Source organism: Variovorax sp. YR634, assembly GCF_900106655.1.
Classification (GTDB): Bacteria; Pseudomonadota; Gammaproteobacteria; order Burkholderiales; family Burkholderiaceae_C; genus Variovorax.
Genome location: NZ_FNOL01000001.1, coordinates 1 through 113,771 on the forward strand (window position 1 = coordinate 1; position 113,771 = coordinate 113,771).

The window sequence follows — 113,771 nt, forward strand, 5'->3', positions numbered from 1 at the left end:
TGCCAAGCTTGATGTAGAGCTGAACGGCTCGAATCCGATCTTCGTAGGAATACACGAACTACCTCCTGGTAGTCCAAGTTTTCGTCCGCACCCCCCTAGGGTCAGAGATCGGCGGAATCAAACAGGCAGACATTTTCTGGATCGGTGGGACCAAGGTCGGTGCGCTGCTGGGAGAGGCCATCGTGGTCTGCAACCCTGCACTGAAGGAAGACTTCGCAATTCATCTGAAGCAGCGCGGCGGCATGCTGGCGAAGGGGCGGTTGCTGGGCATCCAGTTCCAGGAGCTGTTCGGCGCCGCCAGTCTGTTCACGTCGATGGCGCAGCACGCCAATGCCATGGCGGCAAAGCTCGCATCCGGCATCACCTCGGCGGGCCATGCACTGGCTGCGGATACCGAGACCAACCAGGTGTTCCCCATCCTGCCGGACCCGGTGATCGCTGCGTTGCAGAAAGACTTCGCGTTCTATGTGTGGGGAAGGGCGGGCGACGGCCACTCCGTGATCCGCCTGGTCACCTCATGGGCAACGGACGAAAGCCAGGTCGACTTGTTCTTGTCTCGCCTCGCCATTGCCGGTAGCGGCGCGTGAGCCGCTGCGTTCTTGCAAGCATCAAGACTGTGCTGACCAGCGGCGAATAGGCCCGCCGATTCGATCGCCCTTCACCAAGCGCCCAGAGCCGGCGCTTGACCATTGCCATCGATGCGAGTGCGGCCATGGTCTTGTCCTTCCAGCGCACAGGGGTGGTGTCGCCCGTCGGGTGCTTGCCTGCCAGCCACTGCGCGGGCAGATCGGGCACGAGTGCGAGCGCGGTGGCCATGCCGGCAATGGCCACGCCGCCTGCGATGACCTTCTCTGCCACCGCCATGCTCCGGATGCCACCCGTCGTCATCAGCGGCATCTTCGCCACGGCCGCGAGCTTCGATGCGAACTCGAGAAAGTACGCCTCGCGGGCCAGCGTGCGGCCGTCGGCGGTGGCGCCTTGCATTGCAGGGCTTTCGTAGCTGCCGCCGGACAACTCGACCAGATCGACTGGCAACTCGTTCAGCCAGAGAATGACTTGCCGCGCATCGTCTTCCGAGAACCCGCCCCGCTGGAAGTCGGCCGAATTGAGCTTCACCGCGACGCAGAACCCCGGCGAGACACGTGTCCGAACCGCTTTCACGACCTCGAGCAGCAATCGCACACGGTTGGCGAGGCTTCCGCCCCAACGGTCGTCGCGCCGGTTGGTCAATGGCGACAGGAACTGCGAGATCAGGTAGCCGTGCGCCGCGTGGATTTCAACGCCGGTGAAGCCTGCGCGTTCTGCCGCCGTCGCGGTGTTGGCAAAGCGGGTGATGATCTCGGCGATCTCGGCCTCGCTCATTGCCCTCGGCATGGCGAACAGCTTGCTGTGCTTGCCAAGATCGAGCGCAACCGCAGACGGCGCCCACGCCTCTTCGCCCATGTTGGCGCGCACCTGCCGGCCTGGATGGTTGATCTGCATCCACGCTTGCGCACCGCGGCTGCGCGCGACCCTCGACCACTCGATGAACGGCTCGATGGCCGTTCCGGCGTCGAGCACGATGCCGCCAGGCCCCGTCAACGCCCGCCCGTCGATCATCACGTTGCCGGTGATGATCAGGCCGGTGCCGCCACTTGCCCACGCCCTGTAAAGCTCGAAGATCGCGGGCCCGGGCAACTGCCCGACGGCCGCCATGTTCTCTTCCATGGCCGCCTTGGCGATGCGGTTGGGAACGACGCTGCCGTTGGGCAGGGTCAAGCTGGAGAAGAGGGGACTGTTCACGTTGCGCTGGCCTTCCGTACTCACGAAGAGAAGAATGCGGGTGATGCTAAGTTTGAAGTCAACTTGAAGGTCAAGCGCCATGAAGATCGGTGAACTTGCCGCGGCAACGGGCGTGGCCCCGTCCGCCATCCGGTTCTATGAAAAGAGTGGCCTGCTGCCGGCGGCACAGCGTGGCAGCAACGGCTACCGGAGCTACTCGAACGATGCGATCGAACGGCTCAGGCTGATCCAGGTCGCGCAATCGCTCGGCTTCTCGCTCGACACGCTTGGGGGCGTCTTCGCAAGCGCCGAAGGATTCAGGAAGGACGAGTTGATGCGCAACCTCGACGTTCGGCTCGCCGAGATCGACGGGCTCATGTCGACGCTGAGGTCGCAGCGCCGCGAGCTTCGTGATCTTCGGGAAACGCTGCGCAGCAGCTGGGCTGCGGGTGATTGTGTCGATGCGGCGGCGCTGGCAAAGGAGATGTCGGCGAAACCGGCGCCGATGTCGCGGCGCCTGACTATCCGGTCTTCAGAGGCCCGTTGAACCTGTAAGCACTGAGGATGATTCCGGACGGCATTGCTTTCGTGCTGACGAGCTCGAAGGAGCGTGGTGGCGTTCCCTCCGCAAAGAGGCGCTTTCCAGTGCCCAGCAGGACCGGATAGACGATCAGCATGGCTTCATCTGCAAGCCCATGTTCGAGCAGCGTCGATGTCAGCGTGGAGCTGCCCCAGAGGACAAGGTCAGGGCCAGCTTGCGACTTGATGCGTTGAATGCCCTCGACGATGTCCGGTCCAAGGCTCTCGAACGGGCCCCACTCAAGACTTTCCGGACGGTGGGTAACGACATATTTGGTTGCCGCATTCAAGCCGTCTGCCATCGGACTGCTCGGTGCCTTTGGCCAGAAGCCCGACCACATGTCGTAGGTGCGACGGCCGAGCAGCAGATCGAAGCGCCCGCCGTGCGCGGCGAAGACTTCATCCCGGCCCTCGGGCGTCCGATAGGGCGCGGTCCAGTCAGCGTAGGGAAAGTCGTCTTCGCCGGAGGACTGGATCACGCCGTCCAGCGACACGTGCTCCATGATCTTGAGCTTTCTCATTCGAGTCTCCTTGCTTGGGGCCGATAGTACCCATCCGCACGTATGGGTGGAAGGTCGGCATCAAGCCTTCTCGGGAGCCAACGCGCCGGCCTTGGCTCTGGACTGCCGAAACAGGATGACAAGTCCGGAAATCAGAAAGTACACAGCCCCGACCGCCGCATAACCGCCAAAGGTCTGCACAACGGGCGCTGCACTGCCTTGCTGCGCCACAAAAAATCCCCCGGCCAGCGCAGACTGAGCCCCGCTCAGCATCATCACCCACTGCCCTCGATCGCTCTTGCGACGACGGATGGCCGTCGCCAGCTGAAGCAGCCCCGCAACGATGGCCCACACCCCGAAGATCACCAAGATGATCTGCAGCTTGAGCACGAGCGAAACCACCACGGCAACCGTGACCAGCCCGCTCATCCAGGCATTCAGAACCTGCGTGGGGTTGGCCTTTGCGCCCCCCGTCATCCTGGCGTCCAGCAGGTTTGCCAGCGCATCCCATGCGGGATAGACGATCAGCAGGCCGATTGCGAGTGCGGGCGACCCCTTGGCTGCGGTGAACGCCAGCGCGACCCACGCGAAGGAAAAAGCGGCGCGAATGAAGTAGAGCTTGCGCAGCCACGCGGCTCGCTGAAGAGGGGACTGGTTGGTGTTGGACATGGCATTGGCGGTGAAGACCGCGAGATCGGGTAGGAAGGAAGGTCGCAGCCCCTTGAGCGGGGCAGGTGCAGGAGATTCTGTTTTGGCGGCACCAGGCGCGGTATCGGTCGAATGACCGACAGGCCCCGAAAAAGAGCGACTGTGCGATGCTGGGCTTTTGCCCCAGCCATTTCATGCCCGACGACACGACCATTGCCGTTTTCGACGCAGTCCGCGCGCTTGCTTTCATCGGCGACCTGAGCATGGGCCAGCCGACCGACCATTCGCTGCGCACCGCGTGGCTCGCCGGCATGATCGCGACGCAGGCCCGCTGCGACCCATCGCAGGTCGAGGCCGCCCGGCACGTCGCGCTGCTGCGCTGGTCGGGTTGCACTGCCAATGCCCAGGAGTTCGCAGACTTTCTGGAAGACGACGTGCAAGGGCGAAGCGCCCTTCTTGCATCGCAGAAGCCGCGAACGGCGCAGCAGCCGTCCCGCAGCGTGCCCATTCCCAACGCCATGCTCGCCATGGCCAACATCCATTGCGAAATCGCCGGCGACATCGCGAACACGCTGGGCCTGGGTTCCGATACCGAAGCTGCGCTGCGCGCCATCTTCGAGACCTACGACGGTGGCGGCGTGCCCGGCCTTCTGCAAGGCAACGACGTGCCGCTTGCGACGTACGTCGTGGCCCTGGCGAGCGACCTCGAGATTTTCAGCCGCCTGTACGGGCTCGACGAAGCGCTCGCGTTGGCCCGCGGACGCGCGAACAGCGTCTACCCCGGCGCTCTTGTCGACGCCAGCGCACCGTGGGTCTCGACGTGGATGAATGCGCTGGATTCCGCCGCCCCGCCGTGGACCGACGCTGCCGACCAGCCCGCTTCGATGCTTCGACGGGTCGGGCTGGAGCTCGTGGGCGACGTGATCGATCTCAAGCTTCCCTGGATGACGGGTTACTCGCGTCGCGTGGCCCAACTGGCGCGCGATTGCAGCGCGCGTGCCGGCCTGGACGAGGCCTTGTGCCACCGCACGTACAAGGCTGGACTGATCCACGGCATTGGGCGGGCGTCGGTGCCCAACGCCATCTGGAACGCGCCCGAACCGCTGCCGGCCTCGTCACTGGAACGCCTGCGGCTCGTGCCCTACTGGACCTCCCGCGCCGCCGGGCAAATCGACGGACTCGCGCTCGAAGCAGAAATCGCATCCTTCGCCTTCGAGCGGCGCGATGGCTCCGGCTATTTCCGCGGCCGATCGGGTGCGGCGATGCTGCAGGAGGGGCAGATTGTTGCCGCAGCCGAGCAGTGGGTTTCTCTTCGAACCCGCCGTCCGTGGCGAGCGGAGTTCACCGAAGCAGAGGCGATCGATCGCATGAAGGAAGAGGCCGAGGCGGGCCGCTTCGACCAGGAAGTCGTCGCTGCTTTGCTTGCCAGTGTTCTGTCGCATACGTATACGCATACGCCCGCGAAACCTGTGGTGCCGGCGCGCGGCGAGCAGTCTCTGTCAGAGCGCGAACTGGAGGTTTTGCGCTGCATCAGCCGGGGCGAAAACACCAAGCAGGTTGCTCGTGCGTTGGGCATCAGTCCGCGCACGGTGCGAACGCATGTCGAACGTCTGTTCCTCAAGCTCGAATGTTCGACGCGAGCGGCCGCGACGTTGAAGGCGGCGACCAGAGGGCTTATCTGACGAGGCCTCGGGCATGGGTGACCCCAGCCCTTGCGGGACTCCTGAGCAAGCTCGCCACGCTCCCGGCCAATGCAGCCAGGGCCGCCACCGCCAGACCCCAGTGCACTGCGCTGTGGGACGGCAGCAGCCCGAACATCAAACTCATCAACAGGCTGCCGAGCGTCAACCCCGTGAGTCGGGCGGTGCCCTGCGCGCCACCGGCCGCGCCACTGCGCTCCTTGGGTGCCGAAAGCAGCATGTTCTGGTTGTTGGGCGTCTGGAAGAACCCGAAGCCCAGGCCTGCGAGGCTCGTGAACACGGCGATCGGCAAGGCCGGGTTGCCGTGCAGCGGCCACAAGGCACACAGCGCCAGGCCGCTTGCGAAACACGCGCTTCCAGCCGCGCACAGCCATGCACTCGGCACGCGCTGGGCCAGGCGTGCCGACAGCGGCGCGGCCAGCATCACCGCCAGAGGCCAGGGGGTCATCAAGAGGCCGGCGGTCACGGCGCTCTGGCCCAGCTCGTGCTGGATGTAGAACGGCAGCGCGACAAGGCTGGCCATCTGGCCGGTGAAGCAGCACACGGAGGCAATGACCGAGACCCGAAAGGAATGCACGCGCAGCAGGTCGAGCGGGATCAACGGCGCCGCCTTCGGCATCTCGCGCCGTACCAGCAGGATCATGCAAACGGCCGACAACACGAGCAACGCGCCGCCGTGCAACGGATGCACCACGAGCCGGTCGCTTCCGAGCACGAAGGCGGCGAACATGACCGCGTTGAGCGCGATGCTCCGCACGTCGATGCGGCGCACCGAGCGCGGCGGGCTTGGCAACCCCGCACAGGCGGCGAGCACGACGAGACCGATCGGCAGATTCACCGCAAAGAGCCACGGCCAGCTCGCCGCGGAGAGTATGAAAGCGCCAAGGGTGGGCCCCGACGCGGAAGCGGCCGCGACGGCGAGCGCATTCCAGGCGATCGAGCGCGCCAGCAATCGACGCGGATAGGTAAAACGCAACAACGCCAGCCCAAGAGGCATCACGGCCGCACTGCCCAGGCCCTGGAGGCACCTCGCGGCCACGAGCCATGGCAGCGACGGAGCCAACGCGCACAACACCGACGCCGCGGTGAACAGCGCGACGCCGCCAGCGAACACGCGCCGATACCCGAACCGCTCCCCGACAGCGGAAGCCGGCAACAGGAACATGACCACGGCCAGCTGGTAGGCCGTGATGATCCAGACGGCATCGGCGGGCGTCGCCTGCAGTTGCTGGGCGATGCCAGGCAGCGCGATGTTGGCGATGGCGCCGTCGAGCACCACCAGCACGCCCGCACCCAGGATCGCGGCGACGGCTGCGAAGCGCCGCGGCAGAGGCAGGCCATCGGCGTCATGCACCGCGTTCACGTCGTTCACCTCTTGGGTTTCGACGGTGCGGGCCATGGTGGAAGAAGAGTTCGGTCGAAGCGTGGAGGACAACATGATTGGGCAACTGGAAGAGGCACGCTCTATTGCGCCAAGCCAGCTTAGAACCGCACACACGGCTTGCCCAGCGCGTGGCGCGCAGCTTGTTCCTGCATGCGGCGCCTGTCGAAACCATCGCAGCCGTGCTAGGTTTCGGGCATGCCAACAGATGCCGACCTGAACCTGCTGTTTGCGTTGAACGCACTTCTTTCCGAGGGCAGCGTCGCGAAAGCCGCCGAGCGCCTGGGTCTGAGCGAATCGGCCATGAGCCGGGCGCTCGCGCGATTGCGGGAATCGACCGGGGACGAGTTGCTCGTACGCGCGGGTCGCGCGATGGTGCTCACGCCGCATGCGCTGGCACTGCGCGACCGCGTCAGGGAGTTGGTGCAGGAGTCGCGCGCGGCGCTTCAGCCCGCCGGCGCGAGCATGGACCCTCGCACGCTCCAGCAACTGTTCACCATACGGGCCAACGACGGCTTCATCGAGGGCTTCGCGCATCGGCTCGTGGCTCGCACAGCGCACGAAGCGCCTGGCGTTCGCCTGCGCTTCGCGCCCAAGCCCGACAAGGACGTTCGTCCCCTGCGCGAGGGATTGATCGATCTGGATGTCGGCGTTCTCGGCGAGGCGGGCCCGGAGGTGCGCGTTCAGGCGCTCTACCGCGACCGCTTTGTCGCTGCGGTGCGCGAGGGCCATCCCCTGCTCGCCGAACCCGGGATCACTGCCGAGCGCTACGCCGCTTGCGACCACGTGGTCACTTCACGCCACGGCCGGACTGTAGGGCCGGTGGACGACGCTCTCGCAGCGATGGGCCTGGTGCGCAATACCGCAGTCGTCGTGCCCAGCTTCAGCACCGCCTTGTCGATAGCGGCCGCGACTGACCTGGTGGCGCTGATACCGTCTTCGTACTTCGAACACCTGAGGGCGCGGGGCACGCTGCGCTCGTTCCCGCTGCCGATGCCCACGGAGCAGATCACCGTGTCGCAGATGTGGCATCCGCGTCTTGACCGGGACCCCGCGCATCGGTGGCTGCGCGCAGTGGTGCTGGAGGTTTGCCGGCCGCTGAATGAGCAAACAGGAGCTGCGTGAGTTCGTGCTCCCGGCCAGAACCGGACACTCCATGAACGGTGGGTCAGGGCGTGGTGGAAGTCGCAGTGGTGGCTTGAGTCATCACGGTGGCCCATGCACCGTCGATGCGCTTCCAGACTTCCACTACCCATAGCCCGCCGCTGAAAAAGCGAGTGACTACAAGGTCGCCCTGCTGTTCGTGTTGCTCGCGTTCGCGTGGGACATAGGGCCGCTGTTTCTGCGTTTGAAGGTTGCCGATCCGTTCGGTCCGAGACATGAACTGGCCGTTCTGCTGGACAGTCGTGAAGTCGCTTGCGGTGTACTTGCCCCACTGCGCCGCATCGACGGTATAGAAGGCTTCGTCTCGTGCACGCATGGCGGCTTGCAGGTCAGGAGGGAGCATGCTTGTGTCGGTCATGAGAGCACTGTAGCTTCCACAGTCGCCGCCGAGAATACCGCGACGGGCAGGAGGCCGAGCTTTTCCACTTGTGCCAACTATGGAGTCCAGTGCGACCTGCCACGCATAAGATGCGAGGGTCGGGAGCGATTTCTCTTTGAGACGCTGGAGTCTTCCAATGACTACGATTGCCGAGAACACAGGTTTCGTCACGCTCATCAACGTATGCGTTCAAACCCTGTCACGTCTTCATCCCTTCCGGCGAGGGAGACGTGCAGCATCTGGCTTCGCCCGCCGTCGCCCGCCCCTCATGTCATCCGTTAGGCCTAGGAGCGCCATTCATGCCAAGCGAACTCACGCTAGTAAAGCCGGTTGCTCTCCCCACGCAGTCTGCCGTCGCTACTATTTATGAATCAACGAATCTCGCGGACGCATTTGCGGTTCAACTTCCCTTTGGCACCTCCAGCGATCCAGAGGTCCTGTGGCGATTCCTTATTTCGCAGCAGCCATCCTGGATCGGATGGCTCACCAATGCCCGGGATGCAATCGTTGCGTGCTTTGGTCTGAAGACCGCCAAGCACCTCGCGACTCTCTCCAGCGAAGCCAACGCCGACCGCATTGGCATCTTCAAGGTCTACGCCAAAAGCGAAACCGAGATCGTCTTGGGCGAGGACGACAAGCACCTCGATTTCAGACTGTCGGTACTCCACACCCCCGACTTGTCTCCAACGCTCGGTGGCCAACTGACTGTCTCAACCGTCGTCCACTGCCACAACCTCCTGGGCCGAGCCTACATATTGGTTATCGCTCCTTTTCATCGCCAGGTTGTGAAAGCCAGTCTTCGTCGCGCCGCACATATCGGTTGGCCCAAGGCAGCCGCAAGATAGAGGCGTGCCAGCCGCAACGACAATGCAGGGCATCACGCGCCGCCACCCGCCATGATCTCGCCCGACCTTCTGAAACGAATGTGCGATGCCCGCCATCGCCTCCAGTTCGAACTGGAGCCGCCGGCAAGCGTGGCGCATCTGGCGCAAGAGGCTGGCTTGTCGACTTCGCATTTCATCACCCAGTTCAGCGCGCTCTTCGGCGAGACGCCCTTGCAATGCCGGACGCGCGCACGCCTGGACCGCGCGCGCGAAATGCTCCTTGCCACTGACGAGCCCGCCACGCAGATCGGCCTGGCGCTGGGCTTCGACAACCCGGGGAGCTTTTCGCGCCTGTTCAGCAGGCGCTTCGGTGTGCCTCCACGGGCATACCGTCGGACGGCCAAGCTCATCGTTGCGCCTGCAGGGTGCATCGCGCTGATGAACCAGGCCCATGCGGGTGACCTCAATTTCGGCGAAGTCGAATCCGGCCATGTCGGGCAGGATAGTGGCCCTGTACCTCACTGAGCCCACCAATCATGCGCATCAACCTCACGAGCATCTTCGTCGACGACCAGGACAAGGCCCTGGCCTTCTACACGCAGGTCCTCGGCTTCGTGAAGAGCCAGGAGATCCCGCTCGGGGCATACAAGTGGCTCTCGGTACGGTCTCCTGAGGGCGGCGACACGGAGCTTTCTCTGGAACCCAATGCCAACCCCGCGGCCCTCGCGTACCAGCAGGCGTTGATGAGCCAGGGGATCCCATCGACGGCCTTCGAGAGCGACAACCTCGAGGCAGACGTGAAGCGCCTGAAGGAGCACGGCGTGCGCTTCACCATGGACCCGATGGACAGCGGGGCGGTCAGGCTTGCGATCTTCGCGGATACGTGCGGCAACCTGATCCAGATCTACCAGCATCGCAAGAAATGAAGCTGGCTTGAAGCCGGGCGCGGTAGCGCCGATTGTCCGTTCCGGCTTGTCAATCCAACAAGCGTTTGCCGTCTATTCGGGTGTGGGTGCAGCTCCTAGACTGCGTGGATATTGCGTCCGCGCAGCCAACCTGGGAGAACCCGATGAAGCATTTCGCCGCAGCCGCGCTGGCCCTTTCGATGTTGCCGCCCGTGGCAGCCGCCGAGCCCGAGTTGCAGATTTCCTGGGCCGGCACACGCACGGCGAACAGTGCACCTGCACAGAATTTCACAGGCAGCGTGCGCGTCGAGATGCTCTACACGCCGGCCGGGCCTGAGCGCACGTCCGCCGGCTCGGTGAGCTTCGCCGCCGGTGCGCGCACTGCATGGCACACACATCCGCTGGGGCAGACCTTGATCGTCACCGCCGGCGTTGGCCGCGTGCAGCGCCTCGGCGGCCCGATCGAAGAGATCAAGGCCGGCGACGTCGTGCACATTCCGCCGGGCATGAAGCATTGGCATGGGGCCGCTCCCACCAGCGCGATGACGCACATCGCCATCACGGAAGCTCTCGATGGCAAGGCGGTGGATTGGCTGGAGCAGGTCAGCGATGCGCAGTACGGCGCGTCGCAGGCTGCCGCGGCCGCCGGGCCGTCGCAGGCCCAGCGCCTGCTTGGCGACGTCGCTCCGAAGCTGGCACAGCTCACCGACGACGTGCTGTTCGGCGACGTGTGGGCGCGGCCGGGTCTTTCGCCGCGCGACCGGAGCCTGATTACCGTGAGCGCGCTCATCGCAATGAATCGGCCCGACCAGTTGCGCTCGCACATGTCCCGCGCGCTCGACAACGGTTTGTCCAAAGACGAGCTGGCCGAGGCACTGACGCACCTCGCCTTCTATGCCGGTTGGCCCAACGCGGTGACGGCAACCGGCGTTGCCCGCGAAGTGTTCGCGACGCGGCCTTGATGAAAGAACTCGATATGCAATACGTGACTTTGAACAATGGCGTGCGGATGCCGACCCTCGGCTTCGGCGTCTTCCAGATTGCCGACCCGGCGCAGTGCGAGCAAAGCGTGGTCGATGCCATCGAGGCCGGCTATCGCCTGATCGACACGGCAGCTTCGTACATGAACGAAGAGGCTGTCGGCAAGGGGCTGCGCCGCAGCGGCGTGGCGCGAGACCAGCTGTTCGTTACGACGAAGCTCTGGGTCGAGGACAACGGCTACGAGCGCACCCTGCTGGCCATCGACAAGTCGCTGCGCCGCCTCCAGCTCGACTACCTCGATCTGTACCTGATCCATCAGCCCTTCGGCGACGTTCACGGATCGTGGAGGGCGATGGAAGCAGCCCACAAGGCCGGCAAGCTCCGCGCTATCGGCCTGAGCAACTTCCATCCCGACCGGCTGATGGACATCAAGGTTTTCAACGAAGTGGCGCCCGCGGTGAACCAGGTGGAAGTGAACCCCTTCCATCAGCAGACCGACAGCGCGACGTTCATGCACGACAACGGAGTGCAAGCCGAGGCGTGGGCACCGTTCGCCGAAGGCCGCAACAACCTGTTCGGCAACGAGGCCTTGCTGGACATCGGTGGAAAGTACGGCAAGTCGGTCGGGCAGGTCGTGCTGCGCTGGCTTGTTCAGCGCGGCATCGTGGTGCTCGCCAAGTCGGTGCGCAAGGAGCGGATGGCGGAGAACCTGAACATCTTTGACTTCCAGCTGGACGACTCGGACATGCTCCGCATCGCAGAGCTCGAAACCGGCACGAGCAGCTTCTTCTCGCATCGCGATCCGGCAATCGTCAAGTGGATGAGCGAACGGCGGCTCGGCGTCTGAGATGCATTCCAGGCAGAACAATTCGCCAGTGACTGGCGTACTCATTGCCGCTGCACTGGCGCTCGCGACCTGCGTGGTGCCCGCCGTGCCCGCCCATGCGGCCGATGACAGAAACGCGCAGCCGGCTGCGCTGATGATCAAGGAACAGGGCAGCTTCGCCGTCGGCGGCACGGTGATCCGCAGCCCCGGCGCAGAGGGCCAGACTTTGCACGGCGACCATGCGCGTGTCTTCTATCAGGTGCCGCTCGACGCCCGCAAGCTTCCCCTCGTGATGTGGCACGGCTTCGGGCAGTTCGGCAAGACATGGGAGACCACCGCCGATGGCCGGGAGGGCTCTTCCTGCGACGCCGCTTCCCGGTCTACCTGGTCGACCAGCCTCGGCGCGGCGGTGCGGCGCGAAGCACGGTAGGCACGACCATCAGCGCGGCACCGGACGACCAGCGCTGGTTCAACATGTTCCGCCTGGGCCGCTGGCCCGATTTCTTCGCGGGCGCGCAGTTCTCGCGAGACCCTGAGGCGTTGAACCAGTACTTCAGGCAGATGGTTCCGGACACCGGGCCGTTCGACGCGAAGGTCACGACCGATGCCGTTTCGGCGCTCTTCAACCGCGTGAGGGGCGGGTCCGCGACGAATATGACTTCCAAAGGTGCTGTATGAGCATTTCAGACAGCAAACCCGCGATCAGGGTGATCGGGGTGCAGACGTTGTTGAGGGTCCTTCCTGTCTTGTCTGGCGGGTTGTATGTCGTCGGTGTCCTGCTTCATCGAGTTCGCCGACGACGCGGCCGAGTTTTGCGGCCAATGTCGGTGCGCGCTCGGGGCCATGGGGGCGTGGCTTGCCGATATGGAGGCAGCTACGCAGAGTCGGTACATCGAGGCCGTCGTCCGACGGCGTGCTGATCGGCTGCCTCCACAGCACGACGCCTCCAATCGATGCGAAGACGCGGCAGCGCACCGCTGACGCGCGACAACGATCTTGCATGACAAGCAAGTGCGACAAGCCGTGGCTTCGCCCCGCTCGTGGGCAAGGCGAGTCTTCGCAGCCTTGATGCCCCGCGGAGCTTTTTGCGCACCAGTCAGGAGTTGATTCGGCGCGTTGTGGACGCAAGACTTGGCTTTCAATTCTCGAATCAGGTCTTGCCATGTCACTCTTGGTTTTTCGAACGCATGCCGCTCGTCTGCTCTGTCTTTTCGGGGCGCTCGCCTATATTGGTATTGCCTGCGCGCAGTCGTCAGGCGCGAATCGCCCCGGTCCCGGCCTGGCGGGTGCCCCGAGCGCCCATCCTGCCGGCCTGAACTGGCCGACGCGACCGCTGCGGCTGGTCGTCGGCTTCGGCGGCGGCTCGTCGCCGGACTTCGTGGCGCGCATCCTGGCCGCTCCCATGGCGAGGGCGCTGGGCCAGCCTGTGATCGTCGAGAACCATCCAGGCGCCAGCGGCAACATCGCGGCGGACATCGTCGCGAAGTCCACCGACAGACACACGATCGGCATCCTGATCAACGGCAATATGACGATCGCCAAGATCCTCAATCCGGCGACCTCCTACGACCCGCAGAAGGACCTGGTGCCGCTGAGCATCATCTGCACGGCGCCACTGGTGCTCGCCACAACGTCGGAGGTCTCGAAGGCCGATCCCCGCAGCTTCCTCGAGGCGGCGCGGGTCGCAGGAAGCAAGTGGAGCTATGGCACGCCTGGCATCGGCACGATCGGCCACCTCGGCATGGAGCTTTTCAAGGCCCGCACAGGCATCGGCGCCGTGCATGTGCCCTACCAGGGAAATCCGCAGGTCATCACGGGTCTGGTCGGAGGGCAGCTGCAACTGGCGCTCCTTCCGCCGGGCCTCGCCCAGGAGCAAGTCAAGGCCGGAAAGCTGCGCGCAATCGGCGTGACCTCGGCGCGCCGCTCCGAACTCGTGCCGGACTACCCGACCCTGCAGGAAGCGGGCCTCAAGGATTTCGAACTCGAGATCTGGACTGCCGCAGCGGCGCCCGCCAGCCTGTCTGCTCCCATCGTGCAGCGCCTGTCCCAGGTTCTCTCGGAAGTCATTCGCCTGCCAGAGGTGCGGCAGAAACTCTTCCAACACGGCTACGAGGCCGCTGGCATCTCGGGCGAGGCGCTGGTGCGCCGGGTGAAGGCCGACACGGCCACGCTCACGGAGATCATCGCGAGCCAGGGCATCAAGCTCGAATAAGGAGATACCCATGAATTCAGAACAAGGGCGTCCGAGCGGGCGCCGGGAAACCGCGGTCGCGGTCCATGACACAACCCCAGCTGATGCCGGCAGCCACGAGGACGCCCAACGGATCCTGCAGTCGCTGCGCGACGAACTCGACGGCTTGGACAGAACGCTGCTCGAGACCGTGAGGCGCAGGCTCGATTGCTGTTGCCGGATCGGACTGCATAAGCGCGACCATGCGATTCCGATGATGCAGCCCCATCGCATCGGCGTGGTACAGGAGCGTGCGGCCGACTTTGCCGCCAAGCACGGGGTGAGCCCCGCGTTCCTGAGTGCCCTCTACGGACTGATCATCGCGGAGACATGCCGGCTTGAGGATGAGATCATCGGTGCGCCCTCGACGTCTGCATGAGTCGCTCGTTTTGCGCTCGAGCAAGCGCGGGTTCCGGCTTTGCCGACGCTCGCGCATGCCGCGAACCCCATCAGATGGCCGTCGAGGCCGACCCACTGTCACCGTCATGCGGCACCGCCAAGGCGAACACATGCTGATCTTTTCAACGCTGGGCCACGAGGGCAGCAACCATCACTTCGTTCTCCAGCAGTACCTTGCTGCGCATGGCATTGCGCAAGCCTGCCGCATCGTGTTGTTCGACGACTTCCACAGCGGCGCGCGCGCGCTGATCGCCGGGGAGGCGGATTACCTGCTTCAGTGCGCCGTGCATCCGACCGCGGCCGAGATCACGGGCACCTATCGCACGGCCATGGTGGTGGTCGACGCCTTCATTTCTCCCAGCCAGCCCATGGCGCTGGTGCGGTCCATGGGAAGCGGGCAGGGCGTTGGCAAGGTGGGCGTGCAGACTGCAACGCAGAGCTATGCCGACCTTTCCGCCTGGCCGATCATCGTCCACGAGCCGACGGTGCTTGCGGTCCAGTCCGGTCTGGCAGAAGGACGCTACAGCGCGGGTATCGTCTTCACTTCCTTCGCGATGGCGCATGCAGAGCGCTTCGAGGTGGTCCAGTCCATCGGCATCGTCTGCGATGCATGGATCGTCTACGGACGCCAGGCCGTCGACGATGGCAGGGCCGTCGTCTGGGACGACAGTCCAGTCGCACGGCAGTTCCGGACGCGGATCAAGCGATCGTCGGAGCCAGGCGGCAGTTGAAGCCGTGGTCCACTGTCGTGCCGCGGCGTAGCTCCGATGCACGGTTGGGTCGGAAACGTGGACGCCAGGATCATCGCGGTGTCCAGTTCGACCAAGAACGAGAGCGGCGAACGAGACCCTGAGATGCCCCAGGCGAAGAGGGGTAACCAGCGGCGCTTCGGGGTGAAGGCGCACATCGGTGCGGGCGCGGATGCGGGGCTGGTGCACACGGTGACGACCACTGCGGCCAACGAGGTGGGCGTGGAGCAGGTGAGCGATCTGCTGCACGGCAAAGAAAACGCGGTGTTGGCAGACTGGGGCTATCGCGGCGCGCAGCATGTCGATAGCTGAATCATGGGCTTCCAGCAGATGACGAAACTGCAGGATGCGACGCGCGGTCACATCCACTCTACGGATCGAGACCCCCGTCAGAGTTGGCGGAGCCCTGTTAGCCGGCAGGCTTGCTGCGCTTGAGAAGTGACCACATGGGCCAAGTCTCTTTTACCGCGCCCTGAGCAACTTCAGTTGCGGAAGACGTTCCCTCGCGGGATCGTTATGAGCGTGGCAAGGAGACTGGAGCTCGTTGCCAATGCCGGGAAATGTGGCGCCTGGATGATCGAGGACGACTACGACAGCGAGTTCCGTTATACCGGCGAGCCGATTGCCGCCATGGTCGGGCTCGTGCCGCAGGCGCCGGTCATCTATGTTGGAAGCTTCTCCAAAACCATGTCTCCGTCGCTCCGCCTTGGCTTCATCGTTCTGCCCCGAAACCTCCTCGCTGCGACCGCAGGCACTTTGCGCGAAATGCTAAGGGGAGGAAATCGCCATGTGCAGTTGGCCATGGCCGACTTCATGGACAGCGGTCAGTTTGCGCGTCATCTTGGGCGCGTGCGGCGGCTCTCCGGGCGCGGCAGCGCGAGTTGCGTGCGGCGTTGACACGGCACCTGTGCGTGCCGAACTCGGTCGAGGGCGGCGATTGCGGATTGCATCTGACGGTGCGCTTTGACGCTCGCCATCCAGATCGGAAGATTGCAGCGCTTGCCGCCGAGCATCGGCAACAGCGATTCGCACGGCAAGAACATCTCTTTCGCTCCGGCCAAACATTGTCCGAATCGATGGGCAACTTCCACGTGACGGGGTGATCGCCAGAGCGCAAGACGCTCCAGGCCGCCTTCACGGTAAGACGCGAGTATTGCCATACGAACCCAAGGCGGATTTATCACCGCCTGGCTCGATGCCGCCATGGCCCATGCCGTGATGCACGACTCAGAGCACCTGCTGACTGTCTTCAGCCTCGAAATCAAGGTGAGCTTCTATGAAAAGGTCGGCCCGGGTGAGGGGCGGGTCGAAGGGCGGGTGATCAAACGTGGCAAGCGCAATGCGTTTCTCGAAGCTGCGCTCTACAACCCGGAGGGCAAGTTGGCGGCCGCAGCATCCTCAACCGGAATACTGGCAAGCCTCTAGTGCGTTGACGCCGACAGCGAGTTGCGTGGGAAGGATCGGGCCTGCATGGGCGTCGCTCGCTCAGGTTGCACAGTTCGATCGTGGAGGCGGAAGCGCGCTTGACTTGCCGGGCTGACATGCAACATCGCTCGAAAGCTCGGCAGTCACTTGCGAAGGCTTGCCACAGGCTCTTTCCAGTCATGCGGGTCTCAGCACCACAGCAATCAGTGACAGATGCGCAGGGTAGTAGGCGTAGAAGACCCATCGACAGCGGCGCAACGGAATGTCGACATGCCGGACGCCCAAGATCAAGGGCAGGGCGGCCAGCGCGGAAAAGTTGCCGTTGACGATTGCGAGCGAGGCTGTCGCCAGGACCCACAAGAGCAACGTGACCCCATCGGGACGGCGTGCGAACCCCAGGCACCGAGACAGCAGAGCAGTGCGGGCCACCAGAACTCCACCAGCGCACCTCCTATGAGGAAGGCGATCAATGCCGCGACGCGCGCCACCGCGCCGCCGCGTTCGAGGAGCCACACGATCAAGGTCGCCAACCCAAGGGTCACAAGTATGTTCAACGGCCACCAGCCGACAAGGCGAACGAAAGCGGGTGTCGCCAGCAGCACGAAGACCGCCAGCCGCCTCATGACGCGCAGATGCATGCCGGCTTGAAACGCGCCGCGCCGCGCCAGGTTGGCCATGAGGACGAAGCCAAAGAGCGGCATCACCATGCGCCCCAGTGCGTAGAGCGTGGGGCTCGCGTCCAGCAGCAGGTACTTGTTGACGTGATCGCCGGTCATGAGCGCCAGGCCGACCCATTTGAGCGCCTCGAGGGAGCCGTCCGAGATCGACCACGCCGTCGCGGGCGCTGCGGGCTTCGCCAGGAAGGGCATCGACACGCCCTCGCACACCTGGGTGGTTTTTTCGGAATTTCTTCGTGCCTTCACTTGCCGGCCGTCCTTCGATGGTGTGGTCCCGCGCCGCCTAGACGCGCTCATGGTTGGGCGCTCCTCGGTCTCTGGCCATGCGCTGGCGCACATGCACCGGTGCGGGATGCGGGCGGCGATCCGGGAGATGGAGCGAATCGCCTTGCGCCAGCGCGTCGGCGATGCGTTCGCGGATCAGTTGGATCAGGCGCTGCTGGGAGTCCTGGTCGCTGGTCGCGCGCGTCGCGTACTGCTCGGCCAACGCCAGGCCGGCAGCCGCGGCGGCCAGTTGTGGATGCTGACGACGAATCTCGGGGGGTACCGTTTCGCCGCTTCGTATGCGCATCGCGCGCTCCTCCACGGCGCGAAGGTAGTCCGGTGTCTCGATGCTCCATACGGCACGCTGCGTGACGATTCTTTTCTCTCCAGTTAGCTCGCCCTGCGCATTGCGCTGCGCCACCAGGACTTTCACCGGACGTGCGCCGTGCCTCGTGAGGACCACCTGGTCGCCGATGCGCGGTCGTGATGCGGATTCCGCGAGCGCGCGTTCGAGGTCCGAACCCCAAACCGTGCGCTTGCCAGTCTCGGTGCGAACCGTCACGTAGAAGGACACGTGCTGCGCCGGATCGAATTGGTAGGGTGCGGCGGCCGCTGCAACCAGCAGCCCTTGAACGGTCGACCCGGGGGCCGCGCGCGGCGATCGATGGTCTTGCGGCAGCTCCGCCGGATCTGGCGCGGCATCGTGAGCCGCGCCGTGGCCGCGTGAACCATCGCGCGCCATCGCTGCCCCGCGTTTCTCCGGTGCGGTTCGGGGTGCCGGCGCCGAAGCGGCGCCCTTTTCATGGGATGGCTGAGATGGCTTCGAGGCGCGCTTCATCTGAAGGATTTCCACCTCCGTAGGTTCGTAGCCTTGGACCTCGATGCCGCGCAACGCGGCTTCGCGCCACATGCCCTGCCGGAAGCTCTTGGTGCCCTTGACGGTGAGAGCCCGCCAGCCGCGCGCTTCGGTGATCGCCACCACGCCGTGCAGCACCTCGCGGTTCTCGGTCTGCACGCGGATGCGGGCGCCGTCGTCGATGAAGGCGAGGGTGCGGTCCGGAAAGAAGTACCGGTTGTCGACGCGCAGGTAACGGCGTTCGATGGCATCGGGGACGCGGGGATGGCCGCGTCCCGCAGGAGGCGCGCTGCCCTGGACGGAGCCGGCCTCGTCGTGCGAAGTGGAACCCGAGGCGCCGGAAGGCGGCGGGCTTTCGGGGGAACGGTCGGTGGACATCGCGGCTCCTTTTGCGCTGTGTGTGTTGTCGTGCGGGGCGACTCGGACTTTCCGAACGGACGGCGGGCGTCAGTCCAGGATGCGCGCCATGAACTCGTCGGCATGGCGCTTCAGGTCTTCCTCGCTGAGCTTCTCGGTGGGAATCTCCACGTCATCGAAATCGAACGAGAAATCGTCCAGCTTCAGGTCGGCGGCGAGCGCGTCGCCGCCCCTGGTCGCGGCGGCCGTGTTCACTGGTGCTGGGCCATCGTCTTTCGGCGTGACGCCGGTGACGGCTCCCGAACCCGTGCCAGCCGCAGCGTTCCGTTCATCGAACACGGCCCGCTGAACGGGAGCCAGCGCACCGCCGGGCCTGCTCATGTCGAGCCTCGGCACCGGCGGCGGCGGTCGCTCGCGGGGGGCGAAGAACCGGTCGCGAAAGTAGAGGACGCGATGCGCCAGCACGGGCCGCAGGCCTTCGTAGAACAGGAGCATCCGGTCGGAACCGAGCTCCTTGACCTCTTGGGGCAGCAGCAGGCGGCGCGGTTGCTCGCTGATGCTCACCGTCGGTGCCTTGCCCGCCCCGCCCCACATCGGGCGGCTGACGTTCTTCTGCCGGACGGTGTAGGTCCCGAGCTCGCGGGAGATGGCCTCGGCGTCCTCGTACTCCTTGGGCGGGAACACGATGCGTGCGGCCAGCATCTTGCGGATCGACTTTGCGCCCTCGATGCCGTATTTCTCGATCAGCTGCGAGTGGGATTGCAAGATGACGACGGTGCGCACGTTGTAGCCCGGCAGGAAGGCCGTGGAGTCGGCGATGACCGGGATGCGTCCGAGCGCCGCGAATTCGTCAAGCATCAGGAGCAGTTGGTGGTGAAGCTGCGGGTCGCTTTCGGGGAGCACGCGCGTCTGAAGCCCGATCGCCTGCTGGAAGAACAGGTTCAGCAGCGGCTGCAGCCGGGCGATGTTGTCGGGGTTGATCTGCACGTAGATCGAGATCGGACGCTTGCGCAGATCCCGCAGGTCGAAATCGTTGGCCGAGGTGGCCGCATCGATCATCGGGTTGAGCCACAGGTCCAGGCGGCTGGTGAAGGTTTTGCGGATGCTCGAGGCCGTGGTGGGCGCCAGGTCGATCACGTCGTAAAGGCTCCGCACCGCCTCCTGCGACAAGGGATAGCCGGCGCGCTCGCAGGCGTCGATCACGCGTTTCCAGTGCTTCTGGAAGCCCTCCGCATCGCTGGCCATGCCCTGGCGCAGGACCTCGCCGAGGGTGCGCGTGGCGCCTTCGGTCTCGAAGAGGTAAAGGGCGATGCCCAGGAACAGCGACCGGGCCGACGAGCTCCAGAAGGGGTCCCCGGCCTGCGGATCGGGAAAGAGCATCGTGCCGATGCGCTGCAGGTCGTCGATGCAGCGGTAGGGCGCCTCGGACACGTAGCCCAGCGGATTCCAGCGTGCCGAGCACTCGCGTTCGGACAACGGATCGAACAGGTGCACCTCCTGCCCATGGGCCGCGCGAAAGCCCGCCGTGCGCGTGAAGTTCTCGCCCTTGATGTCACTGACGATGGTCGAACCGGGCCAGTTCAGCAGATTGGGAATGACCACGCCGACGCCTTTGCCGCTGCGCGGCGGGGCTTCAAGCTCCACACCTTGCTGGCCGGGCAACACCAGGTAGCGGTTGCCCAGGCGCCCGAGGATGATGCCGTGCTCCTGAAGCAGCCCGGCGCGTGAAATCTCGCGCCGGCTCGCGAACCGGGCCTCGCCGTGCAGCGGCCGGCGACGCGGCAGCATGGCGACGCCCACCAGGCCCAACGCCAAGCCCTGGGAACCCGCCAGTGATGCCAGGAGGGCGCGGCGCACCTCCGGCCGATCGCCGTAGGCCTGCCAGTATGCGTGCAGGGTCAGCAGCGTGACTTGCTGCGGGGGCAGCTTCATCGCCATCAGGAACGCGTGGCCCGCGACGTAGACGCCGACGGTCGCGGCCACCAGCAATGCGACCGCAATCCTGAAGGGGCTAGGCAAGCCTTCGGTTCTTGGTGCCAGGGTCATACCAGATCTCCCGCACGATGCGCCGTGGCCGGTCGTCCCGGCGTTCGCGCGCGCACTGCACGACGATGTCCACACTCATCTGCGCTAATTCCACGCCGTCGCGCGTGCTCATGCCCTGGCCCGCCTGGCTGCGCTTCATCAACTGCGCCAGTGCCACGAAGGCCATCTGCGCGCTGTCCGCATGCACGCTTGTGATCGAGCCGGGGTGGCCGGTGTTCACAGACAGCAGGTAGTCATAGACCTCTTCGCCGGTCCGCAACTCGGACACGAACACGCGGTCGGGGCGCTGCCGCTTGGCACCGGCGAGCAGCTGGCCGGGCGTGACCTCGGCTTGCCCCTGGGCGCCTTGCGAGTAGAAAAGCCTCACATGGTTGGGCTGATTGCGCAGCGACAGTTCCTTCACGTCCTCGATCGTGATCAGACGGTCCTCGGGTGGCACTTCGAGGATCAGCGCCTTGCCGACCGTGGTCTTGCCGGAGCCGGTGGCACCGGACAACAGGATGTTCTTGCGCCACTGCACCGCTCGGCGCAGGAAAGGCACGAACTCGCGACATGCGAGAAGTCCCGCCAGTTCCCGGTCCTCCGGTGCCAGGTTGTCCAGATCGGTTGGCCGCAGCGGGCAGGCGGGTACGCTGCATGTCGGCTCGAAGACGCGCAGATCCGCCAGCTCTTCGAGGCTCCAGAGCGTCTGGGATGGACGCCGGATCGTGATCGAGACGGTCCGCTCCAGCGTCGCCGGCGGCAGCACGATCTGGATTCGTTCGCCGCCCGGGAGGGTGGCGGACAGGAGCGGCTCGTTGGCCGAGATGCGCTGGTGCGTGAAGTTGGCCACGAGCTTGGCGATGGCCATGCACCAGTCGAAGCTCGCGAACGGCAACTCCTCGCGCAGCCAGCCCGAATGCCGTTCCACGAAAGCCACGCCGGGCTCGTTGATGCAGATCTCGGTGACCTCGGGATCGTCCAAAAGACGACTGAGCGGACCGAGGAAAAGGACAAGGGACGAGGGCGGCTTCGCGGGTGCCGCGACGGTCACGGAGCTGGTCGCCAATGGCAGGTCGCCGGTGGCGGCGCAGGGCTCGCGTTCAGGGATTAGCTGGGTCGCTTCGAAGCGCATAGACGCTCCTGAAATCCACATCGCGTGCGACCAGGATCTGGATTCGCTCGCCCTGGTTCTTGATGACGGTCGGCGGAATCGACACGGTGCTGCGCAGCACCTCTGTCATGACGTCGCGGCTGCCCTGCGGACCGAGCACCAGGCCGCCGCCGTTGCCGACCCTGGTGCCGCTTTGCTGCTGGGCGGCGATCGCCTGCATCGTGCCGTCGATCACCGAGATCAGGACCGCGGCACCGAAGCGATCCCAGAAGTGGGTGTCGACGAAACCGGGCAACCCGCTGCGTCCCAGTTCGTCGGTTCCGGGGGAGGCAAGCTGGACCACGACGCCGGTCGGGGTGCGCGCTTCGTTCCACACGATGAAGACGCGGCCCTGTCCCTGCCGCGGCGTTCCGCGCTGCTCGCCCACGTACTTGGTGCCGCGCTCCAGCAGCACGATCTTGCCGTCAGCCCCGTAGATGTCGCTGGCGCCGATGCAGGTGGTCATGCCCTCGTAGGTGGAGTCGATGGCGGTCTCCAGCGTGCAGTCGATGAATGCGCCCTTGGGCAGAAGCATGCGCCGTGTGGGCAGGGTCTGGGCGAGAACCGCCGGGGTCGGTGTCGGCCGGAGGCTCGCGGCAAGCTGACCGCCGCCGGATGCGGCCGAGCCGGCGCCAGGCGGCTGCAGCGCGCCGAACAGCTGGAACATGCCTGGCACGCCGCCGGCGGGCAGTACTGTCGGATCTGCGAACGTGCGCGGTACCGAAATGCCCGAGGGCTGGGTGGACTGCGCGCGCCGAAGCACCGGGGTGCCCAACCGCCGTTCCAGCGCGATCTGCTCGGGCGTCTTTTGCGGCGTGCCTGCGCTGACGGCCGTGGCCGACGGGGCAGGTGGAGTGCTGGCGATCGGCGGTGCTTCCAACGGTGCTCTCGGGGGATCGATGCGACCGAGTGGTGGCACCCTCATCTCGCCGCCGGCACGTGCCGAGACCGCTTTCCTCGCGGCCTCTTCGGCCTCGCGGGTCTTGGCGTACTGCGTGTTGTAGTACCAGAATAGGAAGCCGCCGCCGAGGAGACTGATCACAGTCAGCGCCAGGAACCCGCTGATGCGCGACTGGACAGAGCGCTCGCGATTGACCGACGGCATGGCGCGTTCGCCTCGGACCGTGGCGCGCTCGTCGGCGACCCGGGATGCGGCGCTTCCGGTGGCCGCCGCTGGTTGCCCAGAGAGGATCTCCCCGGTGCCGGGGTCGATCTCGGACGCATCGGAATGCGTCGGCGGATCCATTCGGGCGCCGCGGCGAGGCCGGTCGATCCAGGTCACGGCCGCTCTCCCGTCGCGGTGTGGCGCACATCTTCTGCGCTCGTGTGGGTCGGGGTGCGCGCGCCGCCGCCGACGAACGATCGGTTGACCACGCAGCCGACCAAGCCACCACGCCGCAGCACGAAGCGACGCGCCACGCGGTGGATCACGACCTCATCCGCTTCGACGTTGAAGTTCAACAGCGACTCGGATCCGTCGTCGTTGCGCACGAACATGGCGGGAAAGTCTGATTGCGCCTGGAAGCGCAGTCGCGTTTGCACGCCGTCGTCGTGGGCACTCTCGGGCCGGAGCGATTCGCTGCCGCAGAACCAGTAGTCGGCATTGCGTGGGCGCTTAGAAGCCTCTTCGTTCATGCGCGCTTCGGTCCTGCGTCGTTCCTGATCCGCTGCCGCGGCGCGGGCATCGTCCTCCGGGTAGGTGAAACGAATCGAATACACCATGCGCTTGGTCGCAGCGCCCGCGGGCGCGACGGGAGACACGATGAAGTCGAAGTGGTAGGCCCGCCGGTTCGTGAGGAGGGTGAAGTTGGTTGAGGCGCGCGCTTCGTTGGGCTTGATGAAGAAGTGGTTGCGCTCGGCGCCGACATCGAAGGCACCGTTGTCGCCAGCGCCGAGGTTCACGAACTCCTCGCCCTCGGCAAACTGCAGATGGATCTGGTAGCCCACATAGCCTTGCAGCGTGACGACGTCCTCGGCGTCGTAGGCAACCACACGCACCCGGGTATCGACTTTGCCGGTGGGCGGCACGGTCGCAGTTCGGCCGTGCGGCGCGGCAAATGCAAGACTTGCCGCCAATCCGATCACGAAGGCAAACCTGCGGTGCAGGCGCCGGGGCGTCATCGCGCCTCCTGCCTGCTCGGTGCAGCGCTGGCTGGGACGACCTCGGGCTCGCGGCGATATTCGACGACGCGAAAGCCCAGTGGATTGAGCGATCGCATCTTGTTGTCCGTCGATGGCGGGACATAGGCGAACTCGATCGTGGCGACCCAGTGGCTGGTCTGCTCCTCGCCGGTGCCGCCTGCGCGCGTCGAGCGGGCGAAGCGGACCTGTGCCAGCTTGTCCTTCCCGCTCTCCAGCTTGAGGAAGGCGACCGATCGCACCTGCGCGCGGATGGACGTGCCATCCTTGTAGGCGTTCAGAGGTGAGGCCGGGTTGTCGGCGGCCCAGGAAGCGGTCCACTCCTGGTTCAACCGAGGCGAGTTCTGCGAGGCGACCAGTTCGTAGTCCGCCTCCGCGGTGCCGTAGAAGTAACGCTCGCGCGCGATCACGTAGTTTTGCAGTAGGTTGCGGGTCACCACCTGCTCGATGTCGGTCGTGCCCTCGTAGGTGGGAACGATGTCGACGATCCCGCTGCTGCTGTCGACGCGGATGAGAACGGGAACGGGCTGCTTCAGCGGCGTGAGCCCGCTGACGGCCGAGACCGAGAGCACCGCGACCAGTGTCGCCGCTGCGGCCACGGTCCAGGCGATCTTGTTTGATCGCTCCGCCCGGCGCGCGCGGTCGAGTTCCCAGCTCTGGGCCTCGCTCAGGTAGTTTTCAAGGGCGGCGGTCCGGCGCATGGATCGCTCCTGATTCGGGAACACCATTCGGGATGTTGATCGGTGTGAGCGGACCTTCGCAATCCGGCGGCGTAGGCGGGCGAGTGCCGCATGCAGCCAGCAGAAGGGCAAACAAAGAAAGGATCGTCGAAGGCTTCATCTGCCCGCCCTCCGCTAGCGATTGCGCGACAGGCTTGGCATGACCTGTTCTCTTGGAAGCACGGTGCCGCCGTGACGCGCAGCGCCGACACTAGCCGTAGAAGCCACGCCGGCACCAATACGATTGCCGGCCGAGCGGCGGAACGAATCCCAGCGACTGCGGGGCTCCCGCCGCAAGCCGTCCAGCACGCCGCGACCGAACTCGTAACTCGTACGCTTGGCCCCGCCCATTGCCCACCGCGCCAGTCCGCTGGCGACGCCGAATGAACTGAGTGCGATGCCGCTCGCAAGCCCAGCCGCGATAGACATGATCTGACGCATGACCAGCAGCACCAGCGAAGCACACAGCACCATATTCAGTGCATCCACGGTCACGATGGCTGCGCCGCGTGCGGCCGTTTGTGCGGCGTAGGAAGAAACGATCTGGAGCATGAGGCTCGCCACCAGTGAGGTTAGGACGGCGACCAGTGCATAGTTGGCCAACTGGGCAATCCACGCCTCAAAGAATCGGCGTGTGGCCTTGAAGAAAAGCAGACAAATGAAAACGGGTCCCAAGGCGAGGATCAATGCCAACGCGAGCCTGGACAAAACAAGCAGGAAGAGCGCGTAGACGGCCACGCCTCCGATGACGAAGTAGACGATGGCTCCAGCCAAATAGAAGCCAAAGTCACCGTTCAATACACCGCCTTTGTTCCAAAGATTTGAAGCCACTGTCCCGCCTTTGTCCCATATCGTGTCAATCACTGACACAGGGTTCGATGCACCTGTGATCTTGGCCGCAAGTTGGACCGGTGCATTGAAGAAGGTGTCCACGATGACTCCGTTGTAAAGCCAAAGTCTCAGACCGACGCCCAGTACGATCGCGATGAAGATGACGCGCTTGACCCCCTCCCATATCGGTTCTTGAACTCTTCCGGTCAGGCTGAGGAATCCCCAAAGCATTACGTAGATCGTCGCGAGTGTTACCACTGCAGGCTCAATGGCACCGGCCACAGTCGCGGTTTTGGCCGCAAGGTATTCGGTCAATTGGTCGTTGAGCCACGTCCAGAATTGCTGAAAGAACATTGCTCGCCTCGTCGAACTTCATTTTCCGGAGCCGCTAGCAGGCGGCATCGTCGGCTGAAATCGATTCTGGAAGTCCCCATGCTCGGCCCTTGATGCTGCCGGCTTGGTCGTTTCGGACGGTACGCTCCCGGGGGACGCGGTTGGAGTCGAGTCCTGTCTTAGGAAGCGATAAATGCCTCCCACGGCAAGTACTGCAATCACAACGATGACGATCGTTGATTTGGACATCTCGATTCAGGGGGTGGGAACGAACCGTGTGTTGAACCCGCCATGGCCTGAGATGACTTGCTCCCGAGTGCGCTGCTGCTGGGCCGCTTCCTCGGCTCTTGCAATCTGATAGAGACTCTGCAGCTTCGTCTGCTCGTTGGTGAGCATGTTCTGCTCGGCCTGAATCCTTGCTTGCAGATCCTGGATCGCCTTGGGGTCCTGTGCGGAAGCGATGCGACTGATCAGCAGTTGCAGCGCCGAGAAGCGCTGACTGGTGTTCTGGTATGCGCTCTGGGTCATGCCGTTGAGCAGCGCCGCCGATTGCCGCCCTTGCTCGACGATCTGCCGCAACTCGGGACTGAGCGCCTCCATCTGTGTTCCGGAGAGGATGCTGTTGGCCTTCATGATCGACTGCACCTGGCCGGCCAGCCCCGCATAGCCGCCCGAAGTGCCGTTGAGCGTGTTCATCAGTTCGCCATAGCTGGGCGGCAGGTAGTTGCGCGCGAGCTCCGAGGTGGGTAGTAACTGCTCCATGCCGCGACTTCCCGTCATCGCGTTGTGGGTCTGGGTCAGCTGGTCCTTCGATTCCTTCAGTTGATCGTATTGCTTCTGCATCCCGGAGATCTGCTGCTGCCAGTACATGACCTGCTGAATCAGGTTGGCGACGGCCGTGACGTCGATCACCGGGATGCCGGCTTTGGCGTGCAGCGGTGCCAGCGAAGCCGCCGCAAGGAGGAAGGCAAGAAGGAACCTATGCATGGGAGTTCTCCTGGTGTGAGAGCGAACGGGGAGGGCGGTCAGCCAGCGCCTTGCGGAAGGGCGCGAGCCATTGGTCGGGATCCGGTCCGAAGGTCGCGATGCACTCGCGCATGAGGCGGACATTGCTCGTGCGCCCGGAAATGACGTGCAGCGCGTCATCGAAGCCGTGGAGATCGAGCTGCGCGACCACGCTGACATGGTGCTGCTTGATGAGGAACTGCCGGGAGCCAGGCTCGAGTTCCTGCTTGATGAGCGCGAACTCCCTGTCCGTCAGGTTGAAGCCCTGGGTGTACTCGTCGTAGTCCGCCTCCGGATTGGGGAACAGGATCTTCGTCGGCGTCTGCTCGACGATCGCGCGCGCGATGCCGGAATCGAGCACATGGCTGGTGCTCTGGGTGAACGTCGCGATGTTCGCGTTCTTCTTGCGCCAGGTCTCCAGGCCGTTCTTGGCGAACCTTGCGAAGGCCGGGTCGCTCAGGAGCTTGGCGAATTCGTCCATCCAGCACACCAGCGGGCGCCCATCCACCATCCGGTTGACCAGATGAAAGAGGTACATGGTCAGCGGCGCGCGCACGACCTCGTTGTCGAGGAAGTCGGTCACGTCGAAGCCGACCAAGGCGTGCCGGGCCAGCAACGGAGCCACGTCGTCGCGATCGTTGTCGAAGACCCAGGCATAGTCGCCGCGCTCCGAGGCGCACCATCTGCGAAGGCGCGCGTGCATCCCCTCGGGGTCCGTGATGTCGAGGAAGGCGACCAGACGGGACAGGCGCCTGAACGAGCGTTCGAGCTTCAGGGTGCCATGCAACGCTTGGTCGAGGTCGTCCTCCTGACGGACGCTCAAGCTATCGGTCGGCGTGCGCATGACCAGGCGCCTGAGCCAGTGCCGCATGAACTCGACGTTGTCGGTGACCGCATCGTCGAGCTGCAGCGGATTGCAGCTGGTTGGCACGCCGTTCTTCAGCGGGAGGTACCGGCCGCCCAGTGCCCGCACCAGGATGTGTAGCCCTTCGTCCTTATCGAAGATGACCTGCGTGGCATCTAGGCGATTGCAGATCGCCACCATGCAGAATCCCAGCAGCGTGGTCTTGCCGGTGCCGACCGGACCCACGCCCGTGATGTGTCCGACGTCACGGCGGCTGCCGCCGTCCGGGCTGCGCGGGTCGCTCGCATGCAGCGAGAAGTAGTAGGGCGAGCCGGCACGCGTCATGAACATGGCCAGCGCGTCGCCCCAGTAGTTGCCCGTGGCGCGGCCGGTCGGGAAGTTGTGAAAGGGCGACATCGCGGCGAAGTTGCGGCTGGTCACGGGCGCCTTGCGGCTGCGGTAGCCGAAGTTTCCCGGCAACTGAGCCCAGAACGCCGCCTCCAGCGCGAGGTCCTCGCGCGCCACCACCATTCCCGTGTCGCCCAGCAGGTAGCGGGCGCGGGCCACGTTGTCGTTGAGCTGCTTCAGGCGGGGCCGGCCTTCGGCCTCGCCGACGCCGTCGTAGGTGTCGGCCAGCACGTGCAGGCTGAAGTGGTGGTCGCCCATCACGAAGCGGTTGCTCATCAGGTCGTCCAGCGCGTCCTTGAGTTCCTCGGCCTGTGAGACCGCCAAGTCTCCGGCGGCCGCCATCCGGTGATGCTGGCGGCTCATCATGTCGGTCGCCGTGCCCTTGGCCAGGAAGGTGAAGCTTTGCGTGAGCACGAAGGGGAAGGGTGCGGTCAGCAGCGCGCTGAACATGCCCGGCGCCGTGGGCGTGGGGTACTCCTTGATGCCGAGGAAGGCGCCGATCCGCGTCTGGGTGCCCGTGCGGTATTCCATGGCTTCGTTGCCGAAGAAGGGCCGGGTGGTGGCCAGAACCTCGTTGAGGGGTGAGCGCGGCAGCGGCATGCGCTGCCATTCCCCGTTGACCAGCAGGCCGTGGAATTCCATCAGGGAGGAGAACAGCACATCCTCTTCGTGCAGGCGATAGATGCCCAGGGCTTCGGGGTCGTAGCGCTCCAGCGCCGCGAGCAGTTCCTGGCGCAGCTTGCCGCAGGCATCGAGGGCGTCGCGCAGTTCCGCCTGTGCACCCTCTGGGTCCGTGCGCCTGAACAGCCGCAATGCGGCGTTGCCTATGCGGGTCGGCTGCGGCCGGAAGACGACCGACAGGTACAGCTCGTTGACCATCAGGCGCTCGCCGGCCATCTTGCGGCGGTATCGCTGCTCGATTTCATCGGCGAACCCGGGAACCGTCCGCCCGGCCGGATAGCCTGTCTCGCGACGCCGGATCACGTGGGTCCACAGGGCCAGGTTGGGCGAGGCGATGTTGCGCAGCAGGACATTGAGGCGCTCGTGCCAGCTGTTGATGTCATCGTCGTCCGCGCTTTCGAAGCTCGTGCCGGCCAGGCGCAGCGTCTGCACATAGTCGCCCGCGCGCGTGCGGGCCACATGCTCGTCCACATGCGACGACAGTGGAATCATGGTTGCGGCGCCGGCTTCGCGGCGCAGCGTGTGCTCGGAACGTGACAGCAGCTTCATGGCGATGCCGTGTCAGACCACCGCCGCGGGCCAAGTCCGCATGCGGCGGCGCCCCCGCCAATCAGGCATGTCCAGCGCCAGGGGGCTGTACGAATTCGCACGCCAGAACCGCAGGTTGCCGCCGAGCATGGCGGGCAGTCGGGTGCGGCCCCACAGCTGCAGCAGGTCGAAGAAGCGCGGCTCGTACAAGCAGACCAGGTAGAGCACCCCGTGGATCGGCACGAAGGCCAGCAGCCACACGAGGCTCTTGGTCACGATGAACGACTCGGTCGTGACCACGATGTTGAACATCATGGCCGAGTAGGTGACGCCCCAGACCATCGACGGGCGTGTCATGCCGACGAACAGAGGATCCGCGGCGATGCCCTGGTTGCGACTCACGGTTCGCTCTCCCTCACACCCCGAACAGGCCCCGGATCCAGGAGACGATCTGGGGGCCGCCGAAGACCAGCACGGTGCCGATCACGACGGCGACCATCCACCACCAGCTCAGGCGGCCGAACCAGGCCATGGCGCCGGAGACCATCACGGCGACTGCCGCCAGTGGCGTCAGGATGGCAACGAGTTGCTGCTGGGTCGCGTTGGCGCCCGTCGCGAACGGGCTTCCGGCCCAGACGATGTCGGCCGGTGCGGCCGCGAGCACGGCGACCAGCAGGCATCCGATCCATCGGGTTCGGACGCCGAATCGCGCTGCGGGCCGGATGTGGTGGATCGAGCATGCGGTCATGGCGAGACTCCAGTGGCCGAGGAAGATCCCGCGGGCACTTGCCCAGACGGGGGCGCGAGAGAAACTGAAGCCGATGGGTCAATACGCCGGCTGCCGCCGTAGACGTCCCACCAGGGCGTTGGCGCCGCGCGCTTGCCGGCGGGGGCAGGGCCCTTGGTGGCCTGAGCGGCCATGGGCTTGGCCGCCGCGGTCTGGGCGGAGGTACGCGAGGTGGACGCGATCTCTCGCTGGATGGCCGCGATATCGCCGAGCGTGCGAACGCGCTGCGCCTCGGCTTCGGTCGCTGCCTGCATATCGGACGCGGCGAGCCGCTCAGCCTTACGGCGCGCGAGATCCTCCAATTGCGCTTGCGACTTCCCGAGCTCTTCGCGAAGGATCGCGATGCGGTCGTGGTCGCGCGCCGCCTGCTGCTGTGGACCGATGACTTGGGATGTGCCGGGCTCGGCCTGTGCCCACAGGGCGCAGGCGTGCGTCATCAAGCCAGCGACAACAAGCACGGGAGGCCAGGCCGCGTATCGGCCTTTGTCGGTCGCATGCCTGTGTTGAACATCGAGTGCTTGCATGGGCGCAATGTCCGCCTCCGCGCATGCGTGTGTCGACTATTGTTTGTGACAGTGGCATCGCAAAGCGAGGGGCGGCGATATTCGTGAGCGACGCGGCATAGCGATCCATCACGGACCAACGAGGCAGGGCCGCCTGCGCCAGGATGGCCCTGTCGCAGGTTTCGGCGGCAGCCGCGCAGCGTGCCATGGGGTGTAGGGGAACCGCATGGTTCGCGTCGAAGCCTGAGGAGCAAGTCATGGGCAACGTGGTCATCTTCGGCAACCAGAAAGGTGGCGTCGGCAAGTCGACCCTGGCGGTGCTGTACGCATGCTGGCTGGCCGAGATGCGACGCCAATCGGTGTGTCTGATCGATCTCGACGCGCAGGCGAACAGCTCGAAATCGCTGCGCAGTTCCTCGGCGATCGACGAGGCGGTGAAACTTTTCGGAGGGGACATCGGCGCGATCGTCCCGGCCCGCGCGCAGACCATTGCCCTGGTACCGCGCAGCAAGAAGCTGGCCGACGTCGAACTCGCGAGGGCGGAAGTCGTGATTCCCCCATTTCGCAGGAACGTGATTCGCCTGGCGCAGGAATTCGACGCAGTCGTGATCGACACGCCGCCAGCACTGGGCTTGCGCATGAGCGCGGCGCTGATCGCTGGCCATGCTGTGGCCTGCCCGATCGAGCTCGAGGAGTACAGCATCGATGGCGTCGCCGACATGCTCAAAACCATCTTTGGCGTCAGACAGCGCTACAACCCGCAACTGCGGCTGGCGGCCATCGTTTTGAACCGGTTCAATCCGCATTCGTCGCGGCAGAAGGCCGCCATGCAGGATCTGGCCTTGAACTTCCGGGAGTTCGTGATACCGGCACGGATCTCGACCCGCTCGGCCATTCCCGAGGCGCTGGCCGCGGGCGTGCCGGTATGGCGATTGCCCAAGAGCGCGGCCCGGGAGGCGAGCCTCGAGGTGATGCGGGTGTTCGAGTTGCTGCAGCAACGCATCGACGCCTCGAGCATGCCGGTGCCTGCGGACGAGCAGCCATGAATGCGCCCGACGGGCTGGACCTGAGTGTGCTGTCGCAGTTCAGGGCGGCTGATCTGCTCGCGGGCGAAGCGACCCCTGCGGGCGTGGGCACGCCGATGCAGGTGGCGCTCGATCGAATCGACCTCGACCCTCGCCAGCCACGCCGTCGCGTCCGGAGCGAACGCATCGAGGAACTTGCCGCATCGATCCGAGAGCATGGCGTGCTGGAGCCGGTATCGTTGCGATGCCATCCCGAACATGCGGACCGGTACATCGTCAACCGCGGCGAACGCAGGGTGCGCGCCGCGCGCCGGGCAGGGCTCGCCACAGTTCCGGCATTCGTGGACGAGCGGGTCGACCCGTTCGCCCAGGCCGCGGAGAACCTGCACCGCGAGGACATGTCGCCATTCGATCTGGCTTCCTTCATCGCCGACCGGGAACAGGAAGGCCATTCGCGCGCCGAGATCGCGCGACGCTTGGGCAAACCGCGTTCCTTCATCACCGAGGCCGCGCGGCTCAGCGACGCACCGCCGCAATTGCGGCAGGCGGTGGAGGACGGGCGGGTCGGAGGGGACGTGCGATTGCTCTACAAGTTGGTGGCCATCGCCAGCGATTGCCCGCACGAACTTGAGGAACTGCTGGCGCGGGGCGAGCCGATCGGACGTGCGCAGGCAAGACATCGCCCGCCGTCGTCCCAGTCCCTCCGCAGCTCGACGCCAGCGGCGCCCGGGAGCGGGCTTGCCAAGGTCATCAGCGCCGGCCGCACGGTGCTTGTGGTCGAGCATGGCGGACGGCGCGGATCGCTGCGCATCAAGGCGAAGGACGGCGACGTCGGGGAGGTCCGCTTCGGCGACGACACGCGTGCCTTGCTGCCGCTGGCGGACTTGCGGCTGGTGTGCTGGGCCACAGAAGATTAGGGATGCGGCCGTCGGTTGACGAGTTCTTGCGCCTGACGTGCGCGCGTCGCGGCGGGCGGTCTGGCGACGGGCAGTCGCTGTTGCGCCGGGTAAGACATGGGCCTGCTAGGCCACGACCGCACCTTTCATCGTGGCGAGCCGCCGCCGGTATTCGCGCGGCGTCATCTGCAGGTCGCGAACGAAGGCTCTGCGCATCACCTCCTGGGACCCGTAGCCGCATTGCCCGGCGATGGTCTTGAGGGGAAGTGGGCTCGTCTCGAGCAAACGGCAGGCGGCGTCGAGGCGGAACTGCTGTACGCTCCGTCCGGGCGGCAGACCCGTCGCGCGTTCGTAGAAGCGTGCGAAGGAGCGCGTGGACATGTGGACCTTCTGCGCCAATCGGGCGACGCTGAGGTTCTCTTGCAGATGCGCCGCGATCCACAGATGCAGCGTGCCGATCCGCGCATCGCTCGTGGGTGGCTCGATCGGCACCCGGCGACGGCGTGGCACGCCGTAGCGACGGCTGCGTGATCCGGCAAGGCGCGCGGCGAGCATGTCCGCGAACGCGGCACCTCGATCCTCCGCGATCCACGACAGCGCCAGGTCTTCGCCCTGGTCCGGTTCGATGACGCGCCAGCCATGCGCTTTGGTGCAGGCCGCGGGCAGGTCTGCGCGCTGCCCACGGCGCGGTGCCGGCGGCGCAGCGCGGCGTTGTCGCCGCACGGCGTGGACGTCTGGCGCACGCGGCAGCAAAGCTCGGGCGCCCAGGACGGCGCAGCGGCTCAATCGCCTCCGGTTCCGGGAGAGCCATTCGCGCAAATGCCGCACACCCGCCGGTCCAGCCGGGTCCGGATCGGGCTCGCCACTGATGAAGAGCGTGCTCGCCCGACCGACGAGCCTGTGCGGCAATGCACGCGTCGAGAGTGCCACGCCACTTGAACTCAGGGCTTGGCCGCCCGTTGCCGAGGCCAAGCGAACGTCGTAGCCGACGAGCTTGCCGCGCGTCCTGCGCAAGGCGGCATTGGCGGCCTTGAAGACCGCGAGCACGCGGATGATGTCGAGAAGAAGGAATCCGGGAAGCAGCAGGAGCCAGACCTTGTGCATCGTGAGGAGCCACCGTAGGGAGGATCAATCAGGAATCTCACGACGCTGCGCCGCACCGCGCCAGTGCGCGAAGCGGGGGGCTCGCGAGATTGGCAGAAATGGTGGTGAATTTTGCCTCCGGGCTCGGCCGGGCGCTTCTAGACTGTCGCATCCTTTGCCTCCATCACATGCTGAGTGGCCGCCGGGTGCAAACAGCAGGTCGGTCCAGTGCGGGTCGGTTCAAGGACTGGAGCCGCTGGCCTTCTCGATTGGCGGACTCCACACCGGGATCCTCGATGGTGCCCGCGAAAAAGGTGGGGGTGCCGACGACGCAGGAAGCGCACCTATGAACGAGTGGACCCAGGATGTTCTCGGTCGGTTGAGCCAGGCAAACGAGCCTTCTGAGGTGCTCGCGCAGATCAGCGTGGCAACCAGGCACCTTGGCTTCGAGCACTGCGCCTACGGGCTGCGCACGCTCGTGCCCTTCACCCGGCAGAAGACCTTGATGTTCAGCACATACGACGAGCGGTGGAACCACCGTTACATCAACGCCGGATACCTCCAGGTCGATCCCACGGTCGCACACGGCGTGCACAGCGGGACGCCCATGATCTGGAGCAACGAAGTCTTTCGGGAGGCACCGCAGATGTGGGATGAGGCGCGCTCGTTCGGCCTGCGCGTCGGCTGGGCGCAATCGGTCTTCGAGCCCGATGCGCGGATCGGCATGCTGACGCTTGCGAGGTCGAGCGAACCGCTGACGGCCGCGGAGATGCTCGCCAAGGACCCGTGGCTGCAGTGGCTGGTGCATACCGCCCACCGCGCGTTCTGCGGCCTCCTGGGAGGCAGCCCGCTGGAGCGGCTCGAATCGCTCACGAGACGGCAGGTGGAGGTGCTGTGCTGGACGGGCGATGGCAAGACAAGCGACGAGATCGCATCCATCCTTTGCATCTCGAAACCCACGGTTGAATTTCATTTGCAAAACGCAATGGCCAGATTGGGCGCGCCCACCAAGAGCTCGGCCGCAGCATTCGCTTCACGGCTGGGGCTCCTGAACTGAGTGGAGGGCCGCACAGGGCGCGCCAGCCCGGCTGCAGGGGACTCAACCGGCCGCGTCGGCGTGCCGGTCTTGGCGCGGACACCAGCTCGTGTCCACGTCGATGAAACAGGCAAAGAGATGCTGGCCCTCGATCAGCACCGGCGGCGCCGCGCGGTGCACGGACAGGCCCGTGCGACGCAGGATGCGCTCGATGCCCATTGGCGAGGCGCTGATGAGCCGCCGTCCTCCCTGCTTGGCAACGGTCCGCATTGCGACGCTCAGCATGTCCAGCGCGAGCGACCAGCCATGTGGACTCTCGCCCGCGTCGAGCCGCATCCAGTCGTCAGCGGCAAATCGCGACAGTTCCCAGACGTCAGGCGAGCACGGCGCGGGCGTGTCGCCGAGCAGTTGAGGAAAAACACTGGCGAGCAGATAGGGCCGGTGCGTGGGCAAGAGGCGGCTCGTGCCGACAATCTCCCCTTCCGTGTTGCGCGCGATCAGATAGATGGTGTCCTTCCGGTCAAATTCGTCCAGCTCCAGCCGACCGCGCGTATCGAGCTTCCAGCCCAGCTTCTCGACGAAAACCTCGTGCCGGTAGCGCGCCATGTCGAACAGAACGTCCGCCGAGAAAGAGTCGATGGTTCCCGCAATGATCTTCATGAGGTCACCTCGTTGAATGAGGTCCGCATTACAGCGTGATGACAGGAGCGGGGACACTGTCAAAGTTGATAGGGCGGCGAACGTCGCGACGAGCGCTCCATCGAGCGCCTGCGAACCATGGCGGATGGAAAGTTCGGTCTTTTTACCTATGGCCGCCGCGCGGTCCAGACGGTGAAGGCACCGGCCGCGACGATCAGCAGCACGCCGACGGCGGCCTGGGGCCGAGGCACGTCGGCCCAGACGAAAAACCCCAGCAGCAGGGCCCAGACGATCAGGCTGTAGCGAAAAGGTGTGACGACCGAGAGATCGACGCCGCGGCAGGCGACGATGAGCGCGAAGTTGCCCAGCGCCGCGCAACCCGCCGCCGCCGCGAGCATGCCGAGCTCATACCGCGTGAGCGTCGTCCAGCGTTCCACGAGACCCAGCAGCAGGCCCGCAAGGCACACAGCGAGCGTGGTCGCGATCGCAATGGTCGACGAGGGGATCGTGGCGGGGATGCGCCGTGTCACCAGGTCGCGCGCAGCCAACGAGGCGGCGCACAACAGCGCACAGGCAAGACCGACTGCGGGGACATCCGGCCGGGCGGCCGGCTGGATGACCAGCAGGACACCACCAAATCCCGCGGCAGCAGCCAACAGACGCCCACCACGCCAGGGCTCCCACCGCAGCGCCATCGCCGTGGCGGCGATCATCAGTGGCGCGGTCATCATGAGCGTGCTTACAGTCGCAAGCGGCGCCAGCGACAGGGCGACCACGGAGGCGAGGGCCGTCGTGACCTCGAGTCCGCAGCGCACCCCCACGAGCGGGCGCAGTGCCATTCGCCAGCTACCGCGCGTGCCTCGCGCGATGGCCAGGACGAAGATGGTCGCGAACGCACCGCGCACGGCAAGAACCTGCCCGGGCGGCAAGCTCTGCGCGGCCAGCTTCACGAAGACATCGTTGAAGACGTAGCAGCCCATGGCCACCAGCATGAGCAGGATCCCCCGGCGATTGGCCTGTGCGCTAGCCATTGGCGGACGATGGCGGCGTCGGGGTGGTGTGCGGAGCCATAGGGTCGGATGGCGGCTCCGGGAGCACCGAAGCGCCAGCGACACTTGCATCCACGCCCGTGCCTGGCCGCGTGCCGAGCGGCGCACCGCAGCGCCTGAGAACATCCCACAGCGCCTGTGCCTTCAGCACGATCTCCTCGACTTCGGCATCGGGATCGGACATGGCGACGATGGCACCGCCAGCACCGATGGAGATCCGGCCGTTGGCCGATACCAGCGTGCGGATCACGATGTTGAGCTGGGCCGCGCCGTTGAGCGACAGATAGCCGATGCTGCCCGAATAGATGCCGCGGGCGGCCCCCTCGAATTCGTCCAGGATCTTCATCGTGCGCACCTTGGGGGCGCCGGTCATGGAGCCGCCGGGGAACGCAGCGCGCACACAGTCGATAGTCCCCAGGTCCGCTCGCAGCCTCCCGCGGATGGTGCTGACCAATTGGTGCACGGTGGCATAGGTCTCGACCGCGAACAGGCTCGGCACGTGAACGCTGTCGATCTCGCACACGCGGTTAAGGTCGTTGCGCAGCAGGTCGACAATCATCAGGTTCTCCGCGCGGGTCTTCTCGTCGGCGACCATGGCGTCTGCGATCGCGTCGTCTTCGGCCGGTGTCGCGCCGCGTGCGGCGGTCCCCTTGATGGGCTTCGATTCCACCTCCCGGTCGCCGGAGATGCGCAGGAAGAGTTCAGGCGAGGCGCACAGCACGGCATAGCCGCCGATGCGCAGGTAGGCCGCATAAGGTGCCGGGTTGTGCTTGCGCAGGACCCGATAGACCTCCAGCGGTCGGATGCGTCCTTCACCGATCAACTGGTTCGTGAGGCAGACCTCGTAGGTCTCGCCCTGCAGGAGCTCGTACTGGCAGCGCAGGATGAGCTCCCGGTAGGTCGCCAAGTCCACCTGCCAGGCCAATGAATGCAGCTCGCGGGCTGCGTTTGCGCCGTCCTCCGGCCTCGCCACCTGTGCTTCTTCCAGTCGCTCGCGCATGGCCTGCATCCAGCGGCGATTCTCATTGCATGGTGCATCCTCATCGAGGCAGACGATCCAGACCTGCTGCTCGAGATGGTCGAAGGCAAGAAAGCGATCGGCGAGGATCCACATCGCGTCCGGGGTGTCCGCGTCGTGGGCGCGTGCACCGTCGAGCTCGCGCTTGAGCTCGTAGCCGAAGTAGCCTACGAAGCCACAGGCGAAGTCAAAGGGAAGTTTCGGGCCCGCTGGCGACTGGCCAGGGAGGTGGTCGCGCAGGTAGTCGAAGATGCTCTCATCTCGCACCTGGACGACGTTGCCCCGGCGCACCATCAGTTCGCGCGGTGCGGTACGGTAGTTCAGTACTTGGGTGCGCGGACCGCTCGCATCGCCCATGAAGGAGAAGCGCGCCCGCCCGGCTTCGGCGAGACTGCTGTCTAGCCAGAAAGCGCAATCGCTGTGCGCAAACGAGCTCATGAACACGGCCTCGGCATCGGCCACGGTGTCGATGCACTCGGCATGCAGCGACAACGCCTGCGGGCCTTCAAGGTGCAATGCGGGTCCGAAGCGATCCCGTGCCTCGCGTCGCGGCGCCTGCGCGAGCCATTCCAGCGTCAAGTCCCTGAAGTTGCGCAGTAGCCGCGCGCCGAATTCGGTGCAGATCGACTCCGGATGGAACTGCACCCCCCACCAGGGTAGCGAGACGTGGCGCAAGCCCATCAATGTGCCGTCGGACGTCCAGGCGAGCGGCTCCAGGGATGAGGGAAGCTGCGTGACCGCGAGGGAGTGGTAGCGGACCGCCTCGAAGCGGTCTGGAATGCCGGCGAAGAGATCGCGCTGCGCGTGCGACACACGATCGAGACGCCCGTGCATCGGCCGCACCGCCAGATCGACCCGGGCGCCGCAGTGGTGGGCGATGGCCTGGTGGCCGAGGCAGACGCCGAGCACGGGTTTGCGGGAACGCTGCAGCGCATCGGCCGAGATGCCGAGGTCGGCGCGTCGCTGCGGACGCCCGGGCCCCGGCGAGATCACGATGTTGTCGAAGTGCATGCGCTCAACCTCGTCCCAGTGCATCTCGTTGTTGCGCAGCACGATCGGTGGTTCGCCGTTGCAGGCCGCCAGGTACTGGTAGAGGTTGTAAGTGAACGAGTCGTAGTTGTCGATCAGCAGCGTGCGCATGGGATGCTCCTTGGCGGTTGGCGGTTGGCGGTTGGCGGTTGGCGGTTGGCGGTTGGCGGTTGGCGGAGCTGTGCATCGTTGAAGATCCCTGCCGACGTCGCAACTGCGCAATGTGCTAGTTGCTCGGCGTGGGCTGCTTGCCGAAGGGGCGCTGCAGGTCCCTGGTTGATCAGGGGCCACTCATCCTCTGCCCTGAACCCCGATCGCGGTGGGCAGGAACGTCTCCCATGCGGTCTCGCTGCCCGACGCTTCTCGTCTCATGGCCGGTGCGCGAACCCGATACTGCCGTCTGCGCCGACGCTCGCCGTCAGCCTGCGGCCAAGACGGGTTCGATCGACAAGGCCGCAGCCGATACGCGGGCGCTTCGACAATGCGCGGGTGATGACTGCGGCCGTCGTGAGCAGAAAAGTTGCGGATCGATCTGCGTACCGCACGGCGGTGTCAATCGAGGTCATGCCGAGCGATGCCTGCTCGAACGAGATGAAACACGCCGGCGCAGGGCGCGCTCTTCCCGCGACCTCGAGCCACTGCGCCGATGATGTTCCATGGGCCGTTGCCTGAGTGAGAAGGTGCGTCGCAGGCGGAACGAGCCGCCTTCGCGCGAGTCCACTCCGGCTCCTCGAACACACGTCCCATGGACTTGTGCTGGGATTGCTTCTGTCACTGCTTGCCGGCGCGTGTGGAGGGGGAGCAGAGACGGTCCTTCCATGACCGCTTCGGGACGCGCAGCCAAGCTGGGTTCCGGGCCAGCACAGGTCTGATGCAGCGATGAGGAGTTTTTGGAAGCGAGACGCCGCGCGCCATCAGGCCGGCCATCCGATTCGGGAGCGCCTGAACGGCGACGAAGAGCTGCAGCTTCTTCACATGCATCCGGACCACACCCACATTCAGGTCTGGCTGCCTGGCGTGAAGCTGTCCGCCATGGCGCACTGGAAAGATGGAGGCACTGCCCCTCAGGAAATGATGCTCGACGGCGTCCATGTGGATCTGAACTCCGATCTGGCGACGGTCTATCTGACGTGGCGATGCTGGGTGCCCAAGCGGTCAGGCATTCATCTGATGGAACTGCAGGTCGAGAACCCTTCGAGACTCCTGGAAGCAGGGCGCCAGCACGTCAACCATGACCGGTTGCCGGGTGCGCCGGCCAAGGGTTGAGTGAAGCAGAAACCATAGTTCGCCGCTATGAATTCAATTCACTCAATTGGGTTGATTGACGGAAGATCCAAACCTAGACTGGTCTCGGACCCCACGTGCGATCACCAACCAAACCAACCAAAGGAGAACCCCTTGTCCGATGAAACAAAGTGCCCCTTCCCGGGCCACCAGCGTACACACAGCTTTGCCGGCGCTCCTGCGAATACAGACTGGTGGCCCAGCCAGCTGAACCTGAAGCTCCTGCACCAGCATTCCGCCGAGTCCGATCCCATGGGCGAAGCGTTCGACTACACCGAGGAATTCAAGACCCTCGACCTTGATGCCGTGATCAAGGACCTCCATGCCCTGATGACCGATTCGCAGGACTGGTGGCCCGCCGACTACGGCCACTACGGGCCTCTCTTCATCCGCATGGCCTGGCACTCCGCCGGCACGTACCGCATTGCGGACGGCCGCGGCGGCGGTGGCCACGGCGCTCAGCGCTTCGCGCCCCTGAACAGCTGGCCGGACAACGGCAACCTCGACAAGGCGCGCCGGCTGCTGTGGCCGATCAAGCAGAAATACGGCCGCAAGCTTTCGTGGGCCGACCTGATGATCCTGACCGGCAACGTCGCGCTGGAGTCCATGGGCTTCAAGACATTCGGCTTCGCCGGCGGCCGCCCCGACATCTGGGAGCCGGAAGACGACATCTTCTGGGGCCCCGAAGGCAAGTGGCTGGCCGATGAGCGCTACAGCGGAGACCGCGTGCTGGCCGGTCCGCTGGCCGCCGTGCAGATGGGCCTGATCTACGTGAACCCCGAAGGACCGAACGGCAACCCCGATCCGCTCGGCTCGGCCCGCGACATCCGCGAGACCTTCGCCCGCATGGCCATGAACGACGAGGAAACCGTGGCGCTCACCGCCGGCGGCCACACCTTCGGCAAGGCCCACGGCGCGGGCGACCCGGGCCTGGTCGGCGCCGAACCCGAGGGAGCCGACATCGAGGAACTGGGCCTGGGATGGAAGAACAGCTTCGAAAGCGGCCTGGGTGTGCATGCCACCACCAGCGGCATCGAAGGCGCCTGGACCCCCACGCCCACGAAATGGGACAACAGCTACTTCGAGACGCTGTTCGGCTACGAATGGGAACTCACCAAGAGCCCGGCGGGCGCCAACCAGTGGAAGCCCAAGGGCAGCACGGGTGCGGGCACCGTGCCAGACGCGCACGATTCGGGCAAACGCCATGCCCCGATGATGACCACGGCCGACATGGCCATGCGCATGGACCCGGCCTACGAAAAAATCTCGCGCCGCTACATGGCGAATCCGGCGGAGTTTGCGGATGCGTTCGCCCGCGCCTGGTTCAAGCTGACGCACCGCGACATGGGGCCGCGCGCACGCTACCTCGGCGCGCTGGTGCCGAAGGAAGAGCTGATCTGGCAGGACCCGATTCCCGCCGTGAACCACCCGCTGGTCGATGACAAGGACGTCGCGGCGCTGAAGGCCAAGGTGCTCGCCTCCGGCCTGGGCATTGCGCAGCTCGTGGGCGCCGCCTGGGCTTCGGCCTCGACCTTCCGCGGCAGCGACAAGCGCGGCGGTGCCAACGGTGCGCGCATCCGCCTCGCCCCGCAGAAAGACTGGGAAGTCAACCAGCCGGCCCAGCTGTCGAAGGTGCTTTCGACGCTCGAAGGCATCCAGAAGGAATTCAACGGCGCGCAGTCCGGCGGCAAGAAGATCTCGCTCGCCGACCTGATCGTGCTGGCCGGCAACGCAGCGGTCGAGGCCGCGGCGAAGAAGGCCGGACAGGACGTGACGGTGCCTTTCTCGCCGGGGCGCGGGGACGCTTCGCAGGAGCAGACCGACGTCGAATCCTTCGCACCCCTGGAGCCGCAGGCCGACGGGTTCCGCAACTATCTGAAGAAGGGTATCGACTCGGCCACCGCTGCCGGCCTGCTGCTCGACAAGGCGCAGCTGCTGACCCTGAGCGCGCCCGAGCTGACGGTCCTGGTCGGTGGCCTGCGCGCCCTGAACGCGAACGTCGGGCAGTCGCAGAACGGTGTGTTCACCAAGCGTCCGGAGACTCTCAGCAATGATTTCTTCGTGAACCTGCTCGACATGAACACCGGGTGGAAGAAGTCAACGACGGCTGAAGGCGTGCTGGAAGGCCGCGACCGGAAGACGGGCGAACTCAAGTGGACGGGCACCGTCGTCGACCTCGTGTTCGGCTCCAACTCGCAGTTGCGCGCGCTCGCGGAAGTCTATGGGGCCAGCGACTCGCAGAAGGCCTTCGTACGGGACTTCGTGGCCGCCTGGACCAAGGTGATGAACCTCGATCGCTTCGACCTCAAGAAGTGATCGGGCGGTGATTGAAGGCGACCGGTTCCGGTCGCCGCCGAGTGAGTGACAGCAGTGCAGCCCCGGCCTGGTTTCGGATGATCCCGAACCAGGCCGGGGCGCATCCAAAAAAATGACGGCAGGAGACAACCATGCTAGTCGTGAAGAAGGCGCCTGCGGAGTCGATGGAATTCTTCCAGCCCGAGCAGTGGATGCATCTGCTCGAGCAGCTCGACATCATCCTGGCGACGGTGCAAACCGACGACACCAATCCCATACTTCGCCGTTTTGGCGTGCGCCGGCGCTCTGCCATATTCCGTCGCCTGATGCAGGAGCGATGGCGTCTCGTCAAGGAGATAGAAGCATTCGGCCAGGCCGGACTTCTCGCCTTCGCGAAGAACCAGATGCCGGACGCATCGCCGTCGCGCCGCCATCTCGACGTCGAATTCAAGCTCCTGGGCGAAGCGTTCGATCAGTGCTCCAAAGACCTGTCGCCCGATACGCAGGCCGCGCTGAGAAAGTGGCTGCTCGCGCGCTCGCACATGCATCAGGAGCACGCAAGGTTTCTGGAGACCTACTGACGGGCGCGGTGTGGAGGCTGCTACTGTTGTCGGTAACGGCTATCGGCCTTCAACAACAGGAGCTTCCATGAAACCCCAGCCCATCGAATACGCCAATGCCTCCGTCGAAGTCAAAGCCGTCTTCGACGACATCAAGACCTCGCGCAACGTGCCCGACGTCAACAACTTCTGGAAGTACCTGGCCAACGACCCCGTCGCGCTCAGGCGCACGTGGAGCAGCCTGAAGGAAGTGATGGCACCGGGCGCGCTCGACCCGGTGGTGAAGGAGATGGTCTACCTCGCTGTGAGCGTCACCAACAACTGCGGCTACTGCATTGCGAGCCATCACGCCGGCGCCGAGAAGGCGGGCATGACGCCCGCGATGTTCGCCGAGCTGATGAGCGTGGTCGGCATGGCCAACGAGACCAACCGGCTCGTCAATGGCTACCGCGTGCCGATCGATCCGGCCTTCGACAAGTAAAACCGATCAGCCGATCGTCATCAGGCTCGCATTGCCGCCGGCCGCCGCCGTATTGATGCTGAGCGCACGCTCCACCACCAGGCTTTCGAGCGGAATGTCTGCATCGCCGGGCGCGAAGCCGCGCACGCCGACGATCGGCCCCGGCCGCGCTGCGATGCGCTGCATCACGCCCGACAGGCTCTGCATGCTGCCGTGGTGCAGTGCGGCGTCGAACATCACCGTGTCGGAAGCCCAGTCATTCGCGATGGCCACGCACTGCTGCACCTCGGCCGGCAGCGACGCGCGAAGGCTTTGCGCGGCGGCATCGGCGGGCCAGATCGCGGTGCTGCCCACCGACAACACTGCGGCCAATTGCACCAGCCGGTCCGTCTCCGAGTCGGCCAGGCACAGCACCGCCTCGCGCGGCTCCAGCGTGTAGACGTTGCGCTCGCCGGTCGGGCCGGCCAGCGTACGCGAACTGCCTGAGCGCGACTGTTCGGCGAAGCGCGCGCATTGCGCCATCAGCGCGGGGCGGTCGGTGGCTTCGGCCCAACGTGACAGTGCTGACAGCCCGGCCCGTGAGGCAACAGCTCCACCTGCCACCGCGCGCTCCATCGCATCGTCCGGCCGCGCCGACAGCATGCGCAGCATGTACAGCGGACCACCGGCCTTCGGCCCCGTGCCAGACAGTCCCTCGCCGCCGAACGGCTGCACGCCCACCACCGCGCCGACGATGTTGCGGTTCACATAGACATTGCCCGCCTTGGCGTGCTCCACGATCTGCGCGATGGTTTCGTCGATGCGCGTGTGCACGCCCAGCGTCAGCCCATAGCCCGTGCCGTTGATCTGCCCGATCAGCGCGCCGAGGTCGCGTCTGCGGTAGCGCACGACGTGCAGCACCGGTCCGAACACTTCGCGCTGCAGCTCCGCGATGCTGTCGAGCTCGATCAGCGTCGGCATCACGTAGGTGCCGTTGCGCGTGTCGTGTGCGTACTCGCGGCCCTGGCGATAGACCTTGCGGCCCTTCGAGCGCATGGTCGCGATGTGGCGCTCGATGCCGTCGCGCGCTTCGGCGTCGATCACCGGGCCCACGTCCACGGCCAGCCGCGCGGGGTTGCCGATGCAGGCTTCGGCCATCGCGCCCTTGAGCATCTCCAGCAGCCGGTCGGCGGCTTCTTCCTGCACGCACAGCACGCGCAGCGCCGAGCAGCGCTGGCCCGCGCTGTCGAAGGCCGAGGCCATCACGTCTGTGACGACCTGTTCCACGAGCGCGGACGAGTCGACGATCATCGCGTTCTGTCCGCCGGTTTCCGCGATGAGCGGCACCGGCGCACCATGCGCGCCGAGCCGCTGCGAGAGCGTCTTCTGCAGGATGCGCGCAACCTCGGTCGAGCCGGTGAACATCACGCCCTGCACGCGCGCGTCGGCCACCAGCGCGGCGCCGACGGTTTCACCGCGGCCGGGCAGCAGCTGCACGGCGGCATGCGGCACGCCGGCCTCCCACAGCGCGCGCACAGCTTCGGCCGCCACCAGCGGCGTCTGTTCGGCGGGCTTGGCCAGCACGGGGTTGCCCGCCGCGAGCGCGGCCGCCACCTGGCCGGTGAAGATCGCCAGCGGAAAGTTCCACGGGCTGATGCACACCATCGGGCCGAGTGCGCGGTGCGTGTCGTTCGAGAAATCGCTGCGTGCCTGCGCCGCGTAGTAGCGCAGGAAGTCGACCGCCTCGCGCACTTCGGCGATGGCGTTGGCATAGGTCTTTCCGGCTTCGCGCGTCAGCAGGCCGAGCAGGCGGGGCATGCCTTCTTCGAGCTTGCCGGCGGCGCGGTCGAGCAGGGCGGCGCGCTCGGCAGGCGGCGTGGCGGCCCATGCCGGGGCGATGTCATGGGCATGGGCGATGGCCGATTCGACATCGGCCAGCGTGGCCTCCTGCACCCGTCCGACGATATCGCGGTGGTCGGCGGGGTTCAGCACGCTGACCGCTTCGCCAGCTGGCGCTGCTTCGGCGAGCATCGGCGCTGCATGCCAGATTTCACCGGCGCTGCCGGCGAGCACATGGCCCAGCACGCGCAGGCTGTCGTCGTTCGCCAAGTCGAGCCCCTGCGAGTTGGCACGCTGCGTTCCATACAGCGCCGCGGGCAGCGCAATGGCCGGATGCGGCAGGCCCATCGTGCCTTCCTGCTGCGCCATGCGTTCCACCGTGGCGACCGGGTCTTCCACCAGCGCATCGAGCGAGATCGTCGGGTCCGCGATGCGGTTCACGAACGAAGTGTTCGCGCCGTTCTCCAGCAGGCGGCGCACAAGATAGGCCAGCAGCGTCTCGTGCGTGCCCACTGGCGCGTAGATGCGGCAAGGCCGCCCGAGCGGGCCGACCACTTGCTCGTACAGCGGCTCGCCCATGCCGTGCAGGCACTGGAACTCGTACTGCCCCGGCTTGTAGCGCGACGGGTCCGCCGCCGTGTAGATGGCGGCCAGCGTGTGCGCGTTGTGCGTGGCGAACTGCGGGTACACGGCCTCCGGCGCATCGAGCAGCTTGCGTGCGCAGGCGAGGTACGACACGTCGGTGTAGGCCTTGCGCGTGTAGACGGGGTAGCCGTCGAGCCCGTCGATCTGCGCGCGCTTGATTTCGCTGTCCCAGTACGCGCCTTTCACCAGCCGCACCATCAGCCGGTGCCGGCTGCGGCGGGCGAGATCGATCACGAAGTCGATCACGAACGGGCAGCGCTTTTGATAAGCCTGGATCACGAAGCCGATGCCGTTCCAGCCCGCGAGCGCCGGCTCGAAGCAAAGGCGCTCCAGCAGGTCGAGCGAGAGTTCGAGGCGGTCGGCTTCCTCTGCGTCGATGTTCAGGCCGATGTCGTACTGCTGCGCCAGCAGCGCAAGCTCGCGCAGCACCGGGTACAGCTCGGCCATCACGCGTGAATGCTGCGCGCGGCTGTAGCGCGGATGCAGCGCCGACAGCTTGATCGAGATGCCCGGCCCCTCGTACACGCCGCGATGGTTCGATGCCTTGCCGATCGCGTGGATCGCCTCTTCGTACGCGACGCGGTAGCGCTTGGCGTCTTCCATGGTGAGCGCCGCCTCGCCGAGCATGTCGTACGAATAGCGAAAGCCCCCGGCCTCCAGTTCGCGCGCGTTGCCCAGCGCCTGCGCGATGGTTTCGCCGGTGACGAACTGCTCGCCCATCATCCGCATCGCCATGTCCACGCCCTTGCGGATCAGCGGCTCGCCGCCCTTGCCGATCAGGCGCGTGAGCACGGCCGACAGGCTGGTCTCGCTGTGCGTGGCCACGAGCTTGCCCGTCAGCAGCAGGCCCCAGGTCGCGGCGTTGACGAACACCGACGGGCTGCGGCCCGCATGCGACTGCCATTGGCCGTGCGCGATCTTGTCGCGGATCAGCGCGTTGCGCGTCTCGGCGTCGGGGATGCGCAGCAGCGCCTCGGCCAGGCACATCAGCGCCACGCCTTCCTGCGACGACAGCGCGTATTCCTGCAGCAGGCCCTGCACGAGGCCGGCACGGCCGCCCGCGTTCTTGCGCTCGCGCAACTGCTGGGCGATGCGGTAGGCGAGTTCCTGGGCTTCCTCGGCCTGATTGCCCGGCAGGCGCGCTTGTGCAAGAAGCGGCGGCAGCGCCTGCGGTTCGGCGCGGCGCCAGGCTGCAGTGATCTGCTCGCGCAGCGCCGAAGAGGGCTCGGACAAGCCATCGGCAAACGCCGCGAAGGAAGAGGGCAGGGGGTCGGCGCTGGTGGTGCTCATGAGGGGCTCGTGCTGGTGATATGTTGGATGATCCGCGTCCTTGTGGCGAATTTGTGTTCGAAGAGAGGCGCTTTGGTAGAGCAAATCGCTAGGTCAGTCAGGTTCACAGCTTGTGGCGGGCAGAGAATCCGCGTTCCGTCCCTGGAGTCTCGCGAACATGCACAGCTACAGATGGTCCCTTCCTTTTCTGATGGCCGTATGCCTGCCGGCATCCTGGCCGGCGCACGCGGCGGCAGCCGACCCCTCCGCCTGCACGTCTTCGGCGGCCACGGACTGCTTGCGCAGCTTCACGCCGGCCGGTGCCGGAGGCGCGCTGCACTACTACTCGTCGCTCGCTCCGGATGCTCCGACGGCAACCACCGGGCCGACGAAGGCGCTCATCGCCATGCATGGCCATTCGCGCGACGCCAACAAGACATTCGAGGCAACGCTGCGCACCGTCCGCAACGCCGGTGCGCTGGACGACACGCTGGTGGTCGCGCCGCTCTTCCAGGTGCCTGCCGACAAGGCTGCCAGCCGGTGCAACTCGCCGGGCCTGCCCGCGCCGCAGCCCGGCGACCTGCTGTGGACCTGCGGCTCATGGCTCGAAGGCGGCCGCTCGGCGTCGGGCAGCCGCATCGGCTCGTTCGCGGTCATGGACGCGCTCGTGGCCGAACTGGTGCAGCGCTGGCCGAGCCTGCGCACAGTCACCATCGCCGGCTTCTCGGCCGGCGGGCAGTTCGCGCAGCGCTATGCCGCCTTCGCGCAGAACGGCGGCACGGCGGGCAAGGTGGCCATGCGCTACGTGGTCGCCGATCCGAGCACGTGGCTCTATTTCGATCCGGTGCGCCCGCAGCTGTCGTCCGACGGTGCGTCAGTCTCGGGCTTCGCGGTGCCCGATGCCGCGGCGTGCCCTGAGATGAACCGCTGGAAGTACGGCACCGACGACCTGCCAGCGCACCTCGGGCGCAGTGCCGCGCAGGCGCGCCGGCAGTATGCGGAGGCCGACATCAGCTACCTCGAAGGCGAACTGGACAGCAACGATGCGCGGGGCACGGCCTACCGCGTGCTCGACAAGTCCTGCGCGGCCGCCGCTCAAGGCCCGTTCCGCCTGCAGCGCGGCCTGGCCTACGCGCAGTACGACCGCACGCTGCTCGCGCCGGCCAAGCGCCGCGAGGTCGTGGTGGTGCCGGGCTGCGCGCATGACGTGGCGTGCGTCTTTCCATCGGAAGCCGCGCGCGCCGCATTGATCGGCCCTCCGCGCTGAGGGCGGTTCGCCGGGAGGCTTGACGCAATTTCCTTTATGGTGGATATTTAATCCAATATGAAGGAAATAGAAGAAACACCGTCCGGCCTGAACGACCGCATCGCGCAGCGCGTGCGCGACCTGCGTGCGCAACGCGGCCTCTCGCTTGATGCGCTGGCCACGCACTGCGGCGTCAGCCGTTCCATGATCTCGCTGATCGAGCGAGGCGAAAGCAGCCCCACCGCTGTGCTGCTCGAAAAACTCGCGACCGGCCTTGGCGTATCGCTGGCCTCGCTGTTCGAGGCGCCCGCGCCCGCCGCCGATCCGGTGTCGCGCCTAGCCAGCCAGCTGCAGTGGCGCGACCCGCACTCCGGCTATGTGCGGCGCAACGTGTCGCCGGGAAGCTTTGCATCGCCGATCCAGATCGTCGAGGTGCTGTTTCCGCCCAAGGCCCGCGTGGCTTATGAAACCGCGGCGCGGGAGCCGGTCATCCACCAGCAGGTGTGGGTGCTCGACGGCGTCATCGAACTCACACTGGGCGACGACCAGCATCGGCTCGCCACCGGCGATTGCCTGGCGATGGTGCTCGACCGCCCCATGAGCTACTACAACCCCTCGCGCACTACCACCCGCTACGCCGTGGTGATCGCGACAGTGCCCTCTTCGTGGAGATGAACAACATGACGACTTCCGACACGCCCCGCATCCATGTCCTTTCTACGGTGAGCGATGCTCAGGTCCAGGCGCTGGCCGACCTGTTGATCGATTGCGTCGAGGGCGGCGCGTCTGTCAGCTTCATGCTCCCGCTGGCCCGCGAGCGCGCCCTCGCGTTCTGGCGGAAGGTGGCCGATGGCGTGGCGCGCGGCGAACGTGCATTGCTCGTGGCCGAAGACGCCGAGGGCCTCCTCGGAACAGTGCAACTCGTGCTCGACCAGCCCGAGAACCAGCCTCACCGCGCAGAGGTCTCGAAGATGCTGGTGTACCGCAGGGCGCGGCGCCGGGGCATCGGCGCGCTGCTGATGCAGGCGGCCGAGGACCAGGCGCATGCGCACGGCAAGACCTTGCTGGTGCTCGACACGTCGAGCGCCGAAGCCGAGCGGCTCTATGCCCGCATGGGCTGGCAGCGCGTGGGCGTGATCCCCGGATTCGCATTGCTGCCGGAGGGCGAACCGTGCAGCACCACCTTCTTCTATCGCGCGCTGCAGGCCCGCGCACAGGCACCGGCGGCAGGCTGAGCCGAACAGATTTGTATCGCACCTTGTCTGGCGCGCGGCCAGATACGGAGCGCGACCATTCAGTGCCTGCCCCGACACACTGCGAAGGCAGGTGCTGCGATGCAATGGGTGCTTCATCCACTCGACACGAAGCCCGCCATGACCATGCACTCGTTCCATCGTCCATCAGGCCGCGCGCTGGCAGCCTTCCTGATGCTGACCGCAGCCTTCGCCGCGCAGGCACAGTCGTCTTCCGCGACAACCGATCCACGCGGCCGCTGGATCACCGCGAACGGCAACCTCGAAGTGGAGCTCGCACCGTGCGGCACCGCGCTGTGCGGCACCGTCACCAAGGTCCTCGGCAATCGATCGATGGCGCCCGGCGGCGGCGACATGCAACCCGCCGACAGCCGACCGGCCCTCGGCATGACGCTGCTGAAAGACTTCATGCCAGTCGATGCGACCGATCCGTCCCGGCCGCCCACCGAATGGGCCGGGCAGATCTACAACCGCGAGAACGGCAAGACCTACAGCTGCAACATGTCGGTCAGCACCACCGGCAATCCGGCGGGTGAGCTGCTGCTGCGTGCGTACGTCGGGCTGCCGCTGTTCGGCAAGACACAACGCTGGGTGCGCGCCGCGTCGGACAACTGAGTTGCCATGCGCGGCCGGTCGGTCAGTCGGTCAGGCGCACCACGCGCCCGCTGCGCACGCCCAGCGATTTGCCATCGCGCCACGCAGGCCGCCCGTTGACGATGACGGCATCGATGCCCTCCGCGCGCAGCGTAGGGGCCTCCCAGGTTGCGCGGTCGGCAATCATGTCGGCATCGAACACGGTGATGTCGGCAAAGGCGCCTTCGCACAGCACGCCGCGGCCGGGCAGGCGGAAATGCCTGGCCGTCAGCCCTGTCATCTTGTGCACCGCCTGTTCGAGCGAGAACAGACCGACGTCGCGGCAGTAGTGGCCCAGCACGCGCGGAAAAGTGCCCCACAGGCGCGGATGCGGTGACGCGTCGTGCGGCATGCCATCGGAGCCGATCATCGTTTGAGGAAAGGCGAGCACGCGCCGCACGTCGGCCTCGTCCATCAGGAAGTAGATGGCGCCGGCCGGCTGCAGCAGGTCGACCGCATCTTCCATCGACACACCGAGGCGCTGCGCGATCGCGTCGAGGTCCATGCCCGCGAACTCGGGGTGCGGCCGTGACTGGGTGACGATGATTCGGCTCGACACCGCAATGCGGTCCTTGCGCAGGATGGTGGAGCCCGCGCAGTAGGGATAGCAGTCGAGCGCGATCGGCTGCTGCGCCATGGCCTCGCGCACGTGGGCCAGGGTTTGCAGCGAACGGCCGTGGTTGTGCGGGCCGATGAGCTTGTGGTGCGACACCACCACCGGTGCCTGCGCCGCACGGCCGATAGCGAAAGCCTCATCCAGCGCGGCGAAGACATGGTCGCCCTCGTCGCGGATGTGGCTCGCGTACACGCCTCCATAGGGGCCGATCACTTCGGCGACTTGCGCCATCTCTTCGGTCGTGGCTGGCATGGCCGTGGGATAGGCCGCGCCGGTGGACAGCCCGATGGCGCCGCTGGCCATGGCCTCGGCGAGCAGCGCCCGCATGCGCACGATCTCTTCCGGTGTGGCGGCCCGGTCGAGGCGCTCCATCGTCGCCGCGCGCAAGGTGGTGTGGCCCACCAGGCAGGCCGCGTTCACCGCGGCGGGCGCAGCTTCCAGGCGCGCGAGGTAGGCCGCGAAGGTGGCGTCGCCGAACAGGGCGGGGTCGTGGCCCAGCAGGTTCAGCGGTGGCGGCACGGTGGCGCCGGCCGGCGCGCCCCAGGGCGCGAGGCTGATGCCGCAGTTGCCGGTGACGACCGTCGTCACGCCCTGGCTCAGCTTGGCCGGCATGTCCGGCTCGAGCAGGAGGTAGCGGTCGTCGTGCGTGTGCGAGTCGATGAAGCCCGGCGCCACGATGCGACCGGTGGCGTCGATCTCGACCGTGCCACGCAACGCCGACAGGTCGCCGACGGCAGCCACGCGCGCACCGCGGATGCCGACATCAGCCTGGTGCCGTGCGCTGCCGGTGCCGTCGATCAGTGTGCCGTGGCGCACCACGAGGTCGAAGTCGGCCATGTGCGTGCGCGCGCTTCAGTCGAGCTTGGCGCCCGAGTGCTTGACCACGTCGGCCCACATGGGGCGCTCTTTCCTGGCGAGGTCGAACAGGTCCTGGCGCGGACCGGTGTGGACCTCATAGGCCTGGGCGGCCAACTGCTGCTTCACCGCGGGCGAATTCAACGCCTTGTTGAAAGCCGCGTTGAGAGCGTCGAGGATCTTCGGATCGACGCCGGCCGGTGCAACATAGCCGGTCCACGCCACGGCCTGGTATTTCTTCAGGCCGGTCTCGGCGATGGTGGGCAGATCGGGCAGGCGGCTGTCGCGCGCGGCGCCGGTCACGGCCAGCGGCGTGATCTTGCCGCCCTTGAGGTGCGGAGCGATGGAGGTGATGTTCTCGAACACCAGGTCCACCTCGCCGCGCATCAGCGCCATGTCGGCTTCCAGCCCGCCCTTGTACGGGATGTGCACGATGGACACGCCGGCCATCGACTTGAACATCTCGGCACTCAGGTGGCCGGTGGTGCCGTTGCCGCCGGAGGCCACGGTGAGCTTGCCGGGCTGCTTCTTGGCCATGTCGATGAGGCCGGCCACGTCCTTCACGCCGAGGTCGCTGCGCACGGCCAGCACGTTCTGCACGAAGCCGGTCAGTGCCACCGGGGCGAGCTGCGTGTCGGCGTCGTAGGGCAGCTTCTTGTAGAGCGACTGGTTGATCGCCAGCGTCGCCACGTTGGCATAGGCGATGGTGTAGCCGTCCGCGGGGGCGGCGATGGTGGCCTGCGTGCCGATGATGCCGGAGGCGCCGACGCGGTTCATCACCACCACCGACTGGCCGAGGTCGCGGCCCACCGCATCGGCGAGCAGCCGCGAGACGATGTCGGGCGTGGTGCCGGCGTTGAAGGGCACGATCAGGGTGATCGGCTTGTCGGGGTACGCGGCCTGCGCGTAGCCGCACAGGGCCAGCGCGGCCAGCGGCGCAGCCAGCACATTCAAGAGCCAGCGGCGGGAGGCAAAGGAACGGACGTTGAAGAACGACATGGTCAAGGCTTTCTGAAGAGGATCGATGGAGGGGCTTGCGGTCTCCTGGGCGACGCTGCGCCGGGGCATGGCGGCGTCGGCCTCGTTGCTATGGGAATGGATGAGATGGGCGCTACGCCATCACGGACTGCAGGACCGGCAGGTCGACATTGCCGCCCGAGAGAACGAGCACGGCGCTCTGCCCGCGCAGCGAGACATGGCCGGCCAGCATGGCCGCGAGCGCTACGCTGCCGCCGGGCTCGACGACGAGGTGCAGTTCCTCCAGCGCGAATCGCATCGCGCGGGCCACTTCCGCATCCGTCACGGCGACGGCCTCGTGCAGCAGCGGCTGGTTGATGGCGAACGGCAGCTCTGCGGGCGTGACGGCCTGCAAGGCATCGCACAGCGTGCGCGCGCCGGGTGCGTTGGTCTCGCGCCGGCCGCTGCGCAGCGAGCGCACGGTGTCGTCGAAGCCCGCGGGCTCGACGGCCACGCGCCGCGCGCCGGGGCTCAGCGCATCGAGGGCCAGGCAGCAGCCGGCCATGAGGCCGCCGCCGCCGCAGGGCGCTGCGAACAGGCCCAGGGTTTCCCGCGCACCGGCCGGCAGGTCTTGCAGCGCTTCCAGTGCCACGGTGCCCTGCGCGGCCAGCACCTCGGGGTGGTCGCCCGGCGGAACCAGCGTGCCGCCGGTCTCGGCCAGCAGGCGCATGCCGATGTCCTCGCGGCTTTCCCTCTCGCGGTCGTAGTGGACGACCTTCGCGCCCTGCGCGAGCGCGCGCGCCACCTTGGTCTTCGGGGCATCGACCGGCATCACGATGGTGGCCGACACGCCCAGTTGCCGCGCCGCCCAGGCAATCGCCTGGCCGTGGTTGCCCGTCGAGTAAGCCACCACGCCGCGCTCCCGCTGCTGCGGCGTGAGCGCCAGCAGGGCGTTGAAGGCGCCGCGGGCCTTGAAGGAACCGGTGACCTGCAGGCTCTCGGGCTTGATCCAGACGGTGCCGCCCGCCAGCGCGTCCAGCGCGGGCGAGCGCAGCAGCGGCGTGCGCTGCACGTATGGCGCAATGGCTTGTGCGGCGCGCAGCACGTCGTCGAAACGGGGCACGCGCATCGTGCCGAGCATCGCGTGTTCGATGTGGTCCGGCAGCGCCGCGGCAGAAGAAATGAAGGAGGTGCTCGTCATCGCGCGGGCCTCCTTCACGCCGGTTGCCACACCGGGGGCTCGGTGCTGCCGGTCTGGCTGGTGAGCCGGGTGTAGGCCTCCAGGCGGCGGTGCTGGGCGAAGTTGAAGATGGTGTTGCGGCCCAGCTGGCACATGTCCAGGTTGCAGTCGGCCACCACCAGCTCGTCGTCCCAGCTGGTGGCCATGGCCATGATCTCGCCCTGGGGGTTCACGATGATGGAGTGGCCCATCAGCTCGAAGCCGTCCTCGTTGCCGGCCTTGGCCACGCCCACGCCGAAAGTGGCGTTCTGGTAGCACCCGGCCTGGATGGAAAGCTGCGAGTGGAAGTTGCGCAGGTGGTGCGCCTCGAAGCCGCGGTTTTCCTGGTTCACCGCCGGCGTGTTGTAGCCCAGCATGACCAGCTCGACCTGCTGCAGCCCGAGCTCGCGCCACGCTTCGGGCCAGCGGCGGTCGTTGCAGATCAGCATGCCCAGGTTCACGCCGTCCACCTGGCCCACCGGCGCCCGCACGACCGGAAAGCCCAGGTTGCCTACCTCGAAGTAGCGCTTCTCCAGGTGCTGCACCTTGCGGATGGTGGAAAACTCCTTGTGCCCCGGCAGGTGCACCTTGCGGTACTTGAGCACGATCTCGCCCGAAGGCGCGATCACCACCGAGGTGTTGAAGCGCCGCTTGCGCACCACGCCGGTCTCGTCGGCCTCGTGGGCGATCTCGGCGTAGCCCAGGTAGCAGGTCAGCCCATAGCGGCGAATGGCATCGAAGATCGGCTGCGTGGTGGGCGAGGGCAGCGCCTCCTCGTACCACGCGTCGGCCTCGTCGAGGTTCTCGACGTACCAGCGCGGAAAGAAAGTGGTGAGCGCCAGTTCGGGAAACACCACGACATTGGCGCCGCGCTGATGCGCGCGCTCCAGCAGGCGCACCATGCGGGCCACGACGGCATCGCGGCCTTCGGCTTTCTGGATGGGCCCGAGCTGGGCGGCGGCGACGGTGATCAAGCGGTTCATGGCGGCAGAAAAGTTGGTCTGAGCCAAATGATCTGGCCCGCCGCCCCTGCGGCCAACTGCGCCTGAACCGCCCCGGCAGGCCGCGAGGGCATGCTTCGGATCTGCCGCAAGTGATTGATTTCAAACACAAAACTCGTGGCGCCCAAGGCGCCCCGACCCGCTCGTCGATAACCACGCGTTATGCCCTGGGGACAAAAGGTGATGGACGTCCGGCCCGCGCTGTCAATGGCGCGCAACGAATGGCCCGGCTCAGGGGCGAGGCGCACGCACGGGCGCATCCTCGCCCGGGTGCTCGGGCAGCGTGAGGGCGAGCGCACTGTCGCGCCCCTCCTGCTTCAGCAGCCGTTTGAATACGGCCAGGAACTCCTTCGCCATGGCCGACAGCGGGCTGACGTTGGTGTGGATCAGGTAGATGCGGTGCGCAAGCGTGGGCGAGAGCGGCTTGAGCACCACGCCATCCGTCATCACCGAGCGCCGCGCACCGAAGGCCTCGATCAGCGCCACGCCGACGCCCTCACGCACCAGCGCCATCGCCTCGGGCGTGGAGCGGATCTCGACGTCGGCGCGCAAGGGCAGGCCCGACGCGGCGAGGAAGTCGGCCGTGAGCCGGCCGAAGGGCGTGTCGCGCCCGTAGCCGATGAAGGTCTGGCCCACCAGGTCGCTCGCGCTGATTGCCTCGGCCTGCGCCAGTGGATGGCGCTCGGGCACCGCGCATTCGATGAAGCTGTGGCCGATCGCCCGCGATGCCGCATTGGCACTGGCCGGCGGCGGCATCGAGGAGATAGCCAGGTCCGCGTGGCCCAGCAGCACGTGCGGCAGCAACTGGTCGAACGGCAATGGCCTGTACTTGATGCGCACGTCGGGATAGCGGGCCCGGAAACGCTTGATCGCCACCGGTATCAGCCACTCGCTGAAGCTGGGGCTGGAGACCAATGACAGCTCGCCCTGCGAACCGCCGACCAGGTCGGCCGCCAGTGCATTGAAGCGGCGCACGCCCTCCAGGATGCTTTCCACCTCCGAGAACAGGCGGCGCGCCTCGGGCGTTGGCTGCAGGCGCCCGCGCACGCGCTCGAACATCAGCATGCGCAGCCGGCTCTCCGTCGTGGCCAGCACGCGGCTGACGGCCGGCTGGGAAACGCACAGCATGCGCGCCGCCCCGCTGAGGGTGCCGGCAATCATGATGGCGTGGAAGACTTCGATCTGCCGCAGATTCAGCGGCACCGGCGGGGTCAGGAGCGTGGCGGGCATGGCGCGGGACACCATGCAAGTAGCACGCCACCGCGCGGAGGCTGCGCGGCCTGCAGCCTGCTAGCGCGCCCCGAACGCCGCGTTCTCGAACAGATCCTTGAACTCACGCGGTTGCGAGCGCCAGTACTGGTGCGGCGCTTTTACCTGCGCGCCCAGTTCGGCGGCGGCATGCCACGGCCAGCGCGGGTCGTACAGGATCGCGCGTGCGAGCGACACCGCATCGGCCTGCCCCTTGGCAATGATTTCCTCCGCCTGCCGCGGCTCGGTGATGAGGCCCACGGCAATGACCGGCATGTCGACCTCCGACTTCACGCGCTCGGCAAACGGCACCTGGTAGCCCGCGCCGAGCGCGATGGCCTGCTTCGGCGACACGCCGCCGCTCGATACGTGGATGGCCGCGCAGCCGCGCGCTTCGAGCGCCTTTGCAAAGGCGACGGTGCCGTCGAGGTCCCAGCCGCCCGGCACCCAGTCGATGGCCGAGACGCGCACCCACACGGGCTTGTCAGTGGGGAAGACTTCGCGCACCGCATCGAACACCTCGAGCGGAAAGCGCATGCGGTTCTCGAGGCTGCCGCCGTATTCGTCGTCCCGGTGATTGGCCAGCGGCGAGAGGAACTGGTGCAGCAGGTAACCATGCGCCGCGTGGATCTCCAGGCCATCGAGACCCAGCCGCGCCGCGCGCCGTGCGGCTTCGACGAAGGCGTTGCGGATGCGGGCGAGCCCTGCGGCATCGAGCGCGATGGGCGGGTCTTCGGTGGGCGCATGGGGTACGGCCGAGGGCGCATACGCCTTCCAGCCGCCGGGCTCGTCCGGCCGGATCTGCTTGCCGCCTTCCCACGGTGCACGGCTCGATGCCTTGCGCCCCGCGTGGCCCAGTTGCATCGCGACCTTGATGGGCGAGTGCGCACGCATCGCATGCAGCACGCGCGCCAGGCCTTCTTCATTGGCATCGGAATACAGCCCGAGATCGCCGGGCGAGATGCGCCCCTCGGCTTCCACCGCCGTCGCTTCAAGGATCAGCAGCCCCGCACCGGATAGCGCGAGATGGCCCAGGTGGATCAGGTGCCAGTCGCCCGGCGTGCCATCGACGGCGGAGTACTGGCACATCGGCGCGATGACGATGCGGTTGTCGATTTGAAGGGGGCCGAGCCGCAGGGGCTCGAAGAGACGGGGCTTGCTGATGCTGTCGTTGCTCATGACGATGCGGCTCCACAGGTGCTGTAGTTGCGCGAATTCTGCGGGGTCTTCGCGATCGGTGCCGGGGCCGGCGCGGAAGCCTTGCGGCTCAGGGCGGTATGGATCAGCAGCGCGCCGACCACCATCGCCATGCCCACCGCCTCGTTCACCGTGGGCAGCCTGCCCAGCGCCGCGCTCATCAGCAGCGCCGACACCGGCACGAAGTTGATGAAGGCCGTGCCCGTCACTGCGCCCAGCGTGCGCACGCCGTAGTTGAAAGCCAGCACCGCGATGGCCGAAGACACCAGGCCGACGTACAGCAATGCCTGCCACGACAGCCGCAGGCCTTCCATGCTGGGCGCATGCGTCCAGCCCAGCAGCGTGCCGACCAGAGCCGTGGCCAGCAGCAGCGGCCACGAGGCCAGCACTGTGAGCGCCGTGTACTCGATCACGTCGAGTTCCGGAAAGCGCGCGGCGCCGCGCGTGTACCAGACCCAGCCCAGCGTTCCGACGAAGGCCACCGCGTCGCCGAAGAGCGTCGATTCGCCCGAAGCCCCGGCGCCGAACAGCAGCCCCGACACGATGGCCACGCCCAGCAGCGACAGCGCCGTGGTCAGCAGCGTGGAGCGGCTCGGCCGCACGCCGTCGAGCGCCCAGCGCAGCAGCTGCGTGGTCATGGGCGTGGTCGCCATGATCACCGCGCCGTGCGAGGGCACCGAGTGCGCCAGGCCCGCCAGCAGCATCACGCTGAAGATGCCGAAGCCCGCGAACCCGCGCACCGCCAGCGGCCCGGCATGCTGGCGCAGCTTGCGCCACGGCGCCGCCCCGCGCGGAACGATCAGCAGCACGAACAGCAGCGCGGACATGCTGTAGCGGATGAGCGTGAACCACGCCGGCTCGACGTGGTGCAGCACGCCCTTGCTGACCAGGAACATGCCGCCCCACCCGGAGGTGGCGAGCAGCAGCGCGGCGATGCCGAGCAGGCGTTGGCGATGGGACATGGGGAAGCCTTTTCTTGCAATGAATCGATGCCCCAAGAATCGGTGCTGGGGCCCGCAAATGCCATTCGCTTCTTTGGACAGGGGTCTCCAAAAAAGCGAACAGACTGAAGCGGCCGCCAAGCTCACAATCCGCTCCCATGGAGCTCTACCAACTCAAGACCTTCGTCGCCATCGCCAAGGAAGGCAGCCTGACCCGCGCCGCCGAGCGCGTGTTCACCAGCGCACCGGCGGTGAGCGCACAGCTCAAGGCGCTGGAAGACGAGCTCGGCGTGAAGCTGTTCGAACGCACGCCGAAGGGCATGTCGCCTACCGAGGCCGGCCTCAGCCTGCTGGAAGAGGCCGAGCGCACGCTGGCTTCCGCATCGCGCATGCGCTCGGCGGCCGACCAGCTGCGCGGTGCGGCGCAGGGCGTGGTGCGCTTCGGCACCGTGGTCGATCCGGTGGCGCTGCGGCTCGGCGAGGTGCTGGTGAAGCTGGCGGAGCGCCATCCGCAGGTCGCGCTGCAGCTGAAGCAGGGCCTGTCGTACGAAACGCTGTCGGCAGTGCAACGCGGCGATCTCGACTGCGCTTACGTTCTCAGCGACGGCGAGCAGATCGATGGGCTGGAGCTGCACCGCCTCGGCGTGATCGACCTCGTCGTGACCCTGCCGCTGCCGGTGGCTGAAGCGCATCCCGACCTCTCGCTGGACCAGCTTACGAACCTGCCATGGGTGGGCACGCCGCCTTCGTGCATCCTGCGCGTGCATCTCGAAAAGCTGTTCGCCGGCGCAGGCCGTGAATACCGCCAGGGCCGCACGGCCGATGGCGAGAGCGCCATCCGCAGCATGGTCGCAAGCGGCATGGGCGCGGGCCTGATGCGGCTCGACCAGGCAGAGCAGGGCGAGCGCAATGGCGAACTCGCGATCTGGAACGGATGGCGTTCGCACACTTGGCTGTGTTGGGTTGCGCCGGCTGAGGGCAGGCGGCCTGTGGCGGTTGATGCCGTGCGCAGTGCTGTGATGGAGGCGTGGGCTTGAAGTGTTGGCGTGGCTCGTTCGGGGCGCGATCACGCCGACGGGGTACCTTGCTCCGCGAATGTCCCCCGGCCTTCGGCCTCCTCCTTTATTTCGCTGCGCAAGGCACCCCATCGGCGTGATCGTTCAGCGAGCAGGGACAAATTTTCACCACCCAGTGCTCATTCTTAAAGGCTTCTTCTTAACAGGCATGCCAAACGGCTTATTGCCCGCACAACGAGCCGCCGATACCTTCGAATCGCGCCTCATCCGAGGCGCGATTCGCATGGAAAACGGACAACCACAATGGCTCATTCACTCCCCGCGTTCCGGCCCAACTTCGGCCGGCGCCTGCAACAACTACTGGCGTGTGCCGCGCTGCTCGCGGCCGCCACCGTCACATCGGCCGCCGAGCCCGCCAAAGATCATCCGCTGGTCGGGCGCTACGAAGGCTCGGTGATGGATGCCTTCCAGAGCAAGGACTACGACGAAGTCGGCCTGCTGCGCGAACCGATCCAGAACTGGGGCGACCCCGTGCCCAAGCCGCGCCTGCTGCAAGTCGCGGGTAAGGTCTCGCTCTACTACTACCGCCTGCCCGATGGTCGCTCGCTGCTCGAAGTGCAACGCAACTACGAGGCTGGCCTGAAGGCCAAGGGCTTCCAGACACTGTTCGCGTGCGCCACCACCGACAGCAGCTGCTACAAGAAAGACCTCGACCGCGAAACGCCGTTCACCGACGTCTCGGTGCTGGCCAACACCATCGACACGCCCGAGTGGCCGATGATCGGCCGCGGGCGCCAGTTCGTGAGCAACTATTTCGACAACAGCGGCCGCTACCTGCTCGCGCAATACGACGGCCCCAACGGCAAGGTCTACGCCAGCATCGCGCTCGCCGAAGGCAACAGCCGCGGCAACTTCGCCTTCGTGCGCGTGGTCGAGAGCAAGGCGATGGAGAGCGACAAGATCGTCTTCGTCGATGCCACGGCCATGCAGAAGGGGCTGGCGGAGAACGGCCGCATCAGCCTCTACGGCATTCACTTCGACCTCGATAAGGACAGCATCAAGCCCGACTCGCAGCCCACGCTCGACGAGATCGCCAAGCTGATGCGCAGCAACCCGCAACTGCGCGTGCAGGTGGTGGGCCACACCGACGCGCAGGGCGAAGAGCCGCACAACGCCGACCTCTCGCGCCGGCGCAGCGTGTCGGTCATTGCGGCGCTTGCGAAGACGGGGCTCGATGCGCGGCGATTCACTTCGCGCGGCGCCGGTTCCAAGGAGCCGGTGGCGCCGAACACCAACGAAGAAGGCCGCGCGAAGAACCGTCGCGTCGAGCTGCTGCGGCTGTAGCCGCGCGGTCAGTCGGCGGTCAGCTGACGGTCGTCAGATCGGGGCCGGCTTGCAGTCGGTTTCCATGGATTGCCGGGATGGCAGGCCACGCTTGGGCCTGTCATCATTCGCGGCTGCATGAATAACGACTCGAAGAATTTTCTTGCCGATCTGTTGAATCGCGCCAGACAAGCCCTGGCGGACCCGGCGGGTGTGCTGCCCGCGGCAACGCCCGCCACCGGCGAAGCAGGGTGCGTGGTGTTCCTTGCTACTGGTGAAGACGACACCCGGGCTCGCGTGGTTTCTGGGCGTGGCGCCGACATCGACGCCGCATGGCGCGCCGCCGCCGAGAAAGCCAGGCGCACCGGCCAGACACCACAGCGCTTGCGCGCCGAGGTGGTCGACAAGGTCACGCCCATGAGCTGGGCCGCGCTGAAGGCGAAGCTGGCCAAAACCAAGCGCAACTACTTCAACGAGGGCATCGCCTTCGATGCGCGCTTCGAGTTCGCGCTGCTCGCGCAGGAAATGCACGGCAGCGCGATCCTCTACAACGGCGACGTGGAGCATGCCGAGCCCAACACCGGCAACCTGCGCCTGCACTGCAAGCGGCGCTTTGGCCGCGAGATCGACTTTCCTGCGGATGACGCGACGCCCGTCTGGTGCTTCACCACGCGGGCCGTGTACGTGGATGCAAAGGGCGCATGGCCCATCACCGCCGAAGGCCAGGCGGCCGGATTTCGCGAGCTGCGCGAATGGAATGCGCGGCAAGTCCATGCGCTGGTAGACAACGCCGGCAACTACCTCGCCGAGCAGGTCAAGCCCACGGGCGAGTTCCACTACGGCTGGTTTCCCTGCTTCGACCGCGCCATCCCCACCTACAACACGCTGCGCCACGCCAGCTCCACCTACGCGATGCTGGAAGCCTGGGAGCTCACGCGCAGCGACACGCTCAAGGCCGCCATCGACCGCTCGCTGGCCTTCCTCACCGGCACGCTGATCCGCCCGGCCCACCTGCCGGACGGCACGCGCGCCGCCTACCTGCTGGACATCGGCAGCGAGATCAAGCTCGGCGGCAACGCCGTGTGCCTGCTCGCGCTGGTCAAGTACACCGAGCTCACGGGCGACAGGAAATACCTGCCGCTGCTGGAGCAGCTCGCGCTCGGCATCCGCCACATGCAGGATGCGGAGACGGGCAGCTTCGTGCACGTGCTGAATGCGCCCGCGCTCGACGTGAAGGACAGGTTCCGCGTCATCTACTACGACGGCGAGGCCGCTTTCGGCCTGATGCGGCTGTACGGCCTCACGCGCGACGAGCGCTGGCTCGCGGTCGTCGAGAAGGCCTTCGATCATTTCATTGCCGCTGAGCACTGGCGCGCGCACGACCACTGGCTGAGCTACTGCGTCAACGAACTCACGCGCTACCGGCCCGAGACGCGCTACTACCAGTTCGGCCTGCAGAACGTGGCGGGCTATCTCGACTTCGTGCTGGAGCGCATCACCACCTTTCCCACGCTGCTCGAACTGATGATGGCCGCGCGCGACATGGTGCTGCGGCTCGAAGCCGATCCCGCATTGCGCCCATTGCTGGCCGGTCTCGACCGCGACAAGTTCGACCGTGCGCTGGCATACCGCGCGCGCTACCTCGCCAACGGCCACTTCTGGCCCGAGCTGGCGATGTTCTTCCGCAATCCGGCGCGCATCGCCGGCTCGTTCTTCATCAAGCACCACAGCTTTCGCGTGCGCATCGACGACGTGGAGCACTACCTCTCGGGGTACGTGGCGTATCACCGGATGCTGAAGGAGCGCGAGGCACAGCAAGACGCGCAGGCAACAACAGCTACCGGCATCATTGCCTGGGGAGGTGACGTGAATCTCGCGCGCCGCCAGCACTACCGGCTGCACGAACTCGGCGGCGCGAAAAAGATGCTCGGCGACATCGCCGCGCTGCGCGAGGCCGACCTGCGCATCGCGAACCTCGAATGCGTGGTTGCCACCATCGGCGAGCAGGGCGTCGACAAGGACGAGACGGCTCCCTACTACTACCGCGCCCGCCCCGAAATGCTCGCGGTGCTGACCGAGGCCGGCATCGGCATGGTCACCACCGCCAACAACCACAGCGGCGACTACGGCCCCGATGCGCTCATGGAACAGCAGGGCCTGCTGGACGCGGCGGGCATCGCCCACGCCGGCACAGGCCGTACGCCAGAGGCGGCGTTGCGCCCGGCGTTCCGGCGCGCGGGCGGCGTGCGCGTGGCGCTGTTCTCGCTCGACGCCACGCAGCCCGAATTTGCCGCCACGGCCGAGCGTGCGGGCGCCGCCTGGCTGTCGCTGGACGACCCTGCTGCGTGGACCGCCACGCTCGCGCCGCGCATCGAGGCCGCGCGCCGCGAGGCCGATGTAGTGCTGGTGGCTGTGCACTGGGGTGCCAACCTCGAGACCGAACCCACGCAGGCCGAGATCGCCGTCGGCCATGCCATCGTCGATGCCGGCGCGGACGCGATCCTCGGTACTTCGGCGCATGTGCTGCAGGGCATCGAGATCTATCGCGGCCGGCCGATCCTGCACGACGCCGGCGACCTGCTGTTCGACTCGGTGCGCAACGACTTCGCAGACTCGGGCGTGTTCTCGCTGACGCTGGGGCCGCGCGGTGTCGAGGAGGTGATGTTCACACCCATTGGCGTCGGCTTCGGTTTCTCGCGGCAGCTCGAAGGCGACAAGGCGCAGGCCTTGAGCGAGCGCTTTGCAGCGCAATGCCGCGCGCTCGGGACGGAGATGGTTCTGGTGTCTGGCGGCCGTTGCGCGGTGCGACTGTCGCCGCCCGAGCGGCCTGCCTTTCGGCCCGACTCGGCCTCCGCAGCCGCACCAGTCTTCAGCCCGGCGCCTGTCGTGGAGTCGGTACAGACACCACGGCCCGAATGGCTGGTCGACGCCGTGCCCGAAGACGCGCGCATCACGCCGCTGCAGATCGGCCCGCTGCGCCTCGTGGGCCTGCGCTGCACGCCGTGGCAGATCGTCGGGCGCCGCATGCTGTGGGTCGAATCTTTCTGGATCGCTGACGAGCCCGTCGCGGTCGACCTGCGCTTGTACTTCCGCGCGATGCCGATGCGCAGCACCCGCATGCCGCCCTGGGGCGAGAGCATGGACCACGACCCCTGCGACTGGATGTGGCCCACCAGCCGCTGGGAGCCCGGCCGCATCTACCGCGACCGCTACGGCCTGCGCCCGCCGCGCGGCGGCCTGCTGGAAAGCGACGTGCTGCAGCTCGAAGTGAGCGTGCGCGGCGCACTGCCTGACCTGCCAGCCGCGCGCCGTCTCGCGCTGTGGTGCGGCCTGCGCGTGCCGGACGCTCCTACGCCCTTGCCGGAACGCACAGCGCCAGTGCTCATGGCCGACCGCCCCGGCGCGGGCCCCGACCCCGCGCCCGTGTGGACCGCCGAGCAACTGCAAAAGGCCACGCGCGGCCGATGGCTCGTCGAGCCGCCGCCGGGCTGGTTCGCCAACTCGGTGGTGCGCGGCCCGGTCCACATGGAGCTGCTGCCGAAGCCCTCGCTCTTCGTCGCCTCCGACTACCGCACACTGGCCGCGCACGAGAACTACAGCAAGCCGCGCACCGACAACTGGGATCGCCACCTCGAACTGCCCCGCCTGCACTCCGAGCTGGCCGGCGCAGTGGTCGCGCACGCGGTGGACGGGCTCGATCCGGCCTTCCCGCTGCTGCAAGTGGACGATCCCATTGCGGCAATGCTCGCCATGGGCGCCGCCGCGCGGGCGCGCTACAAGGGCTTCGTGGTGGGCGTGACCGGCACGGTCGGCAAGTCGTCCACCATCGCGATGCTGCGTGACCTGCTGCCCGAGCGCGCGCGCGTGCACACCACCATCGACAACTACAACTCGCGCGTCGGCGTGCCTGCCATGCTGGCCAACCTCGGGCCCGACGTGGACGTGTGCATCCTCGAGATGGCGCAGAGCGGGCTATGGATGGACCGCGGCCCGATCTCGCTGGTGGCGCGGCCGCACGTGGCACTCATCACCGAGATCGGCCTGTCGCAGACGCGCCAGGCCTCGACGCTGGAACTCACGGCCGAATACAAGTCGCGCATCTTCCTGGGGCTGGAGCCCGGCGGCGTGGCGATCGTGCCCGATCACATTCCCTGCCTGCAGCAGGTGGTGGCAGCGGCCGCACGCACGGCGGGCGCCCTCTGGGTGGTCGGCACCGGGCCCGAGGCCAACGTGCGCATTGTCGACACCCGGCCCGAGCCCTGTGGCGGCTGCCGCGTGCGTATTGCCGTGCCAGGGCGCACGCTGGAGTACCTGTTTCCGGTCGAGAGCGCGGGGCTGGTGCGCAACTCGGCGCTCGCATTCGCGGCCCTGCTGGCCATGGGCTTCGATGGCGAGGCCGCCTGCGCGCGCATGCCGCACGTGCGCCTGCCGGCCTCGGTGATGCAGGTGCGCGCGCTGCGCACGCAGGCCGGCGTGCAGGCCACGCTGATCGACGACAGCTGGAACGCCGAAGTCATGTCAATGCATAACGCGATGGAGTTCGTGCGCACCTGGCAGCGCGCGGAGAGCAGCGGCCCTGTGATGCGCAAGATCGGCGTGCTGGGGCGCATCGTGAATCTCGACAACGACACCGAGGCCATGCACCGCAGCCTGGCCGGGCCGCTGCTGGCCTCGGGCATCCAGCACCTCGTGACGCATGGCGAAGAAATGCGCTGGCTGCGCGAGGAAGTGCCCGCCGATCTGCTCGGCCCGCACTTCGACAACGCCGTGCAGCTCGCGAACTACCTCGAAGGCTTTTTGCGCGACGGTGACCTGGTTCTGGTGAAGGGCGACCGCGACCGATCCGACTTCGGTAGCATCCCCGCACTGCTGCAACGGCTATGACTGCATCGAGCCTCTTCCGTCGATATGCGCGCTGCGCCCTCGTTCTGCTCGCGCTGGCGCAGGCGGCCTGCGCGCAGCGTACCGGCCCCGACGTGCCCCGGCCCTTCGCTGCGGCCAACGACGAAGTGCTGCACTGGAACCAGCCCGCCGACCGCGCCAGTTGCCCCGACCGCAACAGCTACCTGTGGGTGCAGACCGCAGAGGGCCCCGCCTGCATCCGCTACTTCGCGAGCGACGACATCGAGGGCGCGCGCATCGCCATCGTGCAGTTCTCGGGCGACCGCGACAGCGTGATGGACCAGGCGCCCACGCGCATTCCCGACAACACCGAAGACCTGCGCATGCTCGATGCGCAGCGCAGCCGCGACCGCGCGGGCGTGCCGTGGATCTTCGTGGCGCGGCCCGGCACGTACGGCTCTTCGGGCGACCACCGCAAGCGCCGCCAGCTGGTGGAGTTCCACGCGCTCGATGCCGCGCTCGACGCGCTCATGCAGCGCCACAGGCTGCAGCGCATCGTCATCGTCGGCCACAGCGGCGGTGCCACCGCGGGCGCCGCGCTGCTCACGCTGGGCCGCACGCGCGTGGCCTGCGCGGTGCTGACTTCGGGTGCCTACGGATTGCTGGAGCGCGCGCGCCTGCTGGGCCGCTCGAGAGACGGCCGCACCGACACCACCGGCAGCGCGCAGTTCTATGACCCGCTGGACCACGTGGGCGGCATCGTGCGCGACCCGGCACGGCGTATCGTGCTGATCGGCAACCGCGACGACAGGAACACGCCCTTCGCGCTGCAGGAGCGCTTTGCCGACGCTGTGTCCAAGGCCGGTCATCGCATCGAACTGCGCACGCACGCCGCCGAGCCGCCCGACTACCATGACCTCAAGGACCGCATCGCGCTGCGCACCGCTTCGCAGTGCGCGCGCGAGGCGTTGTTCCCCTAAACAATTCCGGCAGGCAGGAGACACATGAGCAGCAGCATCACATCGCGCGAGTTCGGCCGCATGCCCGACGGCCGCATCGTCACCGAATACACCCTCAGCAACGGCCGCGGCCTGAGCCTGAGCGCCATCAACCACGGAGGCATCGTCACCGCGCTGCGCGTGCCCGACCGCGATGGGCGCAGCGCGAATATCGTGCTGGGCTTGCCGACGCTTGCCGACTACCTCAAGCCGCATCCGCATTTCGGCACCATCGTCGGACGCTTTGCGAACCGGATTGCGGCGGGGCGCTTCACGCTCGACGGCACGGTGCATCAGCTGGGGCTGAACGATGGCGTCAACTCGCTGCACGGCGGTGCGAAGGGATTCGGCACGCGCTTCTGGGACATCGTGCCGCTGTCGGCGCAAGAGGCCGGCGACGACATCGCCATCGAGCTGCGCTACACCAGCGCCGACGGCGAAGAAGGCTACCCCGGCGAGGTACAGCTGACAGTGCGCTACACGCTGAGCGCGAGCGCAAACACATGGCGCATCGACTACAGCGCCCTGACCGACAAGCCCACGGTGCTGAACCTGAGCCACCACGACTACTTCAACCTCGCAGGCAGCGGCTCGGTGATGGACCACCGGCTGATGATCGCCGCGAGCCGCTACTGCCCGGTGGATGTGACGCTGATTCCGACTGGCTTGGCCGATGTGGCTTCGACGCCGTTCGACTTTCGCAGCGCGACTCGCATCGGCGAGCGCATCCGCGAAGGCCACGAACAGTTGCTGCTTGCACATGGTTATGACCACAACTGGGTGCTGGACTGCGCTCAACTCGATCGCGGCCTCGCGCTTGCGGCGCGGCTGGAGCACGAGGCCACGGGCCGCGTCATGGAGGTGCACACCAGCGAGCCCGGCGTGCAGTTCTATTCAGGCAATTTTCTCGACGGCAGCCTGATGGGCAGCGCGGGTACCAGCCTGCGGCAGGGCGATGGGCTGTGCCTGGAGACGCAGCACTATCCCGACTCACCGAACCAGCCGGGGTTTCCGTCTACGGTGCTGCGGCCGGGGGAGGTGTTCCGCAGCTCGACGGAACATCGTTTCGGCGTTATCGGCTGAACTAGCCAGCGAACAGTGCCGCCGGCACGCCAGGGCTGTCGATGCGCACCTTGAACAACCCACCCGCCAGCGGCTCGGCCGCCTGCTGTTCTGCAGTAAGCCCGTTGCGCGCGGTCGTGATGTAGAGCGTGCGCAGGTCGGCATCGCCGAAGGCGCAGTCGGTGACGTGGCTCGCGGGCAGCACGATGCGGCACAGCTCGGCTGCGCTCACCGGGTCATGGCAGGTCACGCAGGAGCCGCCCCAGTGCGCGATCCACAACCGGCCGGCCGCGTCGGTGGTCATGCCGTCGGGCAGACCATCGGGCTTCGGAAAGCGGTGCCACACGCGCCGGTTCGACACGGTGCCCGCTTCCATGTCGAAGTCGTAGGCGTAGAGATTGTTCAGCACCGTGTTGTTGAAATACATGGTGCGGCCGTCGGCCGACCACGTCGGGCCGTTGGTCACTTCGAAGCCGTCGTCGTGCTTCGTGCAGCGGCCGTCGGCGTCGTAGCGGTAGAGCGCGCCGGTGGGAGCCTTGCAGTCGAAGTCCATGCTGCCGCCCCAGAAGCGGCCGCGGCTGTCGCACTTGCCGTCGTTGAAGCGGTTGCCGGTGCGCTCGGGTTCGGGCTGGTGCAGGTAGTGCGGCTTCGCGCCGGCACCCGGCAGCTGTGTAGTGTCGAAGAGCGCGAAGCCGCGGCGCAGCGTGAGGATCAGGCCCGGTGCCGTCGCGCGCTCGGAGATCGCGGTGATCTCTTCGTCGAACTGCCAGGCCCGTCGCGCACCGTCGGCGGGGCGAAACCAGAACAGGCGCGGCGTGAGGATGTCGATCCAGTAGAGCGCCTGTTCGCGCTGCGACCAGAGCGTGCCCTCGCCGAGCTCGGCGCCGGCGGGCCAGATGCATTCGGGCTCGCCTGCGACCGAAGGCGCGGGCAATGAGGGAAGGGGGCTTGTCTCTTTCATTTGTTCTTTCCTTGTGATGTCTTCTTGACGCGGCGGATCGTATCAAGGCATATTGATAACGGAAATTGAAAATACTGGCATCAACTGATATTCATATTGCAATGTCGTGTGATGCGTACCTCGGAGACTTTTCTTGAATTCCCCCCAGCTTTCCATTCATCCCAGCTTGAAGGACCGCACTGTGTTCGTCACCGGTGGCGGCAGCGGCATTGGTGCGGCCATCGTCGCTGCTTTCGCTGCGCAGGGCGCGCGCGTAGCCTTCGTCGATATTGCCGAGGGCGCCAGCGCGGCGCTCGCGCAGCAAATCAAAGAGGCCGGCCACGCGGCGCCATGGTGGCGCGCCTGCGACGTGCGCGACATCGCCGCGCTGCAGAAGGCCATTGCCGACGCGGCCGCCGAACTCGGCGACTTCGCTGTGCTGGTCAACAACGTGGCGAGCGACGACCGCCACACACTCGAATCGGTCACGCCCGACTACTACGACAACCGCATGGCCATCAACGAGCGGCCCGCGCTGTTCGCGATCCAGTCGGTGGTGCCGGGTATGAAGCGGCTGGGCTTCGGGTCGGTGGTCAACCTGGGCTCGACGGGCTGGCAGACCAAGGGATCGGGCTACCCCTGCTACGCAATTGCCAAGTCGTCGGTGAACGGGCTCACGCGCGGGCTCGCGGTGGACCTGGGCCGCGACCGCATCCGCATCAACACCGTGTCGCCCGGCTGGGTGATGACCGAGCGGCAGGTGAAGCTGTGGCTCGATGAAGAGGGCGAGAAGGCCTTGCAGCGCAACCAGTGCCTGCCCGACAAGCTGATGCCGGAAGACATCGCGCGCATGGTGCTGTTCCTCGCGTCTGACGACGCGAAGATGTGCACGGCGCAAGAGTTCACCGTCGACGCCGGCTGGACGTAATCAGGCACTCCCCCAGGCTTCGCGCACTTCGTGTCGCTTCGCCAACCCCCTCGCCGGGGGCAATGCCAGCGGCCCGGCAAAGCCGGTTCCGCGGCATTCCGCGAATGAATCCGGTCAATCGATTTCGAGTTTGCGTCCGTAGACGCTCATGCTGGCCGTCTTCAGCGCCTTCATCATCACCTTCGCCGCCGGCGACAGCAGCCGGTCGGTGCGCGTGATGATGCCGAAGGCGTCCATGTGGCAGGGCATGTCCAGCGGCAGCAGCGACACGATGCCGTGCGCTGCGTAGTAGCGCGCCACGTCGGTCGCCAGCACGGCCACCATGTCGCTCTGCTGCAGCATGCGCGTGATGAAGAGCAGGGCCGAGCTCTCGATGGTGTTGGTCGGTGGGGCGAGGCCTTCTTCCTGGAACATCAGCTCGAAGCGGTGCCGCAGCACGCTGCCTGCGGGCGGCACGATCCAGCCGGCGCTCACCACGTCGCGCAGCGTGAGCCCGCTCACGCCCAGCAGCGGATGGCCGGGGCGCACCAGCGCGCACACGGGCTCTTCGGTCAGCGCCTCATAGCGCAGCTGCGATTTGTCGTGCTCGGCGAACAGGCGCGCCACCAGGATGTCGAGCTTGCCCTGCTCCAGCCGCTCGATCAGCACCGGGCTGGTCTCGATTTCCAGCGACACGCGCAGGTCGGGCTGCTCGCGCTTCACCATGGCCACGGCGGGCGGCATCAGCGTGAGGCCCGGCGCGGTGATGGCGCCCACGCTCACCTGGCCGAAGCGGCCGGCCTTGAGCGCGGTGAGTTCGTCGTGCGCCTGGTTCAGGCTCGCTAGCGCGACGCGGGCGTGGCGGATCATGGTCTCGCCGTACCAGGTCGGGCGCATGCCGCGCGGCAGGCGGTCGAACAGCGGCACCTCCAGCACGTCTTCCAGGTCTTTCAGCAGCTTGGAGGCGGCGGGCTGCGTCATGTTGAGCACCTGCGCCGCGCGGTGGATGTTGCCTTCCTCGGCCAGGGCCACGAGCAGCAGCAGTTGCCGGGTCTTGAGCCGGGCGCGGATGAACCAGTGGTTGTAGTTGGTCATGTCGTCTCTTGAAACGAAGGACTGATCGGGTTTTCCAGAATCCGATGATCGATATCCATTTTGCTTAAAAAACGATTGGATTGATATCAAATCTATTCATAGACTCGCGGCACTCCAATAACAACAGAGACAAGGTCCGCGCCCCGGTGATTCACGGCGAGATCCATCAGAACGTGCGGCAGTACATCAATGGCCGCTGGGAAACCAGCGCGACCACGGGTGTGAGCGCCAATCCCTCGGACACCAGCGAAGTGGTGGCCGAGTACGCACGTGCCGATCGCCGCCAGGCCGAGGCCGCCATCCGCGCGGCCACCGAGGCCTTTCCCCACTGGAGCCACAGCACGCCGCAGCGGCGCGCCGACGTGCTCGACCGCATCGGCGCCGAGCTGCTCGCACGCAAGGACGACCTGGGCCTGCTGCTGGCGCGCGAAGAGGGCAAGACTCTGCCCGAGGCCGTTGCGGAAGTGGCGCGCGCGGGCCAGATCTTCAAGTTCTTCGCGGGTGAAGCCCTGCGCGGCGGCGGAGGCGAGAACGTGGCCTCGGTGCGCGCGGGCGTGCAGGTCGACGTCACGCGCGAGCCGGTCGGCGTGGTGGGGCTCATCACGCCGTGGAACTCGCCCTTCGTCATTCCCGCCTGGAAGATCGCGCCCGCGCTGGCCCATGGCAACAGCGTGGTGTTCAAGCCGGCCGAACTGGTGCCGGCCTGCGGCTGGGCGCTGACCGAGATCATCAGCCGCGCGGCCCTGCCGGCCGGTGCCTTCAACCTCGTGATGGGCAGCGGCCGCGAAGTGGGGCAGGCGCTGGTCGACAGCGCGCTGGTCGATGCGCTGAGCTTCACGGGCTCCATGGCCAACGGCGAGCGCATCCTGCAGGCCGCTGCCGCGAGGCGCGCCAAGGTGCAGCTGGAGACGGGCGGCAAGAACGCGCTGGTGGTGCTGGCCGACGCCGACCTCGACCGCGCCGTCGATTGCGCGGTGCAGGGCGCGTACTTCTCGGCAGGCCAGCGCTGCACCGCGTCGAGCCGGCTCATCGTCGAAGCGGCGGTGCACGACGCCTTCGTCGCAAAGCTGCGCCAGCGGCTCAAGACACTGAAGATCGGCCACGCGCTGGAGCGCGGCGTCGACATCGGCCCGGTGGCCGACGAAGAACGCCTGGCGCAGAACCTCGCCTGGGTCGACGTGGCGCGCGAAGAAGGCGCCGAGCACGTGTGGGGCGGCGAGGCGCTGGAGCGCGCCACCGTCGGCCACTACATGAGCCCCGCGCTGTTCCTGGCCAAGCCCTCGCACCGCATCGCACGCGAGGAAATCTTCGGCCCGCTGGCCTGCGTGCTGCGCGCCGACGACTACGACGAAGCGCTCGCGCTGTGCAACGACACACCCTTTGGCCTGTGCGCGGGCATCTGCACCAATTCGCTGAAGCACGCGATGCATTTCAGGCGCCATGCCGTGGTCGGCATGACGATGGTCAATCTGCCGACCGCGGGGGTGGACTTCCACGTGCCCTTCGGCGGCCGCAAGGGGTCGGGCTACGGGCCGCGCGAACAAGGGCGCCACGCCGCGGAGTTCTACACGACGGTGAAGACCGGCTACATGCTGGCCTGAGCCGCGACGAAAAACGGTTCTCAACAAGCAAGTCAACAGAAGGAGACATTCCATGACCATGAATCGCCGCACCCTCAACACCGCGCTCGCCGCCGCTGCCCTCAGTGGCATGCTGCCCATCTCTGCGCTCGCGCAGAAAAAACTGGTGCTCGGCTTTGCGCAGGTGGGGGCCGAGAGCGAATGGCGCACTGCCAACACCGAGTCGATCAAGTCGTCGGCCAAGGAGGCGGGCATCGATCTCAAGTTCTCCGATGCGCAGCAGAAGCAGGAAAACCAGATCAAGGCCATCCGCTCGTACATCGCGCAGAAGGTGGACGTCATCGCGTTCTCGCCGGTGGTCGAGTCGGGCTGGGAAACGGTGCTGCGCGAGGCCAAGGCCGCCAAGATCCCGGTGGTGCTGACCGACCGCTCCGTCAACACCAAGGACGACTCGCTCTACGTGACCTTCATGGGCTCCGACTTCACCGAGGAAGGCCGCAAGGCAGGCCGCTGGCTGGTCGAGAAGATGAAGGACCAGAAGGGCGAAGTGAACATCGTCGAGCTGCAGGGCACCGTGGGCTCTGCGCCGGCCATCGACCGCAAGAAGGGCTTCGAGGAAATCATCAAGGCCGACCCGAAGTTCAAGATCATCCGCTCGCAGACAGGCGACTTCACGCGCGCCAAGGGCAAGGAAGTGATGGAAGCCTTCCTGAAGGCCGAGGGCAAGAAGATCAATGTGCTGTTCGCGCACAACGACGACATGGCCATCGGCGCGATCCAGGCCATCGAGGAAGCCGGCCTGAAGCCGGCGAAGGACATCACCATCATCTCCATCGACGGGGTGAAGGGCGCCTTCGAAGCCATGATCGCCGGCAAGCTCAACGTGTCGGTCGAATGCAGCCCGCTGCTCGGGCCGCAGCTGATGCAGGCCGTGAAGGACATCAAGGACGGCAAGACGCTGCCCAAGCGCATCGTGACGGTCGAGGGCATCTTCCCGATGGAAGTTGCCGCGAAAGAGTTTCCCAATCGCAAGTACTGAGAGCCCACACCCATGAAACGCAAATTCCTCAAAGCCTCTCTCGCGGGCATCGCGTTCGCCATCGTCGGCTTCACGCCGCTGGCCAACGCGCAGGACAAGGGCCTGATCGCCATCTCGATGCCCACCAAGTCGTCGGCCCGCTGGATTGCCGACGGCGCCAACATGGTCAAGTACTTCAAGGACAAGGGCTACAAGACCGACCTGCAGTACGCCGACGACGACATCCCGAACCAGCTCGCGCAGATCGAGAACATGGTGACCAAGGGCTCGAAGGTGCTGGTCATTGCGGCCATCGACGGCACCACGCTGTCCGACGTGCTGCAGAAGGCGGCCGACAAGGGCGTGAAGGTCATCGCGTACGACCGGCTCATCAAGGGTTCGAAGAACGTCGACTACTACGCGACCTTCGACAACTTCCAGGTCGGCGTTCTGCAGGCGCAGTCGATCGAGGCGGCGCTAGGCCTGAAGAGCGGCAAGGGCCCGTTCAACATCGAACTGTTCGGTGGCTCGCCCGACGACAACAACGCCTTCTTCTTCTACAACGGCGCGCTCTCGGTGCTCAAGCCCTACATCGACAGCGGCAAGCTGGTGGTGCGCAGCAAGCAGATGGGCATGGACAAGGTCGGCACGCTGCGCTGGGACGGTGCGGTGGCGCAGGCGCGCATGGACAACCTGCTGTCGGCCTACTACACCAAGGACCGTGTCGACGCGGTGCTGTCGCCGTACGACGGCCTGTCCATCGGCATCCTGTCGTCGCTCAAGGGCGTGGGCTACGGCTCGGGCTCGCAGCCGATGCCCATCGTGTCGGGTCAGGACGCCGAGGTGCCCTCGGTCAAGTCGATCCTGCGCAAGGAGCAGACCTCCACCGTGTTCAAGGACACACGCGAGCTGGCCAAGGTCACGGTGGCCATGGTCGACGCCATGCTCTCGGGCAAGACGCCCGAGGTGAACGACACCAAGACCTACAACAACGGCATCAAGGTCGTGCCCTCGTACCTGCTCAAGCCGGTGAGCGTGGATGCATCGAACTGGAAGACCGTGCTGGTCGACAGCGGCTACTACAAGGAAAGCCAGATCAAGTGAGCATCGAAAGCAGCATCGCCGATGCTGGTGCAATCCTCGAGATGCGTGGCATCACCAAGACGTTTCCCGGCGTGAAGGCGCTGAGCAACGTCAACCTCAGCGTGCGCGCCGGGGAGATCCACGCAGTGGTCGGCGAGAACGGCGCGGGCAAGTCGACGCTCATGAAGGTGCTCAGCGGCGTCTACCCGTGCGACTCTTACACCGGCGAGATCCATTTCGAGGGCGAGCTGCGCCGCTTCCGGGGCATTGCCGACAGCGAGAAGCTGGGCATCATCATCATCCACCAGGAACTGGCGCTGGTGCCGCTGCTGTCCATTGCCGAGAACATCTTCCTGGGCAACGAGATTGCCAGCGGCGGCGTGATCGACTGGTTTGCGGCCTATGCGAAGACGCGCGAGCTGCTCGCCAAGGTGGGCCTGAAGGAGCCGCCGACCACGCTGGTGACCGACCTGGGCGTGGGCAAGCAGCAGCTGGTGGAAATCGCCAAGGCGCTGGCCAAGGAGGTGAAGCTGCTGATACTCGACGAGCCCACCGCCAGCCTGAACGAGAACGACAGCGATGCGCTGCTGATGCTGCTGCTGGAGCTCAAGCGCCAGGGCATCGCGTCGATCCTCATCTCGCACAAGCTCAACGAGATCGCCAAGGTGGCCGATTCGATCACCGTGCTGCGTGACGGCGCCACGGTCGAGACGATGGACTGCGCGCGGCAGGCGATCAGCGAAGACCGCATCATCCGCGGCATGGTCGGGCGCGACATGGCGCACCGCTATCCGCAGCGCGACCCGAAGATCGGCGAGACCGTGTTCGAGGTGCGCGACTGGCGCGTGCACCATGCGCTGCATGCCGACCGCGAGCAGATCAAGGGCGTGAGCCTGAACGTGCGCAAGGGCGAGATCGTCGGCATTGCGGGCCTCATGGGCGCGGGACGCACCGAGCTGGCCATGAGCGTGTTCGGCAAGTCCTACGGGCAGCGCATCAGCGGCTCGGTGTTCATGCATGGCAAGCAGGTGGACGTGAGCACGGTGCGCAAGGCCATCGACCACGGCATCGCCTACGTCACCGAAGACCGCAAGGGCCTGGGGCTGGTGCTGGAGGAAGACATCCGCAAGAACATCAGCCTGGCGAATCTCGATGCGATTTCCGAGTCTTCGGTGATCGACAACGGGCGCGAATTCAAGGTGGCCAACGAGTACCGCAAGGCGCTCAACATCCGCTGCTCGGGCGTCGAGCAGCTGGTGGTCAATTTGTCGGGAGGCAACCAGCAGAAGGTGGTGTTGAGCAAGTGGCTCTTCACCAAGCCCGAGCTGCTGATTCTCGACGAGCCCACGCGCGGCATCGACGTGGGCGCCAAGTACGAGATCTACACCATCATCGACCAACTCGCGAGCGAGGGCAAAGGCATTCTCATGATTTCTTCGGAACTGCCGGAGCTGCTCGGCATGTGCGACCGCATCTACGTGATGAACGAGGGGCGCTTCGTCGCCGAGTTTCCGGCCGCCGAGGCCTCGCAGGAACGCATCATGCATGCCATCGTGAGTGCGGGGAGTTCGGTTCATGTCGCAGCCTGAAGTCAACGCGGTGAAGGCCGCCGTTCCCGCTTCCGAAGCGCCGAAGCTGCATGTCGGCTTCCTGAAGAACAACCTGCGCGAATACGGCATGCTGATCTCGCTGGTCGCGATCATGGTGCTGTTCCAGGTGCTGACCGACGGTACGCTGCTGCGGCCACTGAACCTCACCAACCTGCTGCTGCAGAACAGCTACGTGGTCATCATGGCGCTGGGCATGCTGCTGGTGATCGTGGCGGGGCACATCGACCTGTCGGTGGGCTCGGTGTGCGGCTTCATCGGCGCGCTGGCTGCGGTGCTGATGGTGGAGTACGAGTGGCACTTCGTGCCCACGGCCATCGTGAGCATTCTTGCGGGCGCAGTCATCGGCGCGGCGCAGGGCTGGTTCGTGGCGTTCCGCAAGATCCCTTCGTTCATCGTCACGCTCGCGGGCATGCTGGTGTTCAAGGGGCTCACGCTGGCGCTGCTGGCGGGGCAGTCGGTGGGGCCGTTCCCGGTGGAGTTCCAGCGGCTCAGCTCGGGCTTCATTCCCGATCCGCTGGGGGGCGATGCATTGCGCACCACCTCGCTGGTGGTGGGCGCGCTGGCCGCCGCGGCGCTGGTGTTCTTCAAGCTGCGCGGGCGCGCCAAGCTGGCGGCGCACGGCATGGAGCAGGAGCCGTATGCCTTCTTCCTGGTGAAGAACCTGTTCTTCGCCGCCATCATCCTGTTCTTCAGCTACCTGCTCTCGACATACAAGGGCCTGCCCAATGTGCTGATCGTGATGGCGGTGCTGATCGTGGTGTACGACTTCGTCACCAACCGCACGACCGTCGGCCGGCGCATCTATGCGTTGGGCGGCAATGAGAAGGCGGCGCGGCTGTCGGGCGTGAAGACGCAGCGGCTCGCGTTTCTCACTTTCGTGAACATGGGTGCGCTGGCGGCGCTGGCGGGCCTGGTGTTCGCGGCGCGGCTCAACACGGCCACGCCCAAGGCGGGCCTGGGCTTCGAGCTCGACGTGATTGCGGCCTGCTTCATCGGCGGTGCATCGGCCTCGGGTGGCGTGGGCCGTGTGATGGGCGCGGTGATCGGCGCCTTCATCATGGGCGTGATGAACAACGGCATGTCGATCCTGGGTATCGGCATCGACTACCAGCAGGTCATCAAGGGGCTGGTGCTGCTGGCGGCGGTGTTCATCGACGTCTACAACAAGAACAAGTGACGGCTGTACATGGCTGACGACGACACTCCCTCGCCCGTGCTGGAGCTCAAGGGCATCCACAAGCAGTTCGGCGGCATTCCGGTGCTGCGCGACGTGCAGTTGCGGTTGTACCCGGGCGAGATCCACGCACTGATGGGGCAGAACGGCGCGGGCAAATCGACGCTGATCAAGGTGCTGACGGGCGTGCTGCCGTCGAGCGGTGGCGAGATATTCCTCGACGGCCAGCCGATTCACCCGCATTCGCCGCTGGAGGCCCAGAAGCTGGGCATCAGCACGGTCTACCAGGAGGTGAACCTGTGCCCGAACCTGTCGGTGGCGGAGAACGTGTTCGCGGGGCGCTATCCGCGCTGCGGCGTGGCGCAGGGCTTTCGCATCGACTGGGCTTGCGTGAACCGGCGCGCCGAAGAACTGCTGGCGCGCATCGGGCTCGACATCGACGTGACGCGGCTGCTGTCGAGCTACTCGGTGGCAGTGCAGCAGATGGTGGCGATTGCGCGAGCGCTGGGCGTGTCGTCGAAAGTGCTGATCCTCGACGAGCCGACGTCGAGCCTTGACGACGACGAAGTGGAGAAGCTGTTCGAAGTGCTGCGGAGGCTGCGCGGCGAGGGACTGGCCATCGTCTTCGTGACGCACTTCCTCAACCAGATGTACGCGGTGTCGGACCGCATCACGGTGCTGCGTAACGGCAGCTGGATCGGGGAGTGGCGCGTGGCCGATCTCGGGCCGCAGGCGCTGATTGCCGCGATGCTCGGGCGTGAGCTGGCGGCGCAATCAGCACGGCCTGCTGCGTTGCCTGCGTTCGATGAAGCGGCACCGGCGTTATTGCAGGCCGAGGGGCTGGGCCAAGCCGGGCAACTGCAGGCGACGGACTTGCGCGTGCGTGCAGGCGAGGTCGTCGGCATTGCGGGCCTGCTGGGCGCGGGCCGCACGGAGCTTGCGCGGCTGCTGTTCGGGCTGGAGTCGCCGGACCGCGGCGTGCTAAAGGTCGATGGCCGTTCCGTCAGTTTCTCGAATCCGGCCGATGCGATCCGCGAAGGCCTAGCGCTGTGCCCCGAGGAGCGCAAGACCGACGGCATCGTTGCAGAACTGTCGGTGCGCGAGAACATTGCACTTGCCTTGCAGGCGCGGCTGGGCACGCGGCGCTTCCTGTCGCACGCCGAGCAGACCGAGATGGCCGAGCGTTTCGTCAAGTCGCTCGGCATCAAGACCGCGAGTGTCGAGACCCCCATCGGCCTGCTCTCCGGCGGCAACCAGCAGAAGGCGATGATCGCGCGCTGGCTCGCGACCGAGCCGCGCCTGCTGATTCTCGACGAGCCCACGCGCGGCATCGACGTGGCGGCCAAGCAGGAAATCATGGAAGAAATTCTGAGGCTCGCGAAGGCGGGCATGGCGGTGATCTTCATCTCGTCGGAGATGAGCGAGGTGGTGCGAGTGGCGCATCGCATCGTGGTGTTGCGGGACCGGAAGAAGGTAGGAGAGCTGCCGGGCGGCTCTTCCGAGGACGAGGTCTACGAAATGATTGCTGCGGCATGAACAACCTCCTGTCCTTGGGGCGCGATCACGTCGACGGGAGACATTCGCGGAGGGGAGCACCCGGTGTCATTCACACACGCCCCGAATACAACGCGTGCCGGAGCAACTGACCATGGCCGAAAAAAACCACAACCGCCTGGCGAACGCAATGCGCCACAGACTTGCGTGGCCACTGATCACGCTGTTGCTCCTGCTCGCAGTCAACACAGCCTTCAACTCCAGCTTCCTGCATCTCGAATGGCGAGAAGGCCATCTCTACGGCAGCCTGATCGATATCCTCAACCGCGCCGCGCCACTCGTGCTGGTGTCGCTGGGCATGACGCTGGTGATCGCCACGCGCGGCATCGACATCTCGGTGGGTGCGGTGGTCGCCATCGCGGCGGCGCTCGCGGCCTGGATGATCGGCGGCTCGGTGGCCAATGACGTGAGCCGGTTCCCGATGTCGCTCGCGATCGTCGCGGCCATCGGCATTGCGCTGCTGTGCGGGCTGTGGAACGGTCTGCTGGTGGCCAAGGTCGGCATGCAGCCGATCATCGCGACGCTGATCCTCATGGTGGCCGGGCGCGGCATTGCGCAGCTGATTGCCGATGGGCAGATCATCACGATCTACTACAAGCCCTTCTTCTTCCTCGGCAGTGGTTATCTGCTGGGGCTGCCGTTCTCGCTGTTCATCGTGGCGGCGGTGTTCGTGTTGCTCTATCTGGCGATCACGCGCACGGCGCTGGGGTTGTTCATCCAGGCGGTGGGCATCAACCCGACGGCGGCGCGTGTGGCGGGTGTGCAGGCGCGGCGGCTGATTGTTGGTGCCTATGCGTTCTGCGGTGCTTGCGCGGGCGTGGCGGGGCTGTTGATCAGCTCCAACGTGAAGAGCGCGGACGGCAACAACGCAGGTCAGCTGATCGAACTCGATGCGATCCTGGCGGTGACGCTGGGCGGCACTGCGCTGACCGGTGGGCGCTTCAGCCTGGTGGGTAGCGTGATCGGCGCGCTCATCATCCAGACGCTGACCTATGCGATCTATTCGCTGGGGGTGCCGCCGGAGATCAATCTCGTGGTGAAGGCCGGCGTGGTGTTCGCGGTGATGCTGTTGCAGTCGCCCGAGTTCAGGGCGGAAGTGCGGTCGCTGGTGCAGCGGCCGGCGCATGAAGGGGCGAAGGTATGAGCGCGGTGATTGATGCGACACCCTCGCCCCAGCCCTCTCCCGCGCGCGGGACACAGGGGAAAGGGGGCAAGAGGCTCAACCCGAAGTACCTGCCGCTGGCGGCGACCATCTCGCTGTTCGTGCTGGTGGCGACGCTGGGGTCTGTTTTCTACGACGGTTTCTTCTCTGCGCAGGTGTTCCTCAACCTGCTGATCGACAACGCCTTCCTGATCGTCGTTGCCGTGGGCATGACCTTCGTGATCCTCTCGGGCGGCATCGACCTGTCGGTGGGCTCGGTGATCGCGCTCACCACCATGGTGTCGGCCTCGTTGGTCGAGAAGCACGGCTGGAGCCCGGGCATCGTGATTCCGCTGGTGCTGGTGATGGGCACGGCCTTCGGCGCGTTCATGGGGCTGCTCATCGAACGCTTCCGGCTGCAGCCTTTCATCGTCACGCTGGCAGGCATGTTCCTGGCGCGCGGGCTGTGCTACCTCATCAGCATCGACTCGATCAGCATCACCAACGAGTTCTACTCGGAGGTCTCGCAGATCCGCATTCCCATCTGGGGCGAGGCCTCGGTGTCGATCAGCGCGGTGATCGCCATCGTGGTGCTGCTGGCGGCGATTTTCATTGCGCACTGCACGCCTTTCGGCCGCGCGGTGTACGCCATTGGCGGCAGCGAGCATTCGGCAATGTTGATGGGCCTGCCGGTGCGCCGCACGCTCATTGGCGTGTACACGCTCTCTGGCTTCTGCTCGGCGCTGGCGGGGGTGATCTTCACTTTCTACATGCTCTCGGGCTACGGCCTGCACGCGATAGGGCTGGAGCTCGACGCCATCGCAGCGGTGGTGATCGGCGGCACGCTGCTCACGGGCGGTGTGGGCTATGTGGCGGGCACGCTGTTCGGCGTGCTGATGCTCGGGATCATCCAGACGCTCATTTCATTCGACGGCACGCTGAGCTCGTGGTGGACGCGCATCGTCGTCGGTGCGCTGCTGTTCGTGTTCTGCCTGCTGCAACGCTTCTTTACCTCGCGCGCACCCCGGCGCTGACTTTCAATTTTTCCCAGGACACCTCGCATGCCGGACACCCCTCCGAAGAAACTGCGCTCGACCGAATGGTTCGGGTCGGCCGACAAGAACGGCTTCATGTACCGAAGCTGGATGAAGAACCAGGGCATTCCGGACCACGAGTTCGATGGCCGGCCGATCATCGGCATCTGCAACACCTGGTCGGAGCTCACGCCGTGCAACGCACACTTCCGCAAGATCGCCGAGCACGTGAAGCGCGGCATCTCGGAGGCGGGCGGCTTTCCAGTCGAATTTCCGGTGTTCTCCAACGGCGAGTCGAACCTGCGGCCCACCGCGATGCTCACGCGCAACCTCGCGAGCATGGACGTGGAAGAAGCCATCCGCGGCAACCCGGTCGATGCGGTGGTGCTGCTCACGGGCTGCGACAAGACCACGCCCGCGCTGCTGATGGGCGCGGCGAGCTGCGACATCCCGGCCATCGTGGTCACGGGCGGACCGATGCTCAACGGCAAGCTCGAAGGCAAGAACATCGGCTCGGGCACGGCCGTGTGGCAGCTGCATGAATCGCTGAAGGCGGGCGAGATCAACCTGCACCAGTTTCTCTCGGCCGAAGGCGGCATGTCGCGCTCGGCGGGCACCTGCAACACCATGGGCACGGCCTCGACCATGGCCTGCATGGCCGAGGCGCTGGGCACTTCGCTGCCGCACAACGCTGCCATTCCGGCCGTCGATGCGCGGCGCTATGTGCTCGCGCAGATGTCGGGCATGCGCGCGGTGCAGATGGCGAAGGAGGGGCTCACGCTGTCGAAGATCCTCACCCGCGAGGCTTTCGAGAATGCGATCCGCGTGAATGCGGCCATCGGCGGATCGACCAATGCGGTGATTCACCTGAAGGCGATCGCAGGGCGCATCGGCGTCGATCTGGAGCTGGAAGACTGGACGCGCATCGGCAGCAACACGCCGACCATCGTCGACCTGATGCCTTCGGGGCGCTTCCTGATGGAAGAGTTCTATTACGCCGGCGGTTTGCCTGCGGTGCTGCGCCGGCTCGGCGAGAACGGTTTGCTGCCGCACCCCGATGCGCTCACCGTCAATGGCCACTCGATCTGGGACAACGTGCGCGAGGCGCCCTGTCTCGACGACGAAGTGATCCGCCCACTGAGCAATCCGCTGATTGCCGATGGCGGCATCCGCATCCTGCGCGGCAACCTGTCGCCGCGCGGCGCGGTGCTCAAGCCCTCGGCCGCGACGCCGGAGCTGCTGAAGCACCGCGGCAAGGCGGTGGTGTTCGAGAACCTGGAGCACTACAAGGCGCGCATCGTCGATGAAGACCTCGACGTCGATGCCAGCTCGATCCTCGTGATGAAGAACTGCGGTCCCAAGGGCTACCCCGGCATGGCCGAGGTCGGCAACATGGGGTTGCCGCCGAAGCTGCTGCGCCAGGGCATCAAGGACATGGTGCGCATCTCGGACGCGCGCATGAGCGGCACGGCCTATGGCACCGTGGTGTTGCACGTTGCGCCCGAGGCGGCGGACGGCGGGCCGCTCGCGGCGGTGCGCGACGGCGACTGGATCGAGCTCGATTGCGATGCGGGGCGCTTGCATCTCGACATCAGCGACGAAGAGCTGGCGTCGCGCCTGGCTTCGCTGTCTGCTTCCGATGTGCAGCCGATGAGCACGCGCGGCGGCGGCTACCAGAAGCTCTACGTCAACCACGTGCTGCAGGCCGACGAAGGCTGCGACTTCGATTTTCTGGTCGGCTGCAGAGGCTCGGCCGTTCCCCGCCACTCACACTGATTCATCGTCATGACACCCAGATACCGCGGCATTTTCCCGGTGGTGCCCACCACCTTCACCGAACAGGGCGCGCTCGACCTCGAAAGCCAGAAGCGTTGCGTCGATTTCATGATCGACGCGGGCTCGGACGGCCTGTGCATCCTCGCCAATTTCTCGGAGCAGTTCGTGCTGTCCGACGAAGAGCGCGAAGTGCTCACGCGAACCATCCTCGAACACGTGAAAGGCCGCGTGCCGGTGATCGTGACCACCACGCACTACAGCACCAAGGTGTGCGCCGAACGCAGCCGCCGTGCACAGGACATGGGCGCCGCGATGCTGATGGTGATGCCGCCGTACCACGGCGCGACTTTCCGCGTACCGGAGCCGCAGATCTTCGAGTTCTATGCGGGGCTGTCGGACGCGGTGGGCATTCCGATCATGATCCAGGACGCGCCGGCCAGCGGCACGGTGCTGTCGGCGCCGTTCCTCGCGCGCATGGCCAAGGAGATCGAGCACGTCGCGTATTTCAAGATCGAGACCGCCGGCGCGGCCGCGAAGCTGCGCGAACTGATCCGCCTGGGCGGAGACGCCATCGAAGGCCCGTGGGACGGCGAAGAAGCCATCACGCTGATGCCCGACCTCGACGCCGGCGCGACCGGGTCGATGACCGGTGGCGGCTACCCGGACGGCATCCGGCCGATCATCGAGGCGCACCGTTCAGGCGACCGCGACAAGGCCTTCGCGCTGTACCAGCAGTGGCTGCCGCTGATCAACTACGAAAACCGGCAGGCGGGCCTGCTGGCTTGCAAATCGCTGATGAAGGAGGGCGGGGTGATCGCCTGCGAAGCGCCGCGTCACCCGCTGCCGGCGATGCACCCCGACACGCGTGCCGGCCTGATCGAAACCGCGAAGCGGCTCGATCCGATGGTGCTGCGCTGGGGGAAGTAGGGACGGGAAAGAGGCCGCTCAGGCCTCGGGGGTGCTGCTGTTCTTTTCGAGTTCGCTGACCTGCAGCGACAGATCGAACAGCTTGGACTTGCTGGCGTAGTAGCGGTCGAGCCGCCATTCCTTCAGGATGTCCATTGCGAGCTGGAAGCTCTTGTAGTCGAGGTTGTAAAGCGTGACCAGTTCGAAGCTGCGTTCGGACTCTAGAGCCAACACGAGTTGGGCCAGGATCTTGGCCGATTCGTTGGCCGGGTCCGTTTCGATGAATCGGCGAGCGACCTTGATGGCATTCATGGGAAAGGATTCCTCGGTAGGCAGGGACCGAGAACTATAGCTAGCGTGCAACTGCCTTTTGTGACAGTACTGTGACAGTAGGGGCATCGCCAGCCCACCGCGCGGGTTGGCGACGCCTCCGGTGCAAAGCTCACTCAGCGCAGGGGCGCGGGCATCGGTTGGGGCATCGGGCGAGGCATCGGCCGAGGCATGGGCATCGGCTCCGGTGCCATGGCCGGCGCGGGCATCACGATGGTGGTGACCGATTCGCGGATCACGCCACCGCCCATCACGCTGCCGTCGACGTTGGCCTGGGTGTTGCCCATGCTGCCCAGCACGCGGGCCTCGCAGGCGGCGCGGTCATCCGGCTGCTGCTGCAGGCCGCAGCGCGCGAGCGCATTGGCGCGGTAGTCGGGTGCGCTGGTCAGGCCGCCCTGGGCGGCTGCCTGGCGTGCGGCGCCGGCTTCGCGGATGCAGGCAGCGCGGTCTTGCTGGTTGTGGCCGCAGACGGCCAGTTCCTGCTGGTAGATACCGGGCGCTTCACCACGGCGCGGCGACGCGGCCGAGACAGCGGTGGAGGCCGCCAGAGCGCCAACGGCGAGCACGGCGAAGAGCATTGAACGAGTGTTGCGAGTAGTGCTTTTCATGGATGACTCCTTGAAGCGAGCTGAAAAACCAGGGAAATGTTCGACCTCCCGCAGGAGGCCGGGTTCAGTCAACGTGCCGGCAGGGTCTGCGGCGGCAGGGGCGTCACGGTTTCGCGGATCACGCCGCCACCCATCACGCTGCCTTCGGTGGTGGTGCGTGCTCCCCCCTTGATGCGGGCTTCGCAGTCGGGCTGTTCGACGGCGGGTAGTTCGCTGCAGCGGGCGAGGGCGTTGACCTGCTCGCGGGCGGGGCTGGGGCTGGTGAGGCCGCTGCGTCCGGCTTCCTGGCGGGCGGCGCCGGCTTCGCGCAGGCATGCGGCGCGATCCTGCTGCACGCCGTCGCAGGTGGCGCGTTCCTTTTGCATGCGGGCGTCGGAGCCCGGTGCCTGTGCGCTGGCCGTCTGTGCGCCGAAAACGATGAAACCACTGGCGGCGAAAAGGGCCGTGGCAGAGAGGATCGAACGAACTGTTGTTGTCATGCGGGCTCCTGGTGAAGCCACGCCCTCCGGGAGGTGCGTGACCGGAGCCACAGTCTGGTGCCGGTCGGGGCCTGCGGTCTGTGGGACAGCCGCACCCATGGACTGGGCCGGACGCGCCCCTGCATGTGGGACGTGTCCGGCAAGCGGGGCTTCAGCCCGCTGCGATGCGCTGTGCCAGGTGAGCGAGCGCTTCCTCGACCTGGTCGACAAGGATCAAGGACAGGTCGCCGGGCTGTAGCCGCGCCAATGCCGTATCGATTGCCACGAACTCGCCGCGGATCTCGTCGATATAGCGCGTGCGAGCCGCGCCCTGCAGGCCCTGGCGCAGCAGCGCCATGACTTCGCCGTCGGCGCGGCCGCGTTGCGCCGCATCCTGATAAAGGATCACATCGTCGAACGCCTGGCCGAGGATGGCCGTCTGGTCGCGGATGTCCGAATCGCGCCGGTCGCCCGCGCCGCTGATCACCACCGAGCGCTTCTTCGCGGGCATCGTGTCCACGGCAGACACCAGTGCGCGCATGGCGTCGGTGTTGTGGCCGTAGTCGGCGATCACGGTGGCGCCGCGGTAGTCCATGACGTTGAAGCGCCCGGGCACGCCGGCCGCGTCGTTCATGAAGCTCGCAAGGCCGCTGCGGATGGTGTCCCAGTCGAGGCCCACGGCCCAGGCCGCGGCCACGGAGGCCATGACGTTGTCGACCTGGAAGCCGATGGTGCCGCCGCGTGTGATGGGCACGTCGCGCAGAGCGATGCGTTCGCGCCACGAGCCCTCGGCTGCGACCAGCGTGTCCTGGTCGACGTACACGGTGCGCTTGCCTTGCGCGCGGTGCGTGGCCATGACCGGGTGCATGCGGTCGGCGGTGAAGAAGATCACGTGGCCGGGGCAGCCGGCCGCCATGGCAGCGACGTTCGGGTCGGCTGCGTTGAGCACCGCGTAGCCGTCGGCCGCCACGTTGCGCACGATCACGCGCTTGAGCACCGCGAGGTCTTCGACGGTGGTGATGTAGTTCAGGCCCAGGTGGTCGCCGCTGCCGATGTTGGTGACCACGGCCACCTGGCAGCGGTCGAAGCCGAGGCCTTCGCGCAGCACGCCGCCGCGGGCCACTTCGAACACGGCCGCATCCACGTCGGGGTGCATCAGCACGTTGCGCGCGCTCTTGGGGCCGCTGCAGTCGCCGCTGTCGGTCTGGCGGCCGTCGACGTACACGCCGTCGGTGTTGGTCATGCCGGTGCGCAGGCCGCTCGACGCGAGCAGATGGTTGATGAGGCGCGCGGTGGTGGTCTTGCCGTTGGTGCCGGTGACGGCAACCACGGGAATGCGGCCGTCGTCGCCATGGGCGAAGAGGGTGTCCATCACCGCTTCGCCGACCGCGCGGCCGCGGCCGAACGAAGGCGAGATGTGCATGCGAAGGCCGGGCGCGGCATTCACTTCGACCACGCCGCCGTGCTGCTCTTCGAGCGGGCGCAGCACGTTCTCGCACACCATGTCGACGCCGCAGATGTGCAGGCCGACCATCTGTGCCGCATCGACGGCGCGCGCCGCAACTTCAGGGTGCACGGTGTCGGTCACGTCGGTGGCGGTGCCGCCGGTGGAAAGGTTCGCGTTGTTGCGCAGCACCACGCGCTGGCCGCGCGCGGGCACGCTGTCGGGCGCGAGGCCCTGGGCTTCGAGCCGGCCGATGGCGATGTCGTCGAGGCGGATCTTGGTGAGCGAGGTGGCATGGCCCTCGCCGCGGCGCGGGTCGAGGTTCACGGTATCGACCAGCTGGCGCACCGTGGAGCTGCCGTCGCCGATCACCTGCGGCGGGTCGCGCCGCGCGGCGGCCACGAGGCGGTCGCCCACCACCAGCAGGCGGAAGTCGAAACCGGGGAGAAACTTCTCGACCATCACCTCGCCGTAGGCGGCGGCCGAGTCGTAGGCCGCGAACAGTTCTTCGCGCGAGTTGATGTTGACCGTGACGCCCTTGCCCTGGTTGCCGTCCTGCGGCTTCACCACGACCGGCAGGCCGATCTCGTTGGCGGCGGCCCAGCCGTCTTCGGCGCTGCTCACGGGCCGGCCCAGCGGAACGGGCACGCCAGCGGCGTTGAGCAGCTGCTTGGTCAGTTCCTTGTCTTGCGCGATCGATTCGGCCACGCCGCTGGTGCTGTCGACCTCAGCGGCCTGGATGCGGCGCTGTTTCGAACCCCAGCCGAATTGCACGAGGCTGCCGCTGGTGAGCCGGCGGTACGGAATACCGCGTGCCACGGCGGCATCGACGATGGAGCCGGTGCTCGGGCCCAGGCGCTCGGATTCGTCGAGGTCGCGCAACTCGGTGATGGCGGCGTTGGCGTCGAAGGCGGTGTCGGTCAGGGCGGCGGCGATGAGCTGCTCGGCCACTTCGATCGCGCGGCGGCCGACGGCTTCTTCGCTGTACTGGAACACGACCTGGTAGACGCCGTCTTCCACGGTTTGCGAGGTGTGGCCGAAGTTGACTGCGCAGCCGGCCTGGGCCTGCAGCGCCACGGCGGCGTTCTCGAGCACGTGGGCCAGCGCCAGCGGCTGGCCCAGCACCATCGGGTGCAGCTCGCCGATGGTGGGGAAGCGCGCACGCAGGCGCGCCTCGAAACCGGCCAGCTTGCTGATGGCGTTCTCGTCGCCTTCGCAGGCCACGACTGCCTCGATGGCGGTGTGGCGGCTCCAGAGATTGGGCCCGCGAAGGGCTCGGATGCGGGTGACTTTCATGGGGCTGCGAGGGCTACGGTCTTGACGAGGCGGGAGCGAGGCGATGCGGGTGCAACGCTCAGGCGAATTGGGTTTGGAGGGGCTGGGTCTGAGACAGCTGCAGCGAGGCCAGCGCCGCCTGCAGGTCGGCCTCGAAGGCCTCCACGCCGGCGCCGATCAGGTTCAGCGGAATGCCCATGGCCCAGGCCGCGGCCACGGCGGCCAGCAGGCTTTCGAGGCTCACGCCGGCATGGGTGGCGCGCCACACGGTCAGCCGGCCGAGGCCCGGCAGGAACGATTCGCTGCTGCCGTTGGCCAGCACCACGCGGTCTTGCCGCACCAGCACGGCCTTGCCGCCGGCGGTCTGGTGCGCGGTGAGGTCGGCGGCCTGCGAGTCGGCCGAATACAGGATGACGGCGCCATCGCACAGCGGCGCGAGGCCGGCTACGCGCGGGTCGGCCGCGTTCAGCACGGCGGTGCCTTCGGACAGCACCACGTCGACCTGCGTGCGCAGCACCTTGACCATCTGGTCGCTCTCGGTGATGTCGTAGTCGGCCAGCGTTTCAGAGCCTTCGAGGTCGGTGACGATGCCGACTTCGCAGCGGTCATAAGAAAGGCCGTCGCGCAGGATGGTTTCGGCGCCGTTCTCGATCACCACGGCCTGCACGGCGCGGTTCACGAGCAGGCGGTGGCCGGCGTCCCAGTTGGCGCTGTCGCGTGCATCGACGCGGCGGCGTTCGAGGAACAGGCCGTCGCGGCAGGCGAGGCCGGTGTGGCGTCCGCCCAGGCCGATCAGCCAGGCCACGAGGCGCGCCAGCACGGCGGTGTCGCGCGAGCCGGCCACGCCGACCACGGGAATGCGCCCGGGTGCGTCGTTGGGGAACAGGTGGTCGCAGATGGCGCGGCCCACCGGGCGCGGCGAACCGACGGCCGGCTTCAGGTGCATCAGCAGGCCGGGGCCGGCGTTGACTTCGACGATCGCGCCGCGCTGCGGGCCCAGCGGCTTGGAAATGTCTTGCGCCACGAGGTCGATGCCGGCGATGTCGAGGCCCACCACGCGCGCGGCCAGCACGGCGGCGTGCGCGACTTCGGGGTGGACCTGGTCGGTGCAGTCGTTGGCCATGTTGCCGTTGCGCTGGATCGTGACCACGCGGCCGGCTGCGGGCACGGCGTTGGCGTCCAGTTCCTGGCGCTTGAGTTCGAGCTGCAGCTTGGCGTCGGTGTCGATCACGATCACGTCGAGCGGAAACTCTTCTTCGGCGCCGCGGCGCGGGTCGCTGTTGAGCTGTTTCTCGATCAGTTCGCGCACCGTGGCCTGGCCGTCGCCGGTCACGGTGATGATCTCGCCGCGCGCGGCCGCCACCACCTCGCCGCCCACCACCAGCAGGCGGTGTTCGTGGCCGCGGATGAAGCGCTCGACCATCACGTCGCTGCCCTCGGGCTCGGCGACCGCGAAGGCGGCAAAGACTTCTTCGCGCGTCGTCAGTTCGAGCGACACGCCGCGGCCGTGGTTGGCGTCGGAGGGTTTCACGACCACCGGCAGGCCGATGTCCTCGGCGGCTTCCCAGGCTTCTTCGGCATTGGCGACCACCTGGCCTTCGGGCACGGGCACGCCGCAGCTTGCGAGCAGGGACTTGGTCAGTTCCTTGTCGCTGGCGATCGATTCGCCGATGGCGCTGGTGTAGTCGGTTTCGGCGGTCCAGATGCGCTGCTGGTTGGCGCCGTAGCCCAACTGCACCAGATTGCCGCTGTTCAGGCGCATGTGCGGAATGCCGCGGTCGGTGGCGGCGGCCACGATGGCGGCGGTGCTCGGGCCGAGGTAGCAGTCTTCCACCTTGGCCTTGACCGCGTCGACCGCCTTCTGCACGTCGGCGGCGGTGAACGGGTCGTTGTTGATGGCCGCCATCAGCAGACGGTGGCCCTCGGCCAGCGCCACGCGGGCGACCTGCTCGTCACGCGCGCGGAACACCATGCGGTAGACGCCGTGCTCCGAGGTGCTGCGGGTTTGCCCGAAGCCGGTCGGCATGCCGGCCAGGTTCAGCAGTTCGATGACGACGTGTTCGAGCACGTGGCCCGACCAGGTGCCTTCGGTCAGGCGCTGGATGAAGCCGCCGCGCTCGCCCACGCCGCAATGGTGCTCGATGAGCGCCGGCAGCAGGCCGGTCAGGCGGTCGGTGAAACCGTCGATCTTGTTGGAGGGGTAATCTTCCAGTTGGCCCAGATCGAGCCAGACTTCGAGCACCGGACGGTAGGTCCAGAGGTTGGGGCCGCGCAAATAGTTGATGCGCAGCAGTCGGATGTCGTCGAAACGGGTCATGCAAACGTTCGATGTGCTTTGGCCGAGCACCACGGCGCCTTCAAGCGCGCCCATGGCGATCAGTCAGAATCGGCGCCCGACGAAGGGCGCCATGACGCGGTCCATGCGGCCCGCGACGGGCAAGAGTCAAAGAAACACAATGCAACATCACGATCCAGTCGGCACCCGGGAGGGCGAAACAGAGGCGGCTTCAGACGCGCTGAAAAACCGGCTCGCAGTCGCGGAAAACGTTCTGGTAATACTGTCGGTTGACCTCGACGACCAACTTCGCTTCGCTTCCGCCCTAGTGGCCCTGACTGACCAGAGGCTGATCGCGCTCGAACCGGGCGGCGAATGGCGTGAGTGGCCACTAACAGACGCGGCCCTCGAACTGCGCCTGTCCGACCACTCAGGCGTCGGAACACTAGATCTGACGGGGCCTGCAGGCCGGTTGGGCCGCTGGCGCTACACCCTGGCCGGGCAGGCCGCGGCCCTGCGGCTGCTCAAGCTTTTCGGCCAGCGCATGGCTGGTGTCGCCAAGGAGACACCCAAAGTCATCGAGGTCGCCGATGGCGACGAACCCGCCGACACCGAGCTCCAGACCCCCCCCTCGACCTGGGTACTGCTGCGCCTGGGCCGCTTCGCCAAGCCCTACCGCAAGCAGCTGATTGCAGGGTTTCTGCTGACCCTGATCTCCACCGCCGCCACCCTGGTGCCGCCGTACCTGACCATCCCGCTGATGGACGACATCCTGATTCCGTTCCAGAACGGGCAGAAGATCGACACCATGCGCGTGGGCCTGTACCTGGGCGGCCTGCTGATCGCGGCGCTGGTCGGCTGGGGGCTGGGCTGGGCGCGCACCTACCTGCTGGCGCTGGTGTCCGAGCGCATCGGCGCCGACCTGCGCACCACCACTTACGAACACCTGCTGACCCTGCCGCTGGACTATTTCGGCGGCAAGCGTACCGGCGACCTGATGGCGCGCATCGGCTCGGAAACCGACCGCATCAACGTTTTCCTGTCTTTGCACGCGCTCGATTTCGCCAACGACGTGCTGATGATCGTGATGACCGCGGCCATCCTGTTTTCCATCAACCCGCTGCTGGCCGTGGTCACGCTGGTGCCACTGCCCTTCATCGCCTGGATGATCCACGTCGTGCGCGACCGCCTGCGCACCGGCTTCGAGAAGATCGACCGCGTCTGGTCCGAGGTGACGAACGTGCTGGCCGACACCATTCCCGGCATCCGCGTGGTCAAGGCCTTCGCGCAGGAGCGCCGCGAAGCCGAGCGCTTTCGCATTGCCAACGCCTACAACCTGCAGGTGAACGACAAGCTCAACCGCACCTGGTCGCTGTTCACGCCGACCGTGTCGCTGCTGACCGAAATCGGCCTGCTTGTGGTCTGGGCCTTCGGCATCTGGCAGGTGGCGCGCGGCAGCATCACGGTGGGTGTGCTCACCGCCTTCATCGCCTACATCGGCCGCTTCTACACGCGACTCGACTCGATGAGCCGCATCGTCTCGGTCACGCAGAAGGCCGCGGCCGGCGCCAAGCGCATCTTCGACATCCTCGACCACGTGAGCAACGTGCCCGAGCCGGCCAACCCGGTGAAGGTGGAGCGGGTGCAGGGCCGCATCGAGATGAGCGGGCTGGGCTTTCGCTACGGCTCGCGCGCGGTGATCCACGACCTCGACCTGGTGATCGAGCCCGGCGAGATGATCGGCCTCGTGGGCCACAGCGGCTCGGGCAAGAGCACGCTGGTCAACCTGATCTGCCGCTTCTACGACGTGACTGACGGCGCCATCAAGGTCGATGGCACCGACATCCGCCGCTTCGCCGTGGCCGACTACCGGCGCCACGTGGGGCTGGTGCTGCAGGAGCCTTTCCTGTTCTTCGGCACCATCGCGCAAAACATCGCCTACGGCAAGCCCGACGCCACGCGCGAAGAAGTCGTCGCCGCGGCCCGTGCGGCCCACGCGCACGACTTCATCCTGCGGCTGCAGCACGGCTACGACTCGCTGGTCGGCGAGCGCGGGCAGGGGCTGTCGGGCGGCGAGCGCCAGCGCATCAGCATTGCGCGCGCGCTGCTGATCGACCCGCGCATCCTGATCCTCGACGAGGCGACCTCGGCCGTGGACACCGAAACCGAGAAGGAAATCCAGAAGGCGCTCGACAACCTCGTGCAGGGCCGCACCACCATCGCCATCGCGCACCGCCTGTCGACGCTGCGCAAGGCCGACCGGCTCGTGGTCATGGATCGTGGCGAGGTGGTCGAAGTGGGACCGCACGACGCCTTGATGGCGAAGCAGGGCGCCTACTGGCGGCTCTACCAGGCGCAACTGCGCCAGGGCGACGACGACGCGAGCGAAGGAGCCGCCGACGAGCGCGCCAACGCGCAGGCGCCGCTGGCCATCAGCCACGCAGCCCATCCGGCGGGGGACGCATGACCGAGCACAACACCCCATCTTTCGAACTCGAACGCGATGCCTTCGGCCGCCTGGTACTGACCGACGCGCAGGGCGAGCGCCATGTGGGCGTCGTGCCTGTGCGGGCCTTTCCGCTGAGCGCGCCCGGCCATGGCATTTCGGTGGTCGGCAGCGAAGGGCGCGAACTGGTCTGGATCGACAGCGTCGATCAACTGCCGGCGCAGGCCAGGACGCTGCTTGAAGAAGAGCTCGCAGTGCGCGACTTCGCGCCCACGCTGCTGCGCCTGCACGGCGTGTCGAGCTTCGGCGTGCCCAGCACCTGGACCGTCAGCACCGACCGCGGCGACACCACCTTCGTGCTGAAGGCCGAGGAAGACATCCGCCGGCTCGAAGGCGGTGCGCTGCTCATTGCGAGCGCGCACGGCGTGCAGTTCCGCATTCCCGACGTGAAGACGCTCGACCGGGCCTCGCGCAAGCTGCTCGAGCGCTTCCTCTGAGGCGCCCGGCCCGGTTCGATCAGTCCAGCAGGTCGGAGTACTCGCCGCGCTCATAGGCGTCGGCGATCTGCCATGGCAGCGTCTTCGGCGCCGGGATGGCCGAAGCCGTCATCACGTTGAGCGAGGTGCCGTGCGCATTGCGCTGCTCGATCTTGCGGGCGTAGCGGCCAGCCACGTCCCAGTCGATGCGCAGAGTGCTCTCGCCCTGCTGCACCTCGTAGCGCTGCACGCCCTTGTTGCCGGCCGTGCCCAGCGCCTTCATGTGCGGCAGGCTGGCGGGGTCGACCAGCCAGTAGGCATTTGCCCAAGAGCCGCCGTAGCCCACGTTGCCGTAGTTGGCCTTGTCGACTTCGATCAGCTTGCGCTGCTGGCGCAGCACCATACCCACCTGCACCTTGCCGGCTGCATCGCGGCGCAGCCACAGTGGCGCCGCGGTGTTGTCGGCATGCGAGTGGCCGATGTGCACCTTGCCTTCGCTGGCCTCGTGGTCGTGGTCGGCGCGCAGTGCAGGGGGCAACTCGCGTTCGATCCACACCGTGCCTGCGCGGCGGAACATCAGGTCGGCGTAGCGGCTTTCGCGCTGAACGCCGTCCTTGCCGATCGTCAGCACATGGTGCTGGATGCGCAGGTTCTGGTCGGGTGCAGCGGCGTCACCCGCGGCGCTGGCTGCCAGCGGAATCGCTGCGAGGGCCGCAGCCGCCAGCAGCGTCTTGAGCGTCGAGGGAACGCTCACAGACCTGCCGCCTCTTTGACCTTGTTGAACACCTTGATGTTCTCCACGGTGCCCTTGAAGATCTTCGAGCCCGCGCCGCCGGCGAACAGCATCACGTCGCCGCCGCCATGGGTTTCCGCGCCGGGCGTGCCGAGATTGATGCCGACTTCCTGCAGGAAGTTGTCGTCCTCGGTGTCCATCGCGGTCTGGTCATCGCGCGAAGTCGCACGGGCCGGTGCGATCCACGGCTTGTTGCCGTCTTCCGCGTTGACCTGGCTGGAGCCCGTTGCGTTGGGCCGACCGCCGTTGCCGAACACCAGCGTGGTGTAGGGCTTGCCATCGGTCGCCTTTGCCAGCTTGCCGTCGGAGTAGCTGTTGACCTTGCCGAGAATCGGGTTGCCGATCTTCGGATAGCCGTTGAAGGCAATGGCGTGGTCATGGTCGGCCGTGACCACCACCAGCGTGTTCTTCAGGCCCGGGTCCTTCTTCTCCATGTAGTCGAGCGCGGTCTGGATGGCCGCGTCGAAGGCCAGCGTGTCTTCCAGCGCGCGCTTGGCATTGGTGCCGTGCAGCGCATGGTCGATGCGGCCGCCTTCGACCATCAGGAAGAAGCCCTTGTCGTTCTTGCTGAGCACGCCGAGCGCCTTCTCGGTCATGTCCGACAGGCTGGGCTGGTCAAGGCTCTGCTTCACGCGGTCGAGTTCGTAGGCCATTTCGCTCTGCGAGAACAGGCCCAGCAGCTTGCTGGTGGCCGCCGTATCGACGGTCTTGAGCTTGGTGCCGGTGTCGACGTAGGTGTAGCCCTTGGCCTTCATTGCAGCCACCAGGTCGGCGCCGTCGGTGCGCTTGCTGCTGGGGTTGGTCGCGACCGGCAGGTAGTTGCGCTGGCCGCCGCCCATCAGCACGTCGATGCCGTCGAGCAGCTTGGGGTTGTAGTTGGCATGGCCCGGCACGCTCTGCTCGGCGATGGTGTTGTAGCCGTTGCGATTGCAGATGTGCGAGTAGGTGGTGGCCGGCGTGGCATGGCCGACGCGCGTGGTCGACACCGCACCCACCGCGCGGCCCTTGGCCTTGGCGAGTTCGAGCAGCGTGTCGACGGCCTTGCCGTTGGTCGGCTGGCAGGTCGTGTCCTCGCCGTTGATGTACTGCTTGCCGGTGCTGTCGACGGCGGTGGTGTCGCCCGACATCGAGATCACCTCGTTGCGCATCTTCACGCCGGTCATGTAGGCGGCCATGGAGGGCGCGCTGTCGGTGGTCTGGCCGTCGAGCGAGAAGGTCTTCACGCGCGCCGCGTACGGCAGCGACTGCATGACGAGGTTGGCGCGCTCGGGGCTCACCAGCGAGCCGGGCTTGGCGGCCAGTTGCTTTTCGCCCTTGTAGATGCGCGCGGCGGTCACCGTGACGGGACCCATGCCGTCGCCTAGGAAGAAGATGACGTTCTTGGCTTCGCCGGCGGCGTGCGCGGTGCCGGCCAGGGTGCCGGCGGCGGCGCAGACGAGGGCGGCTGCCAGGCGAGTGTTGCGGGTGATGCGGTTCATGGTCGTGTTCATGGTTGTGTTCGTCGATGAGCGCTCGCTGCCCTTCACAGGCCGACCGCCTTCTTGATGAGGCCGAACACGTCGGTGTTGGTGATCACGCCGGCGAAGTTGTCGGCGCCCAGGCCCTGCGCACCGAGGAACACGTCGGCACCGCCATGGGTTTCGGAATCGCTGGCCGCATCCATCGGCACCACGGCTTCCTGCCGGTAGTCCTTGTTTTCCAGCTCGGCGTCGGAGATCGGGCCGCGCGTGGCGAGGCGGCGCGGGCCGTTGCCGAAACCGATGATGGTGTATGGGTTGCCATCCACGTCCTTGCTGGTCTTGCTGGTGTCGACGTAGTCCTTCACGAGGCCCAGCACGCCGGGCTTGCCCGCTTCGGTCTTGCCGGTGCGCGCGGCATAGCCGTTGAGCTGCAGCGTGTGGTCGTGGTCGGCCGTGACAACCACCAGCGTGTTCTTCAGGCCCGGGTCGATGGCCTGCATCTTGTCGAGCGCGAGCTTGATGGCGTCGTCGAAGGCACCGGTGTCCTGCAGTGCGCGGCGCGCGTTGGTGGCGTGCAGCGCGTGGTCGATGCGCCCGCCTTCCACCATCAGGAAGAAGCCCTTCTTGCGCGCGGCCAGCGCGTCGATGGCCTTGCCGGTCATCTCGGCCAGGCTCGGCTCCTTGGTGGCGTCGCGGTCGAGGTCGTAGGCCATGTGGCTCTTGGTGAAGAGGCCGGCGATCTTGGTGGCGCCGTCGGCCGGCAGCTTGTCGAACTCGGTCTTGTTGGCGGCGAAGCTGTATTTGGCGGTCTTCAGCTCGGCGATCAGGTCGCGCTTGTCGTTGCGCTTGCCGCCGGCTTCCTTGGCGATGAAGTAGTCGGTGCCGCCGCCGAAGAACACGTCGACGCCGTCACCCAGCTTGCCGTTGTAGCCCGCGCCGCCCGGCACGAGCGCGGCGGCGATGGTGTTTTCCGCGTCGCGGTGGCACACGTGCGAGTACGTGGCGGCGGGCGTGGCGTGGGTGATGCGGGTGGTGGTCACCACGCCGGTTGCGTAGCCCTTGGCCTTGCTCTGCTCCAGCAGCGTTTCAACGGCCTGGCCGTTGCCCGAGGGGCAGGTGCTGTCGAAATTGACCTGATAGGCCTTGCCGGAGGCGTCGGCGGCCTTGGTCTCGGGGCTCATCGAGATGACTTCGTTGTTCATCTTCACGCCGGTCATGTAGGCCGACATCGAGGGGGCGCTGTCGGTTACCTGCGCGTCGTTCGAATAGGTGTGGACGAAGGCCGTCTCGGGCAGCGTGTCCATCGTGAGGTCGCCGTCTTCGCCGACCTTGTAGATGCGCGCGGCGGTCATGGTGGTGATGCCCATGCCGTCGCCGAGGAAGAACAGGACGTTCTTGGGTGCCTGCGCGGCCGGCGGCGGGCTGGTCGTCGGCGGAATGAACGGCAACACGACGCCGTTGTTGTTGCTGCCGCCGCAAGCGGACAGCAGTAGTGAGGCGCCCAGCAGCGCCGGGGCAATGAAGCGTTGGGTCATGATTCCCTCGGGTGGTTGTTTGACCGGTGCACCGGGCGTGCACCATTTCTGGAGGTGAAATCTAAAGACGTCAGATGACCCGGCCGTGACGAGTTGAAAGCCGAATGAAAGTTCAGCGCTCTTATCGAAATAAAGGCGCGAACTGTCTTCGGCGCGTCACGCACGCCGGCTAACTGAGGCGACTACTCAGCGCGACGCGAACCAGCGCAGCGCCGCTGCGCCGGCTGCCGCGGCAAGGCCGCTCACAAGCGTGCCCCATGCCATGTCGATGAACGACAGCGCAAGCGGCCAGTCGCGGATCACGGCGAGGTTGGTGAGGTCGTAGGTGCCGTAGCAGAACAGGCCGAACAGCCCGCCCAGCAGCGCCGCCCGCGTCACGCCGCGTGCCCGCAGGCCGGGCACGATCGCGAACACCAGCAGGCCGACGGGGTAGGTGAGGTAGAACAGGGCCGCGAAGCCCAGCCGCGGATTCGGCGACATCAGATCGCCCATGGCCTGCTGGTACATGTTCTTGGCGACGAAGCCGAGCCAGAGCACGTCGAGCGCCAGCAGCACCGCGAAAGTGGCGACCCATGCAAGCAGGTGTTTGGCGTTCATGCGGGAGATCGTATCCACGCCCCCGGGGCAGCCTGCGAAAATCGCGCCTTTGGACTACGGCGGCATGCACCGCCGCCGACGGATATGCCCCTGCACACCACCGCCCTCGTTCTGTTCTCCGGCGGCCAGGACTCGACCACCTGCCTCGCCGATGCGCTCTCGAAGTACCAGCGCGTCGAAACCCTGGGCTTCGACTACGGGCAGCGCCACCGCGTCGAGCTCGACGTGCGCGGCACCATCCTCTCGAAGATGCGCGAGCGCTTTCCCGACTGGGCGCCGCGCCTGGGCGAAGACCATGTGCTCACGCTCGCAGCGCTGGCGCAGCTCGGCGGCTCCTCGCTCACCGAAGAGGTCGCCTTCGCCATGCAGGCCGACGGCCTGCCCAACACCTTCGTGCCCGGGCGCAATCTGTTGTTTCTCACGCTGGCCGGCGCACTGGCCTACCGGCGCGGGCTGCAGGTGATCGTCACCGGTGTCTGCGAGACCGACTTCTCGGGCTACCCCGACTGCCGCGACGACACCATGAAGGCGATGCAGCTTGCGCTGTCGCTCGGGCTGGAGCGCCGCCTCGTCATCGAGACGCCGCTCATGTGGATCGACAAAGCCGAGACCTGGACCATGGCGCACCGTCTGGGTGGCGAGCCGCTGGTCGACCTGATCGTGGAAGAGACCCACACCTGCTACCTCGGCGACCGCGTGCACCGCCAGGCCTGGGGCTACGGTTGCGGCGAGTGTCCTGCCTGCGACCTGCGCAAGAAGGGCTGGGAGCGCTATGCCGCGGCGGGCTGAACCCCCGCTGAGGTGTTCAGCCGGTAGCGTGCGCCGCCGGCGGCGCCGTCTTCCTGCGGCACCAGCGTCCATCGCTGGTTGTGGAAGTCGCCCACGGCCGCGCGGTGCGCGATCGACACCATCGCCCCGCCGGCGGCGTGCACCGTGGCGGCGAGCCGCTTGTAGAGCACGCTCTCGGCCTGCGCATCGAGCGCGCTGGTGATCTCATCGGCGAACAGCCATGCCGGTTTCTTGAGCAATACCCGCGCGATGGCCAGGCGCTGCTGCTCGCCGCCGGAGAGCTTCTGGCTCCAGGCGTCGCTGTCGTCCAGGCGGCTCACGAGGTCGGGCAGCAGCGCGTCGGTCAGGGCCTGGCGCAGCTGGTCGTCGCTGAAGTTCGATGCGGGGTTGGGGTAGGTCAGCGCATCGCGCAGCTTGCCGTCGGGCACGTAGGGCCGCTGGGGCATGAAGGCGACGTTGTCGGGCACCTGCAGCTTGCCCTTCGAGAACGGCCAGATGCCCGCGAACGAGCGGAACAGCGTCGACTTGCCGCTGCCCGAGGGTCCTTGCAGCAGCACGCTGTCACCGGGCTTCACCGCCAGCGCGGCGCCGGCGAGCAGCGGCGTGCCGTTCGGCAGCGCGACTGCGAGGTCGTCGGTTTGCAGCATCTGCGAGGGCGCGCGCTGCAGGGCGTCGTCCCGCGAGGCATGGGCCGTCATGCTGTCGTCGAAGCTGGTGAGACGGTCGGTGGTGGCGCGCCAGACGGCCACGCTGTCGTAGTTGTCGACGAACCAGCTGAGCGACTCCTGCACCTTGCCGAAGGCCGAGCCGATCTGCATCAGGTGGCCGAGCTGGAACGCGCCGCCAAAGTACTGCTGCGCCGCCACGAGAAACGGAAAAATCACCGCCGCCTGCCCGAAGAACGAGGTGAAAGTGACGAGGTTCTTCTGTTGCTTGATCAGCAGCAGGTAGTTGCGCAGCACGTCGCCGAAGCGCAGGTCGAGCTGGCCGCGCTCGACCTTCTCGCCGTGGTCCAGTGCGATGGCTTCGCTGTACTCCCGCACGCGCACGAGGTGATGCCGGAAATCGGCCTCATAGCGCTGCTGCCTGAAGTTCAGCCCGATCAGCGGACGGCCGATGAAATGCGTGACGACGGTGCCGACGATGGAATAACCCAGTGCCAGCCAGACCATCGCGCCGACGATCTGGTAGGTGGTGCCGCTGAAGGTGAACGAGAAATTGCCCGACAGCCCCCAGAGCAGGCCGATGAAGCTCAGGAGCGTGACGACGGCGTTCAACAGGCCCATCGAGAGCGTCATCGTGGAGCTGGTGAAGATCTGCATGTCTTCCTGGAGGCGCTGGTCGGGGTTGTCCGGCGTGTGGCCGTCCTTGTTGGCGTAGCGTGCGAGTTCCAGGTGATAGAAAGTGCGGTCCGCCATCCAGCGCGACAGGTAGCTGCGCGTCATCCAGGTGCGCCAGCGCAGCTGCAGCAGCTGGGTTATGTAGAACTTCAGCACCTGCACCGCGATGTTGAAGAAGGCGATCCAGCCGAACACGCGCACTTCGCGCCAGAAGGTCGTCACGTCCTTGTTCTGTAGCGCGTCGTAGAAGCGCCCGTACCACTGGTTGCCCAGCACCGCCACATATACATAGAAGAGGTTGAGCGCGACGATGGTCAGCAGCATGGCGCGCGCGCGCCATTTCTCCTCGGACCGGAAGTAGGGCGCCGCGAGCGAGAAGACGCGGCGCAGTACCTGGATGAACGTGCTCGCGCGCGCGGTGACGGATGAAGACATGTGGTTTCCTCGCAGGCGCCCGTGCGGCGCCGGTCATCATGAAGAAACCATCGTAGACAAGAGTTTCTTAATCCGGCCTGAAATCGGCCTGAAACCTTGCCCAGCCTCCGAAAAACAGGCCCGTCAGTGCAACATGACCCTGGCCGCCGTCGCCAGGAAGTGCGCCAGCGGCGGCGTTTGCAGCCCTTGCGCCTTCGCCTCTTCGTCCCACAGCCTCAGCCGCACCGCGTCGCCCGACCAGCGGTGCGTGGCAAAGCGCTGCGCCGCTTCCGCGTCCATCACGCCGCCTTGCAGGGCCAGGCTGCGCACCGAATCGGGCGAGAGCTTCGAGAAATAGTCGGGCCGCGTCGCGCACAGGTAGCGCTTGGCGTCCACATGCAGGCGGATCGGCTCGCGCACTTCGATGTCGAAGGCGCCGCGCAGCAAGGGCAGTGCGATGTATTGATGGCGGTCGTCGATGCCCAGTTGGGTAGGAGACTGCGATAGCGTCTGGTGCTCGGCGATCAGCAGGTGGCCCAGGTCATGCAGCAGCGCGGCGGTGACCAGTGAATCGCTCGCGCCGGCCTGTTCCGCGAGCCAGGCGCATTGCAGCGCATGTTCCAGCTGGGACACGGGCTCGCCCGCGTACGCGACTCCACCGCGTTCAGCGAACAGGCGGGCGATCTCGGCAAGGTCGAGTGTCATGAAAGCGAAGCGAAAACACAGGGAATAACTCCGGCAGCTTGACGCGACGCAATGACATGCGGATGACGAAGCCGCCGCGACATCGCCGGCCTCGAGTGTATTTATGGGTATTTGGGTGTTTCTAGGGCATCTGACAAATTCCTGTCACATGCCGGTGCCAGCATCGCCCGCATCGCTGAACGGCACTTGCGTACTTTCGCTTGCCTGCCCGTGTGTCCCGCATCGCGTCCTTTCTACTTTTCCCAAGAGAACCTCCACCATGCTGCACCGTCAACTCCGCTGGGCCTTCGTGCCGGCCGCCCTGTTCTCGCTGGCTTTCGCCGCATCGGCCCAGGGCCGCACCGAGCTGCTGGTCTACACCGCGCTCGAAGCCGACCAGGTGCAGGCCTACAAGGCTGCATTCGAAAAGGAGAACCCGAGCATCGAGCTGAAGTTCGTGCGCGACTCGACCGGTATCGTCACCGCCAAGCTGCTGGCCGAAAAGGCCAACCCGCAGGCCGACGTGGTGTGGGGCCTGGCCGCCACCTCGCTGATGCTGCTCGACAAGGAAGGCATGCTCCAGCCTTACGCGCCCAAGGGCCTGGACGCCATCAAGCCGACCATGCGCGATGCGGCCAACCCGCCCAAGTGGGTCGGCATGGACGTGTGGTCCTCGGCCATCTGCTTCAACACCGCCGAAGCGCAGAAGAAGAACCTGCCCAAGCCCACCAGCTGGGCCGACCTGACCAACCCGGTCTACAAGGGCCAGATCACCATGCCCAACCCGGCCGCCTCGGGCACCGGCTACCTGATGGTGTCGGGCTGGATCCAGATGATGGGTGAAGAAAAGGCGTGGAAGTACATGGACGCGCTGCACCAGAACATCGGCATCTACAGCCAGTCGGGCAGCAAGCCCTGCCGCCAGGCCGGCGCCGGCGAGTTCGCGCTCGGCATGTCCTTCGAATACCGCGCCAACAAGACCAAGCGCGATGGCGCTCCCATCGACATCGTGCTGCCAAAGGAAGGCCTGGGCTGGGACATGGAAGCCACCGGCATCATGAAGACCAGCAAGAAGCAGGACGCAGCCAAGGCGCTCGCCGACTGGGCCGTGACCAAGCAGGCCAACGAGTTGTATGCCAAGAACTTCGCGGTGCTCGCGCTGCCGGGCATCCAGGAAAAGCTTGAATTCGTGCCGGGCGACGTCGAGAAGCTGCTCGCCAAGAACGACTTCAACTGGGCGGCAGCCAACCGCGACCGCATCCTGACGGAATGGTCGAAGCGCTACGAGTCCAAGTCGGAAAAGAAGCCGCTTTGATCCTGTCGTTGAAGCCAAGCGGTACCAGGTCATGACGAGCAGCAGCTTTCTTTCCCTTCGCGGCATCGGCAAGTCCTTTGGCGCCACACGCGTGCTCGACGGCATCGATCTCGACATCGAGCCCGGCGAGTTCGTGTGCCTGCTCGGCCCCTCGGGCTGCGGCAAGACCACGCTGCTGCGCATCGTCTGCGGCATCGAGCGTGCTGACAGCGGCCAGATCCTGCTCGGCGGCCAGGACATCGCGGGCCTGCCGCCCGCGGCGCGCGGATTCGGCGTGGTGTTCCAGTCGTACGCACTGTTCCCCAACCTGACAGCTGCGCAGAACATCGTCTACGGCCTGCACCCCACGGGCGCACTGGCCCGCGAGATGGCCAAGCGCTCGCGCGAGATGCTCGACCTCGTCGGCCTGGCCGCGCATGCCGACAAATACCCCGTCCAGCTCTCGGGCGGACAGCAGCAGCGCATTGCACTGGCGCGTGCGCTTGCGCCCAACCCGCGCCTGCTGCTGCTCGACGAGCCGCTCTCCGCGCTCGACGCGCAGGTGCGCGCCAGCCTGCGCAGCGAAATCCGCGCGCTGCAGAAGCGCCTGGGCATCGTCACCATCATGGTCACGCACGACCAGGAAGAAGCCCTCTCGATGGCCGACCGCGTGGTGCTGATGCACAACGGCCGCATCGAGCAGGCCGGCACGCCCGACGAGTTGTACCGCCAGCCGCGTACCCGCTTCGTGGCGGGCTTCGTGGGCCGCATGAACATGCTGCCGGCCACCGTGCTGCCCGACGGCAAGGTGCGCGTGCGCGACAGCGAGTTGTTCTGCGCACCTGGCAGCCTCAGCGTCGGTTCGCAGGCAACAGTGGGCATCCGCCCCGAGCACGTGGTCGTGAAGCGCTTCGGCACCGAGCTCGGCGCCAACAGCTTTGCGGCACGCCTGCTCGACACCGAGTTCTTCGGCAACCGCACTTCGGCCCGTCTGGCCTGCGAGCCGCTGGGCATCGAGATCGAGGCCGAGTTGCCCGCCGATGCGCGCGGCGGCGGCAGCGATCCGCTGGTGCCTAGCAGCATGGTGCATATCCAGCTGCCCCTGAACGCGCTGTCGGTCCTGGCGAACTGAGCATGAGCAGTTCTCCCGACGCCATCGCCGTTGTGCCGGTGGTGGTGGCGCGTGGCAGCGCATTCGACCGCGAGCGCTGGCTGACGGGCGCGGCCGTGTTGCTGGTCGTGCTGCTGCTGGTGGTGATCGTCGCGTTGCCGGTCGGCGCATTGGTCGGCCAGAGCTTCTTCGACCACGCGGGCGCGTTCGTGGGCCTTGCCAACTTCGCGCGCTACCTCGACAACCCGGCGCTGGTGCAGTCGGCCTTCAACAGCCTGGGGCTCGCAGCCCTCAGCGCCGTGATCTGCACGGGCATCGCCTACGTGTACGCCTACGGGCTCACGCTGTCCTGCATGCCGGCCAAGGGCCTGCTGCGCGCGGTGGCGCTGGTGCCGCTGCTCGCGCCTTCGCTGCTGCCCGCGATCAGCCTCGTCTACCTGTTCGGCAACCAGGGTCTGTTCAAGGGGCTGCTGGGCGGCGCGTCCATTTATGGCCCGCTGGGCATCGTGCTCGGCTCGGTGTTCTGGACGCTGCCGCATGCGCTGCTGATCCTCACCACCGCCATGGCCACCTCCGACGGCCGGCTCTACGAGGCCGCGCAGACGCTGGGCGCCTCGCGCTGGCGCATCTTCCGCACGGTGACGCTGCCGGCCTCGCGCTACGGCCTCATCGTGGCCGCGATGGTCGTGTTCGTGCTGGTCATCACCGACTTCGGCGTGCCGAAGGTGGTGGGCGGGCAGACCGGCGTGCTCGCGACCGACATCTACAAGCAGGTGGTCGGGCAGCAGAACTTCCAGATGGGCGCGGTGGTCGGCCTCGTGCTGCTGATTCCGGCGGTGCTGTCGTTCCTGGTCGAGCGCCACGTGCGCAGCAAGCAGGCGGCGGCGCTGTCGGCGCGCGCCACGCCTTACCAGCCGGAGGCCGTGAAGGTACGCGACCGCGCGCTGCTGGCCTTCTGCGTGCTCACGGCCTGCGGCATCTTCGTGATGATCGGCATGGCGGTGTTCGCCTCGCTGGCCACCTACTGGCCCTACAACCTCGTGCCGTCGTTCAAGAACTACGACTTCAGCAACATGGACGGGGGCGGCTGGGGCAGCTACTTCAACTCGCTGCGGCTGGCCGTGTGCGCGGCAGTGGCGGGTGCATTCATCACCTTCATCTCGGCCTATTTCGTCGAGAAGCCGCGCCACTTCGGCCTGCTGCGCGAACTGCTGAACCTGCTGGCCAACCTGCCGCTCGCGGTGCCAGGGCTGGTGCTTGGTGTGGGCTACATCTTCTTCTTCATCTCGCCTTCGAACCCGCTGCGTGCCATCTACGGCAGCATGACCATCCTCGTGGTGTGCACGGTGGCGCACTTCTTCTCGGTGGCGCACCTGACTTCGCTCACGGCGCTGCGCCAGCTCGACCGCGAATACGAGCTGGTGTCCGAGTCGATGGGCGTGCCGTTCTGGCGCACGCTGTGGCGCGTGCACCTGCCGGTGGCGCTGCCGACCGTGCTGAACGTGGGCGGCTATTTCTTCGTCAACGCGATGACGACAGTGTCGGCCGTCGTGTTCCTCTACTCGCCGCAGACCACGCTCGCAGCCATCGCCGTGCTCAACATGGACGACGCCGGCGACGTCGCGCCCGCCGCCGCCATGGCTTCGCTGATCATGCTCACTGCCGCCATCGGCCGAGGCGTGTTCGCGCTGGCCGGGCAGTGGGCGCTCAAGCGCACCCAGGCCTGGAGACAACGGTGATCGCTGCCCCCGCACACGACCCCGACAGCTTCGATCTCATCGTGGTCGGCGCCGGCATCGTCGGCCTGGCCCACGCCTACAGCGCCGTGCAGCGCGGCCTCAAGGTCTGCGTAGTCGAGCGCGACGCAGCCTGCATCGGCGCCTCGATTCGCAACTTCGGCTTCATCACCATCACCGGCCAGGCGCCGGGCGACATGTGGCGCCGCGCGATGCATTCCCGCGGTGTGTGGAACGAGGTCGCACCGCAGGCCGGCATCGAGGTCGTGCACCGCAACCTCTGGCTCGCGGCCTATCGCCCCGAGGCGCACGACGTGCTCGAAGCCTTCATGCGCACGCCGATGGGCAAGGGCTGCGAACTGCTCGACGCCGCCGATGCGCAGGCCAAGGCGCCGGCGCTGAGCCTGGCGGATGCGCGCTCGGTGCTTTTCAGCCCGCACGAACTGCGCGTCGAATCGCGCACCGCCATCGGCCTGCTGACCAAATGGCTGGCCGAGGCGCACGGCGTGACCTTCCGTTTCAGCGAAGCCGTGCTCGAAGTCGAAACGCCCCGCGTACGTACCTCGCTCGGCACGCTGCATGCCGAGCGCGTGGTGGTCTGCACCAACACCGATCTGCACGGCCTGTTCGCTGGCCGTATTGCCGCGCGCGACCTCACGCTGTGCCGCCTGCAGATGCTGCGTGTGAAGCCCGAAGCGGGCTTTCGTCTGCCGGGCTCCGTGATGATGGACCTGAGCCTCGTGCGCTACGAGGGCTACAGCACGCTGCCCGAAGCCGCCGCGCTGCGCGCACGCCTGCAGCAGGAGGAGGCCGCATCGCTCGCTCACGGCATCCATCTGATCGTGGTGCAGAGCGCCGACGGATCGCTGGTGGTCGGCGATTCGCACCACTACGCCGACGCGCCCGAGCCCTTCGCAATGGAGGAGGTCGACCAGCTCATCCTGCGCCACCTGCGCAGCACGCTGAACCTCGAGGCCGCGCAGGTCACCGAGCGCTGGACCGGCGTGTACCCCTCATCGAAGACCACGCCCTGCGTGATCGACGCGCCCGACGACGCCACGCGCGTGGTGCTGGTCACCAGCGGCAGCGGCGCGAGCACCGGTTTCGGCATCGCGCACGACGTCTTCAACGCCTGGTGACGGCTGCAAGGCCGTTGCCTTCCTTCCGAACCTCTTCATCTCAGCCGCCATGAACGCCCACAACCACTCCCAGCTCCAGGCCGTCGTCTTCGACTGGGCCGGCACCATCCTCGATTTCGGCTCCTGCGCCCCCATGGGTGCCTTCGTGAAGCTGTTCGAGCAGTTCGGCATAGACATCACCATCGCCGAGGCGCGCGGACCGATGGGCGTGGCCAAGTGGGACCACATCAAGGCGCTGGGCACGCTGCCGCGCATCAATGCCCAGTGGGAAGCAAAGCACGGCCATGCGTTCAACGACGCCGATGCCGACAAGCTGTATGAAATCTTCACGCCCATGAACGCAGCCAGCGCGCGCGACCATGCCGACTTCATTCCGGGCGCTCTCGATGCAGTCGGCGTGCTGCGCCAGCGCGGCCTGAAGATCGGCTCCACCACCGGCTACAACCGCCCGATCATGGAAGTGGTCGCGCCCATTGCCGCGGCCGGCGGTTATGCGCCCGACAACCTCGTGTGCGGCGGCGACCTCGCCGAAGGCCGCCCGTCGCCGCTCATGATGTACCGCTGCTTCGCCGACCTCGGTGTGTGGCCGCCGCACACCGTGGTGAAGGTCGACGACACCGGCGTCGGCCTGCAGGAAGGCCTCAACGCGGGCACCTGGGCCGTGGGCGTGGCCGTCAGTGGCAACGTGAACGGTCTCACGCTGGCCGAATGGCAGGCGCTCGATGAAGGCCAGCAGCAAGAGCGCCGCGCACGCGCCACCGCCGAACTCGAAGCGGCCGGCGCGCATTACGTGATCGACAGCGTGGCCGACTTGCCGCAAGTGCTGGAAGACATCGAACGCCGGCTGCAGCGCGGCGAGCGGCCTGTCGTCGCCTGACCTGTAGCCAGAAGCGGCAGCGTCCGACTTGACGCATGCCTTCGCGGGCATAGCATGCCCGCCATGATGAGAAGCACAAGCCTTGTTCTTCTTCTGTTCTGCGTGGGCCTGCTGACGGCCGCGTGCGACGACAGGCCGAAGCCGGGTGGCCCCATGCCGAAGGCTTCGACGAGCTTTGTCGCCACACCCGCGCCATTCGCACACTGAGCCAATGCCGAGACTGAAGGTGGTTTGACACCACCGGGCTCTGCGCGTGCCTCGCGTTTCCGCGTCACGGGGTATCCTCGTCGCGGAGACAAAAATGAAGACAAACGAGACAACCACCCATCAGGCGGATTCACGCTACGCCATGGTGCGCCTGGGCCTCACGCTGCTCGTCATGACGGTCGGCAGCAGCGGCATGTACGTGGTGTCGGTGATGCTGCCCGCGGTGCAGGCCGAGTTCGGCGTCGCGCGTGCCGACGCCTCGCTGCCCTACACGCTGCTGATGCTGGGCTTCGGCTTCGGCGGCGTGCTGATGGGCAAGCTGGCCGACCGCGTCGGCGTGATGCGGCCGCTGCTGATGGGCTCCGTGTTCCTCGGTGCGGGGTACATCGCGACTGGCCTCTCGGGCGGCATCGTGTCCTTCACCATCGCGCAGGCGCTACTGGTCGGCCTGCTCGGCAGCTCGGTGGCTTTTGCGCCGCTGGTGGCCGACACCTCGCTGTGGTTCGTCAAGCGGCGCGGCATCGCGGTGGCGGTGTGCGCGAGCGGCAACTACCTCGCGGGCGCGGTGTGGCCACCGATCGCGCAGCACTTCGTCGAAACGGTGGGCTGGCGCCAGACCTACATCGGCATGGGCATCTTCTGCGGGCTGACGATGGCGCTGCTTGCCCTGTTCTTCCGCGCGCGGCCGCCTGCGCTGGCTGATGCACCGCCCACCAACGCTTCGAACAGGGCCGCGGTGCGCGACATGACGCGGCCTTTCGGCCTGAGCATGGGTGCGGCACAGAGCCTGTTGTGCGTGGCCGGCGTGGCCTGCTGCGTGGCGATGGCGATGCCGCAGGTGCACATCGTGGCCTACTGCGGCGACCTGGGCTACGGGCCGGCGCAAGGCGCGATGATGCTGTCGCTGATGCTGGGCTTCGGCATCGTGAGCCGGCTGGTGTCGGGCGCCATCTGCGACCGCATCGGCGGGCTGCGCACGCTGCTGCTTGGCGGCTTGCTGCAGTGCGTGGCACTGCTGCTGTTTTTGCCTTTCGACGGGCTGGTGCCGCTCTACGTGATCTCGGCGCTGTTCGGGCTGTTCCAGGGCGGCATCGTGCCGTCGTACGCGATCATCGTGCGCGAGCACTTTCCGCCGAAGGAGGCGGGCGCGCGCGTGGGCACGGTGCTGATGTTCACGCTGTTCGGCATGGCGCTGGGCGGGTGGATGTCGGGCAAGGTGTTCGACCTCACGGGCAGTTACCACGCGGCCTTTCTGAACGGCATCGGCTGGAACCTGGTGAACGTGAGCATCGCGGCTTTCCTGCTGTTCAGGACGCTTCGGCAGCCAGCCGGCCGAGTGTCTGCATCGCCTGCTCGCTGAGCGCACTCCACGGGTGGCCGTAGTTCAGCCGCAGGCAGTTGGTGAAGGCGCGCGTGGCCGAGAAGATCGGCCCGGGCGCGACGCTGATGCCGAGCTCCAGCGCCTTGCGGTGAATCTCCAGCGCGTTCGCGCGCGCCGGCAGCTCGACCCACAGGAAGTACCCGCCCAGCGGCCGCGTTGCGCGCGTGCCCGGCGGAAAGTAATGGCCCACGGCCTGCGCGAAGGTGGCCTGCTGCATCGCCAGCGTCTGCCGCAGCTTGCGCAAATGCTTGTCGAGCCCGCCTTTTTCGAGATAGCCAGCTAGCGCCAGCTGCGCGGGCGCCGAGGTGCTGAGCGTGGTCGTGAGCTTCTGCCGCGCGACCTTGCGCGCGAAGCGGCCGGCCGAGGTCCAGCCGATGCGATAGCCGGGTGCCAGGCACTTCGAGAACGACGAGCAGTGCAGCACCAGCCCCTGTGTGTCGAAGGCCTTGGCTGGCGCGGGACGCCGCTCGCCGAAGTAGAGCTCGGCATACACGTCGTCCTCGATCAGCGGCAGCTCGTGCCGCGCGAGCAGCTCCACCAGCGCCTTCTTCTTTGCATCGGGCATCAGGCTGCCCAGCGGGTTCTGGAAGGTGGTCATGAGCCAGCACGCGGTGGGCTTGTGTGCCGCGATGGCCAGTTCCAGCGCTTCGAGGTCGATGCCTTCGCCCGGATGCGTCGGCACCTCGATGGCCCGCAGGCCCATGCGCTCCAGCGCCTGCAGCGCCGCGTAGAAGGTGGGCGACTCGACGATCACCGCGTCGCCCGGCCGCGTGACCGCCGCGAGGCAGAGGTTGAGCGCTTCGAGCGCGCCGTTGGTAATGACGATTTCGTCGGCCGGCAATGGCATGCCGTCGGCCAGGTAGCGCAGCGCGATCTGCCGGCGCAGCGCCGCGCTGCCGGGTGTGAGGTCGTCCACCGTGCTCCACGGGTCGAGCGACTTGGCGCTCGCGGCCATGAACTGTCCGAGCCGCGCCAGCGGAAACAGCAAGGGGCTCGGAAAGGCCGAGCCGAAGGGCACGACCTTGCGCGACATGCTGGCCTCGAGGATGTCGAACACCTTGTCGCTCACGTCGAGCGACAGCGGCCCATCTGCCGGGCGCGAGGTGTGGGTGGATTCGGGCGGCGCATCGCGAAGGCCGCCTCCAGCCACGTAGTAGCCCGAGCGGTCGCGTGCGCGCACGAGGCCGCGCGCCTCCAGCAGGTAGTAGGCCTGGAACACGGTCGATGCGCTGACCCCGCGGCTCTGCCCGGTGTGGCGCACCGAGGGCAGGCGGTCGCCGGTCTTCAGGGTGCCGTTGCGGATCGAGGCCTCGATGTCGGCGGCCAGGGCTTCATATCGCTTCATCGCGGGGTGTTCTTCATTCGGCAGCACTTTATCTGCACCGGTCAATTGGTGCGGATCTGCATCTGTTTTTTCTGGCCCGACTGGGCCACACTCGACCCCATGTCGAATCTCATGCGCGCGGTGCGCGCCGTTCTCTGGAGTTTCATCGGGCTGGGTGGCCGCCGCGCCGACGCCGACAAGCGGACCGCGCAAGTCGGCATCCTGCCGCTGATCGGCGTGGCATTCGTGATGGTGCTGCTGCTGATCGCGGGGCTGCTGGCGCTGGCGCACTACGCTGCCGGTACATGAAGCTGCACATTCGCCTCGTCGTTGCCGGGCTGCTGCTCGCCGTGCAGGGCATGGCGGGCGCCGCGACGCCGGCCACGGTGCCCGACACCATCGAGCAGCGCGTGGCCGCCTGCATCGCCTGCCATGGCCGCGAGGGCGCGACCACCAATGCGGGCTACTTTCCGCGTCTGGCGGGCAAGCCGGCCGGCTACCTGTTCAACCAGCTCGTGAGCTTCAGGGACGGCCGGCGCTTCAACAGCGACATGGCGTACATGGTGCAGCACCTGTCGGATGCGTACCTGCGCGAGATGGCCGAGTACTTTGCCGGGCTGCAGCTGCCTTATCCGCCGATTTCCCCCACCAGCGATGCAACGCCCGAACAGCTTCAGCGCGGCCGCCAGCTCGTGCGCGAAGGCGATGCGGCGCGCGGCATACCCGCCTGCGTGCAATGCCATGGCGCGGCGCTCACGGGCGTGCAGCCGGCCATTCCGGGGCTGCTGGGGCTGCCGCGGCTCTATGTGTCGTCGCAGCTCGGCGCCTGGCTCACGAGCGAGCGGCATGCGCTGCCGCCCGACTGCATGGCCGACATCGGCCGGCGCATGAGCACCGCCGACATCAACGCCGTTGCGAGCTGGCTTGCCGTGCAGCCGATGCCGGCCGACACGAAGCCCGCGGCCTCGCTGCCCGCGCCGCTGCCGGTGACTTGCGGCGGCATGCCGAAGTGACGGAGCAGCGCCCATGAAACTCCGACACCTGGCCTGGACGCTGCTGGCGCTGATCGTGCTCGGCGCAGCCGCCGCCGGCGGCATCGTGGCCATGAACCTGCGCGGCGAAGACCCGCTGCCCGCGCAAGCCGAAGCCTTCGCCGCCACGCCGCAACTGGTCGAGCGCGGACGCTACCTCGCGCTGGCCGGCAACTGCGCGGGCTGCCACACCACGCGCGGCGGCCAGCCCTATGCGGGCGGCCTGCCGATCGAAACGCCCTTCGGCACCATCTATTCGAGCAACCTCACGCCCGACGACAAGGCCGGCATCGGCGGCTGGAGCAGCGCGCACTTCTGGCGCGCGATGCACAACGGCCGCAGCAAGGACGGGCGGCTGCTGTACCCGGCGTTTCCGTACCCCAACTTCACGCAGGTGACGCGCGAGGATTCGGACGCGATCTACGCCTATCTGCGCAGCGTGCCGCCCGCAGCCGAGCCCAACAAGGCGCACCGGCTGCGCTTCCCCTACGACACGCAGGCGGCACTGGCCGTGTGGCGCGTGCTGTCGTTCAAGCCCGAGCCCTTCGTGGCCAATGCCGGCAAGCCGGCCGAATGGAACCGGGGTGCCTACCTGGTCAACGGTTTGGGCCATTGCATCGCCTGCCACGGCAGTCGCAATTCGCTGGGTGCGACCGAAACCAGGCTGGGCCTTTCGGGCGGCCTCATCGCCGTCGAGAACTGGTACGCACCTTCGCTCAACGATCCGCATGAAGCCGGCGTGGCCGACTGGCCCGCGGCCGACGTGGTGGCGCTGCTCAAGAGCGGTGTCGCACCGCGCGGCTCGGTCATGGGCCCGATGGCCGATGTGGTGTTCCGCAGCACGCAGTACCTGAGCGAAGCCGACCTGACGGCCATGGCGAGCTATCTGAAGGACCTGCCCGACGCGCCGAAGCCCGAGGCCGACGCCGTTATCGCGAAGGCCCCCATCCGCCGCGATGCCGGCACCATGACGCGCGGCGCGAAGATCTATGACCAGCGCTGTGCCTACTGCCATGGCGACGAGGGGCAGGGCGCGGCAGGCGCCTACCCCCCGCTCGCGGGCAACCGCGCAGTCAACATGGCGCGGCCCACCAACCTGATCCAGGTGATCGCACATGGCGGCTTCCTGCCCTCGACCCCCGGCAATCCGCGTCCCTACGGCATGCCGCCGTTCGGCCAGACGCTGGATGCGGCCGAGGTCGCGGCCGTGCTCACCTACGTGCGCGGTTCGTGGGGCAACGACAGCGCGCCCGTCACGCAGCTGGACACCATGCGCCGCTGAGCGGCGCCCGCATCCGCTTCAGATGTTCGTGCTCGAAGGAATGCGGCTCGGCAGCAGGTGCTCGTAAGGCCGCGTGCGCGTGGTGTTGCGCTGGCGGATGGTGTTCTCGATGCCGACGAGCGCGTTGCGAAAGCGCTCCAGCGGCCCGCCTTGCCCGACGATGGCCGGGTCCAGCAGCACCGGTAGGTGCGGAAAGACGTTGTCCTTGTACTCGCCCAGCGGCCGGTAGTACACGCCGCCGAGGATGTGGAACAGCAGGATCTGCTCCTGCGCCGCCAGCCGCGAAGGCAGCATCTGCGACCAGCTTGCTTCGTTCTGACCCGCGTTGCTTGTCGGCGCCGGCACACCGCCCGCGCCAGCGCTGAAGGGCGCATAGGTCATCACCGAGTACTGCGGGAAGTTCACCGCCGCATGCTGCGCGCTGGCGTTGAAGATGATCGCGGTCAACACGTCGATGAGCTGCGCGCGCGTGGTGATCGGCCGGAAGCCGTGCACCTTGCCGCTGGTCGCGAGCTCGGTGGCCCAGGCCTTGAGCTCGTAGTCGCCGGTGACATCGGCGTCGCTCAGGTAGTAGGTGGCCACGTAGTCGCCGACCCATTGCGCGATGGCGTTCCACACCAGCAGCGCGTCGTCGCGGTACGGGTAGTCGGGCAGCGCCGCCGTGTCGTCCACGCCGCGCGTGCGCAGGTCGTTGGGCAGCATCATGCAGTCGTAGAAGTCGTAGGCCAGCCGGTCACGGCCGCACTCGCGCTGCAGCGTATCGATGGGCGCGGTGAGGATCACGTCGCCCGTGGTCAGCGGCGCCATGATGATCAGCGTCGCGAACTCGTTGATGAACATCGCGCCCTCCAGGTGCGGCGACAGCAGCCGGCTCAGCGGATGCGCAGTTGCGAACTGGCGCTGCGTGGCCATCGCGAAGGCCTCCGACATCAGGTGCGTGCGGCCCAGGTGCACGAACATCTCGTGGTAGTTGAAGTCCGCCACCTGCACCGCGGTCTTTGCCGATTGCCATGCCCAGTAGGCCTCGGCGTTGGCGGTGTCGTCCACGCGAAGGAAGATCGGGCTCAGCGTCGGGTCTTGTCCGCACTGGATTGCGACCGGCACCAGCGAGCGGCCGGTCTTGGGTCGGGCGAACAGCGCGATGGGCGCATGGATGTAGGCAGTGCCCGTGAGAGGCTTGACCTGCGGGCCCGCCGGCGCCATGTCGCCCAGGCCTTCGTAGTCGAGCAGGTAGAGCCGGCCTGAGGCGGCGGCATCGGCGAGGCTGTCGCCGGCGCCCATCACCTGCCGGTACTGCGCGTCGCTCAGCGGAAACTTCGCCGGCAGCGCCGTCGCTCGCTGGATCAGCATCGGATTGGGCCCGGACACGCGCATGGCCGCGAACAGGTCGTTGTCGTGCAGCAGCTGCGAGATGGCCGGCTTTTCGATGGTGACGAACAGCGCGTCGTACTGCGCTACCGTCTTCGGCCCGTTCAGCGCGCCCAGCGGGCCCTGCGACAGCAGGTCGTGGTGAATCTGCTTGAGCTGCGTGGCGATGTCGCCCGCCGTGCCCGTGAGCGTGTCCAGCAGGTTCAGCACCGTTGCCGGCAGCGTCGCCAGCCCGCCGTTGGCTGCCAGCAACTGGTCGAAGCTGGCCTGCAGGCCAGCCAGGCGCGTGCGCAGGTTGTCGAGCGACTGCAGGCTGCCCGAGGCCAGCGCGCTGGTGGCGAACGAGGCCGCGAAATTGGTAACGGCTTCCAGCGCCTTCGCGATGGTCTTTAGCTGGTGCTCCAGCGCCGGCAGTTCGCCCGGGGGCACCACCGCGCCCATCGGCACGCCGGCCAGGTTGATGTGCGATTCGGTCCAGAGGTAAGTTGTCTGCCGTCCCACCAGTTCGAGCCGCCGCAGCGTGGCGCTGATCGGGTCGATCTTCTGCGGCAGCGTGGGCTTGAGCACCGGCAGGGCCGCCGAGGCGGTGGATGGCTTGCCGGCCAGCAGGCCCAGGCCGCCTGCCGAGGCGGACCATTTGAGGATGTCTCTGCGCTTCATCGAGCAATTCCCTGTTGTTGTGAATCTGGGGAAGGCCGATGGCGTGCTCGGCCACTGAATAGAACGGTCGTTCTATTCAGTGGGCGGATTCTGCGGAGGGGCTCTGGCGTTGGCAATAAGGGTTGGTGCCTAGGGCTCGAAGGCACTCAACCGGCGCTGCCGGGGAGCTCAGGCCGTGTGCGGGTGCCGCGCGCCGTCGTAGAGCGTGCGTGCAAGGTCGCGATGCCTTGCCAGCAGCGGAGCCAGCTCCAGCCCGGTAAAGCCGCCGTCGCGGATGCGGACCGCCCCGTTGATCACGCTCAGCGACACCGTCCCCGGCGTGCAGAACACCAGCGCAGCCACCGGGTCGTGCCCCGCGCCCGCATGCGCCACGCCGCGCATGTCGAAGGCGACGATGTCCGCCGACATGCCGGGCGCGATCGCGCCGATGTCGTCACGCCCCAGCACGCGCGCGCCGCCCAGCGTGGCGATTTCCAGCGCCTCGCGCGCCGTCATCGCCGCCGGGCCGTAGCCCACGCGCTGCAGCAGCATGGCCTGCCGTGCTT

At 66.7% G+C, this 113,771-nt stretch carries 100 protein-coding genes and 2 pseudogenes (1 of these 102 running past the window's edge); 56 read left to right on the forward strand and 46 right to left on the reverse strand.

Features of this window, described 5'->3' with window-relative positions; genetic code table 11:
- The first annotated feature begins 182 nt into the window (after nt 1-182).
- On the forward strand, nt 183-587 hold the full coding sequence (locus BLV60_RS00005) for a hypothetical protein (protein WP_256328756.1): 405 nt from the start codon (nt 183-185) through the stop codon (nt 585-587).
- On the opposite strand, the gene BLV60_RS00010 is transcribed toward BLV60_RS00005, so the two are convergent.
- Entirely contained in the window at nt 511-1,782 is a 1,272-nt protein-coding gene (locus BLV60_RS00010) for an NADH:flavin oxidoreductase/NADH oxidase family protein (RefSeq protein WP_256328758.1), read from the reverse strand. The genes BLV60_RS00005 and BLV60_RS00010 overlap by 77 nt on opposite strands.
- A 79-nt stretch (nt 1,783-1,861) precedes the next feature.
- Between BLV60_RS00010 and BLV60_RS00015 the strand changes: the two genes are divergently transcribed.
- Nucleotides 1,862-2,308, forward strand: coding sequence for a MerR family transcriptional regulator (locus BLV60_RS00015; protein WP_093047983.1), 447 nt, complete (start codon nt 1,862-1,864; stop codon nt 2,306-2,308).
- On the opposite strand, the gene BLV60_RS00020 is transcribed toward BLV60_RS00015, so the two are convergent.
- Together BLV60_RS00020 and BLV60_RS00025 are read right to left on the reverse strand one after the other, a co-directional pair.
- Nucleotides 2,283-2,861: a dihydrofolate reductase family protein gene (locus tag BLV60_RS00020; RefSeq protein ID WP_093047986.1), complete on the reverse strand. Its 579-nt coding sequence runs from the start codon at nt 2,859-2,861 to the stop codon at nt 2,283-2,285. The two genes, BLV60_RS00015 and BLV60_RS00020, sit on opposite strands and share 26 nt — an antisense overlap.
- Nucleotides 2,862-2,921: 60 nt before the next feature.
- Complete coding sequence (locus tag BLV60_RS00025) at nt 2,922-3,509, reverse strand: DUF308 domain-containing protein (RefSeq protein ID WP_093047989.1); 588 nt, start codon at nt 3,507-3,509, stop codon at nt 2,922-2,924.
- A 173-nt stretch (nt 3,510-3,682) separates the two neighbouring features.
- On the opposite strand from BLV60_RS00025, the gene BLV60_RS00030 reads away from it, so the two are divergent.
- A complete protein-coding gene (locus BLV60_RS00030; protein ID WP_093047992.1) occupies nt 3,683-5,170 on the forward strand; it encodes an HD domain-containing phosphohydrolase in 1,488 nt (495 codons plus the stop codon).
- Here BLV60_RS00030 and BLV60_RS00035 read toward each other — a convergent pair.
- On the reverse strand, nt 5,163-6,587 hold the full coding sequence (locus BLV60_RS00035; protein ID WP_256328759.1) for an MFS transporter: 1,425 nt from the start codon (nt 6,585-6,587) through the stop codon (nt 5,163-5,165). The genes BLV60_RS00030 and BLV60_RS00035 overlap by 8 nt on opposite strands.
- Before the next feature lie 180 nt (nt 6,588-6,767).
- On the opposite strand from BLV60_RS00035, the gene BLV60_RS00040 reads away from it, so the two are divergent.
- A complete protein-coding gene (locus tag BLV60_RS00040; protein WP_093047998.1) occupies nt 6,768-7,694 on the forward strand; it encodes a LysR family transcriptional regulator in 927 nt (308 codons plus the stop codon).
- Between the two features lie 43 nt (nt 7,695-7,737).
- Here the strand turns inward: BLV60_RS00040 and BLV60_RS00045 are convergent, their stop codons facing one another.
- Nucleotides 7,738-8,091, reverse strand: a complete 354-nt coding sequence (locus BLV60_RS00045; RefSeq protein ID WP_093048001.1) for a nuclear transport factor 2 family protein — start codon at nt 8,089-8,091, stop codon at nt 7,738-7,740.
- Nucleotides 8,092-8,411: 320 nt separating this feature from the next.
- Between BLV60_RS00045 and BLV60_RS00050 the strand changes: the two genes are divergently transcribed.
- The 13 genes and pseudogenes from BLV60_RS00050 (at nt 8,412) to BLV60_RS00110 (ending at nt 16,451) form a co-directional block, all read left to right on the forward strand.
- Complete coding sequence (locus BLV60_RS00050) at nt 8,412-8,957, forward strand: DUF2867 domain-containing protein (RefSeq protein WP_093048013.1); 546 nt, start codon at nt 8,412-8,414, stop codon at nt 8,955-8,957.
- 51 nt (nt 8,958-9,008) lie between these two features.
- Nucleotides 9,009-9,461, forward strand: a complete 453-nt coding sequence (locus BLV60_RS00055; protein ID WP_093048015.1) for a helix-turn-helix transcriptional regulator — start codon at nt 9,009-9,011, stop codon at nt 9,459-9,461.
- 11 nt (nt 9,462-9,472) lie between these two features.
- Nucleotides 9,473-9,862 carry a VOC family protein gene (locus BLV60_RS00060; RefSeq protein WP_093048029.1) on the forward strand — a complete coding sequence of 130 codons (390 nt, stop codon included), beginning with the start codon at nt 9,473-9,475 and terminating at the stop codon, nt 9,860-9,862.
- Nucleotides 9,863-10,005: 143 nt separating this feature from the next.
- Complete coding sequence (locus BLV60_RS00065; protein ID WP_093048030.1) at nt 10,006-10,803, forward strand: (R)-mandelonitrile lyase; 798 nt, start codon at nt 10,006-10,008, stop codon at nt 10,801-10,803.
- Between the two features lie 14 nt (nt 10,804-10,817).
- The gene (locus BLV60_RS00070; RefSeq protein ID WP_093050245.1) at nt 10,818-11,669 is read left to right on the forward strand and encodes an aldo/keto reductase; all 852 of its coding nucleotides are present in this window, start codon (nt 10,818-10,820) and stop codon (nt 11,667-11,669) included.
- 28 nt (nt 11,670-11,697) lie between these two features.
- A complete protein-coding gene (locus BLV60_RS34535; RefSeq protein ID WP_218132205.1) occupies nt 11,698-12,078 on the forward strand; it encodes an alpha/beta hydrolase family protein in 381 nt (126 codons plus the stop codon).
- 44 nt (nt 12,079-12,122) lie between these two features.
- On the forward strand, nt 12,123-12,326 hold the full coding sequence (locus BLV60_RS34540) for a hypothetical protein (protein ID WP_218132206.1): 204 nt from the start codon (nt 12,123-12,125) through the stop codon (nt 12,324-12,326).
- 484 nt (nt 12,327-12,810) lie between these two features.
- The gene (locus tag BLV60_RS00085) at nt 12,811-13,860 is read left to right on the forward strand and encodes a Bug family tripartite tricarboxylate transporter substrate binding protein (RefSeq protein WP_093048032.1); all 1,050 of its coding nucleotides are present in this window, start codon (nt 12,811-12,813) and stop codon (nt 13,858-13,860) included.
- A gap of 10 nt (nt 13,861-13,870) precedes the next feature.
- Nucleotides 13,871-14,257, forward strand: coding sequence for a chorismate mutase family protein (locus BLV60_RS00090; RefSeq protein WP_093048033.1), 387 nt, complete (start codon nt 13,871-13,873; stop codon nt 14,255-14,257).
- A 130-nt stretch (nt 14,258-14,387) separates the two neighbouring features.
- A complete protein-coding gene (locus BLV60_RS00095; protein WP_143042531.1) occupies nt 14,388-15,008 on the forward strand; it encodes a hypothetical protein in 621 nt (206 codons plus the stop codon).
- 57 nt (nt 15,009-15,065) lie between these two features.
- Nucleotides 15,066-15,323, forward strand: a pseudogene (locus BLV60_RS00100) (transposase); the annotation flags it as partial.
- Between the two features lie 201 nt (nt 15,324-15,524).
- Nucleotides 15,525-16,039: pseudogene (locus BLV60_RS00105) on the forward strand (aminotransferase class I/II-fold pyridoxal phosphate-dependent enzyme); the annotation flags it as partial.
- A 166-nt stretch (nt 16,040-16,205) separates the two neighbouring features.
- Nucleotides 16,206-16,451, forward strand: coding sequence for a PaaI family thioesterase (locus BLV60_RS00110; protein WP_256328831.1), 246 nt, complete (start codon nt 16,206-16,208; stop codon nt 16,449-16,451).
- A gap of 287 nt (nt 16,452-16,738) precedes the next feature.
- On the opposite strand, the gene BLV60_RS00115 is transcribed toward BLV60_RS00110, so the two are convergent.
- From BLV60_RS00115 to BLV60_RS00175, 13 genes are all read right to left on the reverse strand, one after another.
- Complete coding sequence (locus BLV60_RS00115; protein WP_256328763.1) at nt 16,739-17,374, reverse strand: TraX family protein; 636 nt, start codon at nt 17,372-17,374, stop codon at nt 16,739-16,741.
- A 37-nt stretch (nt 17,375-17,411) separates the two neighbouring features.
- The gene (locus tag BLV60_RS00120; RefSeq protein ID WP_093048041.1) at nt 17,412-18,626 is read right to left on the reverse strand and encodes an LPD7 domain-containing protein; all 1,215 of its coding nucleotides are present in this window, start codon (nt 18,624-18,626) and stop codon (nt 17,412-17,414) included.
- A gap of 69 nt (nt 18,627-18,695) precedes the next feature.
- On the reverse strand, nt 18,696-20,588 hold the full coding sequence (locus tag BLV60_RS00125) for a type IV secretory system conjugative DNA transfer family protein (RefSeq protein WP_256328832.1): 1,893 nt from the start codon (nt 20,586-20,588) through the stop codon (nt 18,696-18,698).
- Between the two features lie 28 nt (nt 20,589-20,616).
- Nucleotides 20,617-21,765, reverse strand: coding sequence for a P-type DNA transfer ATPase VirB11 (virB11, locus tag BLV60_RS00130; RefSeq protein WP_093048043.1), 1,149 nt, complete (start codon nt 21,763-21,765; stop codon nt 20,617-20,619).
- Nucleotides 21,734-23,065: a type IV secretion system protein VirB10 gene (virB10, locus tag BLV60_RS00135; protein ID WP_093048044.1), complete on the reverse strand. Its 1,332-nt coding sequence runs from the start codon at nt 23,063-23,065 to the stop codon at nt 21,734-21,736. Before virB10 ends, virB11 begins: the two co-directional genes overlap by 32 nt.
- The gene (locus BLV60_RS00140; protein WP_093048045.1) at nt 23,062-23,904 is read right to left on the reverse strand and encodes a TrbG/VirB9 family P-type conjugative transfer protein; all 843 of its coding nucleotides are present in this window, start codon (nt 23,902-23,904) and stop codon (nt 23,062-23,064) included. The genes virB10 and BLV60_RS00140 overlap by 4 nt, the downstream gene beginning before the upstream one ends.
- Complete coding sequence (locus tag BLV60_RS00145) at nt 23,901-24,623, reverse strand: VirB8 family type IV secretion system protein (protein ID WP_093048046.1); 723 nt, start codon at nt 24,621-24,623, stop codon at nt 23,901-23,903. Before BLV60_RS00145 ends, BLV60_RS00140 begins: the two co-directional genes overlap by 4 nt.
- Before the next feature lie 153 nt (nt 24,624-24,776).
- Nucleotides 24,777-25,826 carry a TrbL/VirB6 family protein gene (locus BLV60_RS00150; protein WP_093048047.1) on the reverse strand — a complete coding sequence of 350 codons (1,050 nt, stop codon included), beginning with the start codon at nt 25,824-25,826 and terminating at the stop codon, nt 24,777-24,779.
- A 234-nt stretch (nt 25,827-26,060) separates the two neighbouring features.
- On the reverse strand, nt 26,061-26,792 hold the full coding sequence (virB5, locus tag BLV60_RS00155) for a P-type DNA transfer protein VirB5 (protein ID WP_093048048.1): 732 nt from the start codon (nt 26,790-26,792) through the stop codon (nt 26,061-26,063).
- Nucleotides 26,785-29,292 (reverse strand): VirB4 family type IV secretion/conjugal transfer ATPase, encoded by a 2,508-nt coding sequence (locus tag BLV60_RS00160; RefSeq protein ID WP_093048049.1) that lies wholly within the window; start codon nt 29,290-29,292, stop codon nt 26,785-26,787. Before BLV60_RS00160 ends, virB5 begins: the two co-directional genes overlap by 8 nt.
- A gap of 12 nt (nt 29,293-29,304) precedes the next feature.
- Nucleotides 29,305-29,673, reverse strand: a complete 369-nt coding sequence (locus BLV60_RS00165) for a VirB3 family type IV secretion system protein (protein ID WP_093048050.1) — start codon at nt 29,671-29,673, stop codon at nt 29,305-29,307.
- Between the two features lie 13 nt (nt 29,674-29,686).
- The gene (locus BLV60_RS00170; protein ID WP_093048053.1) at nt 29,687-30,019 is read right to left on the reverse strand and encodes a TrbC/VirB2 family protein; all 333 of its coding nucleotides are present in this window, start codon (nt 30,017-30,019) and stop codon (nt 29,687-29,689) included.
- A complete protein-coding gene (locus tag BLV60_RS00175) occupies nt 30,016-30,582 on the reverse strand; it encodes a hypothetical protein (protein ID WP_256328764.1) in 567 nt (188 codons plus the stop codon). Before BLV60_RS00175 ends, BLV60_RS00170 begins: the two co-directional genes overlap by 4 nt.
- 236 nt (nt 30,583-30,818) lie before the next feature.
- Here BLV60_RS00175 and BLV60_RS00180 point away from each other — a divergent pair, with 236 nt between their 5' ends.
- Nucleotides 30,819-31,607 (forward strand): ParA family protein, encoded by a 789-nt coding sequence (locus tag BLV60_RS00180; RefSeq protein ID WP_093048055.1) that lies wholly within the window; start codon nt 30,819-30,821, stop codon nt 31,605-31,607.
- Entirely contained in the window at nt 31,604-32,503 is a 900-nt protein-coding gene (locus tag BLV60_RS00185) for a ParB/RepB/Spo0J family partition protein (protein ID WP_093048076.1), read from the forward strand. Before BLV60_RS00180 ends, BLV60_RS00185 begins: the two co-directional genes overlap by 4 nt.
- Before the next feature lie 105 nt (nt 32,504-32,608).
- Here the strand turns inward: BLV60_RS00185 and BLV60_RS00190 are convergent, their stop codons facing one another.
- On the reverse strand, nt 32,609-33,586 hold the full coding sequence (locus BLV60_RS00190) for a helix-turn-helix domain-containing protein (RefSeq protein ID WP_093048079.1): 978 nt from the start codon (nt 33,584-33,586) through the stop codon (nt 32,609-32,611).
- Nucleotides 33,587-33,911: 325 nt separating this feature from the next.
- Between BLV60_RS00190 and BLV60_RS00195 the strand changes: the two genes are divergently transcribed.
- On the forward strand, nt 33,912-34,622 hold the full coding sequence (locus BLV60_RS00195; protein ID WP_093048082.1) for an autoinducer binding domain-containing protein: 711 nt from the start codon (nt 33,912-33,914) through the stop codon (nt 34,620-34,622).
- A gap of 42 nt (nt 34,623-34,664) precedes the next feature.
- Here BLV60_RS00195 and BLV60_RS00200 read toward each other — a convergent pair whose 3' ends face one another.
- From BLV60_RS00200 to pabB, 3 genes are all read right to left on the reverse strand, one after another.
- On the reverse strand, nt 34,665-35,261 hold the full coding sequence (locus BLV60_RS00200; RefSeq protein ID WP_093048085.1) for an acyl-homoserine-lactone synthase: 597 nt from the start codon (nt 35,259-35,261) through the stop codon (nt 34,665-34,667).
- 146 nt (nt 35,262-35,407) lie between these two features.
- Nucleotides 35,408-36,271, reverse strand: coding sequence for a DMT family transporter (locus tag BLV60_RS00205; protein WP_256328765.1), 864 nt, complete (start codon nt 36,269-36,271; stop codon nt 35,408-35,410).
- Nucleotides 36,264-38,447 carry an aminodeoxychorismate synthase component I gene (pabB, locus tag BLV60_RS00210; protein ID WP_093048090.1) on the reverse strand — a complete coding sequence of 728 codons (2,184 nt, stop codon included), beginning with the start codon at nt 38,445-38,447 and terminating at the stop codon, nt 36,264-36,266. The genes BLV60_RS00205 and pabB overlap by 8 nt, the downstream gene beginning before the upstream one ends.
- Before the next feature lie 768 nt (nt 38,448-39,215).
- Between pabB and BLV60_RS00215 the strand changes: the two genes are divergently transcribed.
- The 4 genes from BLV60_RS00215 to BLV60_RS00230 all read left to right on the forward strand — a co-directional run bounded on the left by BLV60_RS00215 (nt 39,216) and on the right by BLV60_RS00230 (nt 42,956).
- Nucleotides 39,216-39,602, forward strand: coding sequence for a DUF2169 domain-containing protein (locus BLV60_RS00215; protein ID WP_093048105.1), 387 nt, complete (start codon nt 39,216-39,218; stop codon nt 39,600-39,602).
- Between the two features lie 132 nt (nt 39,603-39,734).
- Nucleotides 39,735-41,936, forward strand: coding sequence for a catalase/peroxidase HPI (gene katG, locus BLV60_RS00220; protein WP_093048108.1), 2,202 nt, complete (start codon nt 39,735-39,737; stop codon nt 41,934-41,936).
- 131 nt (nt 41,937-42,067) lie between these two features.
- The gene (locus BLV60_RS00225; protein WP_093048129.1) at nt 42,068-42,496 is read left to right on the forward strand and encodes a hypothetical protein; all 429 of its coding nucleotides are present in this window, start codon (nt 42,068-42,070) and stop codon (nt 42,494-42,496) included.
- Nucleotides 42,497-42,563: 67 nt separating this feature from the next.
- Complete coding sequence (locus BLV60_RS00230; protein WP_093048132.1) at nt 42,564-42,956, forward strand: carboxymuconolactone decarboxylase family protein; 393 nt, start codon at nt 42,564-42,566, stop codon at nt 42,954-42,956.
- A 6-nt stretch (nt 42,957-42,962) separates the two neighbouring features.
- Here the strand turns inward: BLV60_RS00230 and putA are convergent, their stop codons facing one another.
- The gene (putA, locus tag BLV60_RS00235) at nt 42,963-46,688 is read right to left on the reverse strand and encodes a trifunctional transcriptional regulator/proline dehydrogenase/L-glutamate gamma-semialdehyde dehydrogenase (protein ID WP_093048135.1); all 3,726 of its coding nucleotides are present in this window, start codon (nt 46,686-46,688) and stop codon (nt 42,963-42,965) included.
- A gap of 157 nt (nt 46,689-46,845) precedes the next feature.
- On the opposite strand from putA, the gene BLV60_RS00240 reads away from it, so the two are divergent.
- The 4 genes from BLV60_RS00240 (at nt 46,846) to BLV60_RS00255 (ending at nt 49,781) form a co-directional block, all read left to right on the forward strand.
- Nucleotides 46,846-47,934, forward strand: a complete 1,089-nt coding sequence (locus BLV60_RS00240) for a hypothetical protein (protein WP_093048138.1) — start codon at nt 46,846-46,848, stop codon at nt 47,932-47,934.
- Nucleotides 47,935-47,991: 57 nt separating this feature from the next.
- On the forward strand, nt 47,992-48,588 hold the full coding sequence (locus tag BLV60_RS00245; RefSeq protein WP_093048141.1) for a helix-turn-helix domain-containing protein: 597 nt from the start codon (nt 47,992-47,994) through the stop codon (nt 48,586-48,588).
- A 5-nt stretch (nt 48,589-48,593) separates the two neighbouring features.
- Complete coding sequence (locus tag BLV60_RS00250; protein WP_371127338.1) at nt 48,594-49,148, forward strand: GNAT family N-acetyltransferase; 555 nt, start codon at nt 48,594-48,596, stop codon at nt 49,146-49,148.
- A 138-nt stretch (nt 49,149-49,286) separates the two neighbouring features.
- Nucleotides 49,287-49,781 (forward strand): DUF2147 domain-containing protein, encoded by a 495-nt coding sequence (locus BLV60_RS00255; protein ID WP_093048147.1) that lies wholly within the window; start codon nt 49,287-49,289, stop codon nt 49,779-49,781.
- A gap of 22 nt (nt 49,782-49,803) precedes the next feature.
- Here the strand turns inward: BLV60_RS00255 and BLV60_RS00260 are convergent, their stop codons facing one another.
- From BLV60_RS00260 to BLV60_RS00290, 7 genes are all read right to left on the reverse strand, one after another.
- Entirely contained in the window at nt 49,804-51,252 is a 1,449-nt protein-coding gene (locus BLV60_RS00260) for an N-acyl-D-amino-acid deacylase family protein (protein WP_093048150.1), read from the reverse strand.
- Nucleotides 51,253-51,267: 15 nt separating this feature from the next.
- The gene (locus tag BLV60_RS00265; RefSeq protein ID WP_093048152.1) at nt 51,268-52,269 is read right to left on the reverse strand and encodes a Bug family tripartite tricarboxylate transporter substrate binding protein; all 1,002 of its coding nucleotides are present in this window, start codon (nt 52,267-52,269) and stop codon (nt 51,268-51,270) included.
- Between the two features lie 112 nt (nt 52,270-52,381).
- On the reverse strand, nt 52,382-53,368 hold the full coding sequence (locus tag BLV60_RS00270; RefSeq protein WP_093050250.1) for a threonine ammonia-lyase: 987 nt from the start codon (nt 53,366-53,368) through the stop codon (nt 52,382-52,384).
- A gap of 74 nt (nt 53,369-53,442) precedes the next feature.
- On the reverse strand, nt 53,443-54,429 hold the full coding sequence (locus BLV60_RS00275) for an N-carbamoyl-D-amino-acid hydrolase (RefSeq protein WP_093048155.1): 987 nt from the start codon (nt 54,427-54,429) through the stop codon (nt 53,443-53,445).
- Nucleotides 54,430-54,678: 249 nt separating this feature from the next.
- Nucleotides 54,679-55,677, reverse strand: a complete 999-nt coding sequence (locus BLV60_RS00280; protein ID WP_093050253.1) for a LysR substrate-binding domain-containing protein — start codon at nt 55,675-55,677, stop codon at nt 54,679-54,681.
- Between the two features lie 60 nt (nt 55,678-55,737).
- A complete protein-coding gene (locus tag BLV60_RS00285; protein WP_093048158.1) occupies nt 55,738-56,874 on the reverse strand; it encodes an NADH:flavin oxidoreductase/NADH oxidase in 1,137 nt (378 codons plus the stop codon).
- A complete protein-coding gene (locus tag BLV60_RS00290; RefSeq protein ID WP_093048160.1) occupies nt 56,871-57,854 on the reverse strand; it encodes a DMT family transporter in 984 nt (327 codons plus the stop codon). The genes BLV60_RS00285 and BLV60_RS00290 overlap by 4 nt, the downstream gene beginning before the upstream one ends.
- A 137-nt stretch (nt 57,855-57,991) precedes the next feature.
- On the opposite strand from BLV60_RS00290, the gene BLV60_RS00295 reads away from it, so the two are divergent.
- From BLV60_RS00295 to BLV60_RS00315, 5 genes are all read left to right on the forward strand, one after another.
- Complete coding sequence (locus BLV60_RS00295; RefSeq protein WP_093048165.1) at nt 57,992-58,870, forward strand: LysR family transcriptional regulator; 879 nt, start codon at nt 57,992-57,994, stop codon at nt 58,868-58,870.
- Between the two features lie 282 nt (nt 58,871-59,152).
- Nucleotides 59,153-60,193, forward strand: coding sequence for an OmpA family protein (locus BLV60_RS00300; protein WP_093048168.1), 1,041 nt, complete (start codon nt 59,153-59,155; stop codon nt 60,191-60,193).
- Nucleotides 60,194-60,310: 117 nt separating this feature from the next.
- Nucleotides 60,311-65,056 (forward strand): CapA family protein, encoded by a 4,746-nt coding sequence (locus tag BLV60_RS00305; RefSeq protein WP_093048171.1) that lies wholly within the window; start codon nt 60,311-60,313, stop codon nt 65,054-65,056.
- Nucleotides 65,053-65,994, forward strand: coding sequence for an alpha/beta hydrolase family protein (locus BLV60_RS00310; protein WP_093048175.1), 942 nt, complete (start codon nt 65,053-65,055; stop codon nt 65,992-65,994). Before BLV60_RS00305 ends, BLV60_RS00310 begins: the two co-directional genes overlap by 4 nt.
- Before the next feature lie 24 nt (nt 65,995-66,018).
- Nucleotides 66,019-67,095, forward strand: coding sequence for an aldose epimerase family protein (locus tag BLV60_RS00315; RefSeq protein WP_093048178.1), 1,077 nt, complete (start codon nt 66,019-66,021; stop codon nt 67,093-67,095).
- A gap of 1 nt (nt 67,096) precedes the next feature.
- Here BLV60_RS00315 and BLV60_RS00320 read toward each other — a convergent pair whose 3' ends face one another.
- Nucleotides 67,097-68,035, reverse strand: coding sequence for an SMP-30/gluconolactonase/LRE family protein (locus tag BLV60_RS00320; protein ID WP_093048181.1), 939 nt, complete (start codon nt 68,033-68,035; stop codon nt 67,097-67,099).
- A 133-nt stretch (nt 68,036-68,168) separates the two neighbouring features.
- Here BLV60_RS00320 and BLV60_RS00325 point away from each other — a divergent pair, with 133 nt between their 5' ends.
- Nucleotides 68,169-68,942, forward strand: a complete 774-nt coding sequence (locus tag BLV60_RS00325) for an SDR family NAD(P)-dependent oxidoreductase (protein WP_093048184.1) — start codon at nt 68,169-68,171, stop codon at nt 68,940-68,942.
- A gap of 114 nt (nt 68,943-69,056) precedes the next feature.
- Here the strand turns inward: BLV60_RS00325 and BLV60_RS00335 are convergent, their stop codons facing one another.
- Nucleotides 69,057-70,016: a LysR family transcriptional regulator gene (locus BLV60_RS00335; RefSeq protein ID WP_093048190.1), complete on the reverse strand. Its 960-nt coding sequence runs from the start codon at nt 70,014-70,016 to the stop codon at nt 69,057-69,059.
- Between the two features lie 146 nt (nt 70,017-70,162).
- Between BLV60_RS00335 and BLV60_RS00340 the strand changes: the two genes are divergently transcribed.
- The 10 genes from BLV60_RS00340 to BLV60_RS00385 all read left to right on the forward strand — a co-directional run bounded on the left by BLV60_RS00340 (nt 70,163) and on the right by BLV60_RS00385 (nt 82,913).
- The gene (locus BLV60_RS00340; protein ID WP_093048193.1) at nt 70,163-71,617 is read left to right on the forward strand and encodes an aldehyde dehydrogenase family protein; all 1,455 of its coding nucleotides are present in this window, start codon (nt 70,163-70,165) and stop codon (nt 71,615-71,617) included.
- 52 nt (nt 71,618-71,669) lie between these two features.
- Nucleotides 71,670-72,635 (forward strand): ABC transporter substrate-binding protein, encoded by a 966-nt coding sequence (locus BLV60_RS00345; protein WP_093048196.1) that lies wholly within the window; start codon nt 71,670-71,672, stop codon nt 72,633-72,635.
- Between the two features lie 12 nt (nt 72,636-72,647).
- A complete protein-coding gene (gene chvE / locus BLV60_RS00350) occupies nt 72,648-73,718 on the forward strand; it encodes a multiple monosaccharide ABC transporter substrate-binding protein (protein ID WP_093048199.1) in 1,071 nt (356 codons plus the stop codon).
- Nucleotides 73,719-73,759: 41 nt separating this feature from the next.
- Entirely contained in the window at nt 73,760-75,286 is a 1,527-nt protein-coding gene (gene mmsA / locus BLV60_RS00355) for a multiple monosaccharide ABC transporter ATP-binding protein (RefSeq protein WP_093050256.1), read from the forward strand.
- Complete coding sequence (gene mmsB, locus BLV60_RS00360) at nt 75,273-76,484, forward strand: multiple monosaccharide ABC transporter permease (RefSeq protein ID WP_007831782.1); 1,212 nt, start codon at nt 75,273-75,275, stop codon at nt 76,482-76,484. Before mmsA ends, mmsB begins: the two co-directional genes overlap by 14 nt.
- A 9-nt stretch (nt 76,485-76,493) precedes the next feature.
- Nucleotides 76,494-78,017 carry a sugar ABC transporter ATP-binding protein gene (locus BLV60_RS00365; protein WP_093048202.1) on the forward strand — a complete coding sequence of 508 codons (1,524 nt, stop codon included), beginning with the start codon at nt 76,494-76,496 and terminating at the stop codon, nt 78,015-78,017.
- A 112-nt stretch (nt 78,018-78,129) separates the two neighbouring features.
- Nucleotides 78,130-79,179, forward strand: coding sequence for an ABC transporter permease (locus tag BLV60_RS00370; RefSeq protein WP_093050259.1), 1,050 nt, complete (start codon nt 78,130-78,132; stop codon nt 79,177-79,179).
- Nucleotides 79,176-80,210 carry a galactofuranose ABC transporter, permease protein YjfF gene (gene yjfF, locus BLV60_RS00375; RefSeq protein ID WP_093048205.1) on the forward strand — a complete coding sequence of 345 codons (1,035 nt, stop codon included), beginning with the start codon at nt 79,176-79,178 and terminating at the stop codon, nt 80,208-80,210. The genes BLV60_RS00370 and yjfF overlap by 4 nt, the downstream gene beginning before the upstream one ends.
- A gap of 27 nt (nt 80,211-80,237) precedes the next feature.
- On the forward strand, nt 80,238-81,986 hold the full coding sequence (locus BLV60_RS00380) for an IlvD/Edd family dehydratase (protein WP_093048207.1): 1,749 nt from the start codon (nt 80,238-80,240) through the stop codon (nt 81,984-81,986).
- Nucleotides 81,987-81,995: 9 nt separating this feature from the next.
- Nucleotides 81,996-82,913 carry a dihydrodipicolinate synthase family protein gene (locus tag BLV60_RS00385; RefSeq protein ID WP_093048210.1) on the forward strand — a complete coding sequence of 306 codons (918 nt, stop codon included), beginning with the start codon at nt 81,996-81,998 and terminating at the stop codon, nt 82,911-82,913.
- Between the two features lie 18 nt (nt 82,914-82,931).
- Here the strand turns inward: BLV60_RS00385 and BLV60_RS00390 are convergent, their stop codons facing one another.
- From BLV60_RS00390 to cphA (BLV60_RS00410), 5 genes are all read right to left on the reverse strand, one after another.
- Nucleotides 82,932-83,204, reverse strand: coding sequence for a hypothetical protein (locus tag BLV60_RS00390; protein WP_093048213.1), 273 nt, complete (start codon nt 83,202-83,204; stop codon nt 82,932-82,934).
- A gap of 134 nt (nt 83,205-83,338) precedes the next feature.
- A complete protein-coding gene (locus BLV60_RS00395; RefSeq protein ID WP_093048216.1) occupies nt 83,339-83,830 on the reverse strand; it encodes a hypothetical protein in 492 nt (163 codons plus the stop codon).
- 68 nt (nt 83,831-83,898) lie between these two features.
- Entirely contained in the window at nt 83,899-84,309 is a 411-nt protein-coding gene (locus BLV60_RS00400) for a hypothetical protein (protein WP_093048219.1), read from the reverse strand.
- Nucleotides 84,310-84,460: 151 nt separating this feature from the next.
- Nucleotides 84,461-87,028: a cyanophycin synthetase gene (gene cphA, locus BLV60_RS00405; RefSeq protein WP_093048222.1), complete on the reverse strand. Its 2,568-nt coding sequence runs from the start codon at nt 87,026-87,028 to the stop codon at nt 84,461-84,463.
- A gap of 58 nt (nt 87,029-87,086) precedes the next feature.
- Entirely contained in the window at nt 87,087-89,378 is a 2,292-nt protein-coding gene (gene cphA / locus BLV60_RS00410) for a cyanophycin synthetase (protein WP_093048225.1), read from the reverse strand.
- An 85-nt stretch (nt 89,379-89,463) separates the two neighbouring features.
- On the opposite strand from cphA (BLV60_RS00410), the gene BLV60_RS00415 reads away from it, so the two are divergent.
- Both BLV60_RS00415 and BLV60_RS00420 read left to right on the forward strand, forming a co-directional pair.
- Nucleotides 89,464-91,749 (forward strand): cyanophycin metabolism-associated ABC transporter, encoded by a 2,286-nt coding sequence (locus BLV60_RS00415; RefSeq protein WP_093048228.1) that lies wholly within the window; start codon nt 89,464-89,466, stop codon nt 91,747-91,749.
- Entirely contained in the window at nt 91,746-92,225 is a 480-nt protein-coding gene (locus BLV60_RS00420) for a cyanophycin metabolism-associated DUF1854 family protein (protein WP_093048231.1), read from the forward strand. The genes BLV60_RS00415 and BLV60_RS00420 overlap by 4 nt, the downstream gene beginning before the upstream one ends.
- Nucleotides 92,226-92,244: 19 nt before the next feature.
- Here the strand turns inward: BLV60_RS00420 and BLV60_RS00425 are convergent, their stop codons facing one another.
- The 4 genes from BLV60_RS00425 to BLV60_RS00440 form a co-directional block, all read right to left on the reverse strand.
- Nucleotides 92,245-92,958: a hypothetical protein gene (locus BLV60_RS00425; protein WP_093048234.1), complete on the reverse strand. Its 714-nt coding sequence runs from the start codon at nt 92,956-92,958 to the stop codon at nt 92,245-92,247.
- Nucleotides 92,955-94,487: an alkaline phosphatase gene (locus BLV60_RS00430; protein ID WP_256216709.1), complete on the reverse strand. Its 1,533-nt coding sequence runs from the start codon at nt 94,485-94,487 to the stop codon at nt 92,955-92,957. Before BLV60_RS00430 ends, BLV60_RS00425 begins: the two co-directional genes overlap by 4 nt.
- A 32-nt stretch (nt 94,488-94,519) precedes the next feature.
- Nucleotides 94,520-95,992, reverse strand: a complete 1,473-nt coding sequence (locus tag BLV60_RS00435; RefSeq protein ID WP_093048236.1) for an alkaline phosphatase — start codon at nt 95,990-95,992, stop codon at nt 94,520-94,522.
- 186 nt (nt 95,993-96,178) lie between these two features.
- A complete protein-coding gene (locus BLV60_RS00440) occupies nt 96,179-96,589 on the reverse strand; it encodes a DUF2177 family protein (RefSeq protein WP_093048239.1) in 411 nt (136 codons plus the stop codon).
- 84 nt (nt 96,590-96,673) lie between these two features.
- Here BLV60_RS00440 and queC point away from each other — a divergent pair, with 84 nt between their 5' ends.
- Nucleotides 96,674-97,378: a 7-cyano-7-deazaguanine synthase QueC gene (gene queC, locus BLV60_RS00445; RefSeq protein ID WP_093048241.1), complete on the forward strand. Its 705-nt coding sequence runs from the start codon at nt 96,674-96,676 to the stop codon at nt 97,376-97,378.
- Here the strand turns inward: queC and BLV60_RS00450 are convergent.
- Together BLV60_RS00450 and BLV60_RS00455 are read right to left on the reverse strand one after the other, a co-directional pair.
- Complete coding sequence (locus tag BLV60_RS00450; RefSeq protein ID WP_093048244.1) at nt 97,360-99,153, reverse strand: ABC transporter ATP-binding protein/permease; 1,794 nt, start codon at nt 99,151-99,153, stop codon at nt 97,360-97,362. The genes queC and BLV60_RS00450 overlap by 19 nt on opposite strands.
- 123 nt (nt 99,154-99,276) lie before the next feature.
- Nucleotides 99,277-99,837 carry a phosphonate degradation HD-domain oxygenase gene (locus BLV60_RS00455; protein WP_093048247.1) on the reverse strand — a complete coding sequence of 187 codons (561 nt, stop codon included), beginning with the start codon at nt 99,835-99,837 and terminating at the stop codon, nt 99,277-99,279.
- Nucleotides 99,838-100,096: 259 nt separating this feature from the next.
- Between BLV60_RS00455 and BLV60_RS00460 the strand changes: the two genes are divergently transcribed.
- The 6 genes from BLV60_RS00460 to BLV60_RS00485 all read left to right on the forward strand — a co-directional run bounded on the left by BLV60_RS00460 (nt 100,097) and on the right by BLV60_RS00485 (nt 107,540).
- Nucleotides 100,097-101,131 carry a putative 2-aminoethylphosphonate ABC transporter substrate-binding protein gene (locus BLV60_RS00460; protein ID WP_093048250.1) on the forward strand — a complete coding sequence of 345 codons (1,035 nt, stop codon included), beginning with the start codon at nt 100,097-100,099 and terminating at the stop codon, nt 101,129-101,131.
- A 31-nt stretch (nt 101,132-101,162) separates the two neighbouring features.
- The gene (locus tag BLV60_RS00465; RefSeq protein WP_093048252.1) at nt 101,163-102,242 is read left to right on the forward strand and encodes an ABC transporter ATP-binding protein; all 1,080 of its coding nucleotides are present in this window, start codon (nt 101,163-101,165) and stop codon (nt 102,240-102,242) included.
- A 2-nt stretch (nt 102,243-102,244) separates the two neighbouring features.
- Complete coding sequence (locus BLV60_RS00470; protein WP_093048255.1) at nt 102,245-103,960, forward strand: putative 2-aminoethylphosphonate ABC transporter permease subunit; 1,716 nt, start codon at nt 102,245-102,247, stop codon at nt 103,958-103,960.
- Nucleotides 103,957-105,096 carry a TIGR03364 family FAD-dependent oxidoreductase gene (locus tag BLV60_RS00475; protein ID WP_256328768.1) on the forward strand — a complete coding sequence of 380 codons (1,140 nt, stop codon included), beginning with the start codon at nt 103,957-103,959 and terminating at the stop codon, nt 105,094-105,096. Before BLV60_RS00470 ends, BLV60_RS00475 begins: the two co-directional genes overlap by 4 nt.
- A gap of 49 nt (nt 105,097-105,145) precedes the next feature.
- Nucleotides 105,146-105,973 (forward strand): phosphonoacetaldehyde hydrolase, encoded by an 828-nt coding sequence (gene phnX, locus BLV60_RS00480; protein WP_093048257.1) that lies wholly within the window; start codon nt 105,146-105,148, stop codon nt 105,971-105,973.
- A 301-nt stretch (nt 105,974-106,274) separates the two neighbouring features.
- Nucleotides 106,275-107,540: an MFS transporter gene (locus tag BLV60_RS00485; protein WP_093048260.1), complete on the forward strand. Its 1,266-nt coding sequence runs from the start codon at nt 106,275-106,277 to the stop codon at nt 107,538-107,540.
- On the opposite strand, the gene BLV60_RS00490 is transcribed toward BLV60_RS00485, so the two are convergent.
- Nucleotides 107,488-108,906: an aminotransferase-like domain-containing protein gene (locus BLV60_RS00490; RefSeq protein WP_093050268.1), complete on the reverse strand. Its 1,419-nt coding sequence runs from the start codon at nt 108,904-108,906 to the stop codon at nt 107,488-107,490. The genes BLV60_RS00485 and BLV60_RS00490 overlap by 53 nt on opposite strands.
- 99 nt (nt 108,907-109,005) lie before the next feature.
- Here BLV60_RS00490 and BLV60_RS00495 point away from each other — a divergent pair, with 99 nt between their 5' ends.
- The 3 genes from BLV60_RS00495 to BLV60_RS00505 are packed head-to-tail and all read left to right on the forward strand — an operon-like array spanning nt 109,006 to nt 111,198.
- Nucleotides 109,006-109,194, forward strand: a complete 189-nt coding sequence (locus tag BLV60_RS00495) for a DUF2970 domain-containing protein (protein WP_093050271.1) — start codon at nt 109,006-109,008, stop codon at nt 109,192-109,194.
- Nucleotides 109,191-109,898, forward strand: a complete 708-nt coding sequence (locus BLV60_RS00500) for a c-type cytochrome (protein ID WP_093048263.1) — start codon at nt 109,191-109,193, stop codon at nt 109,896-109,898. The genes BLV60_RS00495 and BLV60_RS00500 overlap by 4 nt, the downstream gene beginning before the upstream one ends.
- Nucleotides 109,899-109,911: 13 nt before the next feature.
- Nucleotides 109,912-111,198, forward strand: a complete 1,287-nt coding sequence (locus BLV60_RS00505; protein WP_093048266.1) for a c-type cytochrome — start codon at nt 109,912-109,914, stop codon at nt 111,196-111,198.
- Nucleotides 111,199-111,216: 18 nt separating this feature from the next.
- Here BLV60_RS00505 and BLV60_RS00510 read toward each other — a convergent pair whose 3' ends face one another.
- Nucleotides 111,217-113,226 carry a lipoxygenase family protein gene (locus tag BLV60_RS00510; protein ID WP_093048269.1) on the reverse strand — a complete coding sequence of 670 codons (2,010 nt, stop codon included), beginning with the start codon at nt 113,224-113,226 and terminating at the stop codon, nt 111,217-111,219.
- Between the two features lie 168 nt (nt 113,227-113,394).
- A protein-coding gene (locus BLV60_RS00515) for an 8-oxoguanine deaminase (RefSeq protein WP_093048272.1) crosses the window boundary here: on the reverse strand, nt 113,395-113,771 show its 3' end. Its footprint extends 1,018 nt past the window's final position; only the last 377 of its 1,395 coding nucleotides appear in the window; the start codon falls outside the window, past its right edge; its stop codon occupies nt 113,395-113,397.

Excerpts from the sequence above, each read along its gene's own strand:
- BLV60_RS00250 (WP_371127338.1), top strand. The coding sequence starts at position 48,594 with ATGACGACTTCCGACACGCCCCGCATCCATGTCCTTTCTACGGTGAGC.
- BLV60_RS00380 (WP_093048207.1), top strand. The coding sequence starts at position 80,238 with ATGCCGGACACCCCTCCGAAGAAACTGCGCTCGACCGAATGGTTCGGG.
- BLV60_RS00215 (WP_093048105.1), top strand. The coding sequence starts at position 39,216 with ATGAGGAGTTTTTGGAAGCGAGACGCCGCGCGCCATCAGGCCGGCCAT.
- yjfF (WP_093048205.1), top strand. The coding sequence starts at position 79,176 with ATGAGCGCGGTGATTGATGCGACACCCTCGCCCCAGCCCTCTCCCGCG.
- BLV60_RS00395 (WP_093048216.1), bottom strand. The coding sequence starts at position 83,830 with ATGAAAAGCACTACTCGCAACACTCGTTCAATGCTCTTCGCCGTGCTC.
- BLV60_RS00055 (WP_093048015.1), top strand. The coding sequence starts at position 9,009 with ATGATCTCGCCCGACCTTCTGAAACGAATGTGCGATGCCCGCCATCGC.
- BLV60_RS00025 (WP_093047989.1), bottom strand. The coding sequence starts at position 3,509 with ATGTCCAACACCAACCAGTCCCCTCTTCAGCGAGCCGCGTGGCTGCGC.
- BLV60_RS00320 (WP_093048181.1), bottom strand. The coding sequence starts at position 68,035 with ATGAAAGAGACAAGCCCCCTTCCCTCATTGCCCGCGCCTTCGGTCGCA.
- BLV60_RS00385 (WP_093048210.1), top strand. The coding sequence starts at position 81,996 with ATGACACCCAGATACCGCGGCATTTTCCCGGTGGTGCCCACCACCTTC.
- BLV60_RS00450 (WP_093048244.1), bottom strand. The coding sequence starts at position 99,153 with ATGTCTTCATCCGTCACCGCGCGCGCGAGCACGTTCATCCAGGTACTG.
- BLV60_RS00270 (WP_093050250.1), bottom strand. The coding sequence starts at position 53,368 with ATGCTCGGCACGATGCGCGTGCCCCGTTTCGACGACGTGCTGCGCGCC.
- BLV60_RS00175 (WP_256328764.1), bottom strand. The coding sequence starts at position 30,582 with ATGCAAGCACTCGATGTTCAACACAGGCATGCGACCGACAAAGGCCGA.
- BLV60_RS00255 (WP_093048147.1), top strand. The coding sequence starts at position 49,287 with ATGACCATGCACTCGTTCCATCGTCCATCAGGCCGCGCGCTGGCAGCC.
- BLV60_RS00365 (WP_093048202.1), top strand. The coding sequence starts at position 76,494 with ATGGCTGACGACGACACTCCCTCGCCCGTGCTGGAGCTCAAGGGCATC.
- BLV60_RS00315 (WP_093048178.1), top strand. The coding sequence starts at position 66,019 with ATGAGCAGCAGCATCACATCGCGCGAGTTCGGCCGCATGCCCGACGGC.
- BLV60_RS00435 (WP_093048236.1), bottom strand. The coding sequence starts at position 95,992 with ATGACCCAACGCTTCATTGCCCCGGCGCTGCTGGGCGCCTCACTACTG.
- chvE (WP_093048199.1), top strand. The coding sequence starts at position 72,648 with ATGAAACGCAAATTCCTCAAAGCCTCTCTCGCGGGCATCGCGTTCGCC.
- BLV60_RS00095 (WP_143042531.1), top strand. The coding sequence starts at position 14,388 with ATGCTGATCTTTTCAACGCTGGGCCACGAGGGCAGCAACCATCACTTC.
- BLV60_RS00205 (WP_256328765.1), bottom strand. The coding sequence starts at position 36,271 with ATGGCTAGCGCACAGGCCAATCGCCGGGGGATCCTGCTCATGCTGGTG.
- BLV60_RS00370 (WP_093050259.1), top strand. The coding sequence starts at position 78,130 with ATGGCCGAAAAAAACCACAACCGCCTGGCGAACGCAATGCGCCACAGA.
- BLV60_RS00290 (WP_093048160.1), bottom strand. The coding sequence starts at position 57,854 with ATGTCCCATCGCCAACGCCTGCTCGGCATCGCCGCGCTGCTGCTCGCC.
- BLV60_RS00260 (WP_093048150.1), bottom strand. The coding sequence starts at position 51,252 with ATGGCCGACTTCGACCTCGTGGTGCGCCACGGCACACTGATCGACGGC.
- virB5 (WP_093048048.1), bottom strand. The coding sequence starts at position 26,792 with ATGCATAGGTTCCTTCTTGCCTTCCTCCTTGCGGCGGCTTCGCTGGCA.
- BLV60_RS00185 (WP_093048076.1), top strand. The coding sequence starts at position 31,604 with ATGAATGCGCCCGACGGGCTGGACCTGAGTGTGCTGTCGCAGTTCAGG.
- cphA (WP_093048222.1), bottom strand. The coding sequence starts at position 87,028 with ATGAAAGTCACCCGCATCCGAGCCCTTCGCGGGCCCAATCTCTGGAGC.
- BLV60_RS00275 (WP_093048155.1), bottom strand. The coding sequence starts at position 54,429 with ATGAACCGCTTGATCACCGTCGCCGCCGCCCAGCTCGGGCCCATCCAG.
- BLV60_RS00035 (WP_256328759.1), bottom strand. The coding sequence starts at position 6,587 with ATGGCCCGCACCGTCGAAACCCAAGAGGTGAACGACGTGAACGCGGTG.
- BLV60_RS00170 (WP_093048053.1), bottom strand. The coding sequence starts at position 30,019 with ATGACCGCATGCTCGATCCACCACATCCGGCCCGCAGCGCGATTCGGC.
- pabB (WP_093048090.1), bottom strand. The coding sequence starts at position 38,447 with ATGCGCACGCTGCTGATCGACAACTACGACTCGTTCACTTACAACCTC.
- BLV60_RS00190 (WP_093048079.1), bottom strand. The coding sequence starts at position 33,586 with ATGCACAAGGTCTGGCTCCTGCTGCTTCCCGGATTCCTTCTTCTCGAC.
- BLV60_RS00030 (WP_093047992.1), top strand. The coding sequence starts at position 3,683 with ATGCCCGACGACACGACCATTGCCGTTTTCGACGCAGTCCGCGCGCTT.
- queC (WP_093048241.1), top strand. The coding sequence starts at position 96,674 with ATGCCCCTGCACACCACCGCCCTCGTTCTGTTCTCCGGCGGCCAGGAC.
- BLV60_RS00050 (WP_093048013.1), top strand. The coding sequence starts at position 8,412 with ATGCCAAGCGAACTCACGCTAGTAAAGCCGGTTGCTCTCCCCACGCAG.
- BLV60_RS00510 (WP_093048269.1), bottom strand. The coding sequence starts at position 113,226 with ATGAAGCGCAGAGACATCCTCAAATGGTCCGCCTCGGCAGGCGGCCTG.
- BLV60_RS00335 (WP_093048190.1), bottom strand. The coding sequence starts at position 70,016 with ATGACCAACTACAACCACTGGTTCATCCGCGCCCGGCTCAAGACCCGG.
- BLV60_RS00020 (WP_093047986.1), bottom strand. The coding sequence starts at position 2,861 with ATGAGAAAGCTCAAGATCATGGAGCACGTGTCGCTGGACGGCGTGATC.
- BLV60_RS00145 (WP_093048046.1), bottom strand. The coding sequence starts at position 24,623 with ATGCGCCGGACCGCCGCCCTTGAAAACTACCTGAGCGAGGCCCAGAGC.
- cphA (WP_093048225.1), bottom strand. The coding sequence starts at position 89,378 with ATGGGCGCGCTTGAAGGCGCCGTGGTGCTCGGCCAAAGCACATCGAAC.
- BLV60_RS00505 (WP_093048266.1), top strand. The coding sequence starts at position 109,912 with ATGAAACTCCGACACCTGGCCTGGACGCTGCTGGCGCTGATCGTGCTC.
- BLV60_RS00295 (WP_093048165.1), top strand. The coding sequence starts at position 57,992 with ATGGAGCTCTACCAACTCAAGACCTTCGTCGCCATCGCCAAGGAAGGC.
- BLV60_RS00440 (WP_093048239.1), bottom strand. The coding sequence starts at position 96,589 with ATGAACGCCAAACACCTGCTTGCATGGGTCGCCACTTTCGCGGTGCTG.
- putA (WP_093048135.1), bottom strand. The coding sequence starts at position 46,688 with ATGAGCACCACCAGCGCCGACCCCCTGCCCTCTTCCTTCGCGGCGTTT.
- BLV60_RS00390 (WP_093048213.1), bottom strand. The coding sequence starts at position 83,204 with ATGAATGCCATCAAGGTCGCTCGCCGATTCATCGAAACGGACCCGGCC.
- BLV60_RS00400 (WP_093048219.1), bottom strand. The coding sequence starts at position 84,309 with ATGACAACAACAGTTCGTTCGATCCTCTCTGCCACGGCCCTTTTCGCC.
- BLV60_RS00085 (WP_093048032.1), top strand. The coding sequence starts at position 12,811 with ATGTCACTCTTGGTTTTTCGAACGCATGCCGCTCGTCTGCTCTGTCTT.
- BLV60_RS00180 (WP_093048055.1), top strand. The coding sequence starts at position 30,819 with ATGGGCAACGTGGTCATCTTCGGCAACCAGAAAGGTGGCGTCGGCAAG.
- mmsB (WP_007831782.1), top strand. The coding sequence starts at position 75,273 with ATGTCGCAGCCTGAAGTCAACGCGGTGAAGGCCGCCGTTCCCGCTTCC.
- BLV60_RS00140 (WP_093048045.1), bottom strand. The coding sequence starts at position 23,904 with ATGACGCCCCGGCGCCTGCACCGCAGGTTTGCCTTCGTGATCGGATTG.
- BLV60_RS00305 (WP_093048171.1), top strand. The coding sequence starts at position 60,311 with ATGAATAACGACTCGAAGAATTTTCTTGCCGATCTGTTGAATCGCGCC.
- BLV60_RS00070 (WP_093050245.1), top strand. The coding sequence starts at position 10,818 with ATGCAATACGTGACTTTGAACAATGGCGTGCGGATGCCGACCCTCGGC.
- BLV60_RS00300 (WP_093048168.1), top strand. The coding sequence starts at position 59,153 with ATGGCTCATTCACTCCCCGCGTTCCGGCCCAACTTCGGCCGGCGCCTG.
- BLV60_RS00485 (WP_093048260.1), top strand. The coding sequence starts at position 106,275 with ATGAAGACAAACGAGACAACCACCCATCAGGCGGATTCACGCTACGCC.
- BLV60_RS00200 (WP_093048085.1), bottom strand. The coding sequence starts at position 35,261 with ATGAAGATCATTGCGGGAACCATCGACTCTTTCTCGGCGGACGTTCTG.
- BLV60_RS00065 (WP_093048030.1), top strand. The coding sequence starts at position 10,006 with ATGAAGCATTTCGCCGCAGCCGCGCTGGCCCTTTCGATGTTGCCGCCC.
- BLV60_RS00240 (WP_093048138.1), top strand. The coding sequence starts at position 46,846 with ATGCACAGCTACAGATGGTCCCTTCCTTTTCTGATGGCCGTATGCCTG.
- BLV60_RS00090 (WP_093048033.1), top strand. The coding sequence starts at position 13,871 with ATGAATTCAGAACAAGGGCGTCCGAGCGGGCGCCGGGAAACCGCGGTC.
- BLV60_RS00420 (WP_093048231.1), top strand. The coding sequence starts at position 91,746 with ATGACCGAGCACAACACCCCATCTTTCGAACTCGAACGCGATGCCTTC.
- BLV60_RS00345 (WP_093048196.1), top strand. The coding sequence starts at position 71,670 with ATGACCATGAATCGCCGCACCCTCAACACCGCGCTCGCCGCCGCTGCC.
- BLV60_RS00195 (WP_093048082.1), top strand. The coding sequence starts at position 33,912 with ATGAACGAGTGGACCCAGGATGTTCTCGGTCGGTTGAGCCAGGCAAAC.
- BLV60_RS00415 (WP_093048228.1), top strand. The coding sequence starts at position 89,464 with ATGCAACATCACGATCCAGTCGGCACCCGGGAGGGCGAAACAGAGGCG.
- BLV60_RS00490 (WP_093050268.1), bottom strand. The coding sequence starts at position 108,906 with ATGAAGCGATATGAAGCCCTGGCCGCCGACATCGAGGCCTCGATCCGC.
- BLV60_RS00495 (WP_093050271.1), top strand. The coding sequence starts at position 109,006 with ATGTCGAATCTCATGCGCGCGGTGCGCGCCGTTCTCTGGAGTTTCATC.
- BLV60_RS00230 (WP_093048132.1), top strand. The coding sequence starts at position 42,564 with ATGAAACCCCAGCCCATCGAATACGCCAATGCCTCCGTCGAAGTCAAA.
- BLV60_RS00430 (WP_256216709.1), bottom strand. The coding sequence starts at position 94,487 with ATGAACACGACCATGAACCGCATCACCCGCAACACTCGCCTGGCAGCC.
- BLV60_RS00060 (WP_093048029.1), top strand. The coding sequence starts at position 9,473 with ATGCGCATCAACCTCACGAGCATCTTCGTCGACGACCAGGACAAGGCC.
- BLV60_RS34540 (WP_218132206.1), top strand. The coding sequence starts at position 12,123 with ATGTTCCGCCTGGGCCGCTGGCCCGATTTCTTCGCGGGCGCGCAGTTC.
- BLV60_RS00280 (WP_093050253.1), bottom strand. The coding sequence starts at position 55,677 with ATGCCCGCCACGCTCCTGACCCCGCCGGTGCCGCTGAATCTGCGGCAG.
- BLV60_RS00225 (WP_093048129.1), top strand. The coding sequence starts at position 42,068 with ATGCTAGTCGTGAAGAAGGCGCCTGCGGAGTCGATGGAATTCTTCCAG.
- BLV60_RS00265 (WP_093048152.1), bottom strand. The coding sequence starts at position 52,269 with ATGTCGTTCTTCAACGTCCGTTCCTTTGCCTCCCGCCGCTGGCTCTTG.
- BLV60_RS00310 (WP_093048175.1), top strand. The coding sequence starts at position 65,053 with ATGACTGCATCGAGCCTCTTCCGTCGATATGCGCGCTGCGCCCTCGTT.
- BLV60_RS00120 (WP_093048041.1), bottom strand. The coding sequence starts at position 18,626 with ATGTCCACCGACCGTTCCCCCGAAAGCCCGCCGCCTTCCGGCGCCTCG.
- BLV60_RS00040 (WP_093047998.1), top strand. The coding sequence starts at position 6,768 with ATGCCAACAGATGCCGACCTGAACCTGCTGTTTGCGTTGAACGCACTT.
- BLV60_RS00015 (WP_093047983.1), top strand. The coding sequence starts at position 1,862 with ATGAAGATCGGTGAACTTGCCGCGGCAACGGGCGTGGCCCCGTCCGCC.
- BLV60_RS00470 (WP_093048255.1), top strand. The coding sequence starts at position 102,245 with ATGAGCAGTTCTCCCGACGCCATCGCCGTTGTGCCGGTGGTGGTGGCG.
- BLV60_RS00455 (WP_093048247.1), bottom strand. The coding sequence starts at position 99,837 with ATGACACTCGACCTTGCCGAGATCGCCCGCCTGTTCGCTGAACGCGGT.
- BLV60_RS00460 (WP_093048250.1), top strand. The coding sequence starts at position 100,097 with ATGCTGCACCGTCAACTCCGCTGGGCCTTCGTGCCGGCCGCCCTGTTC.
- BLV60_RS00160 (WP_093048049.1), bottom strand. The coding sequence starts at position 29,292 with ATGAAGCTGCTGTCACGTTCCGAGCACACGCTGCGCCGCGAAGCCGGC.
- BLV60_RS00465 (WP_093048252.1), top strand. The coding sequence starts at position 101,163 with ATGACGAGCAGCAGCTTTCTTTCCCTTCGCGGCATCGGCAAGTCCTTT.
- BLV60_RS00045 (WP_093048001.1), bottom strand. The coding sequence starts at position 8,091 with ATGACCGACACAAGCATGCTCCCTCCTGACCTGCAAGCCGCCATGCGT.
- BLV60_RS00285 (WP_093048158.1), bottom strand. The coding sequence starts at position 56,874 with ATGAGCAACGACAGCATCAGCAAGCCCCGTCTCTTCGAGCCCCTGCGG.
- virB11 (WP_093048043.1), bottom strand. The coding sequence starts at position 21,765 with ATGCGCTTCGAAGCGACCCAGCTAATCCCTGAACGCGAGCCCTGCGCC.
- BLV60_RS00150 (WP_093048047.1), bottom strand. The coding sequence starts at position 25,826 with ATGTTCTTTCAGCAATTCTGGACGTGGCTCAACGACCAATTGACCGAA.
- BLV60_RS00500 (WP_093048263.1), top strand. The coding sequence starts at position 109,191 with ATGAAGCTGCACATTCGCCTCGTCGTTGCCGGGCTGCTGCTCGCCGTG.
- mmsA (WP_093050256.1), top strand. The coding sequence starts at position 73,760 with ATGCGTGGCATCACCAAGACGTTTCCCGGCGTGAAGGCGCTGAGCAAC.
- phnX (WP_093048257.1), top strand. The coding sequence starts at position 105,146 with ATGAACGCCCACAACCACTCCCAGCTCCAGGCCGTCGTCTTCGACTGG.
- BLV60_RS00245 (WP_093048141.1), top strand. The coding sequence starts at position 47,992 with ATGAAGGAAATAGAAGAAACACCGTCCGGCCTGAACGACCGCATCGCG.